The 115,343-nt window shown below is 70.4% G+C and carries 100 protein-coding genes and 1 pseudogene (2 of these 101 cut by a window edge); 55 read left to right on the top strand and 46 right to left on the bottom strand.

Annotation, left to right across the window (positions count from 1 at the left end):
* On the bottom strand, positions 1-1,031 hold the beginning of the coding sequence (locus H6726_25495) for a TIGR03960 family B12-binding radical SAM protein (protein ID MCB9661027.1). It extends 1,990 nt beyond the left edge of the window; only the first 1,031 of its 3,021 coding nucleotides appear in the window; it begins with the start codon at positions 1,029-1,031; the stop codon falls past the left edge of the window.
* A gap of 149 nt (positions 1,032-1,180) precedes the next feature.
* Here H6726_25495 and H6726_25490 point away from each other — a divergent pair, with 149 nt between their 5' ends.
* On the top strand, positions 1,181-2,092 hold the full coding sequence (locus tag H6726_25490) for a helix-turn-helix domain-containing protein (GenBank protein ID MCB9661026.1): 912 nt from the start codon (positions 1,181-1,183) through the stop codon (positions 2,090-2,092).
* Between the two features lie 19 nt (positions 2,093-2,111).
* Here the strand turns inward: H6726_25490 and H6726_25485 are convergent, their stop codons facing one another.
* Positions 2,112-2,705 carry a hypothetical protein gene (locus tag H6726_25485; GenBank protein MCB9661025.1) on the bottom strand — a complete coding sequence of 198 codons (594 nt, stop codon included), beginning with the start codon at positions 2,703-2,705 and terminating at the stop codon, positions 2,112-2,114.
* Between the two features lie 383 nt (positions 2,706-3,088).
* Between H6726_25485 and H6726_25480 the strand changes: the two genes are divergently transcribed.
* From H6726_25480 to H6726_25470, 3 genes are all read left to right on the top strand, one after another.
* Positions 3,089-4,321 carry a nitronate monooxygenase gene (locus tag H6726_25480; protein MCB9661024.1) on the top strand — a complete coding sequence of 411 codons (1,233 nt, stop codon included), beginning with the start codon at positions 3,089-3,091 and terminating at the stop codon, positions 4,319-4,321.
* An 84-nt stretch (positions 4,322-4,405) separates the two neighbouring features.
* A complete protein-coding gene (locus H6726_25475) occupies positions 4,406-5,953 on the top strand; it encodes a hypothetical protein (protein ID MCB9661023.1) in 1,548 nt (515 codons plus the stop codon).
* A gap of 94 nt (positions 5,954-6,047) precedes the next feature.
* Complete coding sequence (locus H6726_25470; protein MCB9661022.1) at positions 6,048-6,293, top strand: hypothetical protein; 246 nt, start codon at positions 6,048-6,050, stop codon at positions 6,291-6,293.
* An 18-nt stretch (positions 6,294-6,311) separates the two neighbouring features.
* Here H6726_25470 and H6726_25465 read toward each other — a convergent pair whose 3' ends face one another.
* Both H6726_25465 and H6726_25460 read right to left on the bottom strand, forming a co-directional pair.
* Positions 6,312-6,458, bottom strand: coding sequence for a hypothetical protein (locus H6726_25465; protein ID MCB9661021.1), 147 nt, complete (start codon positions 6,456-6,458; stop codon positions 6,312-6,314).
* A 56-nt stretch (positions 6,459-6,514) separates the two neighbouring features.
* Positions 6,515-7,369, bottom strand: a complete 855-nt coding sequence (locus H6726_25460; GenBank protein ID MCB9661020.1) for a MaoC family dehydratase — start codon at positions 7,367-7,369, stop codon at positions 6,515-6,517.
* On the opposite strand from H6726_25460, the gene H6726_25455 reads away from it, so the two are divergent.
* Both H6726_25455 and H6726_25450 read left to right on the top strand, forming a co-directional pair.
* Complete coding sequence (locus H6726_25455; protein ID MCB9661019.1) at positions 7,368-8,114, top strand: hypothetical protein; 747 nt, start codon at positions 7,368-7,370, stop codon at positions 8,112-8,114. The genes H6726_25460 and H6726_25455 overlap by 2 nt on opposite strands.
* Before the next feature lie 159 nt (positions 8,115-8,273).
* Entirely contained in the window at positions 8,274-8,528 is a 255-nt protein-coding gene (locus H6726_25450; GenBank protein MCB9661018.1) for an OmpA family protein, read from the top strand.
* 622 nt (positions 8,529-9,150) lie between these two features.
* Here H6726_25450 and H6726_25445 read toward each other — a convergent pair.
* Together H6726_25445 and H6726_25440 are read right to left on the bottom strand one after the other, a co-directional pair.
* On the bottom strand, positions 9,151-10,167 hold the full coding sequence (locus H6726_25445) for a hypothetical protein (GenBank protein MCB9661017.1): 1,017 nt from the start codon (positions 10,165-10,167) through the stop codon (positions 9,151-9,153).
* A gap of 149 nt (positions 10,168-10,316) precedes the next feature.
* The gene (locus H6726_25440; GenBank protein ID MCB9661016.1) at positions 10,317-12,245 is read right to left on the bottom strand and encodes a hypothetical protein; all 1,929 of its coding nucleotides are present in this window, start codon (positions 12,243-12,245) and stop codon (positions 10,317-10,319) included.
* A gap of 296 nt (positions 12,246-12,541) precedes the next feature.
* On the opposite strand from H6726_25440, the gene H6726_25435 reads away from it, so the two are divergent.
* The 5 genes from H6726_25435 to H6726_25415 all read left to right on the top strand — a co-directional run bounded on the left by H6726_25435 (position 12,542) and on the right by H6726_25415 (position 17,198).
* Complete coding sequence (locus tag H6726_25435) at positions 12,542-13,861, top strand: tryptophan 7-halogenase (protein ID MCB9661015.1); 1,320 nt, start codon at positions 12,542-12,544, stop codon at positions 13,859-13,861.
* Positions 13,858-14,652: a fatty acid desaturase gene (locus tag H6726_25430; protein ID MCB9661014.1), complete on the top strand. Its 795-nt coding sequence runs from the start codon at positions 13,858-13,860 to the stop codon at positions 14,650-14,652. The genes H6726_25435 and H6726_25430 overlap by 4 nt, the downstream gene beginning before the upstream one ends.
* A gap of 6 nt (positions 14,653-14,658) precedes the next feature.
* A complete protein-coding gene (locus tag H6726_25425; GenBank protein MCB9661013.1) occupies positions 14,659-15,687 on the top strand; it encodes a hypothetical protein in 1,029 nt (342 codons plus the stop codon).
* Positions 15,688-15,721: 34 nt separating this feature from the next.
* Positions 15,722-16,837, top strand: a complete 1,116-nt coding sequence (locus H6726_25420) for a transposase (protein MCB9661012.1) — start codon at positions 15,722-15,724, stop codon at positions 16,835-16,837.
* Between the two features lie 196 nt (positions 16,838-17,033).
* Positions 17,034-17,198 carry a hypothetical protein gene (locus tag H6726_25415; protein ID MCB9661011.1) on the top strand — a complete coding sequence of 55 codons (165 nt, stop codon included), beginning with the start codon at positions 17,034-17,036 and terminating at the stop codon, positions 17,196-17,198.
* A 51-nt stretch (positions 17,199-17,249) separates the two neighbouring features.
* Here H6726_25415 and H6726_25410 read toward each other — a convergent pair whose 3' ends face one another.
* Entirely contained in the window at positions 17,250-18,815 is a 1,566-nt protein-coding gene (locus H6726_25410; protein ID MCB9661010.1) for a hypothetical protein, read from the bottom strand.
* Between the two features lie 83 nt (positions 18,816-18,898).
* On the opposite strand from H6726_25410, the gene H6726_25405 reads away from it, so the two are divergent.
* Positions 18,899-19,327 (top strand): hypothetical protein, encoded by a 429-nt coding sequence (locus tag H6726_25405; GenBank protein MCB9661009.1) that lies wholly within the window; start codon positions 18,899-18,901, stop codon positions 19,325-19,327.
* Positions 19,328-19,434: 107 nt separating this feature from the next.
* On the opposite strand, the gene H6726_25400 is transcribed toward H6726_25405, so the two are convergent.
* Entirely contained in the window at positions 19,435-20,943 is a 1,509-nt protein-coding gene (locus tag H6726_25400; GenBank protein ID MCB9661008.1) for a ParA family protein, read from the bottom strand.
* On the bottom strand, positions 20,841-21,332 hold the full coding sequence (locus H6726_25395) for a nitric oxide dioxygenase (GenBank protein ID MCB9661007.1): 492 nt from the start codon (positions 21,330-21,332) through the stop codon (positions 20,841-20,843). The genes H6726_25400 and H6726_25395 overlap by 103 nt, the downstream gene beginning before the upstream one ends.
* A gap of 15 nt (positions 21,333-21,347) precedes the next feature.
* Between H6726_25395 and H6726_25390 the strand changes: the two genes are divergently transcribed.
* Positions 21,348-23,342 (top strand): serine/threonine protein kinase, encoded by a 1,995-nt coding sequence (locus H6726_25390; protein ID MCB9661006.1) that lies wholly within the window; start codon positions 21,348-21,350, stop codon positions 23,340-23,342.
* A gap of 134 nt (positions 23,343-23,476) precedes the next feature.
* On the opposite strand, the gene H6726_25385 is transcribed toward H6726_25390, so the two are convergent.
* On the bottom strand, positions 23,477-23,692 hold the full coding sequence (locus tag H6726_25385; GenBank protein MCB9661005.1) for a hypothetical protein: 216 nt from the start codon (positions 23,690-23,692) through the stop codon (positions 23,477-23,479).
* Between the two features lie 125 nt (positions 23,693-23,817).
* Here H6726_25385 and H6726_25380 point away from each other — a divergent pair, with 125 nt between their 5' ends.
* The 6 genes from H6726_25380 to H6726_25355 all read left to right on the top strand — a co-directional run bounded on the left by H6726_25380 (position 23,818) and on the right by H6726_25355 (position 28,316).
* Positions 23,818-24,336: a transposase gene (locus tag H6726_25380; GenBank protein MCB9661004.1), complete on the top strand. Its 519-nt coding sequence runs from the start codon at positions 23,818-23,820 to the stop codon at positions 24,334-24,336.
* Positions 24,333-24,866: a transposase gene (locus H6726_25375; GenBank protein MCB9661003.1), complete on the top strand. Its 534-nt coding sequence runs from the start codon at positions 24,333-24,335 to the stop codon at positions 24,864-24,866. The genes H6726_25380 and H6726_25375 overlap by 4 nt, the downstream gene beginning before the upstream one ends.
* 169 nt (positions 24,867-25,035) lie before the next feature.
* Positions 25,036-25,893: a tyrosine-type recombinase/integrase gene (locus tag H6726_25370; GenBank protein MCB9661002.1), complete on the top strand. Its 858-nt coding sequence runs from the start codon at positions 25,036-25,038 to the stop codon at positions 25,891-25,893.
* An 18-nt stretch (positions 25,894-25,911) separates the two neighbouring features.
* Positions 25,912-27,111, top strand: a complete 1,200-nt coding sequence (locus tag H6726_25365; protein MCB9661001.1) for a transposase — start codon at positions 25,912-25,914, stop codon at positions 27,109-27,111.
* A 576-nt stretch (positions 27,112-27,687) separates the two neighbouring features.
* Positions 27,688-27,924 (top strand): hypothetical protein, encoded by a 237-nt coding sequence (locus tag H6726_25360; protein ID MCB9661000.1) that lies wholly within the window; start codon positions 27,688-27,690, stop codon positions 27,922-27,924.
* Complete coding sequence (locus tag H6726_25355) at positions 27,921-28,316, top strand: type II toxin-antitoxin system VapC family toxin (protein MCB9660999.1); 396 nt, start codon at positions 27,921-27,923, stop codon at positions 28,314-28,316. The genes H6726_25360 and H6726_25355 overlap by 4 nt, the downstream gene beginning before the upstream one ends.
* Positions 28,317-28,658: 342 nt before the next feature.
* On the opposite strand, the gene mqo is transcribed toward H6726_25355, so the two are convergent.
* The 7 genes from mqo to H6726_25320 all read right to left on the bottom strand — a co-directional run bounded on the left by mqo (position 28,659) and on the right by H6726_25320 (position 40,774).
* Positions 28,659-30,068 carry a malate dehydrogenase (quinone) gene (mqo, locus tag H6726_25350; protein ID MCB9660998.1) on the bottom strand — a complete coding sequence of 470 codons (1,410 nt, stop codon included), beginning with the start codon at positions 30,066-30,068 and terminating at the stop codon, positions 28,659-28,661.
* A 132-nt stretch (positions 30,069-30,200) separates the two neighbouring features.
* On the bottom strand, positions 30,201-31,082 hold the full coding sequence (locus tag H6726_25345; protein MCB9660997.1) for a hypothetical protein: 882 nt from the start codon (positions 31,080-31,082) through the stop codon (positions 30,201-30,203).
* Between the two features lie 50 nt (positions 31,083-31,132).
* On the bottom strand, positions 31,133-32,611 hold the full coding sequence (locus tag H6726_25340) for an outer membrane protein transport protein (protein ID MCB9660996.1): 1,479 nt from the start codon (positions 32,609-32,611) through the stop codon (positions 31,133-31,135).
* A gap of 8 nt (positions 32,612-32,619) precedes the next feature.
* Positions 32,620-34,407: an acetyltransferase gene (locus tag H6726_25335; GenBank protein ID MCB9660995.1), complete on the bottom strand. Its 1,788-nt coding sequence runs from the start codon at positions 34,405-34,407 to the stop codon at positions 32,620-32,622.
* Positions 34,404-37,037 carry a hypothetical protein gene (locus H6726_25330; GenBank protein MCB9660994.1) on the bottom strand — a complete coding sequence of 878 codons (2,634 nt, stop codon included), beginning with the start codon at positions 37,035-37,037 and terminating at the stop codon, positions 34,404-34,406. The genes H6726_25335 and H6726_25330 overlap by 4 nt, the downstream gene beginning before the upstream one ends.
* Positions 37,034-39,766, bottom strand: a complete 2,733-nt coding sequence (locus tag H6726_25325; protein ID MCB9660993.1) for an Ig-like domain-containing protein — start codon at positions 39,764-39,766, stop codon at positions 37,034-37,036. Before H6726_25325 ends, H6726_25330 begins: the two co-directional genes overlap by 4 nt.
* A gap of 246 nt (positions 39,767-40,012) precedes the next feature.
* The gene (locus H6726_25320) at positions 40,013-40,774 is read right to left on the bottom strand and encodes a TetR/AcrR family transcriptional regulator (protein ID MCB9660992.1); all 762 of its coding nucleotides are present in this window, start codon (positions 40,772-40,774) and stop codon (positions 40,013-40,015) included.
* 471 nt (positions 40,775-41,245) lie between these two features.
* Here H6726_25320 and H6726_25315 point away from each other — a divergent pair, with 471 nt between their 5' ends.
* From H6726_25315 to H6726_25280, 8 genes are all read left to right on the top strand, one after another.
* Entirely contained in the window at positions 41,246-41,785 is a 540-nt protein-coding gene (locus H6726_25315) for a hypothetical protein (protein ID MCB9660991.1), read from the top strand.
* On the top strand, positions 41,778-42,683 hold the full coding sequence (locus H6726_25310) for a 4Fe-4S dicluster domain-containing protein (protein MCB9660990.1): 906 nt from the start codon (positions 41,778-41,780) through the stop codon (positions 42,681-42,683). The genes H6726_25315 and H6726_25310 overlap by 8 nt, the downstream gene beginning before the upstream one ends.
* Positions 42,684-42,816: 133 nt before the next feature.
* A complete protein-coding gene (gene nrfD / locus H6726_25305) occupies positions 42,817-44,022 on the top strand; it encodes a polysulfide reductase NrfD (protein ID MCB9660989.1) in 1,206 nt (401 codons plus the stop codon).
* Positions 44,022-44,333, top strand: a complete 312-nt coding sequence (locus H6726_25300) for a chaperone NapD (protein ID MCB9660988.1) — start codon at positions 44,022-44,024, stop codon at positions 44,331-44,333. Before nrfD ends, H6726_25300 begins: the two co-directional genes overlap by 1 nt.
* Positions 44,305-46,740 (top strand): molybdopterin-dependent oxidoreductase, encoded by a 2,436-nt coding sequence (locus tag H6726_25295; protein MCB9660987.1) that lies wholly within the window; start codon positions 44,305-44,307, stop codon positions 46,738-46,740. The genes H6726_25300 and H6726_25295 overlap by 29 nt, the downstream gene beginning before the upstream one ends.
* Positions 46,733-47,533 carry a nitrate reductase cytochrome c-type subunit gene (locus tag H6726_25290; GenBank protein ID MCB9660986.1) on the top strand — a complete coding sequence of 267 codons (801 nt, stop codon included), beginning with the start codon at positions 46,733-46,735 and terminating at the stop codon, positions 47,531-47,533. The genes H6726_25295 and H6726_25290 overlap by 8 nt, the downstream gene beginning before the upstream one ends.
* A gap of 176 nt (positions 47,534-47,709) precedes the next feature.
* Positions 47,710-47,943 carry a 4Fe-4S binding protein gene (locus H6726_25285; GenBank protein MCB9660985.1) on the top strand — a complete coding sequence of 78 codons (234 nt, stop codon included), beginning with the start codon at positions 47,710-47,712 and terminating at the stop codon, positions 47,941-47,943.
* Complete coding sequence (locus tag H6726_25280) at positions 47,940-49,580, top strand: alginate export family protein (protein MCB9660984.1); 1,641 nt, start codon at positions 47,940-47,942, stop codon at positions 49,578-49,580. The genes H6726_25285 and H6726_25280 overlap by 4 nt, the downstream gene beginning before the upstream one ends.
* Positions 49,581-49,647: 67 nt before the next feature.
* Here the strand turns inward: H6726_25280 and hemG are convergent, their stop codons facing one another.
* From hemG to H6726_25265, 3 genes are read right to left on the bottom strand one after another with little or no spacing between them, the layout of a single operon-like run.
* Positions 49,648-51,027, bottom strand: coding sequence for a protoporphyrinogen oxidase (gene hemG, locus H6726_25275; GenBank protein MCB9660983.1), 1,380 nt, complete (start codon positions 51,025-51,027; stop codon positions 49,648-49,650).
* A complete protein-coding gene (locus H6726_25270; protein ID MCB9660982.1) occupies positions 51,024-52,112 on the bottom strand; it encodes a TIGR04053 family radical SAM/SPASM domain-containing protein in 1,089 nt (362 codons plus the stop codon). Before H6726_25270 ends, hemG begins: the two co-directional genes overlap by 4 nt.
* 31 nt (positions 52,113-52,143) lie before the next feature.
* Positions 52,144-52,854 (bottom strand): hemerythrin domain-containing protein, encoded by a 711-nt coding sequence (locus H6726_25265; GenBank protein ID MCB9660981.1) that lies wholly within the window; start codon positions 52,852-52,854, stop codon positions 52,144-52,146.
* 85 nt (positions 52,855-52,939) lie between these two features.
* Here H6726_25265 and H6726_25260 point away from each other — a divergent pair, with 85 nt between their 5' ends.
* The 10 genes from H6726_25260 (at position 52,940) to H6726_25215 (ending at position 62,652) form a co-directional block, all read left to right on the top strand.
* Complete coding sequence (locus tag H6726_25260; GenBank protein ID MCB9660980.1) at positions 52,940-53,659, top strand: Crp/Fnr family transcriptional regulator; 720 nt, start codon at positions 52,940-52,942, stop codon at positions 53,657-53,659.
* A 61-nt stretch (positions 53,660-53,720) separates the two neighbouring features.
* On the top strand, positions 53,721-54,446 hold the full coding sequence (gene ric / locus H6726_25255) for an iron-sulfur cluster repair di-iron protein (protein MCB9660979.1): 726 nt from the start codon (positions 53,721-53,723) through the stop codon (positions 54,444-54,446).
* Positions 54,447-54,453: 7 nt separating this feature from the next.
* Positions 54,454-55,158, top strand: a complete 705-nt coding sequence (locus H6726_25250) for a c-type cytochrome (protein ID MCB9660978.1) — start codon at positions 54,454-54,456, stop codon at positions 55,156-55,158.
* Positions 55,155-56,567 carry a cbb3-type cytochrome c oxidase subunit I gene (locus H6726_25245; protein MCB9660977.1) on the top strand — a complete coding sequence of 471 codons (1,413 nt, stop codon included), beginning with the start codon at positions 55,155-55,157 and terminating at the stop codon, positions 56,565-56,567. Before H6726_25250 ends, H6726_25245 begins: the two co-directional genes overlap by 4 nt.
* Positions 56,567-57,334 carry a CbbQ/NirQ/NorQ/GpvN family protein gene (locus H6726_25240; GenBank protein MCB9660976.1) on the top strand — a complete coding sequence of 256 codons (768 nt, stop codon included), beginning with the start codon at positions 56,567-56,569 and terminating at the stop codon, positions 57,332-57,334. Before H6726_25245 ends, H6726_25240 begins: the two co-directional genes overlap by 1 nt.
* 7 nt (positions 57,335-57,341) lie before the next feature.
* A complete protein-coding gene (locus H6726_25235) occupies positions 57,342-59,240 on the top strand; it encodes a VWA domain-containing protein (protein MCB9660975.1) in 1,899 nt (632 codons plus the stop codon).
* 61 nt (positions 59,241-59,301) lie between these two features.
* A complete protein-coding gene (gene nirK / locus H6726_25230; protein MCB9660974.1) occupies positions 59,302-60,822 on the top strand; it encodes a nitrite reductase, copper-containing in 1,521 nt (506 codons plus the stop codon).
* A gap of 26 nt (positions 60,823-60,848) precedes the next feature.
* On the top strand, positions 60,849-61,598 hold the full coding sequence (locus H6726_25225) for a formylglycine-generating enzyme family protein (protein MCB9660973.1): 750 nt from the start codon (positions 60,849-60,851) through the stop codon (positions 61,596-61,598).
* Positions 61,599-61,609: 11 nt separating this feature from the next.
* Complete coding sequence (locus tag H6726_25220; GenBank protein MCB9660972.1) at positions 61,610-62,314, top strand: SCO family protein; 705 nt, start codon at positions 61,610-61,612, stop codon at positions 62,312-62,314.
* Between the two features lie 11 nt (positions 62,315-62,325).
* The gene (locus H6726_25215; protein MCB9660971.1) at positions 62,326-62,652 is read left to right on the top strand and encodes a hypothetical protein; all 327 of its coding nucleotides are present in this window, start codon (positions 62,326-62,328) and stop codon (positions 62,650-62,652) included.
* Positions 62,653-62,781: 129 nt separating this feature from the next.
* Here the strand turns inward: H6726_25215 and H6726_25210 are convergent, their stop codons facing one another.
* The 9 genes and pseudogenes from H6726_25210 to H6726_25170 form a co-directional block, all read right to left on the bottom strand.
* Complete coding sequence (locus H6726_25210) at positions 62,782-63,528, bottom strand: hypothetical protein (protein MCB9660970.1); 747 nt, start codon at positions 63,526-63,528, stop codon at positions 62,782-62,784.
* A gap of 70 nt (positions 63,529-63,598) precedes the next feature.
* Positions 63,599-63,889, bottom strand: coding sequence for a rhodanese-like domain-containing protein (locus H6726_25205; protein ID MCB9660969.1), 291 nt, complete (start codon positions 63,887-63,889; stop codon positions 63,599-63,601).
* Between the two features lie 184 nt (positions 63,890-64,073).
* Complete coding sequence (locus H6726_25200) at positions 64,074-64,676, bottom strand: RNA polymerase sigma factor (protein ID MCB9660968.1); 603 nt, start codon at positions 64,674-64,676, stop codon at positions 64,074-64,076.
* Entirely contained in the window at positions 64,648-67,965 is a 3,318-nt protein-coding gene (locus tag H6726_25195) for an efflux RND transporter permease subunit (GenBank protein ID MCB9660967.1), read from the bottom strand. The genes H6726_25200 and H6726_25195 overlap by 29 nt, the downstream gene beginning before the upstream one ends.
* Positions 67,962-69,179: an efflux RND transporter periplasmic adaptor subunit gene (locus H6726_25190; protein MCB9660966.1), complete on the bottom strand. Its 1,218-nt coding sequence runs from the start codon at positions 69,177-69,179 to the stop codon at positions 67,962-67,964. Before H6726_25190 ends, H6726_25195 begins: the two co-directional genes overlap by 4 nt.
* Positions 69,176-70,555 (bottom strand): TolC family protein, encoded by a 1,380-nt coding sequence (locus tag H6726_25185; protein MCB9660965.1) that lies wholly within the window; start codon positions 70,553-70,555, stop codon positions 69,176-69,178. The genes H6726_25190 and H6726_25185 overlap by 4 nt, the downstream gene beginning before the upstream one ends.
* A 96-nt stretch (positions 70,556-70,651) precedes the next feature.
* Complete coding sequence (locus tag H6726_25180; protein ID MCB9660964.1) at positions 70,652-70,936, bottom strand: fibronectin type III-like domain-contianing protein; 285 nt, start codon at positions 70,934-70,936, stop codon at positions 70,652-70,654.
* Between the two features lie 194 nt (positions 70,937-71,130).
* Positions 71,131-71,244 (bottom strand): annotated as a pseudogene (locus H6726_25175) (hypothetical protein).
* Between the two features lie 222 nt (positions 71,245-71,466).
* The gene (locus tag H6726_25170; protein MCB9660963.1) at positions 71,467-73,014 is read right to left on the bottom strand and encodes a hypothetical protein; all 1,548 of its coding nucleotides are present in this window, start codon (positions 73,012-73,014) and stop codon (positions 71,467-71,469) included.
* Between the two features lie 313 nt (positions 73,015-73,327).
* Here H6726_25170 and H6726_25165 point away from each other — a divergent pair, with 313 nt between their 5' ends.
* The 3 genes from H6726_25165 (at position 73,328) to H6726_25155 (ending at position 80,575) form a co-directional block, all read left to right on the top strand.
* Positions 73,328-77,194, top strand: coding sequence for a hypothetical protein (locus H6726_25165; protein ID MCB9660962.1), 3,867 nt, complete (start codon positions 73,328-73,330; stop codon positions 77,192-77,194).
* A 260-nt stretch (positions 77,195-77,454) separates the two neighbouring features.
* Complete coding sequence (locus H6726_25160) at positions 77,455-80,319, top strand: hypothetical protein (protein ID MCB9660961.1); 2,865 nt, start codon at positions 77,455-77,457, stop codon at positions 80,317-80,319.
* A gap of 16 nt (positions 80,320-80,335) precedes the next feature.
* Complete coding sequence (locus H6726_25155) at positions 80,336-80,575, top strand: hypothetical protein (protein MCB9660960.1); 240 nt, start codon at positions 80,336-80,338, stop codon at positions 80,573-80,575.
* A gap of 75 nt (positions 80,576-80,650) precedes the next feature.
* Here H6726_25155 and H6726_25150 read toward each other — a convergent pair whose 3' ends face one another.
* From H6726_25150 to H6726_25140, 3 genes are all read right to left on the bottom strand, one after another.
* Entirely contained in the window at positions 80,651-81,001 is a 351-nt protein-coding gene (locus H6726_25150; GenBank protein MCB9660959.1) for a hypothetical protein, read from the bottom strand.
* Positions 81,002-81,081: 80 nt separating this feature from the next.
* Positions 81,082-81,519: a thioredoxin TrxC gene (gene trxC / locus H6726_25145; GenBank protein MCB9660958.1), complete on the bottom strand. Its 438-nt coding sequence runs from the start codon at positions 81,517-81,519 to the stop codon at positions 81,082-81,084.
* 107 nt (positions 81,520-81,626) lie between these two features.
* A complete protein-coding gene (locus tag H6726_25140; GenBank protein MCB9660957.1) occupies positions 81,627-83,375 on the bottom strand; it encodes an acyl-CoA dehydrogenase family protein in 1,749 nt (582 codons plus the stop codon).
* 317 nt (positions 83,376-83,692) lie between these two features.
* Here H6726_25140 and H6726_25135 point away from each other — a divergent pair, with 317 nt between their 5' ends.
* Together H6726_25135 and H6726_25130 are read left to right on the top strand one after the other, a co-directional pair.
* On the top strand, positions 83,693-84,217 hold the full coding sequence (locus H6726_25135; GenBank protein MCB9660956.1) for a hypothetical protein: 525 nt from the start codon (positions 83,693-83,695) through the stop codon (positions 84,215-84,217).
* A 222-nt stretch (positions 84,218-84,439) separates the two neighbouring features.
* Positions 84,440-85,069 (top strand): hypothetical protein, encoded by a 630-nt coding sequence (locus tag H6726_25130; protein MCB9660955.1) that lies wholly within the window; start codon positions 84,440-84,442, stop codon positions 85,067-85,069.
* Between the two features lie 101 nt (positions 85,070-85,170).
* On the opposite strand, the gene H6726_25125 is transcribed toward H6726_25130, so the two are convergent.
* Positions 85,171-86,004: a helix-turn-helix transcriptional regulator gene (locus tag H6726_25125; protein ID MCB9660954.1), complete on the bottom strand. Its 834-nt coding sequence runs from the start codon at positions 86,002-86,004 to the stop codon at positions 85,171-85,173.
* A gap of 71 nt (positions 86,005-86,075) precedes the next feature.
* Between H6726_25125 and H6726_25120 the strand changes: the two genes are divergently transcribed.
* From H6726_25120 to H6726_25105, 4 genes are all read left to right on the top strand, one after another.
* Positions 86,076-86,705: a class I SAM-dependent methyltransferase gene (locus H6726_25120; protein MCB9660953.1), complete on the top strand. Its 630-nt coding sequence runs from the start codon at positions 86,076-86,078 to the stop codon at positions 86,703-86,705.
* A gap of 50 nt (positions 86,706-86,755) precedes the next feature.
* A complete protein-coding gene (locus tag H6726_25115; GenBank protein ID MCB9660952.1) occupies positions 86,756-87,454 on the top strand; it encodes a DsbA family protein in 699 nt (232 codons plus the stop codon).
* A 57-nt stretch (positions 87,455-87,511) separates the two neighbouring features.
* Positions 87,512-89,362, top strand: coding sequence for a carboxypeptidase regulatory-like domain-containing protein (locus H6726_25110; protein MCB9660951.1), 1,851 nt, complete (start codon positions 87,512-87,514; stop codon positions 89,360-89,362).
* 91 nt (positions 89,363-89,453) lie between these two features.
* Complete coding sequence (locus H6726_25105; GenBank protein ID MCB9660950.1) at positions 89,454-89,915, top strand: hypothetical protein; 462 nt, start codon at positions 89,454-89,456, stop codon at positions 89,913-89,915.
* Positions 89,916-89,945: 30 nt separating this feature from the next.
* Here the strand turns inward: H6726_25105 and H6726_25100 are convergent, their stop codons facing one another.
* Together H6726_25100 and H6726_25095 are read right to left on the bottom strand one after the other, a co-directional pair.
* The gene (locus H6726_25100; protein ID MCB9660949.1) at positions 89,946-90,938 is read right to left on the bottom strand and encodes a hypothetical protein; all 993 of its coding nucleotides are present in this window, start codon (positions 90,936-90,938) and stop codon (positions 89,946-89,948) included.
* Positions 90,939-91,073: 135 nt separating this feature from the next.
* Positions 91,074-92,075, bottom strand: coding sequence for an aldo/keto reductase (locus tag H6726_25095; GenBank protein MCB9660948.1), 1,002 nt, complete (start codon positions 92,073-92,075; stop codon positions 91,074-91,076).
* Positions 92,076-92,226: 151 nt separating this feature from the next.
* Here H6726_25095 and H6726_25090 point away from each other — a divergent pair, with 151 nt between their 5' ends.
* Positions 92,227-93,411, top strand: coding sequence for an acetyl-CoA C-acyltransferase family protein (locus H6726_25090; GenBank protein MCB9660947.1), 1,185 nt, complete (start codon positions 92,227-92,229; stop codon positions 93,409-93,411).
* A gap of 504 nt (positions 93,412-93,915) precedes the next feature.
* On the opposite strand, the gene H6726_25085 is transcribed toward H6726_25090, so the two are convergent.
* The gene (locus tag H6726_25085) at positions 93,916-94,974 is read right to left on the bottom strand and encodes a hypothetical protein (protein ID MCB9660946.1); all 1,059 of its coding nucleotides are present in this window, start codon (positions 94,972-94,974) and stop codon (positions 93,916-93,918) included.
* A gap of 130 nt (positions 94,975-95,104) precedes the next feature.
* Positions 95,105-97,486: a hypothetical protein gene (locus H6726_25080; protein ID MCB9660945.1), complete on the bottom strand. Its 2,382-nt coding sequence runs from the start codon at positions 97,484-97,486 to the stop codon at positions 95,105-95,107.
* 175 nt (positions 97,487-97,661) lie between these two features.
* Between H6726_25080 and H6726_25075 the strand changes: the two genes are divergently transcribed.
* From H6726_25075 to H6726_25055, 5 genes are all read left to right on the top strand, one after another.
* Positions 97,662-98,120: a PaaI family thioesterase gene (locus H6726_25075; protein ID MCB9660944.1), complete on the top strand. Its 459-nt coding sequence runs from the start codon at positions 97,662-97,664 to the stop codon at positions 98,118-98,120.
* 91 nt (positions 98,121-98,211) lie between these two features.
* Entirely contained in the window at positions 98,212-98,913 is a 702-nt protein-coding gene (locus H6726_25070; protein MCB9660943.1) for a hypothetical protein, read from the top strand.
* Between the two features lie 77 nt (positions 98,914-98,990).
* The gene (locus tag H6726_25065) at positions 98,991-99,233 is read left to right on the top strand and encodes a hypothetical protein (protein MCB9660942.1); all 243 of its coding nucleotides are present in this window, start codon (positions 98,991-98,993) and stop codon (positions 99,231-99,233) included.
* Positions 99,234-99,340: 107 nt separating this feature from the next.
* The gene (locus H6726_25060; protein MCB9660941.1) at positions 99,341-99,550 is read left to right on the top strand and encodes an EF-hand domain-containing protein; all 210 of its coding nucleotides are present in this window, start codon (positions 99,341-99,343) and stop codon (positions 99,548-99,550) included.
* The gene (locus tag H6726_25055; GenBank protein MCB9660940.1) at positions 99,529-100,230 is read left to right on the top strand and encodes an LON peptidase substrate-binding domain-containing protein; all 702 of its coding nucleotides are present in this window, start codon (positions 99,529-99,531) and stop codon (positions 100,228-100,230) included. The genes H6726_25060 and H6726_25055 overlap by 22 nt, the downstream gene beginning before the upstream one ends.
* Positions 100,231-100,716: 486 nt before the next feature.
* Here the strand turns inward: H6726_25055 and H6726_25050 are convergent, their stop codons facing one another.
* Complete coding sequence (locus H6726_25050) at positions 100,717-101,544, bottom strand: hypothetical protein (protein MCB9660939.1); 828 nt, start codon at positions 101,542-101,544, stop codon at positions 100,717-100,719.
* Between the two features lie 153 nt (positions 101,545-101,697).
* Between H6726_25050 and H6726_25045 the strand changes: the two genes are divergently transcribed.
* Positions 101,698-102,867: a DUF3095 domain-containing protein gene (locus H6726_25045; protein ID MCB9660938.1), complete on the top strand. Its 1,170-nt coding sequence runs from the start codon at positions 101,698-101,700 to the stop codon at positions 102,865-102,867.
* Between the two features lie 104 nt (positions 102,868-102,971).
* On the opposite strand, the gene H6726_25040 is transcribed toward H6726_25045, so the two are convergent.
* Positions 102,972-105,137 (bottom strand): hypothetical protein, encoded by a 2,166-nt coding sequence (locus H6726_25040; protein MCB9660937.1) that lies wholly within the window; start codon positions 105,135-105,137, stop codon positions 102,972-102,974.
* A gap of 296 nt (positions 105,138-105,433) precedes the next feature.
* Between H6726_25040 and thpD the strand changes: the two genes are divergently transcribed.
* Positions 105,434-106,411 carry an ectoine hydroxylase gene (gene thpD / locus H6726_25035; protein ID MCB9660936.1) on the top strand — a complete coding sequence of 326 codons (978 nt, stop codon included), beginning with the start codon at positions 105,434-105,436 and terminating at the stop codon, positions 106,409-106,411.
* Positions 106,412-106,446: 35 nt separating this feature from the next.
* On the opposite strand, the gene H6726_25030 is transcribed toward thpD, so the two are convergent.
* From H6726_25030 to H6726_25015, 4 genes are all read right to left on the bottom strand, one after another.
* Positions 106,447-107,064 carry a hypothetical protein gene (locus tag H6726_25030; protein ID MCB9660935.1) on the bottom strand — a complete coding sequence of 206 codons (618 nt, stop codon included), beginning with the start codon at positions 107,062-107,064 and terminating at the stop codon, positions 106,447-106,449.
* Positions 107,061-108,281, bottom strand: a complete 1,221-nt coding sequence (locus tag H6726_25025) for a site-2 protease family protein (protein MCB9660934.1) — start codon at positions 108,279-108,281, stop codon at positions 107,061-107,063. The genes H6726_25030 and H6726_25025 overlap by 4 nt, the downstream gene beginning before the upstream one ends.
* A gap of 3 nt (positions 108,282-108,284) precedes the next feature.
* Positions 108,285-108,968, bottom strand: coding sequence for a Bax inhibitor-1 family protein (locus H6726_25020; protein ID MCB9660933.1), 684 nt, complete (start codon positions 108,966-108,968; stop codon positions 108,285-108,287).
* 238 nt (positions 108,969-109,206) lie between these two features.
* On the bottom strand, positions 109,207-111,294 hold the full coding sequence (locus H6726_25015) for an elongation factor G (GenBank protein ID MCB9660932.1): 2,088 nt from the start codon (positions 111,292-111,294) through the stop codon (positions 109,207-109,209).
* Positions 111,295-111,508: 214 nt separating this feature from the next.
* On the opposite strand from H6726_25015, the gene H6726_25010 reads away from it, so the two are divergent.
* Positions 111,509-112,300 carry a DUF1295 domain-containing protein gene (locus H6726_25010; protein ID MCB9660931.1) on the top strand — a complete coding sequence of 264 codons (792 nt, stop codon included), beginning with the start codon at positions 111,509-111,511 and terminating at the stop codon, positions 112,298-112,300.
* 91 nt (positions 112,301-112,391) lie between these two features.
* On the opposite strand, the gene H6726_25005 is transcribed toward H6726_25010, so the two are convergent.
* The 3 genes from H6726_25005 to H6726_24995 all read right to left on the bottom strand — a co-directional run.
* Positions 112,392-112,910 (bottom strand): OmpA family protein, encoded by a 519-nt coding sequence (locus H6726_25005; GenBank protein ID MCB9660930.1) that lies wholly within the window; start codon positions 112,908-112,910, stop codon positions 112,392-112,394.
* A gap of 147 nt (positions 112,911-113,057) precedes the next feature.
* Positions 113,058-114,230, bottom strand: a complete 1,173-nt coding sequence (locus H6726_25000) for an RtcB family protein (protein ID MCB9660929.1) — start codon at positions 114,228-114,230, stop codon at positions 113,058-113,060.
* 34 nt (positions 114,231-114,264) lie between these two features.
* A protein-coding gene (locus tag H6726_24995) for an ATP-binding cassette domain-containing protein (protein MCB9660928.1) crosses the window boundary here: on the bottom strand, positions 114,265-115,343 show its 3' portion. It continues 274 nt past the right edge of the window; only the last 1,079 of its 1,353 coding nucleotides appear in the window; the start codon falls outside the window, past its right edge; the stop codon is at positions 114,265-114,267.

Genomic DNA, 115,343 nt, shown 5'->3' with positions numbered 1-115,343 from the left:
CTCACGCTGACGTTCACGCGCTGCCCCTCGAGGGCCTTCATGGTTTGCTGCACCAGCGGCGCGATGGCGCTGTAGTCGGCCGTGGAGAGCGACGTGAGCGAGGCTTCGTCATAGCCGCCGGTCTTCACCGACGCGACGATGGTGTCGATGATCTGCTGCGGGCTGCGCTCGCGCACGGGGCGGTAGATCATGCCCGCCTGGCAGAAGCGGCACCCCTCGGTGCAGCCGCGCGCCACCTCGACCGAGACGCGGTCGAAGATGGTCTCGGTGGCCGACACGGGGCCGCCCGAGGGAAACGGGTACTGGTCCAGGTTCCCGACGAAGGTGCGCTCGACCGGGTAGGGGGCCTCGGGGTGACCGGGGTCGACCACGACCAGGCCGAGGTCCTGCGAGACGGAGGTCTCGTACAGCGCGGGCACGTACAGGCCGCCGAGCTTGGCGAGCGCGAGCAGACGCTCCGCCCGGGGGACACCCGCGTCGCGCAGGGCGCTCCAGGTGAGCATCACCTCGGGGAGCTTCGCTTCACCATCGCCGATGAGGAACACGTCGATGAACGGCGCGATGGGCTCCGCGTGGGTCGCGACGGGCCCGCCCGCGATGACGAGCGGGTCTTGCTCGCCGCGTTCGCTGGCCCAGCGCGGGATGCCGCCCAGCTCGAGCATCTGCAGGATGTTGGTGTACGTGAGCTCGAACTGCAGTGAGAAGCCGACGATGTCGAACTCGCGCAGCGGGCGGGCCGACTCCAGCGAGAGCAGCGGCACCTGGTGCTCGCGCAGGCGGGCTTCCATGTCGGGCCACACCGCGTAGGCGCGCTCCGCCAAGAGCTTGGGGTGCCCGTTGATGAGCCCGTACAGGATCTTGTAGCCCAGGTGGCTCATCCCGATCTCGTACATGTCGGGGAACGCGAGGCAGATGCGGCAGCTGGCCGCGTCCCAGTCCTTGTGCACCTCACCGGGCTCCCCGCCGAGGTACTTGGCGGGGGCCTTCACTTCATGGAGAAAGGGCAGGTAGGGGTGTTCGCGGCGGTCCATGGGAATCCGATTTGTGTGCGGTGGGCGGCCACCGCTGTCAACCGGCCTCGCGCGAGCACGCGGAGACGTCTGTGTCCGCGTCGGAGGACGCGCGCGACGGACGACCAGCAACCCGCGAAAGAACGTCGGCTCGTGGTAGCCTGCCGCCGATGGAATTCTCGAGCGAGGGTCTCCGCTTCGGCGAGCGCGTCGAGGGCTACCGCGACGGTCTCCGGCGGGCCTACTTCGAGATGGATGTCGAGCCGCTGAGCCCCGGGCCGTTCGAGGGTGCGATACGGACCTGCGACACGGCGGCGCTCAAGGTCGGTCGCATCGCGGGGTCGCCGCAGAACGTCCTGCGTGGCGCGCGTTCCGTGCGCGACTCGGGCCAACACGGCTACTTCTTGAACATCCAGCTGCGTGGTCGCGGGGTCATCGAGCAACGTGGCAAGCGCGTCTTGCTCGATGTCGGGCAGGCCGCGTTCGTCCACGCCGCGAGCGAGTTCGCGTTCCGCTTTCCCACGCCGTTCGAGCAGCTCTCGCTCTACATCCCAGACGAGTTCGTGCCGCGCGCCAAGCGCGACCCCGACATGTTGGCGGCCACCGCGCTGCCCGTCACGGGGGTCGTGCCTCGCATGTTGGTCGCCATGGTGGACACCATCGCGGCGAGCGGCGAGCTGGACCCCTCCGACGCACTCACGGCCGAGGAGCAGCTGCTGGCGCTGGTGCAGGCGAGCTTCAAGCAGCTGCCCAACGTGCCGGACGACCTCGAGGCGCGGCTGCTGGTGTGGCTCGAGCAACACCTCACCGACCCGCAGCTGGACCTCGACATGGCGGCCCGCGGGCTCGGGGCGTCGCGTCGCGCCATCCAGTACTGCATGCAGCGGCTGGGAGAGTCCTTTTCCGGCCGTGTTCGCCGGCGTCGCGTGGAGCGCGCGCAGCTGCTCTTGCGCGACCCGGCGTGGCGCCTGGTCCCCGTCCTGGACATCGCCCTACGCGTGGGTTTCTCCGACGCGACGACGTTCAGCCGGGCGTTCCGCCGAGAGACGGGGAGCACGGCGTCGGCGTACCGCAGCGAGTGAGTCCGACGCCTCGCGACGTCTACCAGCGCACCGCGTAGGTGCAGCGCGAGTGTCCCTTCTTGCGGCAGACATTCTCGTGGAGGTGCTCGAACACCGCGTTCGGGCGGAAGCGGCGCGCCAGGGTGGTCAGGAGCCCGCGGTCCATGTCGCAGGGGTAGGGGTTCTCGCACTCCATCACGATCTCCCGTCCGTTGGGGCGCGGGCGGCAGGCGTAGTGGCCGATCCCGTCTTCGAACGTGCCGCGCGCGAGGTCGAACATCACGCGGCCGTCCTTCCGATGGTTGAGGTGGTACGCGACGTTGACCGACTCCATGGCCGAGTGGATGTCGTCGATGCCCGGTGGGAACGGCGAGTTCTTCGGCACGCTCTTCCCGATCTCGAACATCTTGCTGGCGCCCACCTGCTCCGCGATCTCGTGGAACGCCTCGAGCCACGGGGAGAGCGGGTACCAGCCCCGCGCGTCCAGGATCAGGTTGCCGTCTCCGTCGAAGCGACCGATCTGTCGGCTTCGAAACGATCGCAAGCCCAACTCGGGGAAGAGCTTGAAAGCGTCGACGATGTTCTTGACGTTGCGTCCATCAATCTCAATTCCATCGAAGTTGTTGATCTCCATTGTCACCCCTTTTGAGTCGTTCGTCGATCTGCCGCGCGGGTGTCCGGCTCGCCCGCCGCATGAGCGAGATGACCCGGCGGCGTCGATACTGCCGTGACGCGGAGCGTGGGATCAACTCCGAAAGCCCTCAAAACATACATAAATCTCACTTGTATGGTCGGGTGTGACCCTGTTCGTGGACGCGTCGGCCGTCGGCTCGTTGCGCCACCTGAGCATCACCTTTGCGCGTCACGTCAAGACGTGACCCGGGCGTTCACCTAGTCTGTGAACAAACATTGCACACCATGTCTGCCGGTTGATGATGGCCGTCGGAGACGGCGGAGTGTTGTCTGAATCGGAGGTCGAGTATGGATGATGAGCGTCGAGATGGATCCAGCGATTTCATGGTTGGAAGGCGACGGCTGATGCAGATGATCGGCGCGGCGGGCGTCGGGACGCTGGTCGGCTGCGGGAGCCTGGGCGAGGGCGGCCACGAGCCCATCGGGGTGGCCGAGGGCGAGCTCCGAACGGACCTCACCGTGCGCTGCCGACTGCGTCACCCCTTCGTCGGCGCGGGGATGGGCTTCCTGGCGCTTCCGGAGCTGGTCGCCGCCGTCAGCAACGCGGGGGGGCTCGGCGTGCTCGGCGTCGCACCCGAACCTCCGCCCGTGTTCCAGCAGCGCGTGGACCAGATCATGGCGCTGACCGACAAGCCGTTCGGTGTCGACTTCTTCCTCGCGGGGTCGGACGCGCTCGGTGAGATCACGGTCGAAGGCCACATCGACGCCGCGGTCGCCGCGAAACAGGCAGGAGCCCCCATCGCGGTCGTGGTGTTCCACTTCGAGACGCCACCTGCGGCGTGGGTCAGCGCCCTGCAGGCTGCAGGCATGGACGTGTGGGCCCAGGTGCACTCCGTGCCGACGGCACAGGCCGCGCTCGCCGTGGGCGTGGACGGCTTGATCGCGCAGGGCAGCGAGGCTGGGGGCCACTCGAAGAGCACGACCCCGCTGCGCCGACTGCTGCGCGAGCTCCGACGCGCGACGCCCCGGCACACGCTGATCCTTGCCGCGGGCGGCATCGCGACGGGACTGGACGTCGCCCGAGCGTTGGCGCACGGCGCAGACGGCGTGTGGGTCGGGACGCGTCTATTGGCGTCGACCGAGTCCTACGCGCACCCGGAGTACAAGCAGCGCGTGGTGCAGAGCCGTCGTCGTGACGACACCGTCGTGACCAAGCTGTTCGGTCCCGAGCTGCCGTGCGAGCCCTACCGCGTGCTGCGCAACCAGGCCGTGCAGGACAACATCGACGCGCAGGACGTGCTGTGCGAGCTGCCGCCCGACTACAGCGCCCCCATCGGGTTCACCACGTTGTTCCCAGGCACGGTGCTCGAGACCCCGGGTGTGCCGATGCCTGCCTTCAGCGCGCTGCCCCCGACGCGCGACACCACCGACGCGGACTTCGAGCGGCTCGGTCTTCCGGCGGGGACCAGCGCGTGCAAGATCCGCTCCGTGCAGCCGGTCGCCCGCATCGTGCGCGAGATGATGCTGGGCGCTCTTGGGTGCATCCACCGAGAGCTCGGTCGCCGCGACCTGGACGGCGGCCCCGACTCGTTCGACGACCTCGACGACGACGCCTGAGCGAATCTCTGACGAGCGACGGGTGCGACGCACACGGAAGGGGAGCGCAGGGGGTCGACCCCTCGCGCTGCCCCGAGGTGCTGCATGTCTCGTCTTCTGATCCGTTCTTCTCTTCGCCGGTCGCCCTCCCTCGCCTTCCTCGCCGCCCTCTCTCTCGCGCTGAGCGTCGCCACCCTCGTCGGTGGCTGCGGCTCTGCGCCGAATGGCGGCGACGCAGGCGCCAGTGCGCCCGACGCGGGGCCAGACGTTGCGCTCCCGCTGGACGGGGCGATGGGGGATCTATCGGTGGGCAGCGCCTGCGATGCATCCTCGGTGTGCGCGACGGGTCACTGTGTGGACGGCGTCTGTTGCGAGACGACGTGCGACGGAACGTGTGAGGCCTGCGCGAGCGTCTCGACCGGCGAAGCGGATGGCGTCTGCGCGCCGGTGAGCGCGGGGGAAGACCCGGACGACGAATGCGCCGCGGGCCCGTGCGGGACGGGGATGTGCGACGGTGGTGGCGCGTGCGCCGTGAGCGCCCAAGGGATTGTCTGCCGAGCAGCGAGCGGAGCCTGCGACGTGCAGGAGGTCTGTGACGGCCTCGGGAGCACGTGCCCGGAGGATGCCTTCGTGACCTCCGGAACGACCTGCCGAGCGGGGGCGGGCGCCTGCGACGTCGAAGAGGTCTGCGACGGCGTGGCGCCGGAGTGCCCAGAGGACCGCCTCGCGGACGCGAGCACGGTGTGCCGCGCGGCCGCCGGAGCTTGCGACGTGGAGGAGACGTGCACCGGAGGGTCCGCCGCTTGTCCGTCGGACGCCGTGCTCCCCGCCGCGACGGTGTGTCGCGCCGCGGCGGGCCCCTGCGACCTGACTGAGGTGTGCACCGGCAGCTCCAATGGATGTCCCTCGAACGCGTTCGTGCCGGCGCAGACGCCATGCCGGGACGCCGTCAACGCGTGCGACGTGACCGACGTGTGCTCCGGTGACTCGGCGGCGTGCGTGGAGCAGTTTCTGCCAGGCGCCGTCGCCGACTGCGCGCCCTACCGCTGCGCCACGCAGGCGCCTCTGTGCCTGGCTACGTGCACCAACAACACGGAGTGCGCGCCGGGGGCGGCCTGCCTGATGGGGACCTGTACGACTGCCCGGCGCGTCTTCGTCACCTCGACCCTGCACGCCTCCGACTTCGGTGGCCTCGCCGCCGCGGACGCCATCTGCCAAGCTCGGGCCCAGGCGGCGAACCTGAGCGGCGCCTACCGCGCGTGGCTGAGCGACGGAGTCACCAGCGCCGCGTCGCGGCTGGAGCACTTCGCGGGTCCCTACTACCGCGTGTGGAACAACGTCGCGGAGCCCGTCGCGGCCAACTGGGCAGACCTCACGGACGGGACGCTGGAGCGCACGCTCGGAACCACGGAGTTCGGTCAGGTGCGCGACCGCTACGAAGGCGTGGCGGCCGAGTTCGCGTGGACTGGAAGCACCGCGGCCGGCTTGCCCGTCGGGCTGCACTGCGCGGGCTGGACCGACAGCAGCACCGGGCGCGGGGCGACGGGGAACACGGGCGCCATCAACACCACGTGGTCCGACCTCGGCAACGGCCTTGGCGTGTACTGCTACCACCCCGCGCGGCTCTACTGCATCGAGCAGGGTGCGGACTAGCTCGCGAACTCTCAGCCTGTGACTGTCCCGCTACCGTGGTCGGCACACGGACGCCAATTCGCACGCCAGCGCGGATGCGAGCACCGACGCCGGCATGGAAGCGGGTCCTGACGCCAGCTCCGATGCCGACATGGACGTCGGCCCGGACGCGGGCCCCGACGCCGGTCTGGACACGGGCGTCGACTTGGGTGGTCCAACCTGTGGGGACGAGGTGCTCGACGACGGTGAGCAGTGCGAGGGGAACAACCTCGTGGGTTTCGATTGCGTAGCCCTGGGCTACGCGGGGGGGACGCTGCGCTGTACCGACTGCGAGTTCGACACCGACCTCTGCTACCTCTAACAGTTCGAGAACGGACCGCTAGGGGTTGGCGCGGAGCTCCACGGGGATGTCGCTGAGCGTGAACGCGCCGTTGGACGCGACCGTCCCCGAACTCACGAGATCCGGCGCGCCGCCCATCAGCACCGGACTGGGGTCGAGGAGCTCCACGCCTGCTCGCCGTACCACCTCGACCTCATTCGACGGCGCGTCGGGAGGTCCGCACGCCGTCAGCGCGCGGGCCGCTACGCGGGCCCCTTGCGTGAGACGCGCACCTGCACCCGGCCGGTGTCGGCGTCGCACACGGCGAGGCCATCCTCGGTCCGCCCCATGCGCACCCGTGACGGCAGGAACACGGGCGCGTGAAAGTGCACCAGCACCTCACCCGGCTGAGTGTCCGCGTCCGGCCAGAGGGCGGTCATGGCCCGCGCCGCCGTGAAGGTGCCGTGCACGATGGCGCGCCGCAGCCCGAACGGCCGCGCCAAGAGCGCGTGCTGGTGGATGGGGTTCAGGTCCCCTGCCACGCGCGCGTACGCTCGTCCGGTGGGCTCGGGCACCTCGAACGTGATCGCGTCGGTGAGGTCGAGCGTGTCGGGGGCGCGTGCCGCGCGCGGCCCCCGCTCTGCGGCTGCATCCTTCCTCCTGGCGAGCGCGACGGTCTCTGCCGTCCACACGGCCGCGCCCTCGCCCACGAGCCTCGCGCTCGTGCGCAGTGTGACCGCGTGTCCGAGCCGGTGCGGCAACACGCCGGCGACGTGCGCGCTCAGTGCGAGCGCCGCGTCCTCCGGGATGGGGGCGTGCAGCGCGATGCGGTTCGTGAGGTGGACCAGCCCCAGGGCAGGGAAGGGGAAGGCCGGGTCCGCGAGCAGTCGCAGATGGAGTGGCGCGGCCAGCAGCTGCGGGGCGAAGAGCGGTAGCTGACCGTTTCGCGGCGCGTGCACGAGGGCGCGGTACGCATCGAGGCGCGCAGCGTCGAAGCGGGCGGACGCCACGCTGGCCTCGATGGTAGGCAGCGGCTCGCCGCGGTACTGACGCGGACGGCCGAGGATGCCGATGTACGCGGGGAGTGACGACGGGAGCTCGGCGAAGGAGTGCTGCATGGCCCAGGGAGCGTACGTCAGCTCGACATGGTGCACGAACAGCGACCGTGGGGCCTCAGGGACGCGCACCTTCGAGGAACCCGGCACCGAGCTCCTGGCCGTCGGGCACACGCACTTCTGCGGGTCCGATCGCTCGACGCGCGTGTGGTGTGCGGGCTTTGGTGTGGACCGAGAAGAGCTGACGCTCCCCTCCGCCGTCGACGCGCTGGTGGCCGTGGGCGGCGCGACATGCGCGCTGCTCGACACGGGCGAGCTCCACTGCTGGGGCTTCCACCCGGTGTTGACGGGTCGCCTCTTCGGCGCCGAGTCCACCGTCCCCACGCAGGTGCCTGGTGTGGACGCAGCCGTGGCGGTCGGCCTCGGGCGTAGCTTCCTCTGCCTCCTGCACTCGGATGGAAGCGTGTCGTGCACGACTGGCTGTTGGTCACCTCCGGGCCACGGGTCTGGCTTCACGACGGTGTCTGGGGTCAGCGGCGCCCAGGAGCTGGCCGTGGGGGCCGAGCACGCGTGTGTCCAGACGGCGGACGACGTGGTGTGTTGGGGTGCGAACTGGCAAGCGGAGCCGGCCGAGTGCGCGGGGCCCGCCAGCGTGCGCGTTGCGGCCGACGCTCTCGAGGTCCGCGGGTCACACACGTGCGCGCGGGAGGGTCAGCGCATGGAGTGCTGGGGCAGGAACTGGCACCAGCAGCTCGGTGGCCCCTCGGAGCGGCCTGACCTGGGGCGAGTCTCCTTCACGCTCCCCTGACCGCCGAGTCGAATCGAGCTCCTTCCGGCTGCCAAACTCGACCTTCTGTGGCACCGACGCCACGCGGGCCATGCGTGACGAGGCAGGGCTCGAGACTATCGCGGAGTTCGCGAACACAGCGCGGAGCCGCCCCCGCAGGCAGACGCCGCCATCGCGCGGATGGCGGTTCGGATCGAAGAGAACAGCGGGGTCGGACAATTGCTCATCGTCGGCCACGCGGACCCCAACGGCGGCGCCGCGCACAACGACGCCCTCAGCTGCACGCGCGCCGAGGCCGTGATCGACGCGCTCGTGCGCGCGGGCGTGTCGCGGCAGCGCCTCGTTCAGCGTGGCGCGGGCAGTCGCTGCGCGTCGGAGGACGTCCCCGACCGCGTGAACCGTCGGGTCGAAGCGCTGCTCGTCGTGCCGCGCTGAACGTCTCCACAGCGAGGCCGTCGTGTCCGGGCGACGTCGCCAGATACCCTGAGTGTCGTTGGCTGTGCTAGACCGACACCCAGGTGGAGGCCCGCGCGCAGGCGATTCCGCGAAAGAGGTGAGCCTGTGGTTCGTGTGCTCGTTGTGTCGCTGTTGCTCCTCGCGTCATCGTGCGCCAACTCCCACATGATCGACGGGGGCGCCGAACCTCCCGACGGCGGCAACGAACCCGCCGACGGGGGCACGTTGGACGCCTTTGGGAGCGCCTGCAGCGAGCCTTCGCTGCCATGCCCTTCCTGCCTCGAGGACGACTCGCCAGGTTGGTGCTGGTCCGCGGTCAGCGCAGCAGGTACCCGATATCAGCCGTGCGCCGCAGACGGTACGTGTAGCGGTGCCATCGTCGAGTGCCCTCGCCGTCCCTGTCTGTGGGTGGAGCCGTATTGCGGGACCGAGTGCCGCTACCTCCCCGTCGTCGACGGGGTGGCGTGCTCGGGCGGGTCATCGACGCCCCACTCATGCGTAGCAGGCGTCTGCGTGCCCGCCTCGAGCATGTAGTCGTCGTCCGAGGCGTCCGCCGAGCTGCGGGGTGGGAGCGCGGCGGCCTGGCTGCTGGGCCAACCGCTCAGCGTGGCGGGTCCTCGACGGCGTGGACGATGCGCCCGGCGGCGCCAGATGGAGCACGCCACTCCGAGAGCGCTGCGGTTGCGCACGCATGCTCCTCGGCATCGTCACTGCCCCGTATGGCGACGTGTACCACCCCCTCGACACCCCAGGTGGCTTCCACCGAGACGGGCTGGCCAGGGCGTGCTCCCGCGCACGCGCGCAGCGAGGTGGACCGCTCGGTCAGCGCCGCGCGCACGGCGCTGACCGCATCAACCGATGGCACCTCGGGTTCGGCGTCGGCCGCCAAGTCGCGCGACGCCTCTGGCGCGTTCAACAGCGCCTCGTGGGCGTGCTCGCCGAAGCGCTGGAATCCGACGACATCGGCCGTTCGCAGCGGCCAGCGAAGTCCACAGAAGGTCGCCGTCGTGCCTCGCTCGCGCGCCGCTTCCGCGAGCAGGGGCTCCAAGGCCACTCGTCCCGCTCCCTCCGTCAGCCGAACGACGAGGACCATGCTCCCCCCGCGTTCCAACGTGAAACTTTCGCAGCGGTCGAGGGAGCCTCCGTCCGGGCCGCGAACCGAGAGCGCGACGAGTGGGTCGCTCTCCGGGGCGTACGTCAGGACGAGCTGTGCGCCTCGTGGAGAGAACGTCGCGCGCACACCACGAAGTCGCTCTCCGTCGCGCGCGAACTCGAACGCCGGACCCTGTCGTTCGAGCAGCTCTTCGCGCCGGCGGGCGTCCGCCGCGGCGCCTGCCGACGAGGGCACGCCCATCGACGAGGGGCGCTCCGACGACGCGACCGACTCGCGGAGCGGCGAGCAGGTCACGTCGGTTCCCAACCCGCTGCATTGATAGACCGCGCCATGACACTCCGCGGTCCACGTGCGGCCGGTCAGTCGGCGGGATGTGTTGCCGATCTCGATGTCTCTCGGCGCGCAGCCGACGCTCCCGGCGGACGCGCTTCGAAGCCGCCGCGTCGCACACCCCGTTGCCAGAACGGCTGCGGCGGCGATCACGATGACTCCCATGAATCGCATGCGCCGGAGGCTAGCCTGGACTCCCCCACGCGTCCACGCGGGACCCACCACGGCACGCAGCAGGGCGATCTGCTGGAGGTCGTCCACCGCGCGACGAGCTCGTGGCAGACCTCGCGACCGTACCAGACGGCGCTCGGCGCGCCGCCGGATCAGAGCAGCTCGTCGTGCAGGGCCACCGCCACGCCGGGTGCGCCCGACGTACCAGACATGCCGAGGGACAGCCCGCCGGCGCCCCCGCCGCCGCCGCTCCCAGAGGGGAACAGGGTGTTGCCGACGCCGTAGCCGGACGCCTGCGTGTGTTGATGCAGGTAGATGCCGTAGCTGGAGCCGCCGGCGCCGCCGCCTCCCCCTCCGCCGTGGCCTCCCGCACCCCCAGGTCCGCCGGGACCCCCGAGGCCGAGCACGGCGGACCACGTTCCATCGACACCGCCGCCCGACCCGCCGACGCTGCCCTCGCCCCCAGGGCCGCCGGTGCCACCGGCGCCCCCATCGCCGCCGGCGCCCGCGAGAATGGTGTTCCCCATCAAGACCGGCAGGCTGGCGCTCGGGACGCTGAACACGATGTACACGCCGAACGAGCCGCCTCCGGGTTGGCCGCCTCCTCCGCCAGTGCCGCCGCAGCCACCGGAGCCCCCGCCCCCGCCGCTGCCGCCCAGCGCGTCGCCCGCACCCGCCACGCAGACCAGCGTGAGGTCCGCGCCGCCGCCCGCTCCACCGCCGCCGCCGCCGCCGCCGTGCCGCCCGCCTCCGCCTCCCGTCCCGGCCGCGCCGCGCCACTCTCCCGCCACAGGCCCCGACGTCGAGCCTCCCCCAGCGCCGCCCGGCACCGAAGCCCCTGGGGTACCCGCGCCGCCCATGGAGCCGTGCGCGCTGAACCCGCCGGTGTTGAAGACCACGCACTGCGAAGCGACCCGATCATGGCCCCCGTCGCCCCCCGCGCCCGCTGCGCCGCCGCCGAGCGCCTGTGAACCCATGGCGCCGCTGCCCTGCGCGGTGTTGTCGGTGGGGCACACCGCTCCGGCGCCGGCCCCGCCCGACACGAGAACGGCGCCGCAGGTGCGCACCCCGCCCGCCCCGCAAGACGCGTTGGAAAGCTCCCCCGCGGCGTCGAAGCACAGCGGCTGGTTGCCTGGGACGTTGGAGGCGCCCTGGCAGTTGGTGATGGAGGCCGTTTGGATGGCGCGCTCACCTGGCTGGCCGTCCACGCCATCGCTGCCCTCCGCGCCCGGCGCGCCGGGGTCCCCGTCGGCCCCGTTGGCCGCGACGATGTAGTTGTCGCGCAGCGCGAGCTGGGACGACGCGTCGCGGATCCAGATCGCGTAGCTGTTGGCCGAGCTCGTGGTGGCGTTCACGCCGTGCACCGTGAAGCCCTCGAAGGAGGTGGGCAGCGTGATGTCCTGGGCCACCACGGCGCGGGTGTGCCCGGCCGACGGGAGGGGCCGCACCGTGCTCACGTTGGCGGCGACGTCGCGCTCCCACGTGGTGGGATGGTGACCGCCCAGCACCCGCACGCCGTTCACCAGCGAGACGGTCTCGGCATAGAGCCCCGCCGCTACCAACACGCGCGTCCGCAGCGTCCGATCGGCTTCCGCGAGGCCGAAGCCGATCGAGCGGCAAGGGTACGCGCCCGCCAGCGTCCCGACCGGCCCGACCCCGCAGCCGACCTCATCCACAGCGGCGATGTCGTTCGCGGACACGTAGATCGCGTCTGCGCCGAGCTCGAACTCGCACCCGTCGCCTGGGAGGCCGTTCAGGTCGTAGCGGCCGGACGCACAGCCCATCGGACCGGCGTCGGAGGAGCCGCTGTCGGAGCTCGCGTCCGCGCCGGCGTCGGTCGACGCATCCGCGCCAGCGTCGGTCGAGGCGGACGCGTCCCCCGCGCTGGCGTCGTCGCTCGCGTCCAGCGCCGTCGTCGCGTCCCCCGGGGTCGCATCGTGGCTGCCGTCCGGCATCGTCGTCGCGTCGACCGCAGCGTCTTGGCCCGTGGCCGCGTCGTCGACGCTCTGCGTCCCCCCGCAGCCCAGCGACATCCAACTCACCACGCCTCCCAGCGCGGCCACCAGAACGCAGTGACGCATGGCGGGACTGTACGGGCTCGTCGCGACGCTGGCTACCCCGCACGCGCTGGTCCGACACGCGGCGCATACGGCAGGCCATGCGCGACGGAACGGTGCCGTGCTTCGAGTTCGGATTCGACGGAGACGACCGCATGGCGCTCGTGGAAGGGGCGCTGCCGCTCGCACCACGCCACGTGCCTGGCGTGACAGGTGCCGTTCGAGTCGCCGCCTCTGGTCTCACTGCTTGCGCGCGCCGCGCGCACCGGAATCGCGCTAGGCTCGCTGGGATGCGCGCTGCTTCGTTGACACCTGATCACGTGACCGCGCCCTGGGACGTGGCCGTCGTGGGCGCCGGGCTCGGTGGGCTCGCGGCCGCCATCGACCTCGCGCGGGCGGGGCGGCGTGTGGTGGTGGTTCGGCCCGCGGGCGTGCACGCCACGTATGGCGAGAGCCTGGACTGGGAGTCGAACCGGTTGCTGAGCCAGCTGGGGCTCGACCTCGCCGCGCTGGTGCGCGCGGACCACGCTACGTGGAAGCGCGGCGCGGTGGCCAGCTACGCGCCGACGCGGGCGCGCATGACCATCGGCTTCGCCTGGTTCTACCGCGCGCTGATGCGTCTGGTGGGGCGCAGCCAACCCACGGCGCACGTGGACATGGCGGTCGCACGCGCCGCGCTCGAGGGCGTGGCGCGCGAGGCCGGGGTCATGTTGCTCGAGGACCGCGTGCAGCGCGTGGCGTGCGACGGAGACCGCGTCCTCGGGCTGCTTCTGGCGCAGGGCGAGCGCGTGGAGGCGGGCCACTACCTGGACGCCAGCGGCCGGACGCGCGTGCTCGCGAGGGCCCTGCCCGTGACCACCGAGCCCTTCGGGGAGCGCAAGGTCGCGTTCTCCGCGCGATCACCCCACGAGTACGACCAGCTCGGCACGCAGATCTTCCTCGACGACCAGGGTGACTTCGTGCGCTGGTGCTGGGGCATCCACCTCGGCGCTGCGCGCGTGGACGTAGGCGTGGCGCTCCTCGCGCGTGAGGTGGCGCTGCTGCGGCGCGAGCGCACGGACCTCGCCAGCGCGCTGCTGGCGCGCGCCCACCGGCACGAGCGGCTGCGCTGGCTCACGCTCGAGTGGGCCGAGCAGGCGAGCGCGCACGCGTGCACCTACCAGGACGACGTGAGCACCCGACTGCGCGGGCCCAACTGGTGGCTGCTGGGGGAGGCCGCGGCGGTGATCGACCCCATTGTGTCGGGCGGGGTGACCTTCGCGCTGCGCAGTGGGTTCGCCGCCGCGCGCGCCATCCGGACGGGCGACGCGGACCTCGCCGCGCGCCTCGAGCGCAAGCTGCGCATGCATGCGCGCACCACCAACACGCTGGTGGAACACGTGTGGTACCGGTCCTCCATCCGAAAAGGCATGGGGCTCGCGTGGAACGTGCTGTCCATCCTGGTGCCCAACTTCAACCTCAACCACCTGCACGCGCGCGGCTGGGCCAGCTCCGCGCTGGGGGTGCGGCTGCTCGCCAAGCTGCATCAGGGCCTCGACTGGTTCATCCCGCGCTACGCCCAGCGGCTCGAGCGGCGGAGTCGCCGCCTGCAGGGTCGGGCGCCGGGGCCACCGTTGCTGACGGGGAGCACCGAGCCATGAGCCTCGAGATCCTACAAGACCCGCGTGTACGTGCCACCGAGCACCGCGACCTGCACGGCATGGGCGCGGCGCAGACGGCGCTCGAGCTGCTCATGGGGCTGCCGTTCCTGCTGGGCACGTGGGCCTGCGCAGCGCGTGGCTTCTGGCTCGCGTCGCTCGGGCTCGCCTTCGTGTTCTTCCTGGTGGGGCTGCGCCTCGTGCACGACGCCTTCCACCGCAACCTGGGGCTCTCGCGGGCCGGGCACGACGCGCTGCTGGTGGTCATGAGCGTGCTGATGGGCGCCGCCATGCACGCCATCCAGTTCAACCACCTGCGCCACCACGCGCACTGCATGGACGACGAGGACGTGGAGGCCTTCGGCGCGCGGCTGCCTGCGCACAAGGCGCTGCTCTATGGGCCCTACTTCCCGTGGCTGCTGCACCGACACGCGCTCCTGCACGGCGGACCGCGCGTGCGTCGCTTCATGGCGCTGGAGCTCGGCCTGTGGCTCGCGCTGGTGGTGCTGGCCCTCGCGCTGCCCCTGCCGCTGCTGCGCTTCCACCTCGGAGTGATGCTGCTGGGTCAGTGCCTGACCGCGTTCTTCGCCGTGTGGACGGTGCACCACGACTGCGACCGCTCGCACTACATCGCGCGCACCATCCGCGGTCGGCTGAAGAGCGTGCTGACGTTCAACATGTTCTACCACGTGGAGCACCATCTCTTTCCGCGGGTGCCCACCTACCGCCTGCCGGAGCTGGCGCGGCGGCTGGACCAGCGCGCGCCCGAGCTGTCTTCGCGGCGCGTGTTCTGAGGGACCATGACGCGGCAGGCGCAGGTGCTGGTGTTGGGGGCGTCGGGGGAGCTGGGCGCGCGCGTGGTGCGGCTGCTCGGAACGCTCGCGCCCCAGGTGCCGTGTGTCCGCGCGTCGCGTCGAGGGCGAGAGGGGTGCTTGGCCCTGGACGTCACGCAGCCCCCGCCCGCCGGGCTGCTGGGCGCGGGGGACGTGGTCATCGACGTGGTGGGCCCCTACGAGCACGACCCGAGCGCGTGGGTACGGGCGTGCGGGGCGGCGCAGGCTCACTTCGTGGACCTCAGCGAGCGCCCCGAGTTCATCGAGCGCGTGGCGCGCGCGGGCGAGGACAGCCCTTGCGCCGTGCTCTCGGGCTGCTCCACCGTGCCGGCCCTCGCGGCGTCGCTGCTGCGGGACATGGCGGACGGCGCGCCGGATGGCGACGACACCGAGCGCGTGGAGGTGCTGCTGTCCATGGGCTCACGCCACCGGCCCTCGCGCGGCTTGGTCTACAGCTTGTTGCGGCCGCTCGGTCGCGCGCTGCCCGAGGACCCCAAGGCGCGCGCCTTCCGCGGCCTGACCACGCGCACCCTCACGTCGGGTGTGCGACGCCGCTATGGGCGCTTCCCGTGCCCCGACCTCGGGCTCGGCTGCCCGGTGCGCTTCTGGTCGGGCTTTGATCGCGGCGCGCTGGTCTGGGCGCTGTCCGCCGTCAGCTGGGTCACGCCGTGGGTGCCCAGCTGGCTCCTGCTCCGGGTCGCCGCTCCGCTTTCGCGCGTGGCGGCGGTCGCCTCGCTGGTGGGTGGCGAGGCCGGGAGCTTGCGCCTCGAGCGACACCGTCGCGATGGAGCACCCGACGTCTTGGAGATCCACGCGGCGCGTGACGGTCTCGACGTGCCCGCGCTCCCTGCGGTCTGGGCGGCCATGCGCCTGGTCGGCCAGACGACCTCGCGCGCACGGCGCCTGGACGAGGTCATCGACGCCCCTGCGCAGCGCGCCGCCCTCGAGCAGAGCGGCTACGTGGTGCACCGGCCCTCCGTGAGCCGTTCGCGCTAGATCGACGGACGCCCAAGCGCGTTCGAGGGTCCGCATGCGGCGTTGCTGCGAGCTCCGGAACTCGACCCTTGCCGTGTGGCGCATCGCCCGGCGCACCATCGATGCGTTCTATCGGGCCCGCGCGCGCAGCGTGGGCCCTCGAGGGCATCACGACGTCGCACACCCCGGCAGCATCATGGCCATTCAGCGCTTCGGCGGTGCCCTCAACCTCAACGTGCACTTTCACGCCGTGTACATGGACGGCGCCTTCGTGGAGCGCAGCGACGGGTCCCTGCGCTTTCTCGAGGCCCTCGCGCCGAGCGCGGACGAGCTGGAGACCCTGCTCGCGACGATCAAGACGCGCGTCACCCACCTCGCCCACAGCCGCGGACTCGCCGAGGTGGACGCCGACGACGCGGCCCTCCGGCTCCCTGGGATGGGCGAGGTCTACAGCGACGGCGTCATCAACCGCGGCGCGTGGCGTGTGCGCACGAACGACCCCCGGAACCCCAACGCCTTCCACCGACGCAAGGCACACGACCAAGGCTTCGACCTCGACGCGCACATCACCGTTGGCGCAGGCGCTCGCGCCGAGCTGGAGCGCATGGTCCGCTACATCCTGCGGCCGCCGCTGAAGGAGCAGCGCCTCACCCTCGAGACCCAGAGCGTTCTCCTCGAACTCAAGACCCCCTGGCGCGACGGAACTACCCACATCCGCATGAGCCGCGAGCGCTTCATCGACCGTCTCGTCGCCTTGGTCCCACCGCCCGCCGCCAACACCCTCCTCTACGGGGACATCCTCGCCGCCAACGCCCGCCTGCGGGCTCTAGCGACGGGATACGGTCGCCCAGGCGTCACGCGGTCCAAACGGGCCCCGCCTCGCTCTGCCCCGCGACACGCGCGCAACACCGCCTGGGCCGAGCTAATGCGCCACAGCTTCGGCCTCGACGTCCTCGCGTGCCCCCACTGCGGCGGCCGCATGCGCCACGTCGCCACCGTCCTGCGCACCACCAGCATCCGTGCGATCCTCGAGCACCAAGGGCATCTCCTGCCGGACCCCCGCGCCGGGCCGCTGTCGCACCCCGGAGACACTGTCTACGAGCTCGACGAGCCAACCCAGCTCGACCTGTTCGACGACAACTCCCAAGAGCCCGCCGAGCACGCCTGGTGAGCTTCTCCGGAAGGCCTCAACAGGCACCCCTGCGTCCGCACACCCAGCCGCAGCCCTCGTCTCGCCGCAAGCGCCCCGAGTGTGGCAACCTGGAGGCGTCAGCGAGCACTTCATGCGCGCTGACCGGCGGCGTATTGCGCAGAAGACGGATTAGGTAAACTCCCCGGCTCCTCCCCGGAGGAGCTTCATGTTTCCTATGAGCGGCACCATCTTCGGCGCAGTCTTCATCAGCATCGCCTCCATCCGCCTGGTCTACGCAGGACGCGAGCAGGCCTCACGCAAGCTCGACTGGTGGGCCTTCGTCGGGCTGGGGCTCCTCTACGTCATCGCGAACGTCGTGGTGGTGCGGCTCCACGGCTGAACGACCACGCGTGACACCCTTGATGGCGGCCCTCCGGACGACTGGCAGCGGCTACCAGACGTCGCCCAGGTCGGCGGCGGGCGGTGGGACGCAAGCGAGCTGTCGCGACGCGTACTCGTCGATGGTGCGACGTGTCTGTTCGAGCTGATCGACGCGGACGTTGGCGCGCCCGGATCGGAGCTGGTCGCAGGACGTCGCGGTGAAGGCCTGCGCGAGCAGGTGGTCGGTGAGCAGCGATGCCCCCGCGTCACTCGCGCGGAAGGCCTCGGGGAGCGCGTGGTACCGCGCGAGGCTCTCTTCGGCGGAGCGCCTGGCCGCGAGCACCGCTGCGACCTCGACGCTCGCGAGCCACTCGCGTGCGCGCGGCGGGGACCGGTAGGCGAAGACGTCCGGTAGCGGCAGCGCAAGCAGCGCGCGGTCTTCCGAGAGCAAGGCACACGCGCGCGAGTCGTCGGCGGGGGGCGGTACGTCGAACCGTGCGTTCACGCGCGCGACCTGCGCCTCGACTTCAGCGCGTAGCGAGCAGATCCCCTCGTCGTCTGGATGGAGGGCGACGTACCAACGCGTGAGCGACGCCCCCTGCCGCGCGCGAACCTCCACGGACGAGCTCCGCCACACCGCGACGGCCTCTGCGTCCCGTCCTGCGAGGGCGCGCAAGGCGGTCTCCGCGGCCCGTGCTTGCTCGGCCAGCGCGGAGGTCGCAGGGATGCGAGCCACTTCGCTGGCTGCGGCATCCAAGATGGCGCGCGCGGCGTCTCCGTGGAAGCGGGGAGAGTCGTAGACGTGCTCGCGGACGGCGTCCGCTTCCGCGACGGCGAGATGAGCGAGCAGGAGCTGTGCATGCTCCCCCCGAGGACCGCCGCCCGCCACGAGCGTCTGCAGCGCGGTCCTGGCAGCGGCCGCGCTCGCCTCGTCGTCCTGCTGCAGGGCGAGCAGCGCCGCGAGGAAGCTCAGCTCCTCGCTGCCTCCCGGCGCGAGCAGCGCACGGCGGTGCGCCTCGGAGCCGACGTCCGCGGCGAGCATCAGGCTCAGCACGGCCTCCCGCGTGCTGGCAGGCGCGCTCGCGACGGCCTCGGCCCAGCGCGCTGGAGAAGCATCCACCACGAGCGGGATCCAGCTCTGTGCCGGACCCGCGCGGCCCGACACGAGCAGGCGCAGCGCGGCCAGTTCCTCGAGCGCCGAGGGGCCGGCGTCGGCTGGCGCGAGGACCTCCGCAGCGAACGCGAGGACGCCTGGCTCGAGGCCCAGCTGAGCCGCCGCGCGGGCCCCGAGCAAGCAGGCGGCGCGGCGCTCTTCTGCCGCCACATCGGGGGCACGGAAGGGCTGGAGCGCCATGAGGACGCGCAGCGCGTCGTCGCGGGGCACGTCGGCGAGGGCTGCGTCCACAGCGGGGTGGGCCGCGCTCGACAGCGCCTCGTCGATGCTGCACGACACGCCTTCCGGCGGCGCGACGGTATCGCCCGTCGCTGGCCCAGGCCCGCGCGCTGCGCAAGCCTGCCCCCCGAAGAGCCAGCCGAGCAACAGCGCGCCCGCGCCAAGGCGGGCGAGGACGCTCGGGGGAGCGCGCCGGCTCGGCAGGGTCCGTGCGTCGACTGCGGTGTGGTTCCTCGTCGTCATCGGCTCCCCGTTCTAACGCGTCTCCGCCCACGCTCGCTCGGTTTTGACGAGCTGCCCGGAAAGCGGTGTCCTATGCTGGCAGCGTGTGTGGGTCTCTCGTGAGGTTGGCTTGGTTGGGCAGCGCGCTCGCGCTGTCCGCGTGTGAGGCCGGCGGCGGGTCGTTGTACGGCGACGTGCCTGCCGACGCGGCGACTCTCGACGCGACACTGCCCCGCGACCAAGCAACCTCGGATGTGGGCCCTGACGCGGACCTCGGCGATGCCAGCACGGACGCGGGGACGGCGGACGCGAGCCGAGCGGACGGCGGCTCCGACGCGGGCAGTCCCATCGGCGTGCCCTGCACCGTGCAGGGTGCACCAGGTACCTGCCAGCTCGTGGCCAGCTGCACGCAGGTGACCACGCCCGGGTACTGCCCCGGGCCCGCCGACGTGCGTTGCTGCCACCCCCCCATCCCGCCGAGCGACGCCGGTATGCTGACCGGCGGCGTATTGCGCAGAAGACGGATTTGGTAAACTCCCCGGCTCCTCCCCGGAGGAGCTTCATGTTTCCTATGAGCCTTGCCAGTGCTCCAGCCGCCGCTTGTGCGCGGATGGCCGCGCCTCTCACGGAGTCGTCGGGGTCAGAAGAGCGGGGCCTCGTCCACCACCGGGCGCGCTGGGCTCCACTCCAGGCGGTCGAGTAGTTCCGCGGAGAGCTGCTCGAACGTCCACGCGACAGCGGGAGCGGTCGCGAGCTCCCCCTGGCCGGCCACGACGCCACGTTGGCTTGCGTCGTTGATGATGGAGGTGCGAGGCACCGAGGTGTCGAACAGCAGCCCTGGCTGAAGCGATTCGCACGCCTCTTGAAGGACAGTGGGGGAGGTGGCGCTGCGGGGGTCGAACATGTTCAACACGACGCCCACCAGCTTGGGGGCTGGGGTCACTGCCCCGATGGCGCGTTGAAAGTGCTCCGACGCCCGCAGCGCGAGCGGCTCGGCTTGGAGCACGCCCATGACGTGGGTCGCGCAGCCCAACATGATGCGGGTTCCGCCGTAGACACCACCCGGCGTGTCGAGCACGACGACGTCTGCGTCGCAGGCCACCTGGGCGAGCAGGGCGCGCCACGCCTGTCGGTGTTGCTGCGCGTTCTCGACCTGGTCGATGGACAGTGTCTGCCCTCCGGCGGGCAGCACACGGAGGCCGTTCATGCGGGTGGTGATGATCGCGTCGGTGAGGCTGGCCGCACCACAGATGACGTCAAAAGCACCCTTGGATATACGGCGATGGGCGTTGACCGCGGCCGACACCCCCCCGTTGGGGTCGGAGTCCACAAGGGTGACCCGGAGCCCACGGCGTGCCATCGCGACTGCTAGGTTCATCGCGAGCGTGGTCTTGCCGACGCCGCCCTTCGCGGAAGCCACGGCGAGGATGATTGCGGCCTTCGCGGACGACGCCTGCGTGGGTTCCACCCGCTGTGCGACAGGGGCGGCGGCAGCGACCGGCGCGGCGGTGGCGACAGGGGCGGCGGTGGCGACAGGGGCGGCGGCAGCGACCGGCGCGGCGGTGGCGACAGGGGCGGCGGCAGCGACCGGCGCGGCAACCGCGGGCCGCACAATTGCTGGGGGGGGAAAGCTCGACTTACGGGTGCTGCCACCCATCTGCACAGGCGCCACCACCCCCGTCTCGTGAACGCTGGGGCCGCCTGCAGGCAGATTTCGCAAGAGTGAGATCCGGTCACTGTCGCGGCCGAGAGACGCAAGGAGCGCGCGCAGGTCGCCAAGTGGCTCGGTCGCCGGGAGACCGTGGACGCTACGCACTTGGAACGTACCGCCTCGGTGCGCCACGAACCCCTCGAGGGCGTCGAGGCCCCTCGCCTGGCCGAAATCGACTGACAGCACCTTTCCGCTGCGAATCGACATCTGGCCGATTCGCAGTGTGTCGTCGAGCAACTCGACGATGTTCGTCTGCCGGCCGATTCCCACGACCTGCACCAAGGGCAATACTCCGCCGCTAGGGACGGGCCCTTTCAGAACGACGGCGTCTTCCATCAAGCGTTTCCGATTTGGCTGGTTCGGATGCGCTTGGCCTCGTCCACCGAGTAGCGCCCGAGAATCATGGTGTTGGAGATCAGCAACATGGCCTGCGTCCATGCAACGCTGGCGTCCTCGTTGAACGCTTTGCCAAGCCCGTAGTCCAACGTCCAAAGCAGCGAATCCAGGACGGGCTCGTACGCCTCGTCCGGGATCTCGTAGAGGTTTGAGTGCCTGCGCCCAAGCGCGAGCAGCACGAGGAAGAGGTCATCATCAGGCGGGACGTCATCCGACCACGACGCGCCACCCCACTGCAGCGACCGTACGACGAAGGCCAGCATCTGGAGCAGCTTCTGCTTCTGACTCGCCATATCCTCGCCGAACAGCGCCTTGTATTCCGGGCGGAGTTGGAAGAGGCGGCGGTAAAACAGGTCGGCGATGGTGTCCGCGATGGGCACCGCCAAGCGCCAGTTCTCAGTGATGAGGGCTTTCTGCTCGTCGGTCAGCATGCCCGCTAAGCTGGCATGACGTTGTCATGGAGTAAACCCCGTGCTTGTGAAATCGATACGAATCGAATCCCAGACGGCGGCCACACTATGTATCCTCCACGCCGGCCCATGACCCCCCCAGTCGATCGGAACGTTGGCCGCTGCATTGGCGGCGACTTCGACGTGCAGCGCTTCATCGCTGCCGGCGGTATCGGCTCGGTGTACGAGGCCACCCAGCGGTCCACCGGAAAACCACGCGCCATCAAGCTGATGCACGGCTGGCTCGCCTCCGACGACAAGATGCGCGGTCGCTTCATCGACGAAGCGCGCATCGCTGGGAGCCTCGACAGCGACCACGTTGTGGAGATCGTGTCCGCGGGCATCGACGACGAGCTCGGGGTGCCCTGGATCGCTATGGAGCTCCTGCGGGGTCAGACCCTCGCCGACTTCATCAACAACCACGGGGCTCTCTCGCTGGCCGACTGTTGCGAAGTCCTCACCCAGGCACGTCATGGCCTCCAGATGGCGCACGAACGCCACCTCGTTCATCGCGACCTCAAGCCCGACAACCTCTTCGTCGCCGACCCTCGGCGCCTTGGTGTTCCATTCACCATCAAGGTCCTGGATTTTGGCATCGCGAAGTGGGTTCAAGACGCGCGCGACGGGAACAAGAATTCGCAGGTCATCGGCACTCCGCTGTGGATGGCGCCGGAGCAGCTCTCGCAAGTCGCGAGCATCGCACCGGCGACCGACGTGTGGGCCATCGGCCTGCTGGCGTTCTGGATGCTCACGGGCCACGAGTATTGGCTCACCGCGAGTGATCCTGACAGCACGGTCAGCTCCATGATTGTCGAGCTGGTCGCTGGTGCGTGCGCGACCGCCTCTCAGCGAATCGAGGAGCTGGGTGCGCAGTCGCCTTTCCCGGAAGGCTTCGACGAGTGGTTCGCGCGCTGCACGCAGATCGATTCCTTGCAGCGTTTCCCAGACGCCGCTACGTGCATCGACGCGCTCGAGCCTCTGCTCCGCGCGCGGCCTCCGCACGACCAACGCGCCGCTGAAGGCTCGCTGAGCGCGTCCGTCAGCAGGGCTGTACCAAGCACCCGGGAGCTCGACGCAGCCTTCGAAAGCCTCGCCCCGAGTGTCATCCGCTCGGCGGACTTCCAAGCTCACGCCCAGACGGCCGCGCTGGACGTGTCCTCGCTCGTCGCGGGCCCGCCGGTGTTGGCGGGGTCGGCTGCCCCTCCGACGCCGCGCCTGACCGTGCGCCGGCTGGCGGCTGGTGAGCCGGAGAACCTGCTCTGGGCCGGTACAGAAGGGGCCCGACGTTTCCTTCCCCTAGCGGAGCTGCTCTCGACCGCGCTGCCGGTTGGGGCGGCGCGCCGCTCCGGGCGTCAGGTCACGGTTGGCGCAGGCGACGCAGTCGAGCTGCCGGCACGGACCTTTCCAGACCGGATTCAGGCGGCCGTGCGGCACGTCTGCTTGGTCTTGGGGGTCTACCCGGCCTCGACCCTCGTCGAGGCCGGCCGGCCGAGCGAGGCGTTCACCATCGAGTCCGTCACGCCACCCCGGCTCGGTGTGTCGCCAGCTCTGTTGGAGGAGGTGTCCACCGAGCGGCTGCGGGCCCACGCGGCAGTCGCCGTGGCGCGCACGCTCCCGGCGTTCGCCGTGCGCGGGTTGCTCGACTCCGCCGACGCGCTCGAGTCAGCACGCAAGGCGGCCCTCACCCTCGCGCGCGGCGCGGTGTCGGGGAGCCCACTCTACCGGCCCCTTGTTTCGCATCTTGGTCCTCGCCGGAACGAACTCGCGGAAGCCCTGGAGCTTGCCGAGGACACCTCTGCGCAAGACTTCTGGTGCGGGGTCGAGCTCACCGTCGCGCGCCTCGCGCTCCTCTGCTCGGTCGACCACGAAGCCGTCCTCCACGCGACGGGCGCCGTTCCCTTCACGGAATCCTCCGACAGCGTCCTCGCCGAGCTGCGACGTTTCGAGCAGTCACCCAACTTCGACGGATTCTGGTACCAGCCCTCGAACTGACGGCGTGTCCTCGGTCGGCTCCGCGCGTGCGATGAGCACGTGCCTCCTACGCGGCGTAGGAGCGGCGATCGTGGTCGCATCCCTCCCGCCGCTCTCCACCGTTGCGCGGTCTTGGACGATGGCGTGCGAGTGGCTCACATCTGCATGCATCCACCCTGGCCGTGACCTCCGCCGCCTCTGCCGTGGCCTCCGCCGCCCCGGCCCCTTCCGTGACCTCCGCCGCCCCGGCCGTGGCCGCCACCACACCGTTCGTGTTCGCTGCCGATGATCGACGCGTAGCGTTCAGCGTCGAGGTAGTGAGGGGAGTAGGTGTCGCCTCGGCGTGTCAGTTGGCGCGCAAACGCGCGCATGTGATTGCGTGAGCCGCACGCGAGCATGTCCCCCTGTGTCAGCGTGAGTTGTCGCCTCGGCCGGGCGCATAGCTCGGCCCCAGACCCCACCACATGACCTCGGGGGCGAGGCAGGCAAGGACCCGATGGGTCGATATTCGAACGAGTTCAAGCAGAGCATGATCCGTAAGCTGATGTTGCCAGGCGGGCCCTCCGCGACGGCGCTGGCGGAGACCAGCGGGGTCTCCCAGGCCACCCTCTCGCGGTGGCTGCGAGAAGCCGCTAGCGTAGCGCTCGTGGCAAACGACACCGACAAGAAGCCGCCCCCTCGGGAGGGCCGCCGCCCGGAGGATTGGTCTCCGGACGAGCGGCTCCGGGTGGTGCGAGAGACCGCGGGGCTGACGGGCGCAGAGCTCGGTAAGTACCTGCGCCGGGAGGGCCTGCACGAGGCCACCGTGAGCGAGTGGCGGGGGCAGGCGCTGGCCGCTCTCGGAGGCAACCGCGCACGGACGAAGGAGCAGAAGCGCATCCGCGAGCTCGAGCGCGAGCTCACGCGCAAGGACAAGGCGCTGGCGGAGACGGCGGCGCTGCTGGTGCTCGCAAAAAAAGTCCACGCGCTCTGGGGGGACGAGGACGACGACACACCGGGGAAGAGCGGCAAGTGATCCTCTCCCTCGTCGATGAAGCCGTCCGCTCCGGAGCGCGTCACCAGAAGGCCTGCGAGGTCGTCGAGCTGCCCGCGCGGACACTCCAGCGCTGGCGCGAGCAGGGCCCCGAGGGCGGGGATGACCGCCGCAAGGGGGCGAAGACGCCGCCGGCCAACAAGCTGAGTGAGGCGGAGCGCGCGAAGGTGGTGGAGGTCGCCACGAGTGCGCCCATGCGGGACCTCTCGCCGCGGCAGATCGTGCCGCGCCTCGCCGACCAGGGCGACTACCTGTGCTCGGAGTCCACCATGTACCGGGTGCTCGAGGAGCACGGCCTGAAGGCGCATCGTGGGCCCGTGAAGGCGCGCACGAACAAGCGCCCGAAGGCCCGCGTGGCGACGGGCCCGAACCAGCTTCTCTGCTGGGACATCACGTACCTTCCCGCTGCGGTCCGCGGGAAGTTCTACTACCTGTACGTTTTCCTCGACGTGTGGAGCCGCAAGATCGTGGGCTGGGGCGTGAACGAGCAGGAGTCCGACGACTTCGCCTGACCGGCGGCGTATTGCGCAGAAGACGGATTGAACGAAGCCGCTCCGCGGCAGGCCTGATGTCGCGCGGCTGAGGGACATCGCGACGTTCAGGGGCGCGGCTGCTTCATCGGACCGACGCTGTGGATTGAGCCCGTCCATCGGGGACGTGGCCAAGCCATGGAGGCGAGCGATGGGCGAAGTACGAGACCGAATGGAGCAGGACCTGTTCCTGCGCGGGGTGGCGGCGAACACGCGGGAGACGTACCTGCGGTACGCGAAGCAGTTCGTGGCGTTCCACAGGCGGGACGCGCGCCAGCTGGACACGGAAGACGTGCGCGCGTGGGTGATGCATCTTCGAGGAGCAGGTCGTGCTCCGAGGAGCATCAACGTGGCGCTCAGCGCGCTGCGCTTCCTGTTCGGGGTGACGTTGCGTCGCCCCGAAGTCATGCACTCGATCCGCCGCGTGGTGGAGCACGACACGCAGCCCGCCATCCTCTCCGGCAGCGAGGTGCAGCGGCTGCTCGACGCCATCGAGCGCCCTCGCGACCGTGCCCTCGTCATGCTGCTCTACGGCTCAGGGCTGCGCATCTCCGAGGCGCTGTCGCTGACGATGACCGACGTGGATTCGGGACGCGGTGTGCTCACCATCCGCCACACGAAGAGCCGTCGCGACCGTATCGTGCCGCTGCCGGCCGTCACGCTCGAGGCGCTGCGAGAGTGGATGCGCCTGCGTCGCCACCGGAGCGAGGGCCTGTTTCCAGGGCGCAAGGGTCGGGCGTCGCTGACGCGCGAGGCGGTGCACAAGCTGCTGCGTCTCGCGGCGGCGCGCGCGGGTCTCACCAAGCGCGTCTATCCGCACCTGCTGCGCCACAGCTTCGCGACCCATTTGCTCGAGCTCGGCGCCGACCTCCGGTCCGTGCAGATTCTGCTGGGGCACCGGTCCATCCAGAGCACCACCCGCTACACGCACTTGTCCGAAGCGCGCCGTCAGTCGCTCGTGAATCCATTGGCCGTGCTCGGGACACCTGACGGGGCACGACTCGCGTAGGACGCCGAGGCGGCAGTCATGGCGCACGAGCACGGGTCTGTGGCCCGGCGCGAGGCTGGGCTGAGTGTGGGTGAGATCGCGCGCGCTCACGGAGAGCGCGTGCGCGCGGAGCATGCGCTGAGCCCGGAGCAGCACAAGGTGCTGCGGGCCATCGAGCGCTGTCGGACGGCGGCGCTCGGCGGGCATCTGCACGCGTGCCCCGCCTGTGGCTTTCAGCAGCCTCGCTACAACTCGTGTCGCAACCGGCACTGCCCGGGGTGCCAGGCGCTCACGCAGCTGCGCTGGCTCGAGGCGAGGCGCGAACGCATCCTCGATACGGGGTACTTCCACGTGGTCTTCACCATTCCCGAGGCGCTGCGCAACCTGTTCGCGCGCGAGCGCCGGGCCATGTACGGGCTCCTGATGGAGGCGGCGCGCCGCAGCCTGCTTGCGATGGCGGCCGACCCGAAGCGGCTCGGTGCGCTGCCCGCCATCACGCTGGTGCTGCACACATGGACCCGCGAGCTGCTCTACCACCCTCACGTGCACGCCGTGGTTAGCGCTGGCGGCTACGACCTCGCCGGTCAGCGCTGGGTTCCGGTGCGCCGCAACGGCCGGTACCTCTTCCCCGTGAGGGCTCTCGCCAAGCTCGTCCGAGGCATGGTGCGTGAGGTCATCCTGCCGGCGCTCGACGCGGGCACGCTGGTGTTGCCGCCCGACGAGGTGGAGCCCGTGCGGCGCGCGCTCTTCGAGACGAGGTGGCACGTCTACGCGAAGGCGCCGTTCGCGGGGGCGCAGCAGGTCTTCGGTTACCTCGGGCGCTACACGCATCGCGTCGGCGTCTCGAACGCCCGCCTCATCCGCTACGACGGCGAGGCGGTGACCTTCGCCACCAAGGACGGGAAGACCTGCACGCTCCACGCGGTGGACTTCCTCGCTCGCCTCCTGCGCCACACCTTGCCCAGGGGCTTCCACAAGATCCGTCATGCTGGCCTCGTCTCCACCAATCACGTCCGCGCCCTCTCCCTCGCGCGCGCACAGGCCGCTCTCGCTGGCGCCTCGACGTCTGCACGTGGGGTGGAGCTCGACGCGCGCCAGAGCCCGCGCACTTGGGTCGAACTCATGCTGGCCCTCCACGGCCGTGACCCATTGCGCTGCCCCCACTGCGACACGCCGCTGCTCGTGCTCCCGTTGTCGACGTCGATGCCGACGCGCGTTGAAGGGATCGACTCGTCATGACCCTCGCTCGCGACGTGCACGTGCGTGCCTCACGCAGCGACAGGCCGTCTGCTGCGGTGGTGGCGCTCGTCCGTCCGGCGATGGCGCCGTGCCGCGCACGTGGGACGGGCGGCGGCGACCCGGTGGATCTCACCTGGCTGCCTCCCCGCACCCGGAAGCGTCTCGTCCCAAGCCCCCGCCGAGGCCTCATCGCCTCGCGGTGCCCGCCGCGATTGGCCCATAGCCGACCGCTCGCGCCTGGGTGATGCTCCGCGGCTCCGTTCAACGGCGCCTCGGCGAACCGCGCCTCACCCGCGCTGGCCGTCCTGCAGCTTGCGCGGGGCGCGCTTCACCGAATCGCTATTACTTAGGTAAACTCCCCGCCACCTCCTGGAGGAACTTCATGTTTCCTACGAGCCGAACGCCGGGCACGCGGAGCGAGCGGCGACGCTGCGGGCCAAGGCGACCGACTGAGGTTCGGCTGTCGTGGTTCGTTGGTGCGCAACGGTCACTGGAGCCGACCGAAAACCCTGGGGTATGGCACAACCTCACCCACCGTACGTTGCGAACTGCATGCATAACATGCATAATGCATGCATGCCTGTCTCCATCACCATACGCGATGTCCCCGACGAGGTCCGTGACGAGCTGGCCGCACGTGCCGCCTGGGCCGGACGCTCGCTGCAGGAGCACCTGCGCGTGACCTTGATCGAGATCGCGCATCGACCGACCGCCGAGGCCCTCGTTGCTCAGATGCGCGCACGCAAGGCGACGACCGGGACCACGATCGGTTCCGCCGAGATCCTTCGGCACCGCGACGAAGACCGCCGATGACTCGCGTGCTGGACGCCTCGGTGGTGGTCGCCGCGTTGGTCGACCAGGGACCAGACGGTCGGTGGGCCGAGGCCGAGCTGCTGGACGCCCAGCTGGCCGCCCCACACCTCCTTCTGGTCGAGGTCGCCAGCATCCTGCGACGCATGGCGCGGGCGGGACAGATCTCGGACGACATCGCCGCGTTGGCACACGACGACCTGTTGCGGCTGCCGGTCGAGCTCTTCCCCTACGAACCCGTCGCAGCCCGAGCGTGGGAGCTGCGGCCGAACCTCACCAGCTACGACGCGTGGTACGTCGCGCTGGCCGAGCAGCTGGAAGCACCACTCGCCACCCTGGACGCCCGGCTCCGTGGCGCCGTGGGGCCCACGTGCGCGTTCCGAACGCCGCCCTGAACACGTTGGCCGTGGCCGCGTGATGTCGCGCCCGCGCACGCTCGCGCCCTCGACGCAACTCGCCAGCTTCACCGCTGCCTCGCGCTCGGCCGCCGTGTACCTCCGCTTCGACCCCGTATTCGACGTGCTCGTCATCCTCGGTCTCAACCTGTCCGCTCGCCGCTTACACCGTCCGCGTCCTTACCGCGCACACCCCTGGACGCCGTCTTCGAGTAGACCGCGCCGGACACGAGCGACGCGCGGCAACACGCCGGACGACGCGCACGAGTGCGGTCAGTTCATCGGCGCGCGGCGACGCCTGCCCAGTCCCCACAATTCTGTCCTAGGGCGTCCACCGAGGTGTCAGCGTGCGTGGACCGAGGGGACGAGCGCGGCGAGGCGCGCCTGCCATGCGTCGGACGCCCATCGCTCGGGGAAGCAGCGCTCCAAGAGCTCGAGCATGATCGCGACCGCCGTCGAAGCCCCTGGGGATGCGCCGAGGAGCGCGGCGACGCTGCCGTCGGCGCTGGTGACGACCTCCGTCCCGAAGCGCAGCTCGCCGCCGCCGCGCCCGTCGCTCTTGAGGATCTGCACGCGGAGGCCCGCCACCTGCACCTCCCAGTCTTCGTCGCGGCCGCTCGGGCAGAAGCGCCGCAGGTGCACCATGCGCTCGGCATCGGACAGCATCGCCTGCCCCGCGAGGTAGAGCGTCAGGTCGAGGTTCGCGAGGCCAGCCCCGACCATGGTCCCGACGTTGTGGATGCCGATGGACCCGAGGAGGTCGGTCCACGAGCCCGTCTTGAGGAACTTGGTGGTGATGCCCGCGTAGGGGCCGAAGAGCAGCTGTCGCTCGCCGTCGATGAAGCGGGTGTCGAGGTGGGGCACCGACATGGGCGGCGCGCCGACCTGGGCCTGCCCGTACACCTTGGCCTCGTGGCGCGCGATGACCGCGGGGTTCGTGCAGCGCATGAACTGACCGCTCACGGGGAACGCGCCGTAGCCCTTCGCCTCTGGGATCCCCGTTGCCTCGAGCAGGTCGAGCGAGTAGCCGCCGGCGCCGATGAAGAGGAAGCGCGCGCGCACCTCGTACTCGAGGTCCTTCGCGAGGTCGCGAACGCCGATCAGCCAGCGATCCCCGTCGCGCGCGATGTCGACGACCTCGGTGCTGAGGTGCACGTCCGTGCGCGGGGTCCGGTCGAGCCAGTCGATCAGCTCGCGGGTCAGGAGCCCGAAGTTCACGTCGGCGCCGCGCCGCATCCGCGTGGCCGCGACACGCTCGGCCGGGTCGCGACCGTCGACGAGCAGCGGCGCCCACTCGGCGATGGCGGCGCGCTCCTCGGTGTACTCCATGTCGCGGAAGCGGGGCGTCTCCCGCAGCGCAGCTGCGCGGTCACGCAGGAAGTCGACGTCGTCCCCGGTGACGAAGCTGATGTGCGGCACGCGTCGAACGAAGGCGGGCGAGTCGGGGAGGTCGCCCGCCGCGACGAGCGCCTGCCAGAGTTCGAGGCTCTGCGCGAACTGCGCGGCGATCTTCTGGGCCTTCTTGCAGTCGACGCGCCCGTCCTGGCCCCGCGGCGTGTAGTTCAGCTCGCAGTAGCCCGAGTGCCCCGTCCCGGCGTTGTTCCAGGCGTCCGAGCTCTCCGCTGCGGCGCGATCGAGGCGCTCGAAGACGACGAGATGCAGGTCGGGATCGAGCTTCCGCAGCAACGCGCCGAGGGTCGCGCTCATGATCCCCGCCCCGATCAGGACGACGTCGCGGTCGTGGTTCGCCATGGGCAGGAGCGTACATCGAGTTGGCGCGAGCTGACTCCAGCCATCCGAACGAGAGGCTGACTCACGGTCCGGCGACGGACGCTCGCCCGATGGGGAGCGGTGCAATCACTGCCACGCGCGACACGTTGGTGTTCACTGCGCGCGACCAGCGTCGTTGTGTGCGAGCCAATAGTTGGCACGTGACGCCATGAAGGGACGCCCGAGCGCAAGATACGCGTCGCGCATGGCCTCGACCGTCGGCGCCCAGGCCGGGCTCTCGGCTCGCGTGGCCTTGAGCACGAGCAAGGCGGCCGCCGGGCGCCCCGCCGCGAGGTGCTGACGTGCGACGGCGATGTGGTCGTCTTCGTACCACGCGGGGTCGATCTCGATGGGCGCGTCGCCGAAGGCCGATGCGTCTGCCAAGACACCCGTGCCGTCAGGCGAGGGCTCGAAGCGATAGCCGCTGGGGACGTGCGGAGCGATGACGCGGGTCGAGCGAGCGCCCGCCGAAATGTCCGTGCGATCGAGGCGTGGGGCGAGCCCCGCGGCGGCGCACACGGAAGCCCAGTTGGGCTTGGTCACGGGAGACGGCATGTGGTCCTTCTCGTACAGCTCCCAGTAGCGCTCCGCGCCCACCATCATGTTCTCGAGCGCCTCACGGGTGCTGTCGCCCAACCAGCGCGCGCCGCCTTCGTCACCGGGGGCGAAGCTCACGCACGAGTACGTCGAGGGATCCTGGTGCTCGTCCAGCACGGCCCAGCCATACGAGAGGCCACTCCCGCCGTTCCAGCCGAAAGGCACCACCTCGAAAGGGTGATTCGGGTACTGGAGCTCGCCGTTAGCGGCCCTGCCGAAGAGCGAAGGATCCAGGTTGGCGCAGTTCAGCACGGCACCGCATGCAGAGTCGATCCGGGACGCCCTCGATGGTTCCCGGCGACGCGGTCGCTCGAGAGGAAACGTGGCGCCCCACTCCATGACGGCCGACAGAATGGTCGGCATGCGATGGACGGGGTGCCCCGCGTGCAGTGTCTCCATGCGCTCGAGTGTACGTCAACGCGCAGACGTGGTCTGCGGATGCACGCGCCTCAGCGCGGCGAGAGGTCCACCAGCAGCGACAGGCCCCCGTGCACGAGCGTCATGTTGTACGTGCCGTTCGCCAAGTCGAAGTCACTGCCGACAACGTGGCGTTCGAGCACGTGCTGCACGCCCAGGTCGACCAACAACGACACATTGCCGCTCACCCGGTACGCGCCACCGAGCCCGCCCACCAATCGGTCACCGTCGGGCGAGGCAGCGTCGATCGTGCTGTCAGGGCTCGCCGCTTGGCGGTACCCGCCCCGCAGCCAAAAGCGCAGGTCGGGCCGGGGTGCCCAGCGCAGGATGCCGTCGAGTCCCAGCGTGTTGCGCCAGCGGCGCGGCAGACGGACCGTGGTGGTGTCCGGGATGCCCACGGCGGGCTGCGCCAGGTCGGGGGAGCGCAGCGTGACCTTGAAGTCCTCCACCATGGACCAGAAGGTGTACGCGACGTCCACGCCGAGCCCGACCTGCTCGCTGACGTCGTAGCTGGCCGCGAAGCGCAGCGAGCGCGGGAGAGGGAAGCTCAAGACGGCGTCGCCGCGCACCCGCGGCTGATAGGCGAGGCCCTGGCTGGCCAGGTCCTGCGTGAAGAAGTCGTCGTCCATGTCCAGCTCGAACCGCCCCCGGAAGTCCATCGGCGCGGAGTGCTGGTAGGTGAGCCCCAGGCGCAGGCCCTCCACGGGCTCCGAGCCGATGCCGACGTTGAACGTGATGGCGTGCGCGAACCCGCGCCGCAGGACGATGCGACGCGCCATCACGTCCAGCTCGCGGACGCCCACGGGTGCGTTCGGGCCGAAGTCGTTGGCCTGCGCGATGGGTGGGTTCGCGAGCGCCTGCGCCACGTCGTCCACCGTCGCGAAGTCCTGCACGCGGCTCAGCTCCGCGAAGCCGAGCACGTAGCTGACGCCCGCGCCGAGCGTGAACGCGTCGTGGAAGCGGTAGGCAAGCGTCGGCGTGAAGAAGACCGTGGCGATGGTGGCCTGCTGCAGCTGAAAGCGCTGCGGTCCGTCGTCGTCGAAGTCGATCACGGCGGCGTACGGCGCGTAGGCGCCAAACCCGGCGACCAAGCCCGAGTCCCCGAGAGGCAGCGTGACGAACGCCGAAGGCGCGAGCGCGATGGGGCGCGCCTCCACCGCCTCGGCGCGTCCCGTGCGCCCCTGGTCGATGGCGGACGGATCGACGGGTAGGGCGAAGTCGAGCGAGTCGGAGCGCTGATAGGTCCCGCGGTACTCGCGCTGGTAGCGGATGCGACCGAAGACCAAGTTGCCGCCGAGGAAGATGTGCCCCCCGTCGTTCGCGTAGGCCGTCATGGCGGGGTTGAAGTGCACGGCGGTGGGGTCCACCGTCGCGGCGGACGCGTCGCCCGTGCCGACCGGAGCGGTCGCGAGCCCCTGGGCGCGCAGCGGGTTCGGGCCGAGCAGCGCGGCCAAGGCGAGGCACGCCAGCGCGCGCCCATGCCAGCGCATGGTGTCGGCCGGGAGTTTCATGGAGCAGCTCATCGGACCCTCGTGATGCGGATGGCGATGCGGCCGAGGCTCGGCTTGTCCAAGACCTCGAGCTGGTAGACGGTGGTGCCCGTGCCCGCGACGTAGAGGACGTCGCCCGGGGCGATGCGCACCTTCTCGTGGCGCGTGTCACGCGCGGCCTCGTCTCGGCTGCTCACACGCACGCGCAGCTCGGCGTCTGCGAAGAAGCCGGGGTTCGCGTAGTCGTACGGACGCACCAGCTGGCCGTCGTCCCCGCGCGCGATGTCGTCCTCCTCCACGTAGAAGAGCCAGTCCTCGCCCTCTGAAGCGCCCTCGCGCGGCTCGCTGCGCACGTAGTAGAAGTCGGCCTCGCCGCGCGTGCTGTCGATCAGCTGCTGCGCGATGTCCAGCAGTGAGTTCGGGTCCGACGCGAGGTTGTCGCGCATGGTCTGCTCGATCAGCGCCGTGTCCGTTCCCACCGGCACGTCACGCAGCGTGAACTCCACGTCGGCGTCGCCCTCGGCCAGCCCGCCGTCGTGCAGGCGCGTCTGCGCCACCTCGAGCAGCAGGTCCCACAGATACGAAGGCGCCGGCGGTGCGCCCACGCCGCCCACCACGTCGATGGTCTGGTAGCCGTCCACCACCTGCGCGAGGAACAGCGGGTCCTCGCGGTCGGGCTGGCGGTAGCTCACCGAGGCCGACTGCGACGCGAAGGTGCTGCGCGCGCCGGACAGGATCACGTACTCGAGCGTCCAGCGCGGCAGCGTCCACCCGAACGAGTCCCCCTCGCCGGCGGGCAAGGGCGCGCGCCCCCCGAAGATGAAGCGCTCGTCCTCCACCATGCGGAAGGTCAGCTCCTCGATGACCGGGTCACCCGGCACCAGGCCATCGATGGTCAGCCAGCGCGGATCGCCAAAGTCGAAGAGATCCTCGATCTGGCTGCGCACCGAGTTGACGCTGGCGACCCCGCCGTTGCTCAGGTCCACGCCCTTGTACGGCAGGGCGTTCGCGTTCGCCCGCACGGTGATGGAGAACCCGTCCTCGAGCACGCGGGCACGCGATGCGCCCGAGATGAAGCCCGGGTGGTAGACCCCGTCGATGAACACCGGACCGTAGCGCCGCGAGAGGCTCGCGAAGTTGTCGGCTGCGTCTGCGAGCGTGAGCGGCAGGGTCCCCGGCGTGACCGGGTAGATGCCCTCCGGGTTGTCCGGGGAGCGCGGCCCGAGGCGCGTCTGCGTGTTCGGGTGCACCGCGATGACGTTCTCCAGCACGGTCTGCGAGACCGCGGCGGGCGTGAGGATCTCGTCCTCCACGTCGACCCCGAGCAGGTCCGCGAGCACCTGCGCCGGGGCCAGGCCCAACAGCGGGGCGAGCCCGATCAGCTGCTCCAGCGCCGTGCCTTCGAGCTGCGCCGTCTCGGGCGTCATGCGTAGCAGCGCCTGCATGTTGCGCGCGGCCGGGCTGAGCTCCGCCGGGTTCACGTCCTTGATGGCCTCGAGCGCGCTGTCCAAGAGGCGCGGCGTCGTGGGCCCGCTGCGCAGGTCGAGGTCCAGTAGCCAGAGCCGGTCTTGGACGTCACGCGGGAACGCGAGGATGTCTTCGCGGGTCAGCGTCTGCTCGAAGTCGGTCACGTCGAAGCGCAGGAAGCGCAGCTCGACGTCGCGGCTCTCCCCCACCGCCAGCTCCGCGGGCTCCGGGTCCGGCGGTGGTAGCCCGTCGACGCACGCGGTGAGCCCGAGGGCCAGGCTGGCGAGCAGCAGCGGGCGCGCCCCGTGTGCGAAGGGTGAATCGAACATGTTCGTCTCCTCGGTGCTCATGGCGCGCTCCGGGTTTGGGGGACCACGCGCAGCGAGACGCCCGTGGCGTCGACCGTCACCACCTCGAGCGCGAACACCGTGCCGGCGTCGTCCGCGAAGTAGACGGTCTGGCCCGCGACGGGGACCAGCTTCTCGTGGGTGGTGTCGTCCGTGCCCGCGCGCGCAGCGCTGCTCGACACGCGCGTACTCAACGACGCGTCGGAGAAGAAGCCGGGGGACGCATAGGCGTACGTGCCCGCCGCGTCCTCGGGCGCTCGGAAGAAAAGGAAGCCGGGACCCCCGTCGGTCGCTGGGACGAAGTAGACGTCCACCGCGCTCTCGATACGCCGATCGGCGCCGATCAGCAGCGCGGCCAGCTCGCTCGCTTGGGCCTGTAGCGTGGGGCGCAGCGCCGCGATCAGCCCCTCGGCGTCGAGGCCCACGGGCAGGTCGCGCAAGAGGAAGTCCATGCTGGCCTGGCCTTCGGCGATGCCGCCGTCGTGCAAGCGCAGCTGCGCGATCTCGGTCAGCACGTCCCAGAAGTACGTCGGCGCGGGCGGGCTCCCGAGGTTGCCGCTGGTGGCGATCGACACCCAGCCGCGGTCCCAGTCGATCACGGCGGCGTCGGCGATGGCGCCCGCGTCGTAGCGGAAGGTGCGCGCATAGCTGGTGTCGCCGTACAGCGGCTGGAACTGCCGGTAGGCGGCCTCCGCCACGATGTGCTCGAGGTGCCACGGCGAAGCCGCGAACGCGCCCCCGTCGCCGCGCGCGAAGCCTGCGTGCTGCGGGTCGGGTCGCGCCCCGCGCGTGCTGGACACCCCCACGAACACTGGGCTCTCCGACAACGCGAAGCGCAGGTCCACCAGCGGCTCGTCCACCATGCCGACGACCGCGAAGTCGTCCGAAAGGAAGTCCAGCTCGAGGTTCTCGTCGCCCTCGAGGCGGAACAGGTAGCTCTTGCCCTCGCGCGCCGCGTCCACGCCCTGGTAGGGCGACAGGTTGGAGCGCGCCGGGATGCTCATCTGGAACCCCGGCTCGAACACGCTGGCGAAGCTCTCGCCCGTCAGGAACCCAGGGTGCCCGTCGCGGGGGCCGTAGCGCGCGGCCACGGGTCGCAGGTCGTTCAGCACGTCGTGCATCGTCAGTGTCAGCGCGGGGTCGCCCGTGCTCGCGTCGAAGTCGATGTTGCCGTGCGTCCCGATCAGCAGGTCGAGCACGGCGTCGGCCACGCGCTCGATGTCCACGAACGTATCGGTCGGAGCCAGGGACACGAGGTTCGCGAGGATGCGCGGCGCCGGGAGCCCGACCGATGGCGCGATGGCCAGCAGCTCCTCGATGCTGGAGCCGCTCAGGTCGGCCGTGTCGGGGGTCATCCGCAGCAGACGCTGCAGGTTGCGCTCGCCCTGTCCCCACGCGCTGGTGTCCACGCCGAAGCGCTCTGGGTCGCGGATGCGATACAGGGCCTGCACCACCGGCGTGCGCAACGAGATGGTCACCACGTCGGTCGTGCGTTGCGCCGACTCCGTCATCACGGCTTCGAGGCCCGCGCGGTCGAGCTGAAGCACGGCGTGGCCGGAGGCGTCCGGCGGGCCGAGCCGAATCAGTCGGTCGCGGATGATCACCACGCTCAGCTCGCTGGCGTTGCCGACGGAGTCCGTGGCGCGCAGCGTGAACGGGTTCTCCCCGGGCTGCAGGCGCACCTGGTGGCGAAACGTGGGCGCCACCAGCACGTCCACCACGCCGCCGCCGCCGTTGATGATCTCGAGGTGCTCGACGCCGTGCTCGTCCGCGACGGTCCCCGTGAACGTCGCGTGCGACTCGTTCGTGCGGTTGGGGCTCGTCTCGGCCAGCGGCGCGCTGAGCGCGGGCGGGGTGGTGTCTCGCACCACGTCGCGCGTCGCCCGAGTCGTCCGCGCGGCGCTGTCGGTGACGCTCACCGTCACCGCCTGGGTCACCTCGGCCGGCAGCGGAAGGACGCCCTCGAAGTCGCCGGCCTCGTCTGCGGTGACGGTGGTCGCGTTCGCGTCCGTGCCGAGCGTGACCTGCTGGGGCGACGCGAGGGGCGCCGCCCCGCGGCTGACGCGGCCGCGCACGCAGATGCTCTCCCGGCCCGTGACCCCCGCGGGGACCGGGCTCCCACACGCCGCGCCGCTGCGGTCGTCGAAGAACGCGAAGCGCAGCCCCGGGGCGTCGCCTTCGTAGCGCGCCACCAGCTCGAAGCGCCGGTTGCGCAGACCGTCGACCTCGGCGATGCGCACCTCCACGCGGTTGTCGCCGTGCAGCAGCGGCAGCTCGGCCACGAAGCGCTGCTCGGGTCCCGGCTCGCCCGTCGGAGTCGCCAGCAGCACGCCGCCGAGCGCGTCCGTCAGCCGCACCGTCAGCGCGACGGGCGGGTCGGTGTAGGCGGCGAGCGAAAGGCGCACGTGCGGTTCGCGCTGCACGTCGCCGACGGTGGGCGCGATGACGCGCGCCGAGATGCCGCTCTGCGTCGTGACAGCGTCCAGCTGCGTCGGGTCGCCGTAGCTGGCGACTGGGGCCTGGTCGACGCAGCCCGCGAGGTCCACGACGGATGCGAGCGTGACGGCGAGGCCGAGGATGCGTGACCGCGCGCGCCGTCCGACGTGCCAGGTGAAGTGAGGGAGCCTGCTCATCGTGTCCTCCGCGAGACGTAGACCGCGATTTCGGTCGGGTCGGCGCCCACCACGAAGCGCAGGCGGTAGACGCCGCCATCCTCGTCCTGCGCGAAGACGGTGCTCTCGCCCACTGCGAGGCGCAGCTTCTCGTGCTCCGTGTCCCCGGAGCCCGGGACCGTGCGCGTGCTGACCATGCTCGTGAGCGCGGCGTCGGAGAAGAAGCCCGGGCGTGCATACCCGTACGGCGCGCCGGGGCGCGGGTCGCCGGCCGCCGCAAAGTACACGGTCGGGACGCCGTCCGCGCCCCGCGCGTAGAACAGGTCCACGCGACCGTTGTTCGCGGCGTAGTCGCCCAGCAGCATGTCCGACAGGGTCGACGCCTGCCCCTGCAGCACCGGGCGCACCGCTGCGCGGATCTCCTCGGCCGTCATGCCCACGCCGATGTCCTCCAGCGTGAACGCGACGTTGGCCTGGCCCTCGGGGATGGTGGCGCTCGGGAGGCGATGCAGCGCCACCTGCGCCACCTCGCTGACCATCTCCCAGATGAACTGCTCGTCGGGCGGGTTGCCGAGGTTGAGCGTGATGTTGAAGTCGGCCCAGCCGGGAGGGTCGCCGTTCTGACCCACGTTGATGCGCGCCAGGCACACGAAGAGGGAGAACGCGCACGGGTTCGCGACGCGCGTGCGGTACTGGGTGCGTGCCGCCGACGCCACCGTGTACTCGGCCTCCCACGAGGGCGTCGACCACACGTATTGCGTGCCACGCGGCGTGCTCGGGGCGTTGGTCTTGCACGGACCGTCGCCCGTGCAGGCGGGGATGAAGCGCGCGTTCTCACGCAGCGCGATGCGCAGGTCCACGACCGGGTTGGCCGTCAGCCCCGTCACGTCGAAGCGGGCGGGGTCGTTGAAGTCGAACTCCAGCACGTCGTTGGTGCTGGGCCCCGTGCGGTCCTCGACGATGGCGATGTATTCCTTGCCCAGCGAGAGGTCCACGCCGTCGCGCCAACGCAGGTTGGACTCCGCCACGATGGTCATCTGGAACGCGTCGGTGAAGACCTCGCTGTACGGCGTCGAGCCTGCCGCGAGGATGCCCGGATGAGACCCAGCGGGGCCGAGCGTCGCGCCGAGCGACGACAGGTCGTTCATCGCGTCGTAGAGCGTGATGATCATCTCGCCGTTGGGCCCCGTGTTGGGGTGTGGCGCGAGCAGGCCGGTCTGGAACGCCGTCGCCACGGCCTCCGTGCCCACGATCTCGCTGGTCCGCGAGATGCCAAGGGTCTGCGCCAGGATGTCGCTGAAGTCACCGGCCAGTCCCAACGACGAGAGCAGCCCCGCGAGGCCCTCGAGCCCCTCGAGGCTGGTGCCGGCGACCGCGACGTTCGCGGGGGTCATGGTCAGCAGGCGCACCAGCGCGTACTCGGCGCTCGACTGCCACGTCCCGTTCGGTCCGCCGAAGGTGCGTCCCAGCGGCGTGAGCGTGCAGTCGTGCTGCGGGTTCTGCGCGTCGTTGCGCCACGCCGTGCCGCAGGCGTTCTTGATCTGGGCCAGCGCGTTGCGGATGAGCGTCGCCGGGTCGAGCCGCAGGATCTCCGTCTGCGCCTGGATGGACGGCAGGATGACCTCGTTCACCCCGTCGCGGTCGAGCTCCATGCGCACCGTCGTGTCCGGGGTGGGGCGCAGAAAGAGGGGGTAGCGCTGCTCCTCGGCCCACTCCGCGACGTACGTGTTGCGGATGCGCACCACCTCGGTGGTGGCCACGCCGCTCACGTCGATGGCGCGGACCCGCAGGAACACGTCGCCGCTCGGGACGTCCACGCTCCGCTCGAAGCTCGCGAACTCGTCGAGCGTGTGCGCCATCAGCGACTCGCCGTACTCGGGCTCACCGTCGCCAGTCAGGTCGCGACCCACCTGGATCTTCACCTCGCGGATGCCCAGCCGGTCCATGGCCGATCCCCGCACGTCGACGCTCGGGGCTGCGATGGACGCGCCGTCCACGGGAGCGGTCACGAGCAGTGTCGGCGGGAGCCGGTCCACTTCGGGCGTGCCAACGAGCGCCAGGGTGGCCTCACCCACGTTCCCGAGCGCGTCGTAGGCGCGAAACGTGAACACGTTCGTCTGCCCAGGGAGCAGCGTCACGCGACGCGCCCAGCTCGCGTAGAAGTCGTCCGTGAGGATCGGCCGCTCCTCGAGCAGCTCCCCATCGCGCACCAGCTCCATGCGGACGACGGCCTCGTCGTCGGTTGCGTGACCCGTGATCACGGCAGCTCCAGACGCGAGCACGCTTCCGTCGGTTGGGGCCACGATGGTCACCGTCGGCCCCGAAGCCCCGCCTCCTGCGCTGGGCCCATGCACCATCACGCTCACCGTGTCGGAGCGATGCCCCGCGTTGTCGTACGCGAACGCCGTGATGCGGTAGGCGCCCGAAGGGGCAGCCGAGCTGAAGGACCACGTGCGGAAGCCGTCTTCGGTGCTCGCGGCGAGCGGAGCGTTCGGGCCGACTTGCACGAAGACCGAGGCCACGCCCGCATCGTCGAGAGCCGTCCCGAGGACAGTCACGCCATCCGAGGTCGATGCCCCCTCGGCGGGGCTCGTGATCGTCACGCGCGGGGGCGCCTCGTCGCGCGGCGGGACGAACGGGTCGACCGGGACGCTGGTGTCCCGCGGCCCGGCGTCGCCACCGGGACCTTGGTCGGCGTGGCCGCTCGGCGGTCCGTCGTCGAGGCCCCCGGTGAGGCTGCAGCCTTGCATAAATGATTGTATTATCAGCGAAAAGACGAGCAAAGACGGCGCGCGACGTCGCATCGACGTGGGGCGCGCACGCGTGGGACGTGCTGCATACATGGAGGCCTCGCGCTCTCGGTGCCCACCGGGCTCCGCGTGCATTTAGCGTTACTCAACGAGAACGAAAAATACGCTACCGGAACTATCGGCGAACGCAAGATCTTTTACGTAACCCGTTGATTACGTAAAAGATCGGGGCGCTCCGGACGGGGCTCAGCGCGCGGCGTCGCGCACGACGGCGAGCATCGCGTGCGCCATCTGAGTCGTCAGCCACACCTGCCGGTCCGCGTCCGCGCGGCTCACGGGGTAGCGCCGAAAGAGCGTCCCGCCCGCGCTCTCGATCCAGCCGACGAGGGTCTCGATCTCGAGGTCGCTCGCGTGCTCGAAGCCCCCCAGGTTCGCTTGCGAGCGGATCACCGCGATGATCGCGCTCACGATCCGTTGCCGGTAGCGATGCGCGAGGGAGTCGACCTCGAAGCACTCGCGATAGAAGCCGAACGCCAACGGACCCATGGCCAGGCCCCAGTCGAAGAACGCGCAGATGCCGGCTTCGATGCGCTCGTCTTCGTCACCGTCGCTCGCGACCACCGTCACGATGCGAGCCATCAGGTCCGCGCTCGCGCGCTCGTAGAGCATCTCCATGACCTGCTCGATGCCGCGCGGGAACCAGCGGTAGAGGGTGGGGCGGGACGTGCCTGCTTCTTGCACCAGCAGGTCGACCGTGATGTCGCTCGAGGAGCGCTCTCCCAGCAGGCGCCCGGCGGCGTCGAGCACACCCGCCTGCTTCTCGGCGAGGTCGCGGCCGCCTATCGGGGGTCTGCCGCGTCGGCGGGGGGGCGGCCGCCGCGACTCCTTCTTGCTGGTGGACACGGTCTCGCTCTCCTGGGTAGTGGGCCGTCGCGGGAGGATACGCGATCGACGCCGCTCGTCGCGCCGGACCTGCGTGAACAGGTTGGCGCCACGCACGTTGCTCACAACCCCGGCATGCGCCGAGATTTTCGTGACGGATCCGCGCGCCACTCTCCGAGCGTGAACGAGCGGCGCCCGACACGGCGCGTCGACCCACCACACGACTTGCGAGAAGCGACCACGCTGTGCGTCGAAGGGATCGCGGCCCCGAAGGTTGAGTGCCGATCTTGTGAGGTGGGGTGGAGCTGGCACCGGGGCGACCCTAGAGCCCGCGCAGCGACGAGGTCGAACGGGCGCGGAGTCTGTGCTTTGCGCTCCGACGCGGCGTGGCTGCGCAGGAGCGGCGCGGAATTGCCGTCTCGCGCAGCAGGCGCGCCGCGCGGAGGTAGTTGGCGATCGGCTCGGCGATCTGGGCGCTTCCACGGCGTCGGAAAGCTCAGCAGCGTCTTGGCACCGTCGTTGCACCACGACCCACGCGTGGACGCTCGGACATGGACTTTGGCGTGGCTTGCGCTGGCCGCTGCCTGCGATGCTGGCGTGGCTGAGCCGCGACGGGAAGTGGAGCCGCCCGAGGCGCGCTACCCGGTGACGATCCCTACGCCGCGGGTGCTGGAGGGGTTGCCGGTGGGCCCGCTCGACGTCTCGGGGCGCCCCACGGTGGTGGCGTGTGGGACGTGCCACGAGCCGGGTGAGCAGCGTGAATTCCCGGAGAACGCGGGCGAGGTCGAAGCACCGCATGCGGGGCTCTCCTCCCGTCATGGGGAGCTGCCGTGTGCTTCGTGCCATGCGCCGGCGGACCGCAGCGCGCTGCACCTCGCGGATGGAACCGACGTCCCACTGACGGACGCGCTGCGCCTCTGTGCGCAGTGCCACGGGCCCCAGTACCGCGACTATCGTCATGGCGCGCACGGCGGTATGCGCGGCCACTGGGATCTCTCGCGGGGGCCGCGCGAGCGCAGCCACTGCGTGGCCTGCCATGACCCACACGCGCCTGCGTTCGGGCAGTTCGAGCCCGTGCCCGGCCCGCGAGACCGCTTTACGGGAGCCGCTACGCCCCACGGAGACGCCCATGACTGACGACATCAGCCGACGCCGGATGCTGAAGGCTGCTGGCGCCACTCTCGGTGCCGCTGCCTTCGCCCGCGCGGTGGCGCCTCTGGCGCAGGTCGCGGAGGCCACCAGCATGGAGGAGCTGCTCACGCAGCACTACAAGGAGCTGAGCGCTGATGACAAGCGCCGGCTCATCGCGCGCCTCGAGTCCGAGACCGAGCACCGCTATGGCGCGGTCGTCACCATCCGCGACATCGAGGCCCGTGCGGGCGTGCAATTCGCCTACGCTCTCAATCTGAGCGCCTGCATCGGGTGCCGACGCTGCGCCGACGCCTGTCATCAGGAGAACAACCACGACAGGCGCACCAATCAGTCGTACATCCGTGTGCTCGAGATGGAGCAAGGATCCATGGACATGGAGCGCGGTACGGTGCACTACGACCACGCCGTTCCGGCCCCCGGCAAGTTCTACATGCCCGTGCAGTGCCAGCAGTGTGAGAACCCGCCATGCACCCATGTGTGCCCTGTGGAGGCCACCTGGCAGGAGGCCGACGGCATCGTGGTGGTGGACTACAACTGGTGCATCGGCTGCCGCTACTGCGAGGCGGCCTGTCCCTATCATGCGCGCCGCTTCAACTGGACGGCCCCCGAGATCCCAGCGGAGGAGATCAACTCCGATCAGGGCCTCTTGTCCAACCGCATCCGGCCGCAGGGCGTGGTGGAGAAGTGCACGTTCTGCCTGCACCGCACGCGCGACGGACGCCTGCCGGCGTGTCTCGAGGCGTGCCCGACCGGCGCGCGCGTGTTCGGAAACATGCTGGACCCCGAGTCCGAGATCCGCTGGATCCTGGACAACAAGCGCGTCTTCGTCCTGAAAGAAGAGCTCGGTACGCGCCCACGCTTCTACTACTTCTTCGACAACTGAGCGTGCCGTGACCCACCAACCCACGAACAGAGATGAGAGCCCCGGCGAGGTCCGCCACGTGGTCAGCTATCCGCGCTTCCTGCTGGACGCGCTGGACGAGGCCACCGAGGGGTCGCGGGTCTTCTACGCGTGGATGTTCGTGCTCACGGCCATCGCGCTGGTGGGCGCCAACGCATGGGCCAACCAGGTGGTCGAGGGCATGGGCGTCACCAACATGACCGACCACGTGTCGTGGGGCCTCTACATCGCGAACTTCACGTTCGCCGTGGGCCTCGCCGCGGGCGGCGTCATGATGGTGATCCCGGCCTACGTCTACGACGACCACGAGATGCACCGCGTGGTGATCATCGGCGAGGTCCTGGCCATCGCGGCCATCGTCATGTGCTTGATGTTCGTGGTGGCCGACCTCGGTCGCCCCGACCGCTTCTGGCACATGATCCCCGGCGTCGGGCGCTTCAACTGGCCCATGTCGATGCTGACCTGGGACGTGCTGGTGCTGAACGGCTACCTGCTGATCAACCTGCACGTGGTCGGCTACATCATCTATCAGCGCTGGCTGGGGCGAGAGCCCAACCCGAAGTGGTACATGCCCTTCGTCTTCCTCTCGATCGCGTGGGCCATCTCCATCCACACGGTCACGGCGTTCCTCTACGCCGGCCTCGGCGGCCGCCCGTTCTGGAACTCGGCCCTGCTCGCGCCGCGCTTCCTGGCGTCCGCGTTCGTGACCGGGCCGGCGTTCATCGTGCTGTCGCTCCAAGTGGTCAAGCGCACCACGGACTTCTATGTGCCGGGCTCTGCGCTGAGCATGCTGGTGTCCATCATCCGGGTCACCGCGCCCATCAACCTCTTCATGCTGGGCGCCGAGGTCTTCTCGGAGTTCTACGCGGGCGGCGCGCACGTGGCCTCGGCGCGCTACTTGTTCCTCGGGCTGCACGGCCACTCCGAGCTGGTCCCGTGGATCTGGACCGCCATCAGCTTCAACGTCTTCGCCGCCGCGGTGCTGTTGACGCCAGCGCTATCCGCGCGCCCCTGGCTGCTGAACCTCGCGCTGATGCTCACCTTCGTGGGCGTCTGGATCGAGAAGGGTATGGGCTTGATCGTGCCGGGATTCATCCCGTCCACCCTGCACGAGATCGTGCCGTACACGCCCAGCCTCACGGAGTGGAAGGTGATGGCGGGCGTCTGGGCGGCGGGGCTGATGGTGTTCACCGTGGGTCTGCGCGTGGCCCTCGGCGCCATGACGGGGGCGATGCGGGCCGACGACGCGCCAGAGGAGAACTCCGCGCTCGCTCCTGACGAAGAGCCCGTGCAGCACGCGAACGTGCGGGGAGGCCACTGATGCCCATCTCTGGCCTGGTCGTGACCCTGGACCGCGACCGCAACGCGTGCGCTGCCGCTCGCGCCGAGCTAGGCGCCTTCCCCGCGCTCGAGCTGGGCGAGTACGCTGCCGGCCGCCTGGCTGCTGTTCTGGAAGCCGAGGACTACGCGGCGCACGACGCGCGCCTCACCGAGCTGCGGGCGGTGCACGGCGTGGTCTGGGTGGACGTGGTCTTTCATGACTTCTCCGACCTGTGCGACTTCGAGCGCCCCCCACGTGGGAGACGCGCTGACCTTTGCTCGGATGATGGAGGTGCCCATGGATCGGCGTGATTTCTTGAAGGCGTCAGCCATGAGCGCGGCAAGCGCCGCCGTCCTCGCGCGCAGCGTGAGCGCCGACGAGCCCGACGCCCTGGACCCCGCCATCCGTGAGCAGGTGGGCAGCGGCGTGACCTGGGACAAGGCGCCGTGCCGCTTCTGCGGGACGGGCTGTCACGTGCAGGTGGGTGTGCGCAACGACCGCGTGGTGGCCATCGCGGGCGACCGCCAGGCGGCCGTGAACCGCGGGCTGCTGTGCGTGAAGGGCTACCATGTGGGGCTCGCGCTCTACGGCGGCGACCGCCTCACGCGCCCCATGATCAAGCGCGGCGACGTGCACGTGCCTATCTCCTGGGACGAGGCGCTCGGCATCATTGCGGACCGCATCGAGGGGAACCCCGCCGGCTTCGCGTTCTATGGGTCTGGTCAGTGGACCATCCCCGAGGGCTACGCGGCGCAGAAGTTCATGAAGGGGGGGCTCGCCAACAACCACATCGACCCCAACGCGCGGCTGTGCATGGCGTCGGCTGTTACCGGCTTCATCTCCACCTACGGCGTGGACGAGCCGGCCAGCTGCTTCGACGACCTAGAGCACGCCAACGTGGTGCTCCTGTGGGGCAACAACCCCGCCGAGATGCACCCCATCCTCTTCTCCCGGATGGTCGACCGGCGCGCGCGCGGCGAGGACCTGCGCATCATCGACATCGGTACGCGTCGCACGCGCACCACGGGCTTCGCCGACGAGTACCTCGAGTTCCGCCCGCAGTCGGACATCGCCGTCCTCAACGGCGTCCTGCACCTGCTCATCGAGGACGCCACGTACGACCGCGAGTTCGTGGAGCGCCACGTGGCGTTCCGGCGCGAGGAGGGCGCTCCGGAGCTGATGGGCGTCGCCACCGACTTCGACACGTTCCGCGCGGCCATGGGCGAGTACACCCCCGAGCGGGTGCAGGAGCTGTCGGGTGTGCCGGCAGCCAAGATTCGCATGTTGGCCGGGCTGTTCGCGGACCGTGACCTGCGCATCACCAGCCTGTGGTGCATGGGCGGCAATCAGCACACGCGCGGCACGGGCGTGAACCGGCAGATCCACGCCATCCACTTGCTGTCGGGGCACTGGGGGCGTCAGGGCGATGGGCCGCAGAGCCTCACCGGGCAGCCCTCGGCCTGCGGTACGGCGCGCGAAGTGGGCACGCTTTCGCACGCGCTGCCGGGCGGCCTGGTGGTGGCGAACCCCGAGCATCGCCGCCACGCGGAGGAGATCTGGAACCTGCCCGAGGGGCGCATCAACGCCACGCCGGGAGCGCACACTGTGGAGATGTGGCGGCGCTTCTCCACCGCGGCCAGCGAGGGGGGTGACATCGACACCATCTGGGTGCAGGTCACCAACCCGGCGCAGTCGCTGCCCAACACCAAGGCGCTGTTCGAGCCCAGCCGTAGCATCCCAGGGAAGTTCCTGATCGTCTCGGACGTGTACCCCACGGCCACCGTCCGGGCAGCGGACCTGATCCTCCCGTCCGCCATGTGGGTCGAGAAGAACGGCATGGTGGGCAACTCCGAGCGACGCACCCAGCAGTGGTTCAAGATGGTGAATCCGCCGGGCGAGGCGCGTGACGACGCGTGGCAGGTCATCGCGGTGGCGCGGAAGCTGTTCGACCGCGGTCACCTCGGTATGCGCGACAAAGACGGGCGCTTTCTGTTCCGCATGAGCGATGCGACGGGCGCCGAGGTGCCGGTCTGGGACTTCCGGCGGTACTACGACGTGAACGTCGACCAGCAGCTGTTCGACGAGTACAGGCGCTTCTCGCGCTACAAGCACAAGGACCTCGCGCCATACGCGGAGTACACGCGCGCTCGCGGGCTGCGCTGGCCAGTGGTCGAGCGCGACGGAGTCTGGGCGGAGACGCGCTACCGCTTCGTCGAGGGCGAGGACCCCTACGTGGAGGCTGGCAAGGGCTTCCAGTTCTATCACTCCACCTCGAGCGACGACCGCGCACAGGTCTGGATCCAGCCCTACGTCGCGCCGCCCGAGGAGCCAGATGACGAGTTCCCGTTTTGGCTGTGCACGGGTCGCGTGATCGAGCACTGGCACACGGGGTCGATGACCATGCGCATCCCGCAGCTGCGGCGCGCCATGCCCGAGGCTTACGTGGAGCTAAACCCGACCGACGCGCGCCGTCTGGGTGTCGAGAACGGAGACGTGGTGCGGCTCGAGACGCGGCGCGGAGCCATCGAAATCGCGGCCTGGATCGACGGGCGCGGCCGCCCTCCCGAGGGCTCGCTGTTCGTGCCGTTCTTCGACGAGCGGCTGGCCATCAACGAGCTGACGCTCGAGGACTACTGTCCCATCTCGAAGCAGCCGGACTACAAGAAGTGCGCGGCGCGCGTGGTGCGCGTCCCGCGCAGAGCGGGGTCCCGTGAGTGACGACGGTTCCGTCAGTGACCAAGGCGGACGCCGCTGGCGCTCGGTGTTCCTCGCTGGCGCCGTGGTGGTCGCGGCCGTGGGGTACATGACCGGCACGCGCCACGCGGAGCAGCCGCGCGGCTACCAAGCGGTGACCGAGCCCGTTCACGGCGCGGCCACAGCGCCTCCGCAGGCCGGCATGGAGTCCGCGCGCTATGCCGACCGGCGGGCTACCCAGCTGCTGGCGCTCGAGTCCATGCGTGCGCAGCCGGGCACGGGGGCCGAGGCGCCTCCCCACGACCCGGTGGCCTACGCGCAGGCTGCTGCGGCGCGGCGCGAGGCGCGTGCCTACGACGGCGCCCCGCCCACCATTCCGCACGCGGTCGATCAGCACGGCGCACCCGCGTGTCTGGCCTGCCACGCCGAGGGGATGCGCGTGGAAGGTCGGGCGGCGCCGCTCATGAGCCACGAGCGCTTCGACAGCTGCCTGCAGTGCCACGCGCTCGCCGAGAGCCCGCTGCCGCGGAGCGCGCCGTTGGCGCACTCGGTCAGCGAGGTGAACAGCTTCCTGGGGTTGACCGAGCCCGAGCGCGGAGAGCGCGCGTGGCCCGGTGCGCCGCCCACCATGCCGCATCGGACGTTCATGCGCGAGCGCTGCGACAGCTGCCACGGCACGCAAGCCTCGGGGCTCACCACCAGTCACCCCTGGCGGCAGAGCTGCCCGCAGTGTCATGCCCCTTCGGCGACTCTGGATCAGCGCCCGCGCTCCACCCTCGCGCCGCTCCCCGGTCTCACCACGGCGGGGGCGCGGTGAGTCGTGACCTGCCGCTCGGGCGGCGCGACTTCCTGCTGGCGCGACTGCGGCCGGTGATCGCCGGACGCGTGGCGGCGGGCCCGACGCAGGCCGAGGCGCTGGCCGCCGACGGGGAAGCTGCGCCCGCGCCACCGTGGGCAAGGCCGAGCGCGCGTCGCCGCGTGGCGCTCCCCAGCATGTCGTTCCGGGCCACGGTCGACCGCTTCGGCTGCCTGGCGGGCGCAGGGCAGGTGTGCAGCGTCTGCGTGGAGCGCTGCCCCGAGCCTGGCGCGCTCAGGCTGGATGGGCTCTACCCCGTCGTGGACGGAGACCGCTGCACGGGCTGCGGCGCATGCGAACCCGCTTGTCCTGCGCCGAGCCCCGCCATCCGGGTGCTCCCGCTCATCCCCTCGAAAAGGACCACACCATGAAGCTCAGCGAGCTCCCGGACGTGTACCGCGCCTCTCTCGACGAGGCGACCTTCGACACCTACCTCGAGGACCTGCGCGCGCTCGACAGCCCCCTCGAGGTGCGCGCCAAGGCCGCTGCCACCGCGTACGCGGAGGAGCGCACCTGGACGCTGGACAAGGCGGTGGGCGCGCTCGAGGCCGGCGCCGTGCGGGCAGTCCAGGTGCGCTATGTGCTCGACGGACAGGTGTGGTGCGACACTATCATGGGCGCGGGCCGCGCCGTGCCACGCCAGCTCGTGAGGATGGCGGCGCTGGTCGCCGCGCTGCTGCTGTGCGCCTCGGGGGAAGCGGGGGCGCAGTCTCCCTCCGCCTCGCCAACGGACGCCACGGCCGCGCCCGCGGAGGGCGACGCGGTGGGCGCAGGCGACGCCGAGGCCACAGCGCAGGAAGACGTTGCGCCCGTGCCGGAGGAGCAGTCTGCACCGAGCGAGCCGCCACCGGAGGCGCCCGCCGCGCCCGCAGCGTGGCCGTTCGACTGGGGGCTCGACGCCTTCACGCGTCCCGAGGTGCGCACAGGCTACGACGAACTCGGCCTCGCGGACAACGACTTCGTCCGCTTTCGCTTTCGCTTCGCGCTCATCCTCACGCCCATCGAGCTGGGACGTGTGCGGCTCTCGGCGCGCATCGAGCCACAGGCCTCGGGGGCGTGGTCCTCGGGCGCCGACCTCACGGACGCCGCTCTCGGTCTGCACCAGGGCTTCATCACGATCGCCACCGACCGGGTGAGCGTGCAGCTGGGTCGCCAGGAGCTCAACTACGGGGAGCACCTGGTGCTCGGGTCCGTCCCCTGGCACCCCATGGGGCGCGCGTTCGATGCGGCCAAGGTCCGCGTGGACCTGGGCAGCGGGGCGTGGCTCGACGTGTTCGGGGCGCAGCTGGTGGAGGGGGCCACCAACAACTTCGCAGACACCGACGCGTACCTGCTGGGCGCCTACGCGGCGCTCGGACCGTTGCTCCATGAGGGGCTCGCGCTGGACGTCTACCTGTTGGAGCAACTGCGCGCCGCGGCCAGCTCGGGGGGCATCCCCGGCACGCCGGGACTCCAGCGCTCCACGCTGGGCGTTCGGGCCAGGCAGCGCATCGGCCTGTTCGACTATCGCGCCGAGGCTGGGGTGCAGCTCGGGCGCACCGGGGCCGCCAAGCTGCGCGCGTTCCAGTTCGACGCCGAGGCAGGCGTCACGCTCGCGCAGGATCATCTCCGCCTCGCGCTCGAGGGCTTCTACGCGTCTGGCGACGACCCAGGGACCGCGAAGAACGAAGCGTGGGACCAGCTCTACCCCACGGCGCACATCTGGCTCGGCTTCGCGGACATTATCGGGGGTCGCTCGAACGTCGCAGGCGCGGTCTTCCACGCCGCCGTGAACGCCAACGCCGAGCTGCGCTTCACGCTCGACACCCACCTGTTCGTGCGGCCAGAGGCGGGCGCGCTCAGCGGTGACGGGCTGGCTGGCTTCGAGGCCGACGTCGGCGCGCGCTGGCAGATCGGCACGGGTCTCGCGTTGCGCGCCAACTACAGCCTCTTTCGTGCCTTCACCGACGCCTACCCGGTGGACGAGCTGGCCCACTTCGCAGAGCTGGAGCTGCGCTACACGCGCTGAGCGACCGCCGTGGGAAGGCGGCGCTCGGCGTGGCCACTCCAGTCGAGCGGGCGCCTCCTCTTCGCTGCTATGCGGGGTCACGCAGCACACGGGCCGCCGCGCGCAGCCCGCTCGCGAGGCAGTCCGGAACGCCGATTCCGTCGTAGCCGTTGCCGGCGAGCTCGATGCCCAGCTCGCGTGCCCGCGCGCGTGCGTCGGCCACGTGCGCGTGGTGTCCCGGGGCGTAGATGGGCAGCGCCCGCAGCCTGCGCTTGGTCCGCGAGAGCGTGGGCTCCGCCGTGATGCCCACGAAGTGCTGCAGCTCCGCGCGCGTGAACTCCACCAACTCGGCGTCGCTGCAGCCGGGCGGGGCCTCCATCACGCAGCGCACCAACACCTCGCCGCGCGGCGCGCGGCCGTGCCACTTGCGGCTCGCCCACGTGCACGCGACCAGCGCGCGGCCGAGCGCAGGGTCCACCAGGAAGCCTGTGCCGTCTACGCCCGCGGCCCAATCGCCGTCTCCAGTCGCGCCCTTCGAAATGAAGGGCAGGTCGGCGGCGTGGTAGCCCAGGGACACCACGTTCACGTCCGACGCCCGGATCATGGCGAGCTGGTCCGAGAGCGTGGGGTCCAGTCCAGCGACGAGCCGCGCGCCCATCCAGGTCGGGCAGGCCAGCACCACGGTGTCGGCCTCGATCTCTCCGTGTCGGCTGGTGATCACGCGCAGCTGCCCCACGCTCGTCCGCCGAATGCTCTGTGCCGGGACGCCGAGGTACGTCCAGGGGGCCACCTCCTGCGCCAGCGCCTCGACGAGCGTCTGCATGCCACCCGAGAGCGTCACCAGTCCTCCCTGCTCGCCGCTCCGTGGCGCCAGCATCAGGGCCAGCCCCACGCTCCCGTAGCGGCGCTCGTGGTCGGCGAGCTTGGGCATGGCGCCCTGCATGCCGAGCGCGCTCGTGGGCGAGCCGAAGACCCCGCGCAGCATGGGCTCCACGATGTGCTCCGCCACCTCCACGCCGAAGCGACGCCCCATGAAGCCGGCCACGCTCTCTTCCTCGGTTGCGCGCGTCACGAAGGGCTCGAGCAGGAGGCGCAGCTTCGCGCTGGGGCTCAGCAGGCGCGATCCCAGCAGCTCCCGCACCGCGCCCCGCTCGAAGCGGAAGAGGCTCGCGGGGAGCGGCTCGAGGCCCCCTCGGCCTGCGATGTAGGCGCGGCGCGGGGCGCTGCCGCTGCGCACGAGCTTGCCCTCGAGGCCCAGCCACGCGAGGTGCTGTGTCATCTGCGACTTGCTCGAGAGGAAGCTATCGGCGCCGTGCTCGATCACCCAGCCGCCCGTACGCTCCGTCTCGACCAGGCCTCCCACGCGAGCGCCCGCCTCGAGCAGCGTCACACGGGCCCCGGCTCGCCGCAGCCGCGCTGCCGCGCCCAGCCCGGCCACGCCAGCGCCGATGACCACCGCGGTGGTCAAGACGCCCTCGCGGTGGCCGGCTCGTACGGGCAGGCCGGGTCCTCCGCCAGGAAGCTCCCGCTGGCAGCGTAGGCTCTCGCCCGCGAACCGCCGCAGACCTTGCGGAACTCACAGCTCCCACAGGCCCCTTCGAGCAGGTCCGGCTCACGCAACGCTAGGAAGACTGACGACCGCTGGTACGTGGCGGTCAGACCTTCCGCCCGCACGTTGCCTGCCACGACGGGCAGGAAGCCGCTCGGCTGGATGTCCCCGACGTGCGAGACGAACGCGACGCCTTGACCGTCGTTGATGCCGCGTCGGACGCGGCCGATGGCGTCCTCGCCTCCGACGTCGCGCAGCCCCACGACGCTCTGCTGCTTCGTGTTGCGCTGGAGCAGCACGCGCCGGAACTGCGGCGCCGCGGTGGTCTTGATGTCGAACGGCGCGCGCGCGGTCAGCAGGGCCAGCCACTCGAGCTGGCGCTCGACCTCGTCGGTCGGCAGCGTCTCGCTCCCAGTGGCACGCCCCACGGGCACTACGAAGAACACGCCCCACAGGTTGATGCGCCGGTCGGCGAGCTGGGTAGCCAGCAGTGGCAGCTCGCTCACGTTGCGGGCGCTGACGCTGGTGTTGGCCTGCGTCGAGAGCCCCAGCGACCGCGCGTGGTCCAGGATCTGATGCGAGCGTGCCCATGACCCGACCACACCCCGAAAGCGGTCATGGGTCGTGGCGCTGGCGCCGTCGATGCTGATGGCCACCCGCGCGACGCCGGCGTCGCGCAAGCGCTCGAGCCATTCGCGTGTGACCAGCGGTGTGGCGCTAGGCGTGAGCGCGATGCGGAGACCCAGGTACGTGCCGTGACGAACCAGCTCGACGATGTCGGAGCGCTTGGCAGGGTCGCCGCCTGTGAGGACCACCAGCTTGGTACCCATCGCTGCGGCCTCATCCAGCAATCGCTTGCCCTCGCGGGTGGTCAGCTCGCGCGCGTCCCGCGTGGGTACCGCGCAGGCTCGGCAGTGCAGGCACGCCAGGTCGCAAGCGCGCGTGGTTTCCCAGAAGAGGATGAAGGGGGCCTGGTCGAAGGGGACTGCTGTGGGCCTGGGCATACAACCTCGCTTTGGTGCCGAACAAGGGGTCTCAGTCGTCGCGCTGCAGCTCCTCTTCGAGGGCCAGCGCCAGGGGGAACAGCACCCCGTCCTCGATCAGGACGTGACGCGTCAGGTCGACGTCGAGCCCGCGGAGCCCTTCCATGAGCTCGCGCCACGGCTCGTCGGCATCGGAGGGGCAGGCGTAGCCTCCCGTGAGTGCGCGAATCGACTCGAGCAGCGAGTCCTCCACGGCGTGCTCGGCGCTCATGATCTGGAGGGGATGGCGCAGTGAAGCAAAGGGCGCCTGCGGCCGCTCCCCACCACACTTCGCGGCTGCGTCGAGCGCGAGCAGGAAGGGGAACAGCACCCGCTCTTCGCGGGCGAGGTGCGCTTCGAGCTCGTCCGCCAGGCTCTCGGCGTACTCGGATAGGCGAATGAGCTCCGGCTGCGTTCGACCGTGCATGCGAGCCACGTCGCCGGCGAGTTCCGCCAGCCGGGGAGCCTCGTGCCGCTCGAAGTCGTGATGGTCGCGGAGGATGTGCCCGATGAGCGCGCTCACCCCGAGTTCGATGGGACCGCAGTCGACGGCGCGGCGGAGTTCGCTGACCAGCGCATCGAGGGGCACGTCGTGCCGGTGGCAGAGCTGACGCAGGGTCTCGTGACGTAGCGCGCGGGGCAGCGCCTCGGCTAGCAGGGGCGCCCCCGATCCGCCCACGCGGAGGGTCAGTTCTTCGAGCGTCAGATCGGGATCGATGACCATGACACTCGAAGGATTGGGCCCTCGCGCGTGCGCGACTATGACATGCGTCATGTCCATGCCGGAAAACGTGCTAGCGTCGCGCGCCATGTCGCGCCCGCTTCCCCAGAAGACCGAGACGATGCTCCGTCGTCGGATGCGGGGCTGCCGGTTCTTCGCCGACCTGGATGAGCGCGAGCTGCTGGAGCTCGAAACTACCTGTTCGCTCTCCACGGTGCGGCGTGGCGAGTTCCTCTGGCGACATGGCGCCGACTCGCACAGCTTCCACTACATCGTGTCCGGGCTCGTGGAGATCCGGCGCCCCACGCCCTCGGCCGAGGTCACGCTCATGGCGTTCTTCGGGCCTACTGAGTGTCCCGGCGCCCCCGTGGTGCTGGAGCGTCGCCGCTACGGCGCCGACGCCGTGGTGGCCAGCGCACAGGCGGTCATCTTGTCCATCAACGCCGTGACCCTCATCGAGCGCATGCAGCGCGACTCGCGTGTGGCCAACGCCATGAACCGCACGCTGCTCGCTCAGTTGCGCCTGCTGCACGGCAAGATCGACGTGATGGCCGCGGGGACTGTGGCGCGTCGCCTCGCGCTCTTCCTGCTGAACCTGGCCGACCGCTTCGGTGACGAACTCGAGGGCGGCGAGACAGTCATCCCCTTTGGTCTGAGTCGTCAGCAGATCGCCACGTACATCGATGCCCGCGTCGAGACGGTCATCCGCACGCTCAGCGTCTGGAAGAAGAGCCGCGTGGTGCTGATCCACCGCGACAGCATCGTCTTGCCCAGCATCGACGTGCTGCGTCAGTCGGTCGCCGGCTGAGCTGACGCAGATCATACCCGCCGGTTCGGCTTCCCCCCACGCTCAGGGCTGGAGGCTGAACATGACCATCTCATTACAGACGACCATCGGCGAGCTCGCGTCCGCCATCCCGCACGCGGCGCGCGTCTTCGAGGCGCACCGCATCGACTACTGCTGCGGAGGGCGCCGCAATCTCGGCGACGCTTGCGCCAAGGTGGGTGCGGACCCCACCAGGGTCATCGCGGAGCTCGAGGCCCCCGCGCGCCACGAGGATGAACAGACCGACTGGCGCGTGGCTCCCCTCGCAACTCTCGCCCAGCACATCCTGGACGTGCACCACACGTTCATGTGGCAGGAGCTGCCGCGCATCGAACAGCTGATGAAGAAGGTGGCGCGGGTGCACGGGGAAGCCCACCCCGAGCTGCTCGAGCTGTCTCCCGTGGTCCTCGGCATGCTGGACGAACTCAACATGCACCTCCTGAAAGAGGAGCGCGTGCTCTTCCCCTACATCCAGGCGCTGGCTGCGGCGACCGGGCCCGTCACGGGACCCTTCGGCACGGTGCTCCACCCCATCAGCATGATGAACGCCGAGCACGAGGACGCGGGCGAGGCGCTCGAGACCATTCATCGGCTGAGCAACCAGCTTCGCGCGCCGGAGGACGCGTGCGGGAGCTACCGCGCCCTGTACGCAGCGCTCGCCGCAGTGGAGCTGGACCTGCACCAGCACATCCACCTCGAGTCCAACGTGCTCTTCCCGCGCGCGCTCGAGCTCGAGCAGGTGCTGAACTCCTCTTCGGCTCGAGGTTGACCCCGCCATGCTCTCGAAGTCGGCAGCACGCATGTTCTTCCTCGTCGGGACGGGGCTCTGCAGCCTCTCGTTCGTTCTTCTGACGGTGGACACTTTCCGACAGATCCCGGGCCAGACCAACGAGCATCTGCTCACGCCAGCGGCCATCCGCGGCAAGCACCTCTTCGACAGCTCCAACTGCATGGGCTGTCACACCATCCTCGGCGAAGGGGCCTACTACGCCCCCGAGCTCACGCGCGTGCACTCCCGCCGCGGGCCCGAGTTCATCTCCGCCATCTTGCGCGACCCCGAGGCCATGTACCCCGGGCGGCGTCGCATGCAGCAGTACGACTTCACGGAGCAGCAGATCAGCGATCTGGTCGCGTTCTTCGCTTGGGTGGACGAGATGGACCTCAACGGGTTCCCGGCAGACCCACCATTGGCAGCGCACATGGGCTCCGCCGTCCAGGTGCCCGTCGCCGACGGGCGGCCTCCCATCTTCGACCAGATGTGCACCGCCTGTCACGCCGTCGGTGGCCGTGGCGGCACGGTCGGGCCGGCCCTCGACGGCGTCGGCAGCCGCTTCGACCAGGACTACCTGAGCCGCTGGCTGAGCAACCCCCAGTCGGTGCGGCCCGGCACCGCGATGCCTGACCTGCCGCTCACCGACGAGCAGGTCGCCTCGCTCACCACCTATCTCGCCACTCTCCACGACGGAACGAGCGCCCCATGAAATACGAGTCACAGCGCATCGCGTACTGGTTCTTCGCGACCTGCATGCTCCTCTTCGGCCTGCAGATCGTCTACGGCTTCATCATGGCGTTCGCGCACGCGGGAATGGATGGGCTGCACGACGTCATCCCCTTCCACACGGCGCGCGCCACGCACACCAACCTCTTGGTGATGTGGAACCTGTGCGGCTTCATGGGGGCGGCTTACTACATCGTGCCCGAAGAGGCCGAGCGTGAACTCTTCTGGCCCAAGCTCGCGGTGGTCCAGCTGGCGGCGTTCGTCGCGGTGGGTGTGACGGCCATCATCGGGTTCCACTTCTCGTGGTGGGAGGGCCGCAAGTTCCTCGAGATCCCGCGGCCGCTCGACTACTTGGTGGTGGTCGACGTGCTGCTCTTCATTGCGAACATCGGGATGACCATCCTCAAGGGCAAGCGCGTCACTACCACCGCTTCCGTTCTCTTCTTCGGCCTCCTGATGGCGGCGCTTCTCTATCTGCCGGGCATGATCCCCACGGACAGCCAGACCGAGGACTCGTACTGGCGCTGGTGGGTGGTGCACCTCTGGGTGGAGGGTGTGTGGGAGCTGATCATGGGCGGGATCTTGGCGTTCCTGCTGATCAAGCTCACGGGCATCGATCGTGAGGTCATCGAGAAGTGGCTCTACGTGATCGTCGGACTCACGTTCCTCTCGGGCATCCTCGGAACGGGCCACCACTACTACTACATCGGCACGCCGCGCTACTGGCTGTGGATTGGCGGCATCTTCAGCGCCCTCGAGCCGCTCGCCTTTCTGGGCATGGCCATGTACGGCATCACCATGGCAAAGAAGGGAGGGCGGAAGCATGCCAACCGGGTGGCCCTCGCGTGGACGGTGGGCTGCTGCGTCATGTCGTTCGTGGGCGCGGGCTTCTTGGGCTTTGCTCACACGCTGCCGCAAGTGAACCTATACACGCACGGCACGCTGGTCACGGCGATGCACGGGCACATGGCCTTCTGGGGCGCGTACGCGATGTTGATCCTCGCCATCATCACCTACGCCATGCCGCTGCTGTCTGGGCGCAAGCTGTATGACACTCCGAGCGCAACGGTCGCGTTCTGGACGTCGAACATCGGCATGATCGCGATGACCCTGGCCTTCGGGGTGGCCGGTGTCTCACAGGTGGTCCTCGAGCGCCGCATGGGCATGGAGTTCCTGGCCGTTCAGGAGGAGGTGGAGGTGCACTTCTGGGGCCTCATCCTCGCAGCTTCGCTCTTCACCGTGGGGGTCACCGCCTTCATCTACAACTTCATTCGCCACGGGCTCCCCAAGGGTGAGGTGCAGGGTGGCGCCCCCGCGCTCGACGAGGACGAGGACGAGGGTGCCGGCGCTGACGCCGCGTCGGGCAGCGCGCTCGACGCCGCCGAGGCGTGATGCCGTACTACCGAGCCACCGGTCGCGAGGAGGAGGTCTTCCTCGCGGCCTACGCCCAGCGGCTCCCCGTGCTGCTCAAGGGGCCCACCGGGTGTGGCAAGTCACGCTTCGTGGAGGCGATGGCGCACCGCCTCGAGCGCGAGCTGGTCACAGTGGCGTGCAACGACGAGACCAGCGCGGCGGACTTGCTCGGGCGCTGGCTGGTGCGCGGTGGCGACACAGTCTGGCAAGACGGTCCCGTCACGCGCGCGGTGCGTGAGGGCGCCATCCTCTATCTGGACGAGGTGGCCGAGGCGCGCGAGGACGTGATCGTGGTGCTCCACCCGCTCACCGACCACCGCCGCGAGCTGTTCGTGGACCGGCACGCCGAGCGGCTCATCGCGCCCCCCGAGTTCCAGCTGGTGGCTAGCTTCAACCCGGGCTACCGGCGCGGGCCCAAAGAGCTGAAACCGTCCACGCGGCAGCGCTTCGTGGGCATTGACTTCACCTACCCCGAGGCTGCGGTGGAGGCCGAGATCGTGACGCGCGAGGTGGGCATCGAAGCCGCCGTGGCCAAGCGCCTGGTGGGGCTGGCGCGCAAGGTCCGCTCGCTCTCCGAGCTGGGCCTCGCCGAGACGGTCTCCACGCGGCTGCTGGTGAACGCGGGGCGCCTAATCCGCGCCGGGGTGGACCCGCGGGTGGCGTGCGTGCACACCGTGGTGGCCCCCCTCACCGACGACCCGGAGGTCGCAGGGGCTCTCCGCGACGTCGTCCACCTGGTGTTCTGAGGGGCGCATGGCCTGGGACGAGGCGCTCTTCGGCTGGCTCTACGACGCGGTGCGCAAGCGCCGTGGGGCCGTGCCTTCGAAGGAGCAGCTACTGCGCGAGGTGCGCCTCGAGCCCCTGGTGCCGCGCCTGCGGCTCTTGGCGAGCGCGCTGGGCGAACGCTCGCTCGAGGTACGCGAGGCCGAGGGCGACGGGTCATACCGAGATGACGTTATCTTCCTTCCCGCGAGGATGGAGTGGGCGGCAGACCCGGAGCGCAACGAGCTGGCGTACGTGGTCCGTGTGGCCTTCGTGACCACCGCGATGCGTTGCGCACCCGTGTTCTTGCCAGCGGACGCGGGGCCCGACGAGCGCGCTATCGCCGCCGTGGCGGTGTCCGATGTCGTCCTGCGGGTGCTCCAGGAAGAGCTCCCTGTGGCGGCCGAGGGCTGCGTTGCGCTCGGCGCCGAAGCGCTTGCGGGGCGCGTGGGGTCGCTAGACTCGCGTCAGGGCGCGCTCGACACGTGGGCTGCGGCCCGCCTGGGTCTGCCGCTCACAGAAGAAGCGCGGGCCTTCGTGGAGCACGCCCACGTCCTGCCCTGGCCACAGCAGGTGGCGCTGTTCAAGGCGCTCCCCGGGCCGCTGCGCAGCTTCCCCCTGTTCGGTGGGCTGGGCTCGCAGAGCAGCAGCGTGTGGGCGAGCGTGCGCGGCCCTGCCAGCCAGGACGCGCTTCCGAGCGGCACCGAGGTGAAGGGCAGGGCGGTGGAGCACATCACCCGCGTGGAGCTGCCGGACGAGCCGGACGAGGTGAACCCCCTGGTTCACTCCTTCGAGAAGGTGCACACGGCCGAGACCTACACCGGTGGGATGAAGGAGTTGGACGGCGATGACCAGCTGGCCGATCACGCCCAGGCGCTCGAGGAGCTGGACCTGCGCGAGGTGGTCCGGAGCGTCGAGCGTGCGCGCTCGCTGCTGCGCGTGGACGTGATGCTGGAGGGTGGCGCGGGCGACGTGGCGGACGGTGTGGCTTCGCTCGGGATCCCGTATCCCGAGTGGGACGAGCGCCGGCGCAGCTACCGTGAGGGGTGGTGCCACGTGCAGGCCGGGCGCGTCCGCCGCCGCGTGGCTGCCGCAGCCGCCGAGCAGAAGATGGCCGCGCGCCTGCTCCCGCTGCGCAGAGAGGTGGAGGCCGTCCGGGCCGAGCTCGAGCAGCTCGAGGTGTCACGGCGTTGGCGCTCGCGGCAGCTCGACGGGATCGAGATCGACGAGGACGCCATGGTGGACCGGCACGCCTGCCTCGCGGCCCGCACCACGCCTCCCGACCGCCTCAACCGGCAGCGCCGGCGCAGCGCACCCACCCTCGCGGTGCTGCTGCTCGTGGACAGCAGCCTCTCCACCGACGGCTGGGTGGACGACACCCGCGTGCTCGAACTCGAGATCGACGCGGCGCTGGTGCTCGGCGAGGCCCTCGCGTCGTTCGACATCGAGCTGGGCGTCGGGGCGTTCCACAGCCACACGCGGACGCACTGCCGCTTCGACGTGGTGAAGGGGTTTCAGGAGCCTTGGCGGGGGGCGCGCCATCGCCTCGCGAGCGTCGAGCCAGAGGGCTACACGCGCATTGGGCCCGCCATCCGGCATGCCACGGCGCTGCTCTCCCGTACCCAAGCCCAGCGGCGCCTGCTGCTGCTCCTCACGGACGGGAAGCCCAACGACTACGACCGCTACGAGGGCCGCCATGGGGTGGCGGACGTACGGCAGGCCATCCGCGAGGCCGACGCGAAGCGTGTCCACGTGCACGCCTTCGCCATCGATCACGACGCGCGTTTCCACCTCCCGCAGATGCTGGGTGGTGGCCGCTACACCTTCTTCAAGCACCCGCGCGGCCTCTCGGCGGCGCTCGGCGAGGTCTTGCTGGCGGCGCAGCGCTGACCTGACGCAGATCATACTGCCGCCGCCCGTCGAGGCCTACGTTCGCGTCAGGAGATAGACGATGCGAACCACGACCTACACGAGACTGGGTGTCATCCTCGCGCTGTGTGCTGGTGCCGTCGCGTGCTCGGAGGCCGCCCCGGCCGAAGAAGCCGCGGAGACACCCGCGCCTGTCCTCGACCCGGAGGCCCTCCCGGCGCCCGTGGAGCGGGTGGACCCCACATCGCTGATCGAGGTCGTGGCCCAGCTGGGAGTGCCCCCCATGGCAGCGCCCCCCACCGGCCGCACCAGCCCGGCCCGCGTCTCGGTGACGCTCGAGGTGCGCGAGGAGACGCGCGAGATCGCCGACGGCGCCACGTTCAACTTCTGGACCTTCGGCGGCACCGTGCCTGGCCCGATGATCCGCGTTCGCCGCGGTGACTACGTGGAGATGCACCTCGCGAACCACCCGGACAACACGATGCCGCACAACATCGACCTGCACGCGGTCACGGGACCCGGCGGTGGCGCCACCAGCTCGTTCACGGCGCCCGGCCATCAGACGCAGTTCTCGTTCCAGGCGCTCAACGCAGGCGTCTACGTCTACCACTGCGCCACCGCGCCCGTGGGCATGCACGTGGCCAACGGCATGTACGGGCTCATCGTGGTGGAGCCCGAAGAGGGCTTCCCCGAGGTGGACCACGAGTACTACGTGATGCAGGGCGACTTCTACACCACAGGCAACTACCGCGCGGCGGGTCTGCAGCCGTTCGACATGCAGCGCGCCATCGACGAGAACCCGTCCTACGTCATCTTCAACGGCCGCGACGGTGCGCTGGTGGGCGAGGGCGCGCTGACCGCCAACGTAGGCGAGAACGTCCGAATTTTCTTCGGGAACGGTGGCCCCAACCTGATCAGCTCGTTCCACGTCATCGGCGAGATCTTCGACCGTGTGTGGCTCGAGGGTGGCACGCGCACCACGCAGGACGTCCAGACCACCCTGGTGCCGGCCGGCGGCGCTTCGGTGGTGGACTTCGGCGTGCAGGTGCCGGGCACGTATATCTTGGTGGACCACTCGTTGCTGCGGGCGTTCAACAAGGGTGCGCTCGGCATGCTGCGCGTGACCGGCGACGAGCAGCTCACGGTCTACTCCGGCCAAGAGGTGGACGAGATCTATCTGGGCGACCAGGCGCCCGAGGTGGTGGCCGCGCTGGCGGCGGCGCCCGAGGGACAGGAGCCGCTTGCTGTGCGAATGAGCCGGGGCGAGGCCACCTACCGCGGTGTCTGTGCCGCCTGTCACCAGCGCACGGGCGAGGGCCTCCAGGGAGTCTTCCCGCCGCTCGCCGCGAGCGACTACCTACGACGGCCCGAGTCCGAGCTGGCCACCGTCGTGCTCGCAGGGCTCTCGGGTCCCATCACGGTGAGCGGGCGTCCGTACAACGGCGTCATGCCCGCCTTCGCCAACCTCACGGACCACGAGATCGCAGACGTCCTCACGTACGTGCGCGCCAGTATGGGCAACCGGTTGCCCCCGGTCAGCAACGAGGTCGTCGCCACCGCTCGCCGGGACATGCCCCGCCCCGCTACAGGCGCACATCCGTGAAGAACGGCCTCGCGTGGACCAGCATCATGCTCGGGCTCGTCGGCAGCGTCGCGCTCGCCAGCGCCGCTCAGACAGCCGGAACGCCGCTGGTGCCCGTCGCCGAGGCCGTGCTCTTCCCCTTCTACGGCCGCGGGACAGCCACCGAGGCGGTCTTGGTGCCCGCCTTCGAGATCGAGCGGACGCCAGTCACAAACGCCCAGTTCCTCGCCTTCGTGCGGAGCGCGCCGCGCTGGCAGCGAGGCACCACGCCGCTGCTCTTCGCGGACGAGAGCTACCTCGCGCACTGGGGTGGGCCACTCGACCTCGGGGACGCCGATCCGCGCCAGCCGGTCACGCACGTCTCGTGGTTCGCCGCCCGCGCTTACTGTTCGTCGCTCGGGCGACGGCTGCCCAGCGAGCACGAGTGGGAGCTGGTGGCCCAGGCGGACGAGACGCGCCTCGACGCGAGCCGTGACCCCGCCTTCGTGGCCCGCATCCTCGCCTGGTACGGCACCCCGCGCGGCACCCTGGCGCGCGTGGGCGCGGCACCCGCCAACCGTCACGGCGTGCACGACATGCACGGCCTCGTGTGGGAGTGGGTGCTCGACTTCAACGCCGCCATGGTGGACTCCGACAACCGCGAGCGCGGTGACGGAGAGAGCTCGCAGTTCTGCGGTGGCGGCAGCGTCTCGGCGCGCGACGCCGCCGACTATGCCGCGTTCATGCGCTACGCGTTTCGCTCCAGCCTGCGCGCGTCTTACACGGTCCCGAACCTGGGCTTCCGGTGCGCGCGATGAAGGGACCCTCCATGACCAAGATGAACCCTGCAGTCCTGCTCCTCCTGCTCGCCGGGTGTGGCGGCCACGAGAGCGAGCACACCGGTCATGACGACCACGAGGCGCATCCCGCTCCAGCGGCCAGCGGAGAGGGTGAACCGAGCGGACACGCCGCGCACGAGCACACGGCGCTGGCCGCCATCGAGGGAATGGACCGTCGAGCGACGCTGCACGACCTCGACGTGGCGTTCGCTGACTCCTCGGGCGCGAGCGTGCGCCTCCGGGACCTGAGCGGGGCGCCTGCGCTCATCACCATGTTCTACGGGAGCTGCACCACGATCTGTCCGCTGATCCTCACGGATCTCGCCCGCGTCACGGAAGAAGTCGGCGATCCGAGCCTCCGCGTGGTGGCCGCCACCTTCGACCCCGAGCGCGACACGGCCGAGCGCCTGGGCGCCATCACGCGCGAGCGCGGCCTCGACCCTGTGCGCTTCCGCCTGGTGCGGGGCGACGAAGAGGGCACGCGAGATCTCGCGATGGCGCTCGGCATTCAGTACCGTCGGCTGCCCAGCGGCGAGTTCGCCCACAGCGCCCTCATCACCCTGATTGATGCGGAAGGTCACGTCGTGACCCGCCACGAAGGCGTTGGGCAGCCGCTGCACACCATCATCGCGCAAGCGCGCGCGCTCGCCCCGGCTCCAGCACCAACGGCTGGCGCCAACACCATCACACCTTGAAAGAACCCAGCATGTCCACGAACCAGCCCGTCCGTCTCTCTCGTCGCGTCTTCCTCGCCCGCGTCACCGCGTCTGGAGCCGCCCTCGGTGCTCTCGGCGCGCTCGGCTGCGGTGGGAGTGAGCCCGAGGCCCTCACGTGCACCGGCGCCGTCGACGCCACGGCGCAGGCCACCCGCTCGGCTCTCCACTACGTCGACGCATCCGCCGACCCCAGCAAGCAGTGCATCGCCTGCGCGCTGTACCAGGGGAACGCTGCTGCGTGCGGCACGTGCGGCGCTGTGCCGGGGCCAATCCACCCGCAGGGCACCTGCGACGCTTTCGCGCCCAAACCGGTCTGAAGAGCGTTGGGCCGACCATCCGGGGCCGCCACGCGAAGCATGCTTCACCACTCACGGGACCCGCGCGTCCATGTCCCAACGGCTCGAGCGCCCCGCGATGGCGCGGCCGCGTCGGCGCGTTGGTAGAGGTCAGCGCGGTGCGGTCAGCACGTCGGCGGCGCGGTCGAGCAGCGACTCGAAGAAAGATGGGCCGAAGACCGCGATGGTCGAGGCCGCCAACACGCCAGCGATGGCGATCACGGTCGCCGCGGTCAGCGTCGAGCGTGCATCGCGGGGCGCGCGCACCGCATGGCGACCGGCCAGCAGCGCGACGAGGCTGTGGAGCGTGACGAACGCGAGGGCGAGGGGGCGCACGGTGATCACCGCGAGCCCGAGCGAGATGAGCCCGAGCGAGAGCGAGAAGATGAATGACACCAGGCTCGTCGCGACGCCCACTACGAGAAGTGCCGCGGAAACGACCAGCCATCGGCGTCCGCGACGGAGGGCGCGCTCTCGGTGAAGACCCACGTCCACGCCACCTTCCACCGCGCCTGGCGCGCTCGGAGACGTGCGTGGGCGGGTCGCCATGGTCACGACCAGCAGCGTCAGGGCGAAGCCGAGCAATGCGCCACCGCACAGGCCCGTCCCGAGCAGGAACTCCAACACGACGCCAGCGTCCTCGCTCTCGACTCCCATCCCCATGACCAGACCCGTGACGCCGAACACGAGGCCCGAGAGCATGGCGTTGGCGGTGGCGACGGCGACCGCGAAGACGCCACGCCGCTCGGGTCGCTTGCGAACCTGCGAGACCCCCAGCGCCGCCAACGGGGCGCCCAGCAGCAGCGTGGGCAGCGCCAGGCAGCACAGCGCGCCGAGCACCAGGAGAACGTAGTCCATGGGGCGAGCGTACGGAGGCGCGTCTCCGCAATCCAGCGGCGTCGACGCCCGCGATGCGGCGACGTCAGCGTCAGTAGTTGCGCATGGCGCCGACGTCGAGCACGTGGTGCCCCGCCTTCTCCAGCATCCCCGCTGCGGCGCAGCTGCGCCCACCGCTCTTGCAGTAGACCACTACGTTCGACCGGCCGCGGATCTCGCCCATCCGCGCGCCCAGCTCCTGGACCGGGATGTTGAGAGCGCCCTCGACGTGCCCCTCGGCGAACTCGGCGGGGGTGCGCACGTCGAGCAGCAGCGCGCCGTCGGCGACCAGCTGTCGGGCACGGTCGTTGGAGGGGGAGGGGGTGCGGGTGAACCAGGACATGGGGGGCTCCTTGTGTGGGAATCGTCGTTCGCCCGTAGGAGCCAGGCATCCACCACGAGGGTTCACGGAAATGTCGCGAACGTGCGCGCGCGCTCGGGTTGCGTGCCCGACGTAACGCCCTGCGCTCCCTCCGCGCTCAGTCGCCCCTTCGTCGACGGCGCGCCAGCAGCCTCCGGTTTGCGACTCACGGCAGCCGCGCGCAGTCCCACGGTTCGTCGTCCCCTGCGGGAGGGAGCGCCTCGAACGTCACGCGCAGCGCCGTCCGCGCGCGGTGCAGCCGGCTCTTCAGGGCGGGCACGGTGATGCCCAGCCGCTCGGCAGTCTCGGCGGCGCTCAGGCCCAACAGGTCGCGCATCACGATGACCTCGCGCTGGGCGTCGGGCAGACCGCACAGCGCGCGTCCGATGGCGCGGCCCACCTGCGCGGCCTCCAGCCGCTCTTCCGGGGTCGCCCCGTCGTCCGCCTGGTGCGCCACCGAGCTCTCCGGCAGGTGGGGCTGATTCTTCAGTCCCCGGCGACGACGGTTGCACGCGCTCCGCGCCAGCGCGAACACCCAGCTGGAGAGCGCCGCGCGCTGCTCGAAGTCGCCCAGGTGCGAGGCCACGGCCAGCAGCGTGTCCTGCATGACGTCCATGGCGTCGGCTTCGTGCCGACACAGCTGCTGGCCGAAGCGCCTCACCGAGGGGCTCAGCTCGGTGAGGAGTGCCTGCATCGCCGCGCCGTCTCCGCTCTTGGCCCGCTCGATGAGCGCCTCGTCGCTACGCGCCGCTGACTTCCGGTTCACCATGGGCGTCACCGTAGCAGCTGGCGTCCCCACGCGAAACGCGCGCCCGCGCCTCCTGGTGGCTGCGCAGGGAGTAGTAGAGCAGCGGCACGGTCATGCGCGAGAGCAGCAGCGAGGCCACCTCGCCCGCCATGAGCGCGATGGCGAGACCTTGGAAGATGGGGTCGAACAGGATCACGCCGGCGCCCACGATGACCGCCGCCGCGGTCAGCACCATCGGCCGGAAGCGCACCGCCCCCGCGTCCACGACCGCGTCCTCGAGCGCCATGCCCTCGGCCAAGCGCAGCTCGATGAAGTCCACCAGGATGATGGAGTTGCGCACCACGATGCCCGCGCCCGCGATGAAGCCGATCATGGACGTGGCCGAGAAGAACGCGCCGAGCAGCCCGTGCGCCGGGAGGATGCCCACCAGCGAGAACGGGATGGCCGACATGATCACGATGGGCACCAGGTACGAGCGGAACCACGCGAGCACGAGCACGTAGATGAGCAGCAGCACGACCCCGAAGGCCACGCCCAGGTCGCGGAAGACCTCGTACGTGATGTGCCACTCGCCGTCCCACTTCACCGCGTAGCGGCTGGTGTCGCTGGGCTGCTCGGCGGTCAGCTGCGTCAACGCGTACCCTTCGGGCAGCGCGATGTCGTCGAGCGCCGGCCCGAGCTCGAGCATGGCGTACACGGGGCTCTCGATGGCCCCAGCCACGTCGCCCGTCACGTAGACCACGGGCAGCAGGTTCTTGTGGTAGATGCTGTGCTCCTGGACGCCGTCCTCCACGCGCACGAGCTCGCGCAGGGGCACCACGCGTCCGTCGGCCCCCGCGATGGGTGTGGCCAGCAGGCGGTCACGGTCCGAGCGCGTCGCGCGGTCGAGCTGCACGCGGATGGGCACGTCGCTCGGCATGCGCTCGTCGTGCAGGCGTCCCACCTGTTCGCCCGACACGGCCAGGCGTAGCGTCCGTGCGATCTGCGCCTCGCTCACGCCGTGCAGCGCAGCCTTCTCGTCGTCGACCACGAAGCGGCGCTCGGCTTGGGCGGTCTCCATGAACACGTCCACGTCCACCACGCCGTCGAGCGCGGTCATCGCGTCACGGATCTGTCCGGCGAGCTCGATCTGCCGCTCGTAGTTGGGCCCGTAGACCTCGGCCACGAGCGTCTGCAGCACCGGAGGCCCGGGGGGCACCTCGGTCACCTGCAGGGTCGCACCGAAGCGCGCAGCCACCGGCAGCAGCTCCTCGCGCAGCGCCCGCGCGATGTCGTGGCTCTGGGTGTCGCGGTCGTGCTTGGGCACCAGGTTCACGACGATGTCCGCCATGTGGCTGCCCTGGCGCAGGTAGTAGTGGCGCACCAGGCCGTTGAAGGTGATGGGGCCCGACGTGCCGACGTAGCTCTGGTAGCTGACCACCTCGGGGCGCTGCCGCACCACGTCCGCGAGGGCGCGAGTGACGCGGGCGGTCTCCTCCAGGGTGGTGCCCTCGGGCATGTCCACCATCACCTGGAACTCGCTCTTGTTGTCGAAGGGCAGCATCTTGACCTTCACCCAGCCCACCGCGACCAGCGCCAGGCTGCCCAGCAGGAGCACCTGGATGCCGATCAGGAAGGTCCAGCGCGCGCGTCGGCTGCGGATCAGGAACCCGACGAAGCGGCGATACGCGCGTGTCGAGGCGCCCTCGGGGGCGTCGTGCCCGTGCCCGCCGCCGTGCTCCCCCTCGCCGGCGTGACCCGCGTCGCGGCGCTTCAGGAGGCGCACCGAGGCCCAAGGGGTGACCGCGAAGGCCACGATCAGCGAGAACACCATGGCGGCCGCCGCGCCGACTGGGATGGGGCGCATGTAGGGCCCCATCAGGCCGCCCACGAACGCCATCGGCAGGATGGCCGCGATGACCGTCATGGTCGCGAGGATGGTGGGGTTGCCCACCTCGTCCGTGGCGCGCACCGCCACCTCGAGCAGCGGGCGTCCCTGGTTCTCGGGCAGGTGGTAGTGGCGCGCGATGTTCTCGACCACCACGATGGCGTCGTCCACCAAGATGCCGATGCTGAAGATCAGCGCGAACAGCGTGATGCGGTTGAGCGTGTAGCCGTAGAGGTAGAAGACGGTCAGCGTGAGCGCGAGGGTGGCGGGGATGGCCAGCATCACGATCAGCGCCTCGCGTCGGCCCAGCGCGATGAGGATCAAGAGGGCCACGCCGACCACGGCGACCCCCATGTGCAGCAGCAGCTCGTCGCTCTTCTCGGCGGCGGACTCGCCGTAGTCGCGGGTGATGCTCAACTGCACGTCGCTGGGGACCAGCGTGCCGCGCAGGGTCTCGAGGCGCGCCATCACGGCGCTCACCACCGCGACCGCGTTCGTGCCCTCGCGCTTGGCAATGGCGAGGGTCACGGCGGGCCACTCACTCTCTCCTGCGCGGGCGGCTACTTCGTCGTGCTCGGCCGCAGCGCCTGCGCCGAAGCGCACGTACGAGGCAGGTTCGGCCCCGCCGTCCACGACCTCGGCCACGTCGCGCAGGTACACGGGGCGTCCCTCCCAGGCGCCGACGACGACGCTGCGCACCTGGTCTGCGTTCTCGAGCGCCGCGCCCGTCTCGATCAGCAGCTCGCGCCCGCCCTCGGCGACGGACCCCGCCGGCATGCGCGCGTTCTGCGATGCGAGCGCCTGCGTGATGGCGAGCGGCGACAGGCCGCGCGCGCCGAGGCGCTCGGGGTCGATCAGCACGCGTACCTCGCGCGCCTCGCCACCGATGACCTGCACTTCCGTCACGTCCGGGACCTGCTTCAGCTCGGCGCGCAGCTCGTCCGCCACGCGGCGCAGCTGGGCGCTGTCGTAGCGCTCGCTGAACAGCGTGACGGCCAGCACGGGCACGTCGTCGATGAAGCGTGGCCGGATGAGGGGCGCAGTGGCCTCGCTGGGCAGTCGGTCGGCGTGCGCCGCGAGGTGGTCGCGCACGCGCAGGATGGCGTCCTCCTCGCTGGCCCCGACGCGGAAGCGCGCGATGACCAGGCTCTGACCGGGGCTCGAGGTGGAGTAGACGTACTCCACCTCCGGCACCTCTTGCACCAGGCGCTCGACGGGGGACGAGACGCGCTGCTCCACCTCGCGGGCGGTGGCGCCCGGCATGCCGATGAAGATGTCCACCATCGGGACCTTGATCTGTGGCTCCTCCTCGCGCGGGAGCAGCTGCACGGCGAAGGCGCCGAGCGCGACGGCGCTGACGATGAGCACCGGGGTCAGCTTGTTGCCGATGAACGCGCCGGCGAGGCGGCCGGCCATGCCGGACTTGGGCTGCTCGGAGCTCATGGGCGCACCTCCACATGGTCACGGTCACGCAGCGTCGCGGGGGCATCCACGACCACCGTCTCACCTGGCGACAGGCCGGACAGCACCGCCACCTCGTCGTCCACGGCTGCACCCAGGGTCACCAGGCGCAGCTCGGCGACGTCGTCGTTCACCACGAACACGCGGTCGAGGGACGCCCGCGCGGAGACGGCGGCGCGGGGCACGGTCAGCCGCACCTCGGCGGGCCGCGGGAACAGCACACGGGCGAACATCCCCGGGTCGACGCCGTCGAGCGCGTCCGCGGGCAGGTCCACCTTGACCATGAACGCGCGCGCGGCGGGGTCGACCAGCGGCGATACCTCGCCGACGGTGCCCGTCAGGACACGTTCGGCGGCCTCCACGCGCACGGTGACGGCCTGACCCACGGAGACCGTACCCACCATCGACTCGGGGAGGGCCACCTCGACGCGCCGTCCGCCGTCTTGCTCCAGGATGTAGAGGGGCATGCCGGGGGCGCTCAGGTCGCCCACCTGCGCTGGGCGGGCGAGCACCACCCCGTCGAACGGAGCGCGGACGCGCGTGTACTCGAGGGCGTTGCGCGCGCTCTGGACCATGGCCTGGCTCTGGGCGATGCGTGACGAAGCGCGGTTCATGCCGGACTGGCTCGCGGCGAACCGGGCCTCGGCGGCGCGGAGCGCGGCTGCGGCTTCGTCGGCGCGCTGCTGGGGCACGGCGCGCTCGGCGGCCAGCGCTTGGATGCGCTCGTGGGTGGTGCGCGCCAGCCGGAGGTCGGCCTCGGCCGCATCCGCCTGCTGCGCATACTGCACGCGCGCGGCTTCGGCCTCGAGCGTGCCGGCGCGGGCCTGAAGCAGCCCGGCGCGGGGGTCGGCGTCGTCCAGCGTGGCCAGCAGCTGTCCGCGCGTGACGCGCTGGCCCACGGTCGCGTCGAGCGTGCGGACGTAGCCCATCATGCGGCTGGTGAGGGTGGCGGTGTTGAGCCCGCGGACCGTGCCCGTGCCCGTGTAGGAGGCCGCGACCGGACCCTCCGTGGCTTGGGCGACCTGCACCGACACCGCGTCTGGCTCACCGCCGCCGTGCTCGGGCGCGTCGGCCTGCGCCGAGCCGCAGCCGAGAGCGAACAGCGCGACGAGGGCGAGCGAGGAGGGCGCGAGGAACGTACGAGGGACTAGGGACGACATGGGCTTCATCGACTTCGTGGGATGCGTGGGGTTCATGGGGACACCTCTTCTTGGGTGACGGAGGTTCGACCGAGGGCGACGCCCAGCTCGATGCGCGCGAGCTCACGGGCGTGGCGGGCGGCGAGCAGGTTGAGCTCGGCGTCCAACAGAGCTGCCTCGCTGCGCACGAGCGTGGCCGCGTCGCTCATGCCCCGCTCCAGGTGGCGCCGGGCGAGCTCGCTGGCTGCACGCGCCACCTCGACGGAGCGGGCGGCGACGGTGAGCCGGGCCTCGCTCGCCTCGAGGGAGAGCTCGGCCTGCCGGATGCGGAGGCGCACCGCGGACTCGGCGCTCGCGCGGCTGGCGTGGACAGCGTCCAGGTCGGCCTCGGTGGCGCGGCGCTGGGCGAGGTCGCGCAGGCCGTTGAACAGGTTGACTTGCAGCACCAGACCCACCGTCCAGCTCTCCCCGTGGCTTCCGTCGACGAGCCGGGAGCGGTGGCTCTGCAGCTCGGCGGCGGCCGACAGGACGGGGGCAAAGCGCGCCAAGGAGGCCCGGTGAGCGGCGAGCGCGGCGGCCTCGGTGGCGCGGGCGCGCTGCACCTCGGGGTGCTCGTCCAGGGGCAGGCGCTCGACGTCGACCCGCGCGCTCGATGTGGCATCCGAGGTCTCGGGCACCGGTGAGACGAGCGCGCTGACCTGGTCCAAGGGGAGCCCCAGAGCGTCGTGCAGCGCGGCCAGGGCGGACTCGGCTGCCAGACGCGCCTCGATGGCGCGCTCCGCCGTGACGGCGAGGTGCAGCTCCACCATCAACAGGTCTTGGTCAGTGGCCATCTGGTTCGCGACCAGCGCGCGCATCTGCGCGGCGTCCGCCTCGGCGGCTTGCACTGCCTGCTCCGCGACGCGCGCGCCCTCGTTCGCCAGCTGCGCCCCGTGGTAGGCCCGGGCGACCTGCGCCGCCAGCTCCAGCTCGGCTTGGGTGAGCGAGGCCTCCGCCGCCCGTTCGGCTTCACGCGCGGCCCGCGCGCCGAACCAGCCCTCCGCGTGGATCAGGGGCACGCGCAACACCAGCCGCGACGCGTGGTCCGTGATGGCGCTCGGCCCGTTCAGGGCGGGCAGGGCCAGGTCTGCCGCGCCAAAGCGCCCCTGCAACAGCCGCGTGCCGAACGCGAACACCGGCTGGTCACCGCGGGTGAACGACTGCTCGAAGTCCAGCCTCGGAAGCAGGTTGCCGCGCGCGGCCATGGCCTCTGCGTCCCGCCGAGCGAGCTGCGCACGGGCGCCGGCCAAGCGCGGGTCGTGCTCCTGGGCGAGCTGCAGGGCGTCGCCCAGCGTGAGCGGATGCGCCTCCTGGGCGCTGGCCCTTGGGGCCAGCAGCGACAGGGACCCGGAGAGGCCGGTCAGGAGGAGCGCGTAGCGAGCGAGGGGGGACATGCCCGTACGAGCCAGCGAGCCCGGAAAAGGGTTCGCGCCTCCCTGAGATTCACGTCCGCGCCCCGTGCCACCGCTGAGAGCGAAGAAGCGACGATGTCAGATGTCCAGCACCACCCGAATCGGGAGCGTCTCCACGTCCGTCCCCAGCTCGACCACGTAGGCTCCCTCGGGGAGCGACCACGCCGCGGCCGCCGTGTCCCACACGCGCAGCGTGTCGAGCGGCACCGTGATGCGCACCGTCTCCGTCGCGCCGGGCGCCACCTCGACCTGCGCGAAGCCCGGGAGGTCTCGGGGGGCTCGCGGTCCCAAGGTGTCAGGCGCGCCCACGTACACCTGCACGGTCTCGCGGCCGCCCATGGCGCCGGTGTTCGATACGTCCACGGAGGCCACCAGCTCCTCCCCCTCGACCATGACCGTCCCGTTCGAGAGGGTGAAGGTCGTGTAGCTCCGTCCGAATCCGAAGGGTAGAGCGGGGCCACGGCGTCGCGCTGTAGCAGCCGGGTCCACGGTGACGAGGGCGCGAACCAGGCCGAGGGAGCGCGCGCATAGGAGGCAGGCAACGCCACGCACAGCACGCCCATCCCGCACTGCAGCTCCTTGGCGATGCGCTCGGCAGCCGCGACGTCGACCTTCGCGCCAGCGAACCAGCGCTGCAGGGTGCGGGGCTCCACATGCACGCGAGACGCCAGCTCACGCTGAGTGAGGCCGCGCGCGCAGCTGGTCGCGCACGAAGCCCGTCTCGAGGGTCACGTGCTTCGGTCGTCGTCGCTTCTCGGCACTCATGGTCCTGCCCGGCCGCGCCTGCGGGGGCGAACACGATGAACGATCTCCAGCACGCGTCCAAGGGTGCACCCGTTCGAGGTGGCCCCGGCGTCGTCGTGGGTGGGTCGGGGTGGCCCGTACCCCCGGAATTAGCCCCGCCGCGCGAGGTCGTCGAAGCTCGCGAACGCGGTAGCATAGACACCGAGGTCGTCCTCCATCCGACGGTTCGACAAGCCCCAGACCTGACACAGGTAGGACTCGTATGCGCCCGCGAAGAACTCGTCTTCGTTCGAGAGCTCGTAGCTCGTCCCAACGTGCGGAGCGTTGATGGCTACGGCGTGCATGTCGGCGAAGGTGTTGTCCTCGGGCAGACAGAAATAGGCCAGGTGCGCGAACTCGTGGGCGAAGACGAGCCCTCCGTCATCCGCGAAGCCCAGCAGATCCTCGACTCGCGATGTGGCGAGGCGTTCGTGAGAGGAGGCGACTCCGCCGAGCGCGGCGAAGTTCCGATGGTCTTCGAACGTGGCGCTGGTCAGCTCCGCGAACTCCGGGAGGTCCACAGTCCGCACGTCGATCGGCAGGAACCTGAACGTCGCGCCTTCCTCGCGCAGCGCTGGCAGGACACCTCGGAGGGGGTGGACCGAGGCCGCGACGATCCTCCGCTCCACCTCCGTGAGACGGGGCCAATCGACGACCACCTCTTCGATTCCGTGCGGGACGCATGGGTCTGGGAGAGTGTGGATCTTGTCGAAGGTGCGCGTCACCCGTACCGACCCCACCGCCGCCAAGCCACGGTAGGCCGCGAAGCAGCGCCCATCGAGCTCCCGACAGCGCTCGAACAAGCGGTTCGCCTCGGCCACAGCCCCCGTCCTCAGCTTGGCGGCGCCGAAGCGGGCGACTGACCAAGGGTCGCGGTCGTCGTATCCGGCCGTGAGTGTGGTGTGCGGATCCTCGACCGCCACCTGCTCCGGCACGTAGGCAGACTCCACCATCAGCGACTCCGCGAGGAGCCGGAAGTTCACCGCGGCGCGCGGGTGGAGTCGACCGGCGCGCATGGCCGCGACCACGACCTGCTCGGCTCCTCGCGTCTCGGCGACCAGCGCGTCGTGCAGCGGTCCCACACGTTCCGCACGGTCATGCGCCGCCTGCCACTCGAACCGGTCGAGCGACGAGCGCATGACGCGGTCGTCGTGCGCCATCAGCGCAGCCAAGAGGGTGATCGCCTCCTCGGGTCGCTCGAGCGCGGCGAGCGCTTCGGCTCTCACGGCCGCCGTATCCACCCAGTGGGCCTTCTTCATTCCGGGCATGTCCAGCACCTCGAGCGCGTCGGCCGCGCTCCCAACGGCGACGAGCCGGGAGGCGAAGCGCACCACGTGGGGCACGGCCTCGTCCGTGAGCACCACGAGCTGCTCGCAGATGGACACGCATCGCTCGAGGTCCCCCAGCTCGGCGTACACGTCGTCGGCCATCATGAGCGATTCCTCGGTCTCGGGTCCGACCGCGAGCCGCGCATCCGCGATCCGGCCTGCGGCGGTGGCATGACCGTCGAACAGCAGCTGCCTCGTGACGCTGGTGAACACGGCGTCCCGCTCGTCTGCAGGGAGCCCGGCGAAGACAGCCTCGGAGCCTACGTCTCCCGCGAGCAATTGCGTGGCAGCAGCACGTTTGCGGCCACTGCGACCGAACCATCCGAACATCCCAGCTCCTCTTCCGAGTCGTCACCGACGGTGGGACGGTATGTCAGCTCGGGGTGCGCAGGAAAGCCCGTTCAGGGTGCCCGGTGCGTACGGTGGGGGGCATGGCGCTAGATGATTCGTCCGCACCCCGAGCTGCCGCCCCCCAGCGGGCGTTGGGCAACACGAGCGACATCGAGACGGGGAGGCGACCGCGTCGATGACGGTACTCACGCACGTCGCCGTTGCCTCCCGCACGCCATGGACGCGACGTGGCACGACGGAATGGTCCCAACGTGGGCTAGGCAGCGTCGTCGTTCGACTGGTATCTACCCACATGCCTGCTCTCCCCCGTCTGCGCTCGGCCATCGCGGTCGCCCTCTCGACCAGCGCCGCCTTCGCAGCCGTCGGGTGCGGTGGCGATCTTCCTCGGTTCCCCGACGCGGGCCCCGCGATTTGTACGTCCGCTGCGAGCTGCGACGACGGTGTCTTCTGCAACGGCGCCGAGACCTGTGCGCCGAGCGATCCCAGTGCGGACGAGCGCGGCTGCGTCGCCGCGAGCGCTCCCTGCGCGAACCTGACCTGCGACGAAGGACGCGATGTGTGCGTCGACTGCACCGATGGTGACGAAGACAGCGACGGACACACCGCGGTGGTGTGCGGTGGCGACGACTGCGACGACGGCGACCCCAACCGCTTTCCGGGCAACGTCGAGCTCTGCGACCTGAGCGGGCATGACGAGGACTGCAACCCCGTGACCGTTGGAGACCGCGACCTGGACGGCGACGGCGCCGTCGACGCCGTCTGCTGCAACGACTTGCCGGCGGGAGGGACGACCTGCGGCGATGACTGCGACGACCTGGTCCGCAGCGTCCATCCGGGTGCCACCGAGGTCTGCGACGGCTTCGACAACAACTGCAACGGAGACATCGACGAGGGGGTGGACGTCGCGGGCTATGTGGACCGCGACCGGGACCAGAGCGGCGACCTGCTGATGGAGGCGCGGGCTTGCTACGGGGCGCCACGCTTCGCGTTGGTGGCCGGTGACTGCGACGACACGGACCCGGCGCGCGCCCCGCGGACCACGGAGACCTGCGACGGCGTCGACAACGACTGCGATACGCGCACCGACGAGAGCGCCACGGCGGTCACGTGGTACGCGGACACGGACGACGACGCCTACGGAGACCCCCACAGCAGCCCCGTGCTGGCTTGCCTGCCTCCGGCCGGGGGGGCGAGCTTCGTCGCCAGCGACTGCGACGACACCGACGACACCATCAACCCTCTCGCCGACGAGCTCTGCAACGGCCTCGACGACGACTGTGATGCGCGCACGGCCTACGTCATCGCCCCTGGCGACCGCGAGGACGACGACGGTGACGGCTACGCGGACGTCGCCTGTGGCGGCGACGCGGACGACTGCAACGACCGCGACCCCTTCACGTACCCCGGCGCCGTGGACTTCGTGGACGGTCGCGACAACGACTGCGACGGCGAGATCGACGAGGACGAGGGTGCGCTGCGGGCGTTCTACGAGGACACCGACGCGGACGGATACGGGGATGTGACGCAGCGGATGAACGCGGCCGAGGCGCCCGCCGGGTACAGCCCGCTCGCTGGCGACTGCGATCCCATGGATGGCATGGTCTTTCCGGGCGCCTTCGAGGTGTGCAACGGGGTGGACGACAACTGCGACGGACGCGTGGACGAGGGCGAGGTCTGCGGCGTGGTCGGCGTGTTCCACACGCAGGGGGGCACGCTCGAGCTCGTCGGCGACTTTGGTGAGGTGGGGAGACTGTCCATCGTAGGGGGCGCGTTCAGCGTGCCCACGATCGTGCGCCTCGCGAAGCTGCCCCTGGACCTGGCCCCGGAGCTGCCGTCTGGCGTGGCCTCCGACGGGACGCGCTGGGTGGTGGAGATCGAAGGGCAGCCGAGCGTCCCCCTCACGCTGGAGGTGCCCTTCGTGGGGGCGCCCCTGACCCCCACGCTGCTGCGCTTGGACGACGCGAGCGACCCTCTGTGGAGCACGGTGCCCGACACGCCGTTCGCGCAGGGCGGGGTGCAGCTCGCGCTGAGCGCAGGCGGGGTGTGGTTGGTGACCGATTGGCAGGGCGCCACGGGGGTGGCCGCGACCGCCGGTAGCGAGGAGGCGTGGGGCAACACCTGGAGCTACGGCACGCTCGACGCCAACGTGGATGAAGACGAGATCACCCCCGTGTTCTCGGGGAGCGGACCAACCACGCAGGGGGGACAGGTCGAGGTCTTCGAGGACGGGAGCTACCGCTACCTGAGCCCCGCGGGGTTCGTGGGCAACGACACCTTCGTGTTCACGGCCGGGGCTTTCGGAGGCTCTACGCAGGCCATCCAGACGGTCGTGGTCAACGAGCGCGCCTGGTACGTGGATGGCGGCGCGGGCGTCTCGGGTGACGGCCGGGTCGACAGCCCCTTCACGACGCTCGCCGAGGCGCAGAGCGCGGCCGACGAGGATGACCTGTTGCTGGTTCAGGGGACGGTGGCGCTGCCGAGCTTGGCCACACTGACGCTGCGCGATGGACAGGTGTTGGATGGCGGCCGCAGCGAGAGCGACTATGGCCACGGTTTGCGTTTCGGGGGAACGGCGCCCGCCAGCATCTCGAACGCGCAGATCCGGATCAACGAGCGCAACGTGCTGCGCGGGTTCGACGCCACGGCCCCCACGAGCGGCACGCTCATCTCCAGCCAGGACCTGCGGCTGCGCTCCGAGCTGCGCCTCGAGCAGCTGAACCTGCAGGCGCCGCCCACGAACACGGCGAGCGGCCTCGTGCTCGACAACGCCAGCGTGGGTGCGGGCAGCGTGGTCATGCGCGAGTGCAGCTTCGTCGGTTTTGGCGGTACCAGCCTGTCGCTTCAGGGCGGGTTGTTGGCCGTGCGGGTGGACGACCACCGGCCGAGCGACCCAGTCTCGAGCGTCGAGGGCGACGGGGGCATTCAGCTGAGCCTGGGCGAGGCGGGGCCCGAGACGGTCGTGGACGTGCATCTCGCGCGCGTCGCCATCGGTGGGACCTTTCGGTTGAGCGGCGCCGCCGGGGTGTTCGAGGTCGCCGCCGGCTTCGAGGCGGACGGGGACGTGCGCATCAATCCGCCGGCGAGCGAGCCGCTGCAGGTGGACATCACCGACCTACGCCTGAACGTCGTGGGCGGCGCTACGGCGTTCAGCGATGGCTCGAGTGGCACGGCGGCCCCGGGGACGCTCTACACGTTGCGCGGGGTCGACCTTACGCTCAGCGGCAGTGGCGGGAGCGGGGGATGTGGGGCCCTCTTCATGAGCCGAGCGCCCATCGAGGTGCTGCCTGGTGTCGCCATCACGCGCAACGTCGTGCGCGCCATGGACAACCGCGCTGCGGTGTGCGTCACGGGCAGCGCCACGCTGGGGCCTGCGGGGGTGACCTTGGACGAGGTGGACACGGGCAGCGCCAACGACGCCATCCGTGTCACGCCCGCGACCAGCGCTTCGTCGGGGCCGTTCGTGTTGGCGGGCAACGGGACCGCGGGCAGCGCCGGCGTGGTCGCCAGCCGGGTGCTCTTCGAGAACGTCGCGAGCGTCGTGCTGCGCGACCTCGAGGTCAACGCGACCGGCGAGGCGGTCACCGTCTTCACGGACGAGGCCGGCCTGCACGCCGCGCAGCTCGGCAACCTGAGCGGTGCCTTGACGGTGTCGATCGTCGCGGACGGAGCGCCCGGCACGCGCCTCGACGCCACATTGAGCGACCTCTCCCCCCAGACCTCGACTCGGCTGACGCTCCGCTCGCGTCTACAGGCCGACCTCACCGTGGCCGTGACCCAAAGCCAGGTAGCGTGCATTGGCTCCGGCCCGTGGCTGGACCTCCAGGCGCACGACACGTCCTCGACGCACCTGAGCCTGGACGCTGTCAGCGTTGGCGCTTGTAGCACCAGCAATGCCGCGGAGCTGTGGGCCTTCAACACGAGCGAGTCCTGCTTCTCGAGTGTCGACGCCAGCTACGCCACTGGGCGCAACCTCGTGCTGAGGAACGCACAGACGGGGACCGTCGTGGTCCAGCAGCTCAGCAGCGCGACCACGAACGCCGCGACCCTGCGGTCCGCGCTCGAGGCCGCCGGCAACTCGTTCGCCGCGATGGACGACGTGGTCATCAACCTGGCCAGCGGCTCGGCCATGCCCGGGACGTGTCGAAGGCCGGCTCCATAGCTCGCGCCCTCCGCGACAAGTCACCCGTGGAACCCTCCTTGGGAACAACGTCATGAGCGACGACGACTGCATGCCGGAGGAGCTCTCGGAAGACCAAGTGCGGGTCATCAACCTGACCCTGCAGAGTCGTCGGTGGGGACAGTGGTGATCACGCCCTCCGGTCGACCCGCTCTGCGCTGACCGTCCGGGGATCCGATTGGGCGGGAAGAGAATTGACCATGGCTCGGCCATTCGCCCGGGCCCACCTTGTCTGCGTGGGTATGAACAAGACAGCAGCGCTCGTTCTCGGGGTCCTATGCTGCGCCGCCTCTCCTGCCTCCGCGCAGGGGTGTCCGGCCGACACGAACATCCCGGACTGGGTCTCCATCACGACCAGCAACCAGGGGCCGGGCTCCACGTCCGACCCGGAGCCGGGCGCCATCGCCATCTGCTCGGCCACGGACGGCTTCGGCGACACGGACGACCACTACCGCGTGGCGTTCCAGCCGCGCGACCACGACTTCACGCTCACGGCCATGGTCAGCAGCGTGGACGCCGAGGGCTCGGGAGGGCTCGTGGCGCTCGCCGCACAGGGGGGGCTGCATGCCGCGCGCGTGGCCGTCGAGGCGTACGTGGCGCCCAGCGGGAGCGCGTTCCTCCGCTCCAGCATCCGGCGCCAGGCGGGTGGGGCGGTCGACACGCCGATCGCCAGTGTTCCGGTGACGCTGCCCGTCGTCCTCGAGCTGGTGCGCGAGGGAGACGTCATCCGGACGGGCGTCGTGGGCGGCGCGACGCACTTGAGCGCCGTGGTCGACCCCCAAGGCGACCTCATGGGTCCAGTGCGGGTGGGTGTCATGCAGACCTCGAACGACGCGCAGGCGCTGCGCAGCGCGACCTTTCACCGCATCGCCTTGAGCGCGCCGGAGCCGGGCGCTGAGATCGCGTGCGTCGAGCCGCAGGCGCTGCACGCGGGCGCTCCGCTCACGTTCCGCGGGGTCAACCTCGACCGCATCGAGAGCGTGCGCATCGGCGGAGTTGTCGCCGCCTTCGACGCGGCCTCGTCCTCTCGGCTGGTGGCCACGGTCCCCGACACCTCCGCGTCTGGGCAGCGGGGCGACGTGGAGGTCGCGCAGGACGGCCGCTATCGTCGCGTGGGTGCGGCGTCGTTCGTGGGGACGCGCATCCGGCGCGGCGACGTGGACGAGGACGGCGCGGTCACGACCGAAGACTACCGCGCCCTCTGCCACCACGTGTACCGCCGCGCGGCCCTCGAGTGCTCCGAGGCGGGAGACGTCGACGGTGATGGCGATCGCGACGCCGACGACGTCAGCCAGCTCGAGCGCTTCCTGCGGACGGGGGAAGAGCCGCCCGCGGCCCCCTTCGAGCAGCCCGGGTTCGTCGAGGGGTCGTTGGCCTGTGGCTTGCCCGCCGGCCCTCAGATCCACACCATCCGTTTTGCGGACGGTGCGCCCCTCGACCGACCGGTCCGCGAAGGGGACGACCTGGTCATCGTCGGGACCGGGCTGCCCATCCCCGACCGTGCCGTCGTGCGCTTCGGGCCGACCGAGGCCGTGCCCGCGGCATCGTCCACACCGGAGCGCCTCACGGTGCGCGTCGGGACGGTCATCGAAGCGGGCGCGCACTGCCCGACCATCTTCGACGCCGAGCCCGCCGCGCCGGGTGAGACGCGCTTTGGTCCGGCGTTCGGCGTGGCGCCCGGTTCGGACCTCTGCGTCGAGTTCGAGGCCAGCCGCATCGACCGTCACCTCGCCGGCCGCATGGTCGATGGCCAGCTCGAGATCGACGTCCCTCGCGACCTGCTCCAACCGGGCGCGCGACAGACGGTGTCGTTCGCGCTGCACCTGCCCTATGTGGTCGGCGGGACGCGCGGCCCTCGCACCGCTACCTTCGACTTCGTCGTCCCCAACGGGTCGTATGACGAGGCTCTGGGCGCGCTTGGGCGGCGCCTGTCGCGTGCCATTCACGGCGCGTCGACGGACCAGTGCGACTGCGAGGTGGCAGTCACCGACGTCGTCTCGTCCGAGCTGCTGATCCTACCGCCTTGCGACCTCTTGCCGCCCGTACCCCCCGAGCCCGTCGTCCCCGGCCTGCCCGGTCAGGTGCGTCCGACGCGCATCATCTGGAGCGGCATCGACATCATCCAGCAGATCCCGGTGCCGGGCTGCGGCGGCATGATCGACCGCGCGACTCAGCCACGGCGGTTCTTCTGGTGCGAGCTGGAGAAGGTGGCCGAGATCCAGGGGCTGGATGCTCACCCTGCGCACTGGGGTCTGCCCCTCTGGGAGTCGTATCAGGGCGTGCTCGACACGCTGCCCGTCCATCCGGAAGAGCGCAGCACGCACCAGAAGTCCATCCTCACCAGCCCGGGCGTGCACGACGTGCTGGAGACCTACTACCAGTCGCCCTGCGCCATGGCGCTGCGCGCGACGCAGTGCAAGGGCAGCCCGAACCAGTGGTGGATGCCGCCGTTCCCCGAGGGCGAGCACGTCCTCAAGACGTTCTGGCAGCCCCTCCAGAACCTGCCCACTTCGGCCGACGCCAACACGCTCTACAGCTACGACCCGCCCAACGAGCCGCGCATGTACCTGGTGGGCATGCACATCGGCTATTCGATCGGGACCGCCAACGGCAACCTGGAGATGTTCGACACGCCCCCGGACTACTTCGTGTGGTCGACCTTCTGGCTCGACGCGGGCACCGACACGCTCACCAAGGGCGGCCAGCCGCTCTCGACGGTCTACAGCCCGCACTGCACCACGGGCAGCGCCACGGACCGCCCGAGCTCGCTCAACGGTGGACCCTTCGCCCTCTTTGCGATGTGCACCGACTCGCGCCCCGGAGAAGAGGCGTGCGGCAACCCCTGGGCGCCAGGCGAGTGCCCAGCGAACGGCCCGACGTCCTGCACAGGCTGTCACACCCAGATGGGGACCACCCACTTCGCTGGCAACCAGAGCAGCCTCGCTACCGAGGCGGTGGGGTTCGGCTGGTTCGCGAGCATCGTCGCCCAGCGCGCGGCGAGCGCGACGGCGTGCCTCCCGCTGATCGAGGACGACATCACCCAGTTCGCGGCAGGCTGGAACCCCAACGGCTTCCCGAACGCTCCCAACTGCGCCCTGGGCTTCTGAAGGCGAGGACCCATCGATGACCAAGCTACTCCGAACGCTCGTACCCCCCCTCCTCCTCGTCGCCGCCCTCGGCTGCGTCTCCAGCTCCGTCGACGACGAGCCCGATCTCGGCTCCACCTGCCCGAACGTGGGGCAGGTGGCGGTCGACGAGGTCTGCAACGCCTTCGACGACGACTGCGATGGGGTCATGGACGAGGCCGTGTGCGATGACCCGTGCGGGGTCTTCGACGAGGCGCCGCTTGCGACCGGGCGGTGAGCCACGCGAGACGCATCGCTCAGAAGGGCCATCGTCCCATGGGACGAGCCGATGTCGTGGGCGTCGTCTCGCCAGCTATCGACGTGCGGCAGCTGCCGCCTGCTGTTGGCGCTGCTGCTGCTGCGCCTGGGCCGCGGCCGCCGCGATGACCACGTGTCCACCGGTCGCGCCAGCGCCCCCGCCCGCTTCGGCGTGCAAGGCCTGAGGAGGCTGACACACGCACGCCGGGAGCGCGTTGGACACGAGGACCAGCGCGCCCATCTCCATGCCCATCTCGGCGCAGCGAGCCTGGCACGCGCGGGGGCCCTGGTTGTGCCGCTCCAGGTCGGCGGTCTCCACATAGCCGCGCGTGCAGCCGGCCAGCACGAGCGCCAGCAACGCCAAGAGGTGCTGATACCCGATTCTCCCCAGTCCGATGTATCCCATCTGTGCAGTGTGCCAGCGCAGCGTGGCGCGTGTCGACTGCCGACTTCGGACGCCGTGCCGAAGGACTGGCGCGCCAACCCTCAGAGCCGCTGCGCGCGCAGCCACCCGTCCAGCTGCGCGGGGTTCTGCGCGCCGCTCACCCGGGCCAGCTCGCGGCCCCCTCGGAACAGGATGAGCGTCGGGATGCTCTGGATCTGATGCCTCTGCGACACGCCCGGGTTTGCGTCCGTGTCCACCTTCGCGAAGCGCACGCGCCCCTCCCAGTCGGAGGCGACGCGCTCGAAGGCGGGGGCCATGGCGCGACAGGGCCCACACCACGCGGCCCAGAAGTCGACCAAGAGCGGGATGTCCGAGCGCTCCTTGTGCTTGTCGAACGTGGCGTCCGTGAGCGCGACGGGACCCAGTCCAAAAAGGGGCGACTTGCACGCGCCACAGCGTGGGTCCTGCCGCAGGCGCGCCTCGGGCACGCGGTTGATCTGCTGGCAGCGGGGGCAGACGACGTTGGCAGTCGTGGGCACGGGTCCTCCTGTCGTTCGGTCACTATGAGGGTGGGGTCGCCACCACCGTAAGAACGAACGCGCAGCCCGCTACCCCCGGGCTGCGCGACTCCCCGTGGGGCCATCCGTCAGAGCGTGTCCCAGCCGAACTTGCCCAGCTCGAAGGCGTGGTCGGAGAGCGCCTTGATGTGCTCGTCGTCGTTGTCGTCGATCTTGCGGAAGTTCGCGCGGATGCGGCTGCCGGCGCGGCCCGCGAAGACCTCGACGATGCGCAGCTGCGCCTCGACGTCCTTGGCCTTGGCCTCGATCGCGCTGTTCACGCGCGCCATGACGCAGGCCCACACGAACAGGTCGATCATGATCTCCGCCAGGCGGTTCGACGCGAACTGCTTGCCGATGATGTCCTTGCCGTGCTTGCGCAGGATGCGGTCCACGGCGCTGGCCAGCTCACGCGTGGCCTGCTCGAACGCCTCCGCGTGCTTGCCCAGCTCGGGGGAGAGCTTGGTGAAGTGGGTGCCCTTGACGCGCGCGCCCGTCGCCAGCTGCGCGTGCTTGGCCGCGTAGTCCTGCAGCACGCCGAAGCCCTTGATGGGCGCGGAGAAGATGGAGTTGCGGACGCTCATCAGCTCCTTGAGCTGTGAGGCCACACCGTCCATGCCGTTGAGCGCGATGAACAGGCGCAGGATGTCGTTGGTGCCCTCGAAGATGCGGTTGATGCGGCAGTCACGCAGCATGCGCTCGTAGGGGAACTCGCACATGAAGCCGTTGCCACCCGCGATCTGCAGGCCCTCGTCCACCGTGCGCCAGAGCGCCTCGGTGGCGTACACCTTCGAGATGGCCGCCTCGACGGCGTAGTCTTCGAAGCCCTCGTCCACCAGGCCGGCGACCACGCTCACCACGGCCTCGGCCGCGTAGCAGTCCACCACCATGTGCCCGATCTTGCGGCGCACGAGGCCGTACTCGGCGATGGGCTTGCCGAACTGCTTGCGCTCGCTGGCCTGCGCCGTGGCGAGCTCGATGATCTTCTTCATGGCGCCCACGGACCCACCGCCCAGGCCCGTGCGGCCCGAGTTGAGGATCTTCATGGCCACCTTGAAGCCCTGGCCCACCTCGCCCAGCACGTTGGCCGCCGGCACGCGCACGCCGTCGAACGCGACCGTCGTCGTGGAGCTCGCCCGCAGGCCCATCTTGTCCTCGTGGGGGCCGATGCTGATGCCCTCCATGTCGCTCGTCACGAGGAAGGCGGTCATGCCCCCCTTGCGCCCCTCGTCGGTCTTCGCGAACACGGTGAAGAAGCTCGCGATGCCCCCGTTGGTGATCCACAGCTTGTTGCCGTCCAGCACCCACTCGTCCCCCTCGCGCGTGGCCTTGGTCGTGATGGACGCGGCGTCCGAGCCCGCGCCCGGCTCGGTCAGGCAGAAGGCGGCGATCATCTCGCCCGTGGCGAGCTTGGGGTAGTAGCGCGCGTGCTGGTCCTCGTTGCCGAACAGTAGGAGCCCGCGCATGCCGATGGAGCTGTGCGCGCCGATGGTGACCGCAGTGGACGCGTCGTAGCGCGCCACCTCTTGCAGCGCGCGTGAGTAGGCCATGCTGCCGAAGCCGAGGCCGCCGTGCTCCTCCGGGATGACCAAGCCGAAGGCGCCGAACTCCTTCAGCTCCTCGATGAAGCTCTCCGGGAAGTGCCCCTCGCGGTCCCAGTGCCGGAAGTCTTCGGCGTGCGCACCAAGCATCGTGCCCAGCGCCTCCGAAACGCCACGTAGCGTTTCCTTCTCGTCCTCGCTCATCTCGGGGAAGGGCAAGAGGACGTCTTCTTCGATCTGCCCCATGCACAGAGAACGCATGAAGCTGACGGACTTGTCGGGTTCGGAGTGAGGCATGTGGACACGCTACACCCGTTCCCGCGCCCGTTCTACACCGTGAGCTGGTAGCATGCGTAGGCCGCGCGCGACGCGCTGGCCAGCAAAAGGGAAGTGCGCATGGGTCAGGGCGGAAGCAAGTTCGGCGGGATCATCGGGTTGGTCGTGGTCGTCGTCATCCTCAATGGGTTGTCGTACGCGCTCGACTGGGGGATCACGTTCTACTGAGCGAGGTCTCTTCGGAACGGGCTCAGCCGGGCGTCACGAAGGCCGCTCGCTGGTCCCGCGTCGCCGACGTCGCGTTCGCGCTGACTGCGCTGCACGTGGCAGTGCGCGCCGTGCTCTCTGCCGCGACGCGCCCGGCGCTCCTCACTGGAGGCGTCGTCGCGCTGCACCTGGTGATGGCCGGGCTGTTCGCATGTCGGCGGCCCGAGCGTGACCGTGCCCCGCTGCACACGTGGATGTCCGCGCTCCCATCGCTGGTGCTCGGAGCGCTCGTCACGATTGGATCCGGGGATCGGATTGGTCCTCTGGCCGCAGCGCTGTTCGTGCTCGGCGCGCTCGGTGCCGTGGCCAGCATGCTGACGCTCGGGCGCTCCTTCGCGGTCCTCCCTGGGGCGCGCGCGTTGGTAGTGCGAGGTCCGTACCGCGTCGTGCGCCACCCGATGTACGCGTCGGAGCTGCTCATGTTCGCGGCGCTCGTCGCGCCCCTCGGCGCGCCGCGTGCGCTGGTCGCGCTGGTGCTCGCGGCGCTGGCGCTGGCGCTGCGCATCCGCGCCGAGGAGCACGTCCTCGCCGTGCTCCCGGGGCACGGCGCGTATCGCCAACAGGTTCCCTTCCGCTTGGTGCCTGGTCTCTGGTGAGCGCGCCGCTCGGGTGTCCCATGGCGCCGGGACGCCGACGGAAGACCGAGGGTAGACCGAATCCCAAGATCGGCCGCTAGAATCCCACGCGGCGCTCTGGATGCCGAGTGACGACCTTTCTACGTTCCGGGGGATGCACGCGCGAACCCTCGTCGTCCTCGGAGACCCCCGTCCACGGCCGCTCGGAGCACGTCGTCATGTGCGGCGCGCCGGGGGGTGGTGGTGAGTAGGCTCGACGCAGCGCAGCTCTACGAGCGCTTCTACGGAGACGGCCGCTCGCGCCGGGGCGTGTTCGAGGCCATCGCGGGCTGGCGCGCGCCCGCGCGCGCCCTCTACCCCGGGAGCTTCATCCACGTCGCAGCCTCGTTCGAGATCCCGCACGTCACGTATGTGGACACGGACCGTCGCGCCCGTCGGTTCTTCGCGGCACGCGAGCAGGTGCTCGCGGTCGTACGCGCAGAGAAGCGCTACGACGGACCGCCGAGCTTCGACTTCATCGGAGGGAGCTACGAGCACCCACTCGACTTGCCGGACGCGAGCCACGACCTGCTGGTCTCCCTGTACGCTGGCTTCATCTCGAAGCCCTGCAAGCGCTACCTGGCAATTGGCGGCGTGTTGGTGGCCAACAACAGCCACGGCGACGCGGGCCTCGCGGCCATCGACCCGGACTACGCGCTCGTGGGTGTCCTCGCTGGGCGCACCGACCGGCTACGCGTGTCGGAAGACGCGCTCGATACGTACCTCGTGCCCAAGTCGGGCACGCCGCCAACCGAGGAACAGCTGCGGCGGTTGGGGCGCGGCGTCGCGTACACGCGCCCCGCGGTCGCATACCTCTTCAGGCGCCTGCGGTGACGCACTACGCGCCGGCGCTCCCGCGGTCTTCACTCGGCGGCGGCCGCACGCCCCGCGCCGTTCGCTCCGGGCGCACGCGGTCGCGCATGCGGAGAGGGCGGCTATGCACCCCGCCTGACGCGACGGAACGCGGCTGGTGTCACCCCATAGGCCGCCTTGAACTGACGCGCGAGGTGCGTCTTGTCCGTCCACCCGACCCGCGTGGCGACCTCCTCGAGGCTGTCGTCCGTGTGCGCGAGGCGCGCGGCCGCCTCGGCGACGCGTCCCGCCGTGATCCACTCCCCCACCGAGAAGCCCGTCTCCTGCTTGACCACGTTGGCGACATGGCTCGGGGTACGGTGCACGGCCTTGGCGACGTCGCGCAGCGAGATGGGCTCGAGGCCGTGGCGCTGGATGAACGCGAGGGCGTCTCCCACCAGCGAGGTCACCGCCGAGCCGCTGGCATCGCCCGGCATCGCGCGGCGCGCCTCCGCCAGCAGCAGGACGACGAGGCTGCGCGTGACCTCGGGGGTCGCGGCGTCTGCATGCGCGAGGGCGTCCTGCAGCTCCGCGTACAGCGTGAGGACGCGTGGCTGACGGTCGTCGGAGACGTCGAGCACCGGCAGCGCGCCGTGCCGGACGCGTCGGAACGGGCTCATCAGCGCGTGCCCTTCGTCGAGCCCGAGGCACTGCGGGCAGAACCCCAGCAGCCAGTAGTCCATGTCGCGCCCGTCGAGGGCACGGTGGGGCACACCCGCTGGCACGACCGTGAACGTGCCAGCGGTCGCTTCGACCGGCCCGCCGTGCTCCATGCGGTGCCACCCGCTCACCATGTACGTCAGGCCGTACTCCGTGTGGGTGCTCGCGCCGTGCGGCTCCATGTGCGCCACCCGATCGCGGAACACGGTGATCGACCCGGTGTGCACGTGGTGCTGGGGAGCGTCGTGCTGGCCCATGCGCGCACCCTGTCCCGAAACCCGATGAGGCGGCAAGAACCCGTTCGCCGCGCGAACCCGCACAGGAGATCATGGAACCCAACGAACGAGACGTGACGCGCCACCTTGTCGAAGATCCGTGGGCGGAGCAGGCCCCGAGCTGGGACTCGGATCCTGTCGTGCGCGCGTACGCGGACGCGGCGTGGTCGTCACTGCGAGCGCACGGCGAGCCGAGAGCGGGCGCGCGTGTACTCGACTTCGGTTGCGGCACGGGGCTCTTGAGCGAGCGTATGGCGCCCCACGTGGCGGAGGTGATCGCGGTCGATGCGTCCCCGGCCATGGTCGCCGTGCTATCCGAGAAGCGCATCCCCAACGTCCGAGCGGGTGTCGCCTCGTGGACCCCAGCGACCATCGATCGCGACGACCTAGCCCGTGGGCCGTTCGACCTCGTGGTCTGCTCGTCGGTGTGCGCGTTCTTGGACGACTACCCGGGCACCGTGGCGATGCTGGCCCGCCGTCTGGCTCCGGGCGGCGTGTTCGTTCAGTGGGACTGGGAGCTGGACCCACTGGCGGCGGAGCCTTTCGGCCTCACCACGTCGGGCGTCCGGTCGGCGCTCGAGGGCGCCGTGCTCGACGTGGTGTCCGTGGGCACTGGCTTCGACGTGGCCATCGAAGGGGGGAGCATGCGGCCGCTCATGGGTGTCGGGCGCAGGCGCCCCTGAGCGCGCGCTTCGTCCGTGATCTGGCCGAGCAGGCAGGGCACCATCGGCGTATGTCCGACGACACTGCCTCCCCCGCCCGCCAGTCGCTACGCTTCGAGTACTGGTCCGACCCCTTGTGCATCTGGGCCTACGTGGCCCAGAGCAAGCTCGAGCGCGTGATCGCCGAGTGGGGCGAGCACCTGACCATCGCCTACCGCATCGTGCCCGTGTTCGGCAGCTTCCCGCGCCGCTTCTCGACCGGTGCCTGGGCGGAAGGCGGGCACGAGGGGCGACGCGAAGCGACGGCGCGCGTGGCAGGCACGCACGGCTGCGAGGGGGTCACGGGCGAACTCTGGACGCGCGACACACCCACGTCGTCTTGGTCGTGCGGGGCCGCCGCCAAGGCGGTGTTCCACATGGAGAGCCTGGGCGAGTCCGCCGCAGGCAGCGGCGCCGGCTACCTGCGCGCGCTGCGCCGGCGTGCGTTCGAAGCGAACGAGAACGTGTGTCGGCGCGCGGTGCAGCTATCGGTGGCCGAGGAGTGTGGCGTCGGTCCGCAGCGGCTCGCCGAGTGGCTGGACGATGGGCTGCCGTTCGCGCTGCTGGCGGAGGACGACGAAGATCGCAAGGCCCTCGGGGTGCGCGGCTCCCCCAGCTACGTGTTCGACGGAGGGCGCGCGACGCTCTACGGCAACTTCCCGTTCGAGGTGCTGCACGCCACCATGCAGGAGCTGCTACGCGGGCTGGGGGTGGGGGTCTCGGCCTGCTGAGACGCGCGCGCCTCCCCGGGCCTTGCGCCGGCCTGGCGCGGGGTTGACCATGTCTCTGTGAACGCATGGTCGCTCTTTCGTTCGGGCCGGGCCCTCGGGCTCGCCCTGGTCGGTCTCTCTGTCGCCTGGGTCACGGGCTGTGAGTCTGCCGGGGGAGGGTCGGCGGGCGCTCCCGGCGTGGTGCATGGCGTGGTGGTGGACCCTATCCACGAGCGCCCTGTGCCTGGGGTGCGCGTCTCAGCGCACGACATGGGCGAGGCGACGACCGACGCGGAGGGGCGCTTCTCGCTGACGCTCCCCGCAGGCACCCATACGCTGTGGTTCGCCGGGGACGACATCCTGAGCGGCACCCGCGAGCGCGTGCATGTGCGCGCCGGCAAGGAGGTCACGGTCGAGGCCGACGTGTTCCCCCGGGTGCCTTCGGAAACGGCCATCCACGCCTACTTCGCAAGACGCGGCCCACGCCACCACGACCACCCGGCGTACGTGGATCCGGACGCAGCCCGCACGCCTCCAGCGGATGCCGTCCCACCGAGCGCGTCCCCCGGCACGGGCGACGGCGGCGACGAGCACACCGACCCAGGAACCGTGGGAGGGGCCGTCGCGCCACTGGTGCAGCTCCCGGCCGTGATCCGCGTCTGGCGCAGCTCACAGTCCGGGGCGCTGGCGCCTTCGGCCGGCAACGGCTGGGCCGACAACAGCTGCAACCCCGCCGTGACCGTGGAGACCATCCCCCTCGAGGAATACGTGGGCGGCGTCGTCACGCACGAGTGGATCCCCAGCTGGCACGAAGAGGCCCTGCGCGCCGGGGCCATCGCGACACGCACCTACGCCGTGCGCTGGGCCGAGCGCGGCGGGCGCTGGGACTGCGCCGACGTGGACGACGGAACGGTCACGCAGGTCTACCGCGACACACACACGGTGGCGGGTGATGCGGCCGTCCAAGCCACGCTCGGGCTCGTCGTCACGCGTGACGGATCCATCATCACCACCGAGTTCAGCGCGGAGAACACGGACCCGACCGCCTTCGGTGTGGACGACCCGACCTGTACCGGCACCACCCGCTTCGGTCACGGGCGCGGCATGTGTCAGTGGGGCACGCAGCGCTGGGCCAACGGCACGTGCGCCAACGCGCCCTGCGACTTCGGGGCGTTCGGGGCCGAGCCCAAGCAGCACGTGTGGATGGTCGAGCACTACTATCCGGGGGCCACCGTGGAGGACGGCTACATCGAGCCGGTCGAGCCGTGTGCGGTGATCCCCGCCGCTGGCGGCCAGCTGGACGAGGAGGGCCCGTGCTTCACGGCCTTCGGCAACCCCATCTACTGGCGCGAGGAAGCCGCCGGAGAGAGCGGGCATCTGTACTGGACCAACGCGTTCCAGTCGGACGCGCCCGGAAACTGGGCCCAGTGGCGGCTGCACTTCGAGGCGCCAGGCGAGTACGAGGTCGAGGTGTACATCGACGACACCTTCGGCGTGTACGAGGCGGCGCGCTACGTGGTGGAGCACGCCGACGGAGAGGACGAGGTGCTGATCGACCAAGGAACGTCGAGCGGCTGGGTCTCACTCGGCGTGTACAGCTTCGACGACGCGGGCAGCGTGCGCCTGCTCGACAACGTCGTGGGCAGCGTGCCCGGCAACCAGCACATCGTGGCCGACGCGCTGCGGGTGCGACCCATCGTCAGCCCCATGCAGGACGCGGGCGTCCTGGGCGACCAGGGCGGTCTGGTGGGCGATGCGGGCGGTGGCGAGGATGCAGGCCCTGGGCGTCGCCCCAAGTCCGGATGTGGCTGCCACGTCAGCGCCGACTCCGCCTCGCCGTGGCCGTATGGTCTCGGATGGCTGAGCTTGGGCGTCGTCGTCCGCGCGCGCCGACGCCGCCATCGCCGCGTCTCCGGCCGGCGGCAATGACGGCGTCGTGTCTGCGCCGGACGCGCAGATCGGGTGAGCACGCGGAACTCCGGCTGCTGCGTGTTGTCGGACGCCCCGGAGAACCCGCGCCATGCCCCTGTACACAGCCGAGATCCAGCTCCGCCTCCCGTGTGACCGTTCGTTCGACGAGATGTCCCCGACGGAGGGCGGACGCTACTGCGAGTCGTGCGACCTGACCGTGCAGGACCTCGGCGCGCTCGACGAGTACCAAGCGCGGGCCTTGCTGCGTCGCCGTGACGAGGGACGCGTGTGTGTCGCCTACCGCCCTCAGCGCGACGGGACCGTGCAGACGGCCCCGGTGCGCGTGGTCCCGCAGGCTGCCCTGTTGCGCAAGGCGCGCCCGGCGGTGTTCGCGGCCGCGGCGCTGCTCACCGCGTGTGGGCCCGTGGTGGACGCGCTCCCATACGCCGTCCAAGAGAAGATCCCGCTCTCGGTGGACGAAGCCCTGCGACACCCCGTGGACTTCGCCGCATGCGTCGCGAGTCCCACGTGCCAGGTCGGGCGGGTTCACGCCGTCGGCGGCGCCATGTAGCAGCCGGTCGAAGAGGCGAGCATGGCAGGCTCAGGGAGCCAGCAGCTTGTCCACCCACGCGAGCATCGCGTCGTCCTCGAGCACGTCGGCCGCGATGCGCGTGAGCACGGGTGGCACCTCGCGCTGCACCTCGGCCAGGAGGCCGTAGCGCTCGAGCAGCTCGCGTAGCGGCTGCTGCCCCTCCACGGCGAGCACCGCGCGAAGCTCGTCGCGCACGGTGTCCTGCAGCTCCTGCCGCGCGACGTTGTGCGCCAGCAGCGCGGGCACGAAGGCCTCGACCTCGGCCCGCGGGAGCGAGTCCACCTCGCGCAGTACGTCTGCAAGCAGGACGCCCCGCAGGTGCGCGCTGGCATGCTCGGCGATCTGCGCGACCAACGCGCGCCCCTCGTCGCTGCGCAGCCGCTCGATGAGCGCCGCCCGCACGTCACTGGTGGCGGTCTCCGCGAAGTCACGCGCGATGCCCTGTAGCTTCTTGTCCACGCCGCCGATCAGCCCCTTGCCCACGCTGCTGAGCGGGCTCGTCGCGCCGCGTAGCTTCTTCCCGAGGCCCAGTGGGTCCGGAATCGAAGGACCGTCACCGCCCAAGCCGGGGATGGGGAGCCGCTTCGCGAAGCGCAGCAGGATGTCCTGCATCACGGGGCTGACGAGCTTGCGTACCAGCGCCGCGTCCACCACGCCCACCGCCCACTTCGCCTCGGGCAGCCGCACCTTGTTCAGGATGGCGAGGATGGTCGCGTCGCCGCCGGGCGGCAGCAGGTCGCCCAGGGTCTCGCCGTTCGCGCTGCTGCGGGCGATCTGCCGGTCGAGCCCGGGGTGGATGTGCTCCTGGACCACGCGCTCCACGTTCGCCTCCGTGACCGCCGCGGTCACCAGCGTCACGATGGTCTCGATGGCGCTGTCGTCCAGGAAGCGCGTGAGCGGGCGCGCCAGCAGCGCGTCCAGCGTCTTGTCCGCGCCTTCGCGCAGCAGGGCTTGGTCGCTCGCGAGGAGCTTGTCGACGAGGGCGCGCGCTTGGGTGGTCATCTGGCGAGGCTAGCCGCGACACCCCAGAGGTTCAACGCGAGGCCCGGTCCTCGTGTGTGCCCACCGCCCCGCGCGTGGGCCGCCACGTCGCCAGCGCGCGGCCTCAGCGAGCGACCTGGCCTGAGCCTCCGAGGTTCACCGCGTCCCGTAGCCGCCCCCCTTGGCCTCCTCGGCGCGGTCCGTGGCGAGCGGCGGGGCGGGCGAGAGCGCGCTCACCTCCGCGCGCAGCTCGGCCGTCATGTCGAGCTCTACGCTGGCCAGCGCGGGCTCCAGCTGCGCCACGCTGCGCGCGCCGAGGATGGGGCACGTCACCGCGGGGTGCGAGCCCACCCACGCCACGGCGAGGCTCACTGGGTGAAGCCCGCGATCCCGCGCGAACCCCGCGAAGGCCTCCGCCGTCTGGTGCTCGCGCGGGTCACCGTAGCGCGAGGCATACATGGCGTTGTCGCGGATGCGCCCGCTGGGCGCGCCGTCTGCGCTGGCCCCGCTCGTGTACTTGCCGCTCAAGAGCCCGCCGCCGAGCGGGCTGTACGGACACACCCCGAGCCCCATGGCCTGCGCCATCGGCAGGATCTCCACCTCGGCCTGCCGCTTCACCAGGTTGTACATGGGCTGCAGGCACGCGGCCTTGGCCCAGCCGTGCCGCTCCTCGACACCCAGCGCCTGCATGGTCTGCCACGCGCTCCAGTTGCTGATGGCGGGGTGCAGCACCTTGCCCTGCTGCACGAGGAGCTCCACGCCGCGCAGGGTCTCCTCCAGCTGTGTGCGCTCGTCGAAGCGGTGCAGGTACAGCAGGTCCAGGCGGTCCGTCCCCAGGCGCTTCAGCGACGCCTCCACGGTGCGCGTCAGGTGGTAGCGGCTGCTGCCGCGGTCGTTGGGCCCGGGACCGGTGGGGAAGTAGGCCTTGCTCGCGATGACCAGCGCGTCGCGCTCGTGCGCCATCAGCTTCCCTAGGATGCGCTCCGACGCACCCCCCGAGTACACGTCCGCCGTGTCGAAGAAGTTGATGCCCGCCTCGCGGCAGCGTGCGTAGAGGGCCGCCGACGTCTCCTCGTTCGCGTCGCCCCCGAACGACATGGTGCCGAAGCACAGCTCGGAGACGCGGATGCCGGTGCCGCCCAGAAAGACGTAGTCCATGCCGCGTGGTAGGCCGCGTGGGCCCGCGGGGTCAAGTGCGACTGCCCGGCCCGGGGGTCCCCGACAGCGGTCCATCGCGCTCACCGTCTGCGCGCGCCCGTGCTTCGCGCTATCGTCCGCCGCAACGAGCATCACCTCGAGGAGACTCCCCATGAGCAAGCGTGACGTAGTGATCCTGGGCGCGGCCCGCTCCCCCATCGGCAGCTTCGGCGGCAGCCTGTCCGACATCGAGCCCCACGAGCTGGCCGGCACGGTCATGAAGGAGGCCGTCGGCCGCTCGGGTGTCGACCCGGCTCGCGTGCAGTACGTGACGGTCGGCAACTGCGTGCCCACCGGCCCTCGCTACGCCTACGTGGCGCGCGTGGCGTCCATCCAGGCGGGCCTGCCGATGGACTCGGTGGCCATGGGCGTCAACCGTCTGTGCTCGTCGGGCCTGCAGGGCATCGTGACCACGGCGCAGAACATCCTCTTGGGCGACGCCGACTGCGGTGTCGGCGGCGGCGTCGAGGTCATGTCGCGCGGTGCGTATCTGTCGACAGCGATGCGCAGCGGCGCGCGCATGGGGGACACCACGCTGGTGGACTCCATGGTGGACGCGCTGACCGACCCGTTCGGTGTCGGGCACATGGGCATCACGGCCGAGAACCTGGTCGAGAAGTGGGGCATCACGCGCGAGGAGCAGGACGCGCTCGCGGTCGAGTCGCACCGGCGCGCGGCGGCGGCCATCGCCGACGGACGCTTCGACGAGCAGATCGTCGCGATCACCAAGAAGACCCGCAAGGGCGACGTGGTGGTGGACAAGGACGAGCACGTCCGCCCGGGCACCACGCTCGAGACGCTCGCGAAGATGAAGCCGGCGTTCAAGAAGGACGGCACGGTCACGGCGGGCAACGCCTCGGGCATCAACGACGGCGCGGCCTTCATGGTGCTGGCCGACGCGTCGCTGGCGAGCGCGGGGGGCCACGCGCCGCTCGCCCGTCTGCACTCGTACGCGGTGGCGGGCGTGCCCAACCACATCATGGGCGAGGGCCCCATCCCCGCCACCAAGCTCGCGCTCCAGAAGGGCGGGCTCACGCTCGACCAGATGGACGTGATCGAGTCCAACGAGGCCTTCGCCGCGCAGGCCATCGCCGTGTCCCGCGGCCTCGGGCTCGACCCGGAGAAGACCAACCCGAACGGCGGCGCCATCGCCCTCGGTCACCCCATCGGCTGCTCGGGCGCGTTCCTCGCCATCAAGGCGGTCTACGAGCTCCGCCGCACGGGTGGGCGCTACGCGCTGGTGACCATGTGCATCGGCGGCGGCCAAGGCATCGCGGCGGTCTTCGAGAGGCTCTGAGACGCGGGCGCGAAGAGTTGTCGCGGCGGTTGTAGGCTGCGATTGGGGGGCACCAGGCTGAAGCCTGGTGCCCCGAGGCTGCAACGTGACCTGCAAGTCCGCCCCACTGCGGGGGCGGACTACTTGGTAGCGGACGATGGATCGAGGGTTGCGTTGTGGCACGTCTCAGATCGCGCCGCGCTGGCCCCAGATGCGACTGTCGGGTGTCGAACGCGACACGGAGACCATCCGTATCGCTTCGCTCGCCCATCGACCCCCGCGCAGGCCCCAGCGCCGACCACCACGTAGTCCGCCCCCGCAGGGGCGCGGACTTTCAGCGCGCGCTGCGGTTCCGGGGCACCTGGCTTCAGCCTGGTGCCCCCCATCTCCAGCTCCCTCACTGGCGGTAGCCGGACGCCCCCCGGGTTGTTGCCCCGGACCTCCGTCACCTCAGTCCGCGGTACCCCCGCTCGCCCGACTGGAGACAGCCTCGTCAGTCCAGCGTGCCCCGAGCACGCGCAGCCGTCAAAACTCCACGCGCACCATCATCGCTCGCCGCGTGGTCTCGGGCGGCGGGCTCAGCGCGAGGGTGCTGACGGCGTCCACGAGCTCCGGGGGGAGCAGGTAGACCACGGCGCGCGCCACGTTGGGGGAGCGGAACACCGCCTCCTCCCACGCGTTCATGAACGCCTGTGTCTCGCCGCTGGTCAGGCCCAGCAGGCCCAGCTCGGCGCGCACGGCGCTGACGGCGCTCTCCACGGGGATGCTCTCGCGGACCTCCGCCTGCGTGCCGGCGGGGACTCGCCCGAAGCGTCGCACGTTCACCGCCGGCGCGGCGCGGCGCTGGTCCCTCGCCATCGCCGCGTCGCCGCGCTCGACCAAGAGCGCGTAGGGGATGGCGTAGGTGCTGCGGTTGGTCAGCACCGCACCGCCTGGAGAGGGGCCCACCGTGATGGGCAGGCTCAGCCCGCGCCCGCCGCCGCGGTAGAAGAGGTGGTTGTAGTCGTTGCCGCCGACGACCAGGCAGCTGGCGTCGCGCGCTTCGTAGAGCGCCAGCTCGGCGGCCTCGCAGTAGTCGTCCGAGATGCCGGCGCAGCCCGGTGATCCCGCCGTGGGGTAGGTGGTCGCGCCGCACGCGCGCCCGACCAGCTGCACCTGGGGCCACTGGACGTTGGCGTCGGCCATCGGCGTGGGCGGGAACCGCTCCAGCATGCTGCCGTAGGTCATGGTCGCGCCGACGCTCACCTGCACCTCGCCTTCGAGGAGGTGGAAGTACAGCACCGGCTTGCGCGTGGCCGCCGGCGGGTGCGGTCGCACGGTCGTGCCGCCGCCGGGCGCGGGCTGCGGTGGGCGCGCGAGGTTGGCTTGCCCGGGACCGGCTGCCAGCTCCGCCACGCCGTCGCGCCCCACGTCCACGAGACCCCACTCGTGCACCTCGTAGCGTCCGCGCGACGTGCTCGAGGTGGCCGGCTCCGTGGTCGTCGTGCTGGGCGACGTGCCCTCGGGAGGCGTTCCGGCCCCGCACGCGCCGAGGAAGGTGGAGGCCCCGCCGTAGAGCAGGGAGAGGACGAGGGGGTGACGCATGGACATAGCTGACCCCCGATGGACCCGGGCCGCAACGGGGACCTTGGCAAAAAGCGAGAGGCCCACGACCCCGCGTGGGGGCCATGGGCCTCGGCTCGGCTGTGGTCAGCGGGGCGCCGACCGCGTCACGTCACTCCGCGGCGGCGGCCACCACCGGGAAGGTGATGCCGGGCGCCAGGATGGGCGAGGTGCTGCGCTGGTTGGACAGGCCCAGGAAGCCGCTGCTGCCGCCCACCGGCGTGGAGCCGGCGCAGCTGATGCCGCCCTCGGCGTGCAGGGCGCAGCAGAAGTTCCAGCCGCAGCCCATCTCGACGATGTTGCCGAGCGCGGCCACCGGGGGGTTCTGCTCGCGCAGGTAGTCCCAGGGCGCCATCACGTCGTCGGTCTCCGACTCGTTGTGGCCCGTCTGACCGAAGTCGTTCGCGCCCCAGCACATGCCGTTGCCGTTGCGCAGCGCGGCGCACATCGAGTCGCCCATCTTGCCGATGCTCGCGACGTTGCGCAGCCCGCGCACCGCGACGGGGGAGGGCGAGTTGGCCTCGCGACCCGACTGCCCGTTGGTGAGCTGCCCGTCGTCGCCGCTGCCCCAGCAGGACACGGAGCCGTTGCGGCGCGTCGCGCAGTAGTTGTAGCTGCCGCCGCCGATGTCGACCGCGTCGCTGATGCCCGAGACCTCGACCGGCGTGGCCGAGCGGTCGGTCGCGCCGTTGCCGAGCTGGCCGTAGCTGCCCGAGCCCCAGCAGAGCACCTTGCCGCCCGCGAGGGCGCAGGCCGCGTCCGTGCCGACGATGACCTTGGTGGCACCCGTGATGCCCGCCACGCGCGTGGCGGTCATGTTCGGGTCGCCGTTGGCGCCGAGGGGCGAGCCCGCGCAGCTGACGCCGCCGTCCTCGTGGATGCCGCAGACCGTCATGGAGTAGGCGGTGCCGCCCACGCTGAACTCGCGGATGTCGGTGAAGCCCTCGACCGGGATGGGCAAGCTCGACTCGATGCGGCCCGTGAGCTGGCCCCAGCACGCGATGGTGCCGTTGCGGCGCAGCGCGCAGGTGCGGGTGAGGCCCGTGGAGACGTCCACCGCGTCGGTGATGCCCGCGACCGCGACCGCGGCGTCCGACGGGTTGGCGCGCGTGGAGCCCGTGCCCAAGCGGCCGTCGCTGCCGTCGCCGAAGCAGTAGACCTGACCGTCACGCACACCGCACACCGTGTGGCTGCCCACTTCGAAGGCGGTGCGCGCGGGGATGCCTTCGGCGACGGGCGGGAACGTGGAGGGCACGCTGGCCGTCGCGTTGAGCGCGGTCACATCCGGCAGGATGGCGGTGGCGTTGGGCAGCGAGTTGGGCTCGCCGTTGCCAAAGCGGCCGCTGCCGCCCGTGCCCCAGCACCACAGCTGGTTGGTCGCGTTCAAGGCACACGCCGAGGCGCTGGTGCCCGAGGCGTACGTGTCGAAGCGCAGGGCGCCCGTGAGGCCGTTGACGGCGGTCGGGGTGAGCACCTTCTCCTCGCGCGAGCCCACGCCCAGGAGCTCGCCCGTGTAGTTGTTGTAGCCCCAGCACTGCACGGCGCCGCCCGCGACGAGCACGCAGGTGCGGTTTCCGGAGACGCCGAGCTGCGTGACGCCCGTCAGGCCGGCCACGGCGGTGGGCGTCGTGATGTTGCCTTCACCAGCGCCGCTCTGACCGTAGTTGTTCTGGCCCCAGCACATGACGCCCGCGCCCGTGACGGCGCAGGTGTGGTTGCCACCGGCGTCCACCATCGTGGCGCCCGTCACGCCCGCGGCGACGATGGGCACGTTGCTGTCACGCGGGTGCTCGCCACCCTGGCCGAGCTGCCCGCTGCTGCCGGCACCCCAGCACACCACGCTGCCGTCCGCGCGGCGCGCGCAAGCGTGGGCGCGACCGGCCGAGACCTCCACCGCGTCCGCGAGGGCCGCCACGGGGACGGGAGTGGAGCTGACGTTGGTGGTGCTGTTGCCGAGGCGACCGTTCGCGCCGTCGCCCCAGCAGCTGACGGCACCGCTCGCGCGGCGCGCGCAGCTGAAGCCGTCACCCAGCGCGATCTGCGTGGCGTCGGTCAGGCCCTGCACCTGTACGGCGGTGTGCGTGACGTTCTGGTGGCCGGCGCCGAGCGCGCCCGAGGCGTTCTGGCCCCAGCAGAAGACGCCGGTGGCCGTGAGGGCGCAGGTGTGGCTTGCGCCGCAGGCGATCTCGCGCGCGCCCGTCACGCCCTGCACGGGCACCCAGGTCCAGCGCGTCTGCGCGGTGCCGTCTCCGAGCTGTCCGTCGAGGTTGGCGCCCGAGCAGAAGATCTCTCCGGTGGGCTTCATCACGCAGGTGTGATTCGCGGCGTTGCACACCTGCGCGACGACCGGCGGAGCAGCGGGCGCAGCGGGCGCGCCGCCTCCGGCCGGGGCTTGGGTCTGGGCGCCTGGCGCTGCGGCGGGCTCTTCATCTCCGCCACCGCAGCCGAACACCAGGGGCATGGCGAGAGCGAGGGCGATAGACGCTTTGGTCATACGCATCGTGTCATTCCTTGTCTGAGGTTGGACCCACCCTGCACCTCCGTACCCTTGGTAGCTCGCGCGGGCGGGTCGCTTGGTCTGCGATGGGGTACCACGTCCCTGCGATTTCTTGGGGACAATTTCCGGGATCGTTCCGCGTCCACGAGCGTTCTCGCGTTACGATGAGCCCATGGAGAATGATCCATCGGTCCAGGAAACGGACGCGCGCGAGCGCATCATGGCGTACGCGACCCAGCTGCCGTTCTTGGTGCGCTGCGGCTTCGAACTGCGCGAGTGCCAGCCGGGGGAGGCGCTGGGCGTGGTGCACGTCACCGACGCCCTCGCGGGCGGGACGGGTCAGCTCAACGGCACCGAGCTCTACGGCCTGTTGGACTGCACCGCGTGGTTCGCCGTGGCGCTCCAGCTCGCGCCGGAGGAGGCCGCTGTCACGCACGACGCGCACTTTTCCATCCTCGCGACGGCACCGGTGGGCAGCGACGTCACGTTCCGCGCCCAGGTGGACAAGCGCGGCCGCACGCTGGCGTTCGTCGCCGTCGAGGCGCGCACGGGCGAGCGCATCGTGGCGCGGGCGACAGTCACCAAGTCCATCATCCCGCTCTCGCAGCGCCTGCGGCACAAGAAGACGTGAGGTTCGGGCGCCGGACGTCCCACGTCCGTGAGCGCCCGACGACCGTCCCCACCCCCTGGCGCATCCGGGGCAGGGCCGGTAGCTTTGGCGCATGCAAGTGGAAGGACGTCATCGCGCCAACCGGTGGCGCCCGGGACCGCTCGTGCGGGTCGTGTTGGCGGCGGTCATGGCTGCGCCGTGCGCCGTCGAAGCACAGTCTGCCACCCGCTTCGCCCTCGCCGGGCACGGCACCCTGGTGGCCATGGGGAACGCCGGTCACGACCTCAGCGCCCTCGGAGACGATCCGGCCACGGGGTTCGGGGCAAGAGTGATCTACGGTGCCGTCCCGGAGGGAACGCTTCGCCCCTCGGGCGGGGTCGGTGGCCGCTTCGAGATCCTGCCGACGCCCTGGTTCTCGATGGGACTCCTCGTGTCGTACGCGCGACAGCGCGCAGCCGTGGGGCCCAACCAAAGTTGGCGCGACGTGGACGTGTGGCTGGCCGCGCGCCTGCCTGTCGACGCGGGACCTCGCCTGGTGCGCCTCGTCCCGTACCTGGCCACACCCGTCGGACTGTCCATCATGGTCGGCCGCCTGGGGGGCTCGAGCGACGCGCGCCGTCTTGGGTGGAACCTCGGTGCCCTGGTGGGGATCGAGATCGAAGCGACGGAGGGGTTCGCGGTCTACATGGAGACGGGCTGGCTGATGCGGCAAGCACGGCAGGAAGAACAAGATCTCCTGGGTCGCTCTCGGCTCACGCTCACCAGTCATCAGTTCGTGCTGCACTTGGGGCTGCGCGGCTCGCGCGCTTCGTAGCGTTGCTGGTCGGCGCACCTGCCTCTGGCACGTTCGCGGGCCTGCCCATTCCACGCTCCTGCCGTGACGGCGCGCCGTTGACCCGCTATCGGCACCCGGTGCTGCTGAGCCCGTCGCATCGTGTGGAGGGCTTCACCTGTCGCTCGGACGAGCAGACCCACTGGCTGCAGCGGCGCGCCCGTCAGTCCGCGAACACCCACTCTACGCGGGTCTTCGTCGTGAGCGTTCACCTCGTACCGGAGCTCATGCCGAGCCCAACGGACGTCCTGCACCTCCTCCTGTTGATGCAGGACGCGCGTCGGACGCTGCTGGGCAAGTAGGCCGACGAGACTGCGACTCCAGATCGCCGGAATCCGTGAGATTCACGCGCGCCACCGTTGCCATGGGAGCGCCTGCTCCCGTACCCTGCGGCGGCTACGGAGAGACCATGACCGACACATTCAGCGCATTCGGTGAGTACGACAAAGACGGCAACGGTGAGATCGACCTGCTCGAGTTCCGCGAGCTCGTCGCCGCGCTCGGGCTGGAGCTCGATCGGGCCCAGGCCGAAGCGCTCTTCGACAGCATCGACACGGACGAAGAAGGGACCATCGACTACGAAGAGTTCCAGACCTGGTGGACCTCGCGCGAGAAGTGAAGGACACGCCCCACAGGGCCCCTGGCCGCATCGACCCGGCCCAGCTGGAGCGGCTGATCATCTTCCCGCTGCCGCGCGTGGTGCTCCTCCCGGGCATGCCGATGCCGCTGCACATCTTCGAGCCGCGCTACCGCAAGATGACGCGCGACGCCCTGGAGCAGAACCGCTACATCGCGATGGCCACGCTCGACCCCGACGGTGAGCTGGACGGCGCGCAGCGTCCGCGTATCCGTGCGCTGATGGGGGTGGGGGCGCTGACCGAGTGGGAGGAGCTGCCCGACGGGCGCTATCACATCCTGCTCGAGGGCATCGGGCGCGCGCGGCTCGTGTCGGAGCACCGCAGCTGCGAGCCCTACCGGGAGGTGCGCGCGGAGCTCGTGCCCGACGTGCAGGGTGACGCGCGGGCGACGCGCGCCTCGGTGGACGCCGTGAGGGGCCTGATGATGAGCCTGCGGGTGCGCAACCCCAAGCTGGCGGAGCTGCTGCGCGAGGAGCTGGAGGAGCACCCCGACCCGGGCGAGTTCTCGAACCGCCTCGGCGCGATGATGCACGGCGACGTCGAGTCGCAGTACGAGCTGTTGGGCATGACCGACGTGTCCGAGCGCATGGACTCGGTCGTGGAGCACCTGAGCGACTTCCTGGCGCGCACGTCGGGTGCTGGGGAGGACGAGCTGAACTGAGGCGGGCGAACGCACGGGGCGTGCGGGCGCCGTTGTGCCGCTGGTGGGACGGGGGGCGGAGCGGGGACGTCGGTGGTGATTGGGGGGCACCAGGCTGAAGCCAGGTGCCCCGAGGCTGCAGTGTGACCTGCAAGTCCGCCCCACTTCGGGGGCGGACTGCAGGGTCCCGAGCCATGGAACATAGGGGCGTATGTCACGTCTTGCGTTGCGCGCCGTCGCATGGGCTCGATGGCTGGGACCGGGATGGGACGCACGGAAAGCCGGGATGGGCTCGACAGCCTATTCAGCGACGAACCCGCAAGGACGCCCAAGCCCACCAGCACGTAGTCCGCCCCCGGAGGGGCGCGGACTTTCGGTGAGCATTGCAGCTCCGGGGCACCTGGCTTCAGCCTGGTGTCCCCCAACATTGTCGGCCACATCCGCGGTGCGAGGTGCTTCACGGGGTCGAATCACACGAGCGTGCGGGCGTGCGTGGGATGCGCCCCGCTACTGGCAGGTCGCGGGACGCACGTTCGCGGGGAAGCGCCCCGTCACGTTGCCGGGTGGGCCGTAGTTGCAGACCCAGGTCTCGCCGCCATCACAGACCGCCACGCCACAGCCCAGCTCGGTGCTCTCGGACCACACCACCTGCGTGAAGTGGCCTGTGTTCATCGAGAAGCCGGGGTGCGCGTAGTCGTAGGCGCTGACCTCTTCGTACCACGCGCTCACGACATAGCTGGCGTCGTGTGAGCCTGCGGGGGCGAAGCGCATGAGGTTCTCGCCGTAGCGGCTGCGGCTGTGGCGGAAGGCGCAGCCGCTCTGGGCCAGCTCGTTGGCGTAGCGCTGCGCGACGTCGGCGATGGCCGCGGACCAGCGCATGGGCGGGGCGCAGTGCCGCGCGCGGTAGGCGTTGTGGGCGGCGAGGATGGTGGCGGCGGGGCCGCTGGGGGCGCCACCCCCGCTGGGGCCTGCGACCGGCATGCCGCTCGTGGTCTGGCCCGCGGGCGGCGCGGCCACTGGCGTAGCGCGTGGTGCGTCCCCCGTCTGTTGAGGGGCGGCGACGGGGGTGCCGCTCGTCGGCGGGGCAACGGCCGTGGCCTGCGCTGACTGGGCGACGGGCGCGGCCTGTCCGGGGTGGGCCACGGGTTGCCCACGATCGGAGGGTCCCGCGACGGGCGTTCCGGCGCTGCCGCCTGCTCCGTCGGGCGCGGCGATGGGCGTCCCGGCGGGTGGCGGCGCGATGGGCGTCGCCTGGCTGCTCGCGCCCGAGCCACAGGCGGCGATGGCGGCGAGCGACACGGCGAGGAGCCACAAGGAGCGGGGCGAGCGGGTCATCACGCCAAGATACGCGCGTTCGCGCGGAGTGTCCCTCGCCGTGGAGTTCCGGCGGTGCGTGTGCGACGTCCCCGCGGAGCGCACGCCAGCGGGCGGTGCCCTCGGTGACCGCAGGCGTTGACATGCCCACCAGCCCCCTCGGACACTCGCGCCATGACCGACTCGCACGCGTTCTATCGCGAGCTCGCCGCGGTGGAGCGCTTCGTCGACGTGGCGGACCTCTCCCTCTACGCCCAGGTGCCCGACGACTGGTCCGTGATCATCACGGACGTGCGGGGCTCCACACGCGCCATCGAGGCCGGGCGCTACAAGGACGTCAACAGCCTGGGGGTCGCGTCCATCGTGGCCGTGCGCAACGCGCTCACCGACGTGGACGTGCCCTTCGTGTTCGGCGGAGACGGCGCCACGCTGCTGTGCCCCACGGCGCTGCTCGAGCCCGTGAACGTGGCGCTGCGCGGCCTGCAGGACCTCGCGACGGGCGCCTTCGACCTCGGCATGCGTGCGGGCATCGTGTCGGTGGGCGAGCTGCGGCGCGCCGGGCACCCGTTGCTGGTGGCCCGCTACCGCGCCAGCGAGCACGTCTGCCTCGCCATGTTCGCGGGCGGCGCGCTGGCCGAAGCCGAGCGCCTGGTGAAGCACACGGAGCTGGGTGCGCAGTACGCGGTCCCCTCCGCTGGCGCGCGCGAGGCCGACTTCACCGGCTTCGAGTGCCGCTGGCAGCCCGTCCCGAGCCGCGCGGGGCACTTCGTCAGCCTGCTGGTGCAGGCCGCGTCGTCGGACCCCGCCGAGGCGGCGCGCGTCTACCTGCAGACGATCGAGCTGGTGGACGAGGTCCTCGGCGTCGGCGCCCGGCCCGTGCACAGCGACGTGCTCGCGCTGGCGAGCGGACCCAAGGCTTTCGAGCAGGAGGCGCGCCTCGTCAGCGGCAAGCGCGGCGGGCTCGGACTGTACCTGACGCGCCTCAAGATCCGCTTCATGGCTTGGCTCGGGCGCACGCTGATGCGCACGGGGAAGGAGCTGGCGGGCTTCGACGGCAGCACCTACGTGGACGAGGTGGTCGCCAACACCGACTACCGCAAGTTCGACGACACGCTTCGCATGGTGCTGGACGCGTCACCCGAGGCGCTCGCCCGGCTGCGCGAGCGGCTCACGGCAGAGCACGCCGCCGGGCGGCTGTGCTTCGGCATCCACACGTCCGAGACGGCCCTGATGACCTGCGTCATCGACGGCTACGACGGCGACCACGTGCACTTCGTCGACGGCGCGAACGGCGGCTACGCGCTGGCCGCGAAGGAGCTCAAGGCCCAGCTGAAGGCGCGTTGAGCGAGGTCTACCCCAGCATCCGCGGTCGGCGGACAGCCTGCCGACGAGCGAAGGCTCTGAGGTCTTGACACCCCCCGGCTTCGTCGACCGCCCGAATGGCATTTTCACGACGGGCTCGGGGCGAGGGGGATCGAGCCACACGTGACCCTGGGCGCGAGGCGGAAGCGGACGGTGCGCACGCCATCCGTGAAGCGCGGTTGCAGTTCATCCATGGCCTCGAGGGCCTGTGCGATCCGCGCGTGCGGCGCGGGCGGGAGCGGCAGCTCGATGGTGACGACGACGTGGCGCTTCTCGAAGCGGAGCGTCCCGGGGGCCTGCAGGAGGGCCATCAGGGTTCGCGCGCGCGTCGAGGCATCGTGCTCACGGTCGGTCGAGGAGAGCGCGTCCCCGAGGCGGTCGACGAGGTCGCGCACGGCGTTGTCGACGAGGTAGCGCATGGGCACCACGAGGTCGCGCTTGGTGGTGCAGAGCCAAGCACGCTGGGCGTCGGGCTCGACGGCGCATCGCTCGACGCGAGCGGGGACGTCACGGATCTGCTTCTGTGTGGTCTGTTGTCGAAGGTGCGCGACGACGTACTCGCTCGTCCACTTGCCGCGTTGGGTGCAGCGCTCTGGGCATGACTCGATCTCCGAGACCGTCTCGTTGAGCTGCTCGAGCTCTTCCTTCAAGCGCACGTACTCCGGGTTGTCGATGATGCGGTCGTCGGGGGCACGCGTTGCTTTGCCACGGTCGGAGAGTTGGTCGATGCCGGCACGCTGCCGTCCCGACTTGAAGGAGTTCTCCTGCATGCCGCGCAGCGCGCGGAGCGTCTCGACGACCTCCACGACATCCATGCTCGTGTCGACGTTCGTGCAGAGCGGAAGCAGCTTGTCGCCGTCGCGCTGCACGATGAGCCGGCTCGCGTGCGTCATGCGCGGGTGCTCGAAGACCGCACCGCCGATGCCATCCTGCGCTGGCGCGATGGTCGCGAGGTCGGGGAGATTCACGGAGGCCGGCACCCAGGCGATGTACTTCACGCCGGTCGCGTTCAGCTTCTCGAGCACATCGAAGTCGAAGCCACCTCGGTCGGACACGAGTACGACGGTCGTCTCCGGAAGCGCCACGCGCAGCTGCTCGGCCATCGGGCCGAGACAGGCCGAGAGGTGGCTGCCCGCGGGGACCGGCTCGCGGAACCAGGCACGACCCATCGCGTCGGTGACCACCACGTCGGCGAGGCCCTTCTCGGCGAGGCGGCGCTTGCTGTTCCAGCCCTTGTCGATGCGCTCCTTGCCTGTGTACGTCTTGAAGTGGATGTCGACACCGAAGACGCGGACGTCCATCGGAGCGCGGCGGGCAAGGTGGCGCGCGAGCTCGCCGTGCAGCGCGACGCGATCATAAGTGGCCGTCATCTGGGTGAGCGCGCGATGCATCGTCCGCACGCTCGGGCATCGCTCGGTGCCGAGCACCACCCCGAGCCCGTACGCATCGCGCTCGTGCAGAGACTCGAGCGAGTGGTACCCCGCCGCGATGCCCGCGCAGAGGGTCATCGCGATGGTCGGCGCCGAGTACACCGCCTTGTCCGAGCGCTTGGCCGAGGCCACTTTCAGCGCCGGGACGATGCCCAAGTCGCACAGCGTGCTCGTCAGCAGCACCAGGCCTGCGTACTGCGAGCGGTGCTCGGTCCCCGCCGCGAGCGGCATGCCGGGGCGCAGCTCTTCGTCGTCCTCCGCATCGCGCGCAGGACGCGTCTCGGGCTCGGCGGCAGGCTCGTCCGCGGGGCTCGGCTCAGGCTCCACCGACGTCAGAGGAAGCTGCGCCGGGAGGTGGGTGCGCAAGCGATGACCGCGCCCCACGGACCCCAATCCCTCCGCGTCGAGCGTCGCGATGACGCGCGGCAGGGACAGCCGCATCGTCCGCGCCACGGTGTCCAGTGATGCCCCGGCGCTTCGCATCGCGATGGCGCGCGAGCGCTCCTCCGCGCTCAGCGGTGAAAGCCCTTCGCGCGTTGGCGCGCGCACCAGACCGGCCGTGCCGCCCTTCTCGTAGCGTCGACGCACTCGCGTGACCTCCGACTCGCTCACGCGGCACACCATCGCAATGCGCTTGCCTCGAAGGCCGATCCTCCGGAGCCCTATGACGGCCAGATCTCGGTGGGTCAGGTCGTCCTCCTGGTATTCGTAGACCACGTGGCCGTGCACCAGGATCCGCACCTGACCCCCGCTGAACAGGCTCGTCACCGTGGTCGGATCCACTCTCTCGAATAAAGCGGTCTGGCTCGATGACGTCGGCATCCCCTACCAACGTACCGCAGCGGAATTAATGCCACGATGGTGTCGAATTTTGACGCCGCGTTTCCTCGACGAATCAGCCGGTCAACCGGGGGGTGTCAAGACTTCAGAGGCTCGCGGGCAAGGCACGCGGCTCCCATGTTTGTGGATCGCGCTCAAACGTGGTAGCCGGCCTATTCGAGCGAACATGGGAGCGCTTTGTGCCTCCCGCGCGTTGGTGCACTTTTGCACGTCACGACACGCTTCGCAGCAATCGGAACGCAAGTGCTGCGTTCTTGCGACCTCGCCTGAGGAGCCATGTGAACAGCCAGGAATGCAAGTACCCCACTCGGCTACGAGAACCTGCCGACCCGTCTCCGAGACTCGAACCCGTCATTCACTCTCGAAACCACCATCGATGGGACGGGCCGCTCGACGAGGTGTCTCTGTCTCGCTACGAGCGAGACGGATATCTGTGGTTCGAAGGGTTCTTTTCGCACGATCGGATCCAGCCGTTCTTCGAAGAGCTCGTGGAGATCTCGAACGACGACGAGCTCATGAGGTCCGACTTGGTCATCCAGGACCCGAAGAGCGGACGCATTCGCTCCGTGTTCGACATGCACCGAATATCGGAGCGCTTCGACAAGCTGACTCGCGACCTACGCATCCTTGGAATGGTTCGTCAGCTGTTGGGCAGCGAAGTCTACATACACCAGTCGAGAATCAACGATAAGTTCGGGTTTGATGGGAGCGGATTTCAATGGCACTCGGACTTTGAGACGTGGCACGCGGAGGACGGGATGTCCGACATGCGTGCGGTGAGCGCGTCCATCATGCTCACCGCGAATGACGAGTTCAATGGACCGCTGATGCTCATTCCAGGGTCTCACCACTACTTCATCCCCTGCGTCGGTGAGACGCCGAGAAACAACTGGGTCCACTCGCTCGAGCGCCAGGACACGGGCATTCCCGACAAGCACACCCTGTCGATGCTCGCCCAACGCGGGGGCATCCAGGCGCCGAAGGGGCCAGCCGGGTCTCTCCTGCTGTTCGAGTGCAATACACTGCACGCCTCCAACGAGAACATGTCGCCGTGGCCGCGTTCCAACCTGTTCTTCGTGTACAACAGCGTGGACAACGTGCTGCACGCTCCCTATGCCGCTCCCACCCCCAGGCCGAACCACCTGGGAAACCGGAGAGACGTGGCAGCCCTGCAGATGCACGACGACTTTCCGGAATTGGCGGGCCAGGGAGTGCCTCAGCTGCGCCATGCTGAGCAGTGGCTCCGTGATGGATAGGCGGGGTGCGGTGCTGGGGCCGCGCGCGGCGCCGCTCAGAACGCGAGCGGGATGGTCAACCAGAAGGCGTCCTGCGGCTCGCCCAGCGCGCTCGGCAGGCCCGGCTCCTCGGCCGGGCGTGGCCCCAGGCGGCGCAGGCGTCGCAGCCCCACGGCGCTGAAGATGATGCCGATCAGCGCGGGCGGGACGATGGCGATGAGCGCGGCGGCGGCCCGCGTGCCCGGCGTGGCTTGCTCGTCGGGGATGCGCAGCAGGCGCACCAGGGCGACGATGGCGGTGCCCAGGTAGAGGCCGCCGCGGATGCTCAGCGCACGGGCCCGGCAGCGGTCCTCGGGCCAGCGGTCGTACGCGCTGTCGCGTCCTGGGTCGCTGTGGAGGCGCACGCGCAGGCCCACGCCCGTGAGGGACACGGCTGCGCCGGCGAGGACGATGCCCACCCCTGCGTGCGCGTGCTCTTCGCGCGCGAGCAGGGGCAGGCCCGAGGAGCTCAGGATGAGACCGCCCGAGATGAGGTTGCGCGACTGGCAGCGGCGCGCGCCCCAGGTGCCCGGGTCACGGGTCTGCCACTGCGCTGCGGCGTCGCTCGCGCAGGCGAGGCACAGGACCGCTGCGAGGGTGGCGTGGAGGGCGCGGCGCGCAGACTCACGATTCACGGAGCGAGCGGCCCGCCCGTGCCCGGCCCCGCGCCACCGTGCGCGGCCAGCTTGCGCCGCAGGTGCGCATGGGTGCCGCGTCGCGTCAGCTCGCGGGCGAAGCGGGTGTAGTCCTCGGTGCGCCCGAGCGCTTGGGTGACCATGGTCAGGTAGGCCACGCAGTGGTCCTCGAGGATGGCGTCGCGCGTGCTCTTGTAGGCGCGCTGGAGCGCGTCGAAGGCCTCGCCCATGCGCCCCTGCTCGTACAGCAGCGCCCCGCGCGTGGCCTCGAAGCGCGCGGCCGGACCCGAAACGCGGATGGCCGCCTGCACGGCGTGCAGCGCATGACCGAGCAGGTCCGTGTCCTGGCTGTCGAGGGCGATCAGCGCGGCCACGTGCAGCAGCTCGGCCTCCATCAGCGCGTCGCGCGGGGCGGTCTCGCGCAGCGCCTCGAGCGCCTCGGTGGCAGCGTCGGTCTCGCCTCGGGCGGACAGCACGCGCACCTGCAAGAGCGCGGCGTGGGCGTTCTCGGGCAGCGCGGCGATGGCTGCCTCCGCCTCTCCTTGCGCGTGCCCGAAGTCCCCCGCGTGCAGCGCCTCGTCCACGCTGCGCGTCGCAGCGGCCGCGGCCAGGTACGCGAAGTGGGCCTCCGTGAGGGACGCCGCGCGCAAGATGCCGAGCCCGTCGTTGGGCGCGCCCGCCAGCGCGTGCGGGATGAGGTTGGTGAGCCCCCCGAACGCCAGCGCCAGCGCCGCGCTCTGGCTGGCGATGAGCGCGTAGTCGTCGGCCTGCACGAAGAACGGGTCCCAGCCCCACGCGAGCGCGATGACGGCCGCGACCAGCAGCTCGGCCAGCGGGCCCGCCGCGTACACGAAGGCGCTCTTGGCGCGGGCCAGCTCGCCGCTGCGCGGGGTGGGCACCACGTAGCCCTCGGCCAGCAGCGCGCGTACGACCACGCGCGTCTCCCCGACTCGGAAGCGGAACAGCTCGGGCCCCAGCCCCAGCACCATCTGCGTCACCCGCCAGCCCACCAGCTTGGCTGCCAGCGCGTGGCCACACTCGTGGATGACCAGCGCGGGGGCCCAGAACAGCAGCAGCAGCGGGAAGGCCAGCTTGCGCGGCTCGAAGGGCACGAGCACGTCCGCGATGAACAGCCCGAAGAGCAGCAGCAGGAAGCCACCGGCCGTCCACCGCTCACCAGGCGACATCGGCCGCCTGGGTGCGGGGTCGTACAGCATGCTTCAGTCCCGCGATATGAAGATGCGCAGGACGTACCAGAACATGAGGGCTACGGAAGAGAACAGCGCGAGCGACGCGCCCACGTAGCGGTCCTCGGGGTAGTGGTGGATGACATTAGACGTGTCGTACAGGATGGCAGCGCCGGCGAAGACGACCATGCCCACGCTGAAGAACGTGCCCAGCTGGAAGCCGAACAGGACGCCCGCGACGATGAGCAGCAGCACGCCGAAGCCGCCCCAGAGCAACACGCCGCGCAGGAAGCTGAAGTCCTTGCGCGTGATGAAGGCCACGGCCGTCAGGCCGACGAAGCCGATGGCCGTGACGCCGGCGGCCGAGCTGATGACGCCCTCGGCCCGCATGTTGGCGATGAGCAGCAGGGGCACGAAGATGATGGCTTCGGCCAGCACGTACGCGCCGAGCGCGGCGTACTGCGCGATCTTCGACTCGGCCGTGATGGCGATGCGACTGCCCAGCCAGCTGACCACCATGAAGGCCCCGAGCACCAGCAACCAGCTCACGCCCATCATGGCCTGGGCCAGGGGCAGGGCGAGGCCGCTCGCGAAGATGAAGACCTCGAGCGCGACGAACGCCATGATGGCGCCGAGGAGGTGCAGGTAGGTCTTGACGATGAACGTCGACCGGTCGCCAGTGGCGGTCTGTGATGGAGCGTACGAGTACTCTTGCATGGGTCTCTCCCTTGGGATGTTGAGGGGATCGTAGGCAATCTCACGGCAATCGCAAGGTCGCCAGGCCCGGCGCGGTGCTCACGGCTGCGTGGGGGCGCTCGCGCTTCGGCGTCCCGACCCCACGGGTCACTACCGCACGCAGCAGAATCCTTCGAGGTCGATGTGTCTCCAAACGCAACACGCCCCCACGGCGGACCGCAGGGGCGTGTGCGAGTTGGCGCAGGGACGCGCGCCGAGGCTACTTGCGGGCCTCGCGGCGCGCGTTGACCTCTTCGCGAACCTTCTCGACGATGTTGTTCGGCACGGGCGCGTAGTGGCTGAACTCCATGGAGAACTGACCACGGCCCGAGGTGGCCGAGCGCAGGTCGCCGATGTAGCCGAACATCTCTCCGAGCGGCACGTCGGCCTTGATGCGCACGCTGCTGGCGCCGGGCTCCTGGCTCTTCATCATGCCACGGCGGCGGTTGAGGTCGCCGATGACGTCACCCACGTTCGCGTCGGGCACGAACACGTCCACCTTCATGATGGGCTCCAGCAGCTGCGGCCCGCACTTGGGCAGCGTCTGGCGGTAGGCGGCCTTACCGGCAGCCTCGAACGCCATCTGCGACGAGTCGACCGCGTGGAAGCCACCGTCCGTGAGCGTCACCTTGAAGTCGAGCAGCGGGAAGCCGATGAGCGGACCCTTGTCCATCATGACCTTGAAGGCCTTCTCGACGGAGGGGATGAACTCCTTGGGCACCTTGCCGCCGATGACGGCCGACTCGAACACGTAGCCCGTGCCCGGCTCGCCCGGCTCGACCGTGTAGTCGATCTTGGCGTACTGACCCGAACCACCAGTCTGCTTCTTGTGCGTGTAGCTGTCGCTGACGGGCTTGGTGATGGTCTCGCGGTAGGCGACCTGGGGCTTGCCCACGTCGGCCTCGACGCCGTGCGTGCGGCGCAGGATGTCCACCTTGATGTCCAGGTGAAGCTCGCCCATGCCCTTCATGATGGTCTCGCCCGACTCCTGGTCGACCTCGACGTGGAAGGACGGGTCCTCCGCGACCATCTTGCCCAGGGCGACGCCCAGCTTCTCGCTGTTGGCCTTGTCGCGCGGGATGATGGCCACCGAGATGACCGGCGCCGGGAAGACCATGGGCTCGAGGGTGGCCGGGTTCTTCTCGTCCGCGAGGGTGTGACCGGTGCGGACGTTCTTGAGGCCGACGGCCGCCACGATGTCACCCGCCTGCGCGGTCTCGATGATGGTGCGGTCGTTGGCGTGCATCTCCACCATGCGGCCGATGCGCTCGGACTTGCCCGTGAAGGTGTTCACGAGGCTGTCGCCCTTGTTGATGGTGCCCGAGTAGATGCGCAGGAAGGTCAGGGCGCCGAAGCGGTCGTCCATGATCTTGAACGCCAGCGCGCGCACGGGGCCCGTCGGGTCCACCATCGCGAAGCTGCCCGTGGGGTTGCCCTCGAGGTCGATCTCGGGCTGCGGGTCCACCTCGGTGGGGCTGGGCAGGTAGTCGACGACGCCGTCGAGCACCTGCTGCACACCCTTGTTCTTGAAGGACGAGCCACAGAACGTGGGGAAGAACGCCAGCTTGCGCGTGCCCTCGCGGATGCAGCGCTTGATGGTCGCGATGTCGGGCTCGGTGCCCTCGAGGTAGGCCTCCATGACCTCGTCGTCCTGCTCGACGGCGGTCTCGATCAGGTCGTTGCGGTACTTCTCGACCTTCTCGACCATGTCGGCGGGGACCTCGCCCACGGTGTAGTTCTCGGGCAGGCCGGAGTCGTCCCAGATGTACGACTTGCGCTCGAGCAGGTCGACGACGCCCACGAAGTCCGCCTCGGTGCCGATGGGGAGCACCATGACGAGCGGCTTGGCGTTGAGGATGCTCTTGACCTGGCCGACGACGCGGTAGAAGTCCGCGCCGGCGCGGTCCAGCTTGTTCACGTAGATGATGCGGGCGACGCGCGAGTCGTTCGCGTAGCGCCAGTTGGTCTCCGACTGCGGCTCCACGCCGCCCGAGCCGCAGAACACACCGACGCCGCCGTCGAGCACCTTCAGCGAGCGGTAGACCTCGATGGTGAAGTCGACGTGGCCCGGCGTGTCGATGACGTTCAGGCGGTGGTCCTTCCAGAAGCACGTGGTCGCGGCGGACTGGATCGTGATGCCGCGCTCCTGCTCCTGCTCCATGAAGTCCGTCGTGGCCGCGCCGTCGTGAACCTCGCCGAGCTTGTGGATCTTGCCGGTGAGCTTGAGGATGCGCTCGGTGGTGGTCGTCTTCCCTGCATCCACGTGCGCGAAGATGCCGATGTTTCGATATTTGCTCAGATCCGTCACAGCTACCTGCTCTTGAAGGTTGGGGCGCGATGCCCGCGATGGAGGCGGGTGTTAGTCATTTGTGGGCGATTCGGCAAGTGGACGCCGATCGGTCGCGCGAATTCGTCTGTTTTAGGGGGCTCGGCGCGCGCGCGCCATCCGAGGCGTCGGCGTGTTTCCAGATTGGCGCCCGCGGCCCGGCTGCGCGACACTGCGGCTCCCCCGGAGGCAGAACGTGCATTTCACTTCGAACCCTACCTTTGATCTGGCGCTGACCGTGGCCTTCGCCATCGTGGCCCTCACCGTGGTCGCGGCGCCCTTCATCGCGTCGCCCTACGGGCGCTTCGCCACGGACCGCTATGGCATGGCGCTGGACCCGCGTCTGGGCTGGTTCCTGATGGAGCTGCCCGCGACGCTGGCGTTCTTCACGGTCTACCTGCGCAGTCCCGAGCGGGCCGAGCCCTTCGCCATGTTCTGTGCGTTCGTGTGGGGCGTGCACTACCTGAACCGCGGCTTCCTGATGCCGGCCTTCATGCGCGTGCCCAAGGGCCAGAAGAGCACCTTCGGGCTCATGGTGGTGGTCATTGGGTGGGTGGTGACGTCGCTGCACGGCTACCTCAACGCCACGTGGGTCACCTCGCTCTTCCCGCAGCGAGGGGTCGCGTGGTTCTCGGACCCGCGCTTCATCGTAGGCGTGACGCTGTACTACGGCGGGTTGCTGGTGAACCTGCACTCGGACCACATCCTGCGCACGCTGCGCACCAAGGACGAGGTCGCACGGGGCGAGCGCCACTACCGCATCCCGCAGGGTGGCCTGTTCCGGTACGTCACGAACCCCAGCTACTTCAGCGAGCTGGTGTTCTGGATCGGCTTCGCGATGTTCACGTGGTCCCCGGCCGGCATCTACATCTTCGCCATCAGCGCGGCCAACCTGGTGCCCCGCGCCCGCGACACGCACGCCTGGTACCGCGAGAAGTTCCCGGACTACCCGCCCGAGCGCAAGGCGCTGATCCCCTTCGTGTGGTGAAAACGACGAGGCCCGGGGGTGACCCGGGCCTCTGACTCGCGCGCCGTCCGTCGATGCCGCGGCGGACGTTCTCAGACGGCGTTCAGGCGCCTCACTCGGCGCGGCGCTCCACCACGAACTCCACGCGTCGGTTGCGCTCGTCGCACTCCGGCGTGTTGTCCGTGCAGAGGGGCTCGGACTCGCCGCGGCCGGCGGAGTCGATCTCGAGCGTCAGGCCACGCTCGCGCAGGGCGGCGACGACGGCGGCCGCACGACGCTCGGAGAGGCTCTGGTTGTCCTCTTCGCTGCCGCGCTGGTCGGTGTGACCCGTCACGTGCAGCGTGTCCACGCTGCGCGCGCGGCGGAGCAGGGCGGTGATGCTGTCCAGCAGCGGCCCCGACTCCGGGAGGATCTCGTCGCTGCCCGTCGCGAACTGGATGTGGCGGGGGATCACCAAGCGCGCACCCTCGAAGCGGACGCCGTTCTCCTCGTCCGCCTCGGGCTCGGGCTCGGGGGCCGGCTCCGGCGTGGGCTCGGGCTCGGGCGTGGTGGTCTCGGTCTCGCCCTTCTTGCAGCCGGCGAACGCGGTCAGCGACAGGACGGAAAGGATCAGAATGTACTTGCGAAGCATGTGAGTTCTCCTGAGTTCGAAGGTCAGCCCCAGCGGCTCCCCTCGCGTCGGGCGCTTAGCACCAAATGGGGATGGCGCCAAGGCATGTGCGTAAGCTTACTGCGAGTTCGACGGGCGCAACACCCCCGGGCCTCGCGCGTCGGCAGCTCACCCCTTCACACACATCACCTGGCGCAGCGTGTGGACCACCTCCACCAGGTCCGACTGCTGGGCCATGACCTCGTCGATGTCCTTGTAGGCTTCCGGGATCTCGTCCAGCACGGCGTGGTCCTTGCGACACTCCACACCCTCGGTCTGCGCCGCCAGGTCCGCCAGCGTGAACTGCCGCTTGGCCTGGCCGCGGCTCATGCGGCGGCCCGCGCCGTGGGAGGCGGACTCGAAGCTCTCCGGATTCCCGAGGCCGCGCACGATGTACGAGCGCGTCCCCATGCTGCCCGGGATGATGCCCAGCTGCCCCTGCCGCGCGCTGATGGCCCCCTTGCGGGTCACCAGCACGTCCTCGTCGAAGTGGTGCTCCTCCGAGACGTAGTTGTGGTGGCACTCGATGGGCTCCTCGAAGCGCACCTGCTTGAACAGGCCGCGCAGCACGTCGCGGTAGAGCTCGAGCATCACGCGCCGGTTCTCGAGCGCGTAGGTCTGCGCCCAGAAGAGGTCGCGCCGATAGGCCGCCATCTCGGGGGTGCCTGCCAAGAACGCGGCCAGGTCGGGGTCGGGCAGGGCGCGGTTGTGCGCGAGCTTGCGCGCGATGCCCATGTGGATCTCGGCCAGCGTCTTGCCGATGTTGCGGGAGCCCGAGTGCAGCATGAGCCACACGCGCTGCTCGCCGTCGAGGCACAGCTCGATGAAGTGGTTGCCGCCGCCGAGAGTGCCCATCTGCTTGCGGGCCTTGCCGCGCAGGTCCTGCACCTTGGTGTGCAGCTCGGGGAAGCTCTTCCACAGGCGCGACTTCTCGGCCTGCTTCGGGATGCTGCCGTGCGACGAGAAGCCCACCGGGATGGCCTTCTCCACGCGCATGCGCAGGAGCGCGAGCGAGTCGGGCAGGTCCGACGCGCCGAGGTTGGTGCGCACGGCCGCCATGCCGCAGCCGATGTCCACGCCCACGGCGGCGGGGCACACGGCGTCCTTCATGGCGATGACCGAGCCCACGGTCGCGCCCTTGCCGAAATGCACGTCGGGCATGACCGCGACGTGGTGGAAGACCCACGGCAGGCGCGCGATGTTGCGCAGCTGGTCGAGCGCCGCGGACTCCACGGACTCGAGCTGAGTCCAGAGGTGTACGGGGGCGTTGCCCTCGCCGGTTCGTAGCGCTGAGATGGCCATGGTGGGCCATTAGCTAGGGCGCGGGCCCTGGTCGTCAAGCGTCGGGGAGCGCGGTTCCGCCGAGCGACAGCCGAGGGCCGCCGACCTCACGCAGCCACCAGTCGCGCTCGTCCGGTCGGTGCGTCACGAACAACAGCGTGCTCGCAGTCTGGGTGCACAACGAGCGCACCAGCTCCAGCGCGTGGGCGCGGTTGTCGGCGTCGAGCCCGGCGGTGGGTTCGTCCAGTACGACGAGCGGAGGCACCTTGATGGCCGCGCGCGCGATGAGCACCAGACGCTGGGTCCCGAACGAAAGCTCGCGGAACGCGTCGTCGCCATGGAGCCCGAGGTCCAGCCACCGCAGCCACGCACGCGCGCGGGCCCGGGCGCTGGGGCCAGGGGCGTCGTAGAGCCCGATGCTGTCGTAGAGGCCGCTGAGCAGGACCGTGTCCACGGAGGCCGCGACCCGGTAGTCCCGGTGCAGTCGCCCGCTGACGAGGCCCACGCGCCGCTTGATGTCCCACACGCTCTCGCCGGTGCCGCGCTTGCGCCCGAACAGGGTCAGGTCGTTGGCGTAGGCTTGCGGATGGTCCCCGGTGAACAGCTCGAGCAGGGTGGACTTGCCCGAGCCGTTGGGGCCCTCGAGGAGCGTGTGCTCCCCGGCGCGCAGCGTGAAGTCGAGCCCCTCGAACACGGGCTGCCCGCCGTAGGCGACGCGGCCCGCGCGCAGGGCGATGAGCGGGATGGCTGGGTCGAGTGCCGCGTCCGCCGCGTGCCATGGCCCGTCTTGCACCGGCGGTGCGGGGCGCACCGCGCGCAGCCCGCCGGCGTGGGCACGAAACGCGGCCAGCGACCCGCGGAACACCACGTGACCGGGGGTGGGCGCCCGGTCGAGCGCGGTCACCTCACGCACCAGGTCGGGCGGCACGGCGCTCCCGTCGCCAGGCCCGTCTCCTTCCAGCGCACCAGCGAGCACCACGGGGATGGACGCCGCGACCTGCGCGAGGGCCTGGCCGAGGTCCCCGCAGGCCGCTCGGTCGAGCCCTTCGAACGGCTCGTCCAGCACCAGCAGCGTGGGCCGCTGCACGAGGGCACGCAGGATGAGCGCCTTGCGCGACTCGCCGGTGGACAGCG

The organism is Sandaracinaceae bacterium (assembly GCA_020633055.1).
GTDB lineage: Bacteria > Myxococcota_A > Polyangia > Polyangiales > Houyiibacteriaceae > JADJJE01.
This window is presented reverse-complemented; position numbering and strand designations above follow the sequence as displayed.

Coding starts and splice junctions, on each gene's coding strand:
- H6726_25490 (MCB9661026.1), top strand. CDS start 1,181: ATGGAATTCTCGAGCGAGGGTCTCCGCTTCGGCGAGCGCGTCGAGGGC.
- H6726_25485 (MCB9661025.1), bottom strand. CDS start 2,705: ATGGAGATCAACAACTTCGATGGAATTGAGATTGATGGACGCAACGTC.
- H6726_25480 (MCB9661024.1), top strand. CDS start 3,089: ATGGTTGGAAGGCGACGGCTGATGCAGATGATCGGCGCGGCGGGCGTC.
- H6726_25475 (MCB9661023.1), top strand. CDS start 4,406: ATGTCTCGTCTTCTGATCCGTTCTTCTCTTCGCCGGTCGCCCTCCCTC.
- H6726_25470 (MCB9661022.1), top strand. CDS start 6,048: ATGGAAGCGGGTCCTGACGCCAGCTCCGATGCCGACATGGACGTCGGC.
- H6726_25455 (MCB9661019.1), top strand. CDS start 7,368: ATGGCCCAGGGAGCGTACGTCAGCTCGACATGGTGCACGAACAGCGAC.
- H6726_25460 (MCB9661020.1), bottom strand. CDS start 7,369: ATGCAGCACTCCTTCGCCGAGCTCCCGTCGTCACTCCCCGCGTACATC.
- H6726_25450 (MCB9661018.1), top strand. CDS start 8,274: ATGGCGGTTCGGATCGAAGAGAACAGCGGGGTCGGACAATTGCTCATC.
- H6726_25445 (MCB9661017.1), bottom strand. CDS start 10,167: ATGCGATTCATGGGAGTCATCGTGATCGCCGCCGCAGCCGTTCTGGCA.
- H6726_25440 (MCB9661016.1), bottom strand. CDS start 12,245: ATGCGTCACTGCGTTCTGGTGGCCGCGCTGGGAGGCGTGGTGAGTTGG.
- H6726_25430 (MCB9661014.1), top strand. CDS start 13,858: ATGAGCCTCGAGATCCTACAAGACCCGCGTGTACGTGCCACCGAGCAC.
- H6726_25425 (MCB9661013.1), top strand. CDS start 14,659: ATGACGCGGCAGGCGCAGGTGCTGGTGTTGGGGGCGTCGGGGGAGCTG.
- H6726_25420 (MCB9661012.1), top strand. CDS start 15,722: ATGCGGCGTTGCTGCGAGCTCCGGAACTCGACCCTTGCCGTGTGGCGC.
- H6726_25415 (MCB9661011.1), top strand. CDS start 17,034: ATGAGCGGCACCATCTTCGGCGCAGTCTTCATCAGCATCGCCTCCATC.
- H6726_25410 (MCB9661010.1), bottom strand. CDS start 18,815: ATGACGACGAGGAACCACACCGCAGTCGACGCACGGACCCTGCCGAGC.
- H6726_25400 (MCB9661008.1), bottom strand. CDS start 20,943: ATGGACGCAGGCCATGTTGCTGATCTCCAACACCATGATTCTCGGGCG.
- H6726_25395 (MCB9661007.1), bottom strand. CDS start 21,332: ATGCTGACCGACGAGCAGAAAGCCCTCATCACTGAGAACTGGCGCTTG.
- H6726_25390 (MCB9661006.1), top strand. CDS start 21,348: ATGACGTTGTCATGGAGTAAACCCCGTGCTTGTGAAATCGATACGAAT.
- H6726_25385 (MCB9661005.1), bottom strand. CDS start 23,692: ATGCGCGCGTTTGCGCGCCAACTGACACGCCGAGGCGACACCTACTCC.
- H6726_25380 (MCB9661004.1), top strand. CDS start 23,818: ATGGGTCGATATTCGAACGAGTTCAAGCAGAGCATGATCCGTAAGCTG.
- H6726_25370 (MCB9661002.1), top strand. CDS start 25,036: ATGGGCGAAGTACGAGACCGAATGGAGCAGGACCTGTTCCTGCGCGGG.
- H6726_25365 (MCB9661001.1), top strand. CDS start 25,912: ATGGCGCACGAGCACGGGTCTGTGGCCCGGCGCGAGGCTGGGCTGAGT.
- H6726_25360 (MCB9661000.1), top strand. CDS start 27,688: ATGCCTGTCTCCATCACCATACGCGATGTCCCCGACGAGGTCCGTGAC.
- H6726_25355 (MCB9660999.1), top strand. CDS start 27,921: ATGACTCGCGTGCTGGACGCCTCGGTGGTGGTCGCCGCGTTGGTCGAC.
- mqo (MCB9660998.1), bottom strand. CDS start 30,068: ATGGCGAACCACGACCGCGACGTCGTCCTGATCGGGGCGGGGATCATG.
- H6726_25345 (MCB9660997.1), bottom strand. CDS start 31,082: ATGGAGACACTGCACGCGGGGCACCCCGTCCATCGCATGCCGACCATT.
- H6726_25340 (MCB9660996.1), bottom strand. CDS start 32,611: ATGAAACTCCCGGCCGACACCATGCGCTGGCATGGGCGCGCGCTGGCG.
- H6726_25335 (MCB9660995.1), bottom strand. CDS start 34,407: ATGAGCACCGAGGAGACGAACATGTTCGATTCACCCTTCGCACACGGG.
- H6726_25330 (MCB9660994.1), bottom strand. CDS start 37,037: ATGAGCAGGCTCCCTCACTTCACCTGGCACGTCGGACGGCGCGCGCGG.
- H6726_25325 (MCB9660993.1), bottom strand. CDS start 39,766: ATGCAAGGCTGCAGCCTCACCGGGGGCCTCGACGACGGACCGCCGAGC.
- H6726_25310 (MCB9660990.1), top strand. CDS start 41,778: ATGACTGACGACATCAGCCGACGCCGGATGCTGAAGGCTGCTGGCGCC.
- nrfD (MCB9660989.1), top strand. CDS start 42,817: ATGTTCGTGCTCACGGCCATCGCGCTGGTGGGCGCCAACGCATGGGCC.
- H6726_25300 (MCB9660988.1), top strand. CDS start 44,022: ATGCCCATCTCTGGCCTGGTCGTGACCCTGGACCGCGACCGCAACGCG.
- H6726_25295 (MCB9660987.1), top strand. CDS start 44,305: ATGATGGAGGTGCCCATGGATCGGCGTGATTTCTTGAAGGCGTCAGCC.
- H6726_25285 (MCB9660985.1), top strand. CDS start 47,710: ATGTCGTTCCGGGCCACGGTCGACCGCTTCGGCTGCCTGGCGGGCGCA.
- H6726_25280 (MCB9660984.1), top strand. CDS start 47,940: ATGAAGCTCAGCGAGCTCCCGGACGTGTACCGCGCCTCTCTCGACGAG.
- H6726_25270 (MCB9660982.1), bottom strand. CDS start 52,112: ATGCCCAGGCCCACAGCAGTCCCCTTCGACCAGGCCCCCTTCATCCTC.
- H6726_25265 (MCB9660981.1), bottom strand. CDS start 52,854: ATGGTCATCGATCCCGATCTGACGCTCGAAGAACTGACCCTCCGCGTG.
- H6726_25260 (MCB9660980.1), top strand. CDS start 52,940: ATGTCGCGCCCGCTTCCCCAGAAGACCGAGACGATGCTCCGTCGTCGG.
- ric (MCB9660979.1), top strand. CDS start 53,721: ATGACCATCTCATTACAGACGACCATCGGCGAGCTCGCGTCCGCCATC.
- H6726_25250 (MCB9660978.1), top strand. CDS start 54,454: ATGCTCTCGAAGTCGGCAGCACGCATGTTCTTCCTCGTCGGGACGGGG.
- H6726_25245 (MCB9660977.1), top strand. CDS start 55,155: ATGAAATACGAGTCACAGCGCATCGCGTACTGGTTCTTCGCGACCTGC.
- H6726_25240 (MCB9660976.1), top strand. CDS start 56,567: ATGCCGTACTACCGAGCCACCGGTCGCGAGGAGGAGGTCTTCCTCGCG.
- H6726_25235 (MCB9660975.1), top strand. CDS start 57,342: ATGGCCTGGGACGAGGCGCTCTTCGGCTGGCTCTACGACGCGGTGCGC.
- nirK (MCB9660974.1), top strand. CDS start 59,302: ATGCGAACCACGACCTACACGAGACTGGGTGTCATCCTCGCGCTGTGT.
- H6726_25225 (MCB9660973.1), top strand. CDS start 60,849: ATGCTCGGGCTCGTCGGCAGCGTCGCGCTCGCCAGCGCCGCTCAGACA.
- H6726_25220 (MCB9660972.1), top strand. CDS start 61,610: ATGACCAAGATGAACCCTGCAGTCCTGCTCCTCCTGCTCGCCGGGTGT.
- H6726_25215 (MCB9660971.1), top strand. CDS start 62,326: ATGTCCACGAACCAGCCCGTCCGTCTCTCTCGTCGCGTCTTCCTCGCC.
- H6726_25210 (MCB9660970.1), bottom strand. CDS start 63,528: ATGGACTACGTTCTCCTGGTGCTCGGCGCGCTGTGCTGCCTGGCGCTG.
- H6726_25205 (MCB9660969.1), bottom strand. CDS start 63,889: ATGTCCTGGTTCACCCGCACCCCCTCCCCCTCCAACGACCGTGCCCGA.
- H6726_25200 (MCB9660968.1), bottom strand. CDS start 64,676: ATGGTGAACCGGAAGTCAGCGGCGCGTAGCGACGAGGCGCTCATCGAG.
- H6726_25195 (MCB9660967.1), bottom strand. CDS start 67,965: ATGAGCTCCGAGCAGCCCAAGTCCGGCATGGCCGGCCGCCTCGCCGGC.
- H6726_25190 (MCB9660966.1), bottom strand. CDS start 69,179: ATGAACCCCACGCATCCCACGAAGTCGATGAAGCCCATGTCGTCCCTA.
- H6726_25185 (MCB9660965.1), bottom strand. CDS start 70,555: ATGTCCCCCCTCGCTCGCTACGCGCTCCTCCTGACCGGCCTCTCCGGG.
- H6726_25170 (MCB9660963.1), bottom strand. CDS start 73,014: ATGTTCGGATGGTTCGGTCGCAGTGGCCGCAAACGTGCTGCTGCCACG.
- H6726_25165 (MCB9660962.1), top strand. CDS start 73,328: ATGCCTGCTCTCCCCCGTCTGCGCTCGGCCATCGCGGTCGCCCTCTCG.
- H6726_25160 (MCB9660961.1), top strand. CDS start 77,455: ATGAACAAGACAGCAGCGCTCGTTCTCGGGGTCCTATGCTGCGCCGCC.
- H6726_25155 (MCB9660960.1), top strand. CDS start 80,336: ATGACCAAGCTACTCCGAACGCTCGTACCCCCCCTCCTCCTCGTCGCC.
- H6726_25150 (MCB9660959.1), bottom strand. CDS start 81,001: ATGGGATACATCGGACTGGGGAGAATCGGGTATCAGCACCTCTTGGCG.
- H6726_25140 (MCB9660957.1), bottom strand. CDS start 83,375: ATGCCTCACTCCGAACCCGACAAGTCCGTCAGCTTCATGCGTTCTCTG.
- H6726_25125 (MCB9660954.1), bottom strand. CDS start 86,004: ATGGGCCAGCACGACGCTCCCCAGCACCACGTGCACACCGGGTCGATC.
- H6726_25120 (MCB9660953.1), top strand. CDS start 86,076: ATGGAACCCAACGAACGAGACGTGACGCGCCACCTTGTCGAAGATCCG.
- H6726_25115 (MCB9660952.1), top strand. CDS start 86,756: ATGTCCGACGACACTGCCTCCCCCGCCCGCCAGTCGCTACGCTTCGAG.
- H6726_25105 (MCB9660950.1), top strand. CDS start 89,454: ATGCCCCTGTACACAGCCGAGATCCAGCTCCGCCTCCCGTGTGACCGT.
- H6726_25100 (MCB9660949.1), bottom strand. CDS start 90,938: ATGACCACCCAAGCGCGCGCCCTCGTCGACAAGCTCCTCGCGAGCGAC.
- H6726_25095 (MCB9660948.1), bottom strand. CDS start 92,075: ATGGACTACGTCTTTCTGGGCGGCACCGGCATCCGCGTCTCCGAGCTG.
- H6726_25090 (MCB9660947.1), top strand. CDS start 92,227: ATGAGCAAGCGTGACGTAGTGATCCTGGGCGCGGCCCGCTCCCCCATC.
- H6726_25085 (MCB9660946.1), bottom strand. CDS start 94,974: ATGCGTCACCCCCTCGTCCTCTCCCTGCTCTACGGCGGGGCCTCCACC.
- H6726_25080 (MCB9660945.1), bottom strand. CDS start 97,486: ATGACCAAAGCGTCTATCGCCCTCGCTCTCGCCATGCCCCTGGTGTTC.
- H6726_25075 (MCB9660944.1), top strand. CDS start 97,662: ATGGAGAATGATCCATCGGTCCAGGAAACGGACGCGCGCGAGCGCATC.
- H6726_25070 (MCB9660943.1), top strand. CDS start 98,212: ATGCAAGTGGAAGGACGTCATCGCGCCAACCGGTGGCGCCCGGGACCG.
- H6726_25060 (MCB9660941.1), top strand. CDS start 99,341: ATGACCGACACATTCAGCGCATTCGGTGAGTACGACAAAGACGGCAAC.
- H6726_25050 (MCB9660939.1), bottom strand. CDS start 101,544: ATGACCCGCTCGCCCCGCTCCTTGTGGCTCCTCGCCGTGTCGCTCGCC.
- H6726_25045 (MCB9660938.1), top strand. CDS start 101,698: ATGACCGACTCGCACGCGTTCTATCGCGAGCTCGCCGCGGTGGAGCGC.
- H6726_25040 (MCB9660937.1), bottom strand. CDS start 105,137: ATGCCGACGTCATCGAGCCAGACCGCTTTATTCGAGAGAGTGGATCCG.
- H6726_25025 (MCB9660934.1), bottom strand. CDS start 108,281: ATGCTGTACGACCCCGCACCCAGGCGGCCGATGTCGCCTGGTGAGCGG.
- H6726_25020 (MCB9660933.1), bottom strand. CDS start 108,968: ATGCAAGAGTACTCGTACGCTCCATCACAGACCGCCACTGGCGACCGG.
- H6726_25005 (MCB9660930.1), bottom strand. CDS start 112,910: ATGCTTCGCAAGTACATTCTGATCCTTTCCGTCCTGTCGCTGACCGCG.
- H6726_25000 (MCB9660929.1), bottom strand. CDS start 114,230: ATGGCCATCTCAGCGCTACGAACCGGCGAGGGCAACGCCCCCGTACAC.